This window comes from Bacillus sp. YC2 (assembly GCF_019891195.1).
Taxonomy (GTDB): Bacteria; Bacillota; Bacilli; order Bacillales; family Bacillaceae; genus Bacillus.
Genome location: NZ_JAHXDO010000004.1, coordinates 173,015 through 279,034 on the forward strand (window position 1 = coordinate 173,015; position 106,020 = coordinate 279,034).

Annotated in this window: 122 protein-coding genes, 1 tRNA gene, 2 pseudogenes and 1 riboswitch (1 of these 126 running past the window's edge); of the genes and pseudogenes, 101 read left to right on the forward strand and 24 right to left on the reverse strand. The window is 44.8% G+C overall.

Features of this window, described 5'->3' with window-relative positions:
• From dnaK to mtaB, 5 genes are all read left to right on the forward strand, one after another.
• Positions 1-1,719, forward strand: partial view of a molecular chaperone DnaK gene (gene dnaK / locus KY305_RS09170; RefSeq protein WP_223062264.1) — the 3' portion only. Its footprint begins 120 nt before the window's first position; 1,719 of the gene's 1,839 nt are visible here — the last part of the coding sequence; its start codon lies off the left edge, out of view; its stop codon occupies positions 1,717-1,719.
• A 193-nt stretch (positions 1,720-1,912) separates the two neighbouring features.
• A complete protein-coding gene (dnaJ, locus tag KY305_RS09175; RefSeq protein WP_061521897.1) occupies positions 1,913-3,040 on the forward strand; it encodes a molecular chaperone DnaJ in 1,128 nt (375 codons plus the stop codon).
• 23 nt (positions 3,041-3,063) lie between these two features.
• Entirely contained in the window at positions 3,064-3,999 is a 936-nt protein-coding gene (gene prmA / locus KY305_RS09180) for a 50S ribosomal protein L11 methyltransferase (RefSeq protein ID WP_223062265.1), read from the forward strand.
• Between the two features lie 22 nt (positions 4,000-4,021).
• Entirely contained in the window at positions 4,022-4,792 is a 771-nt protein-coding gene (locus KY305_RS09185; RefSeq protein ID WP_223062266.1) for a 16S rRNA (uracil(1498)-N(3))-methyltransferase, read from the forward strand.
• Positions 4,792-6,147, forward strand: coding sequence for a tRNA (N(6)-L-threonylcarbamoyladenosine(37)-C(2))-methylthiotransferase MtaB (mtaB, locus tag KY305_RS09190; RefSeq protein ID WP_223062267.1), 1,356 nt, complete (start codon positions 4,792-4,794; stop codon positions 6,145-6,147). Before KY305_RS09185 ends, mtaB begins: the two co-directional genes overlap by 1 nt.
• A 44-nt stretch (positions 6,148-6,191) precedes the next feature.
• Here mtaB and KY305_RS09195 read toward each other — a convergent pair whose 3' ends face one another.
• Positions 6,192-7,118, reverse strand: a complete 927-nt coding sequence (locus KY305_RS09195) for a Na/Pi symporter (RefSeq protein ID WP_223062268.1) — start codon at positions 7,116-7,118, stop codon at positions 6,192-6,194.
• Between the two features lie 171 nt (positions 7,119-7,289).
• On the opposite strand from KY305_RS09195, the gene rpsU reads away from it, so the two are divergent.
• From rpsU to KY305_RS09320, 25 genes and pseudogenes are all read left to right on the forward strand, one after another.
• Positions 7,290-7,463: a 30S ribosomal protein S21 gene (gene rpsU / locus KY305_RS09200; RefSeq protein ID WP_003152957.1), complete on the forward strand. Its 174-nt coding sequence runs from the start codon at positions 7,290-7,292 to the stop codon at positions 7,461-7,463.
• Between the two features lie 14 nt (positions 7,464-7,477).
• Positions 7,478-7,924, forward strand: a complete 447-nt coding sequence (locus KY305_RS09205) for a GatB/YqeY domain-containing protein (protein WP_007408278.1) — start codon at positions 7,478-7,480, stop codon at positions 7,922-7,924.
• A gap of 122 nt (positions 7,925-8,046) precedes the next feature.
• Entirely contained in the window at positions 8,047-9,363 is a 1,317-nt protein-coding gene (locus KY305_RS09210; RefSeq protein WP_223062269.1) for an NfeD family protein, read from the forward strand.
• Positions 9,364-9,385: 22 nt separating this feature from the next.
• Complete coding sequence (gene floA, locus KY305_RS09215; RefSeq protein WP_223062270.1) at positions 9,386-10,381, forward strand: flotillin-like protein FloA; 996 nt, start codon at positions 9,386-9,388, stop codon at positions 10,379-10,381.
• A 27-nt stretch (positions 10,382-10,408) separates the two neighbouring features.
• Positions 10,409-10,840: a hypothetical protein gene (locus tag KY305_RS09220; RefSeq protein WP_223062271.1), complete on the forward strand. Its 432-nt coding sequence runs from the start codon at positions 10,409-10,411 to the stop codon at positions 10,838-10,840.
• Between the two features lie 56 nt (positions 10,841-10,896).
• Positions 10,897-11,178, forward strand: a complete 282-nt coding sequence (gene yqfC / locus KY305_RS09225; protein ID WP_003152966.1) for a sporulation protein YqfC — start codon at positions 10,897-10,899, stop codon at positions 11,176-11,178.
• A gap of 18 nt (positions 11,179-11,196) precedes the next feature.
• Positions 11,197-12,427: pseudogene (gene yqfD / locus KY305_RS09230) on the forward strand (sporulation protein YqfD).
• A complete protein-coding gene (locus KY305_RS09235; RefSeq protein ID WP_214798346.1) occupies positions 12,391-13,350 on the forward strand; it encodes a PhoH family protein in 960 nt (319 codons plus the stop codon). Before yqfD ends, KY305_RS09235 begins: the two are co-directional and overlap by 37 nt.
• Before the next feature lie 75 nt (positions 13,351-13,425).
• Positions 13,426-15,558: an HD family phosphohydrolase gene (locus KY305_RS09240; RefSeq protein WP_223062273.1), complete on the forward strand. Its 2,133-nt coding sequence runs from the start codon at positions 13,426-13,428 to the stop codon at positions 15,556-15,558.
• A gap of 1 nt (position 15,559) precedes the next feature.
• The gene (gene ybeY, locus KY305_RS09245) at positions 15,560-16,033 is read left to right on the forward strand and encodes an rRNA maturation RNase YbeY (protein ID WP_223062274.1); all 474 of its coding nucleotides are present in this window, start codon (positions 15,560-15,562) and stop codon (positions 16,031-16,033) included.
• The gene (locus KY305_RS09250) at positions 16,014-16,388 is read left to right on the forward strand and encodes a diacylglycerol kinase family protein (protein ID WP_214798944.1); all 375 of its coding nucleotides are present in this window, start codon (positions 16,014-16,016) and stop codon (positions 16,386-16,388) included. Before ybeY ends, KY305_RS09250 begins: the two co-directional genes overlap by 20 nt.
• Positions 16,389-16,510: 122 nt before the next feature.
• Positions 16,511-16,921 (forward strand): cytidine deaminase, encoded by a 411-nt coding sequence (locus tag KY305_RS09255; RefSeq protein ID WP_223062275.1) that lies wholly within the window; start codon positions 16,511-16,513, stop codon positions 16,919-16,921.
• A complete protein-coding gene (gene era / locus KY305_RS09260) occupies positions 16,902-17,807 on the forward strand; it encodes a GTPase Era (RefSeq protein ID WP_214798356.1) in 906 nt (301 codons plus the stop codon). The genes KY305_RS09255 and era overlap by 20 nt, the downstream gene beginning before the upstream one ends.
• Before the next feature lie 150 nt (positions 17,808-17,957).
• Positions 17,958-18,101, forward strand: coding sequence for a YqzL family protein (locus tag KY305_RS09265; protein WP_007408286.1), 144 nt, complete (start codon positions 17,958-17,960; stop codon positions 18,099-18,101).
• A gap of 35 nt (positions 18,102-18,136) precedes the next feature.
• Positions 18,137-18,904 (forward strand): DNA repair protein RecO, encoded by a 768-nt coding sequence (gene recO, locus KY305_RS09270; protein ID WP_223062276.1) that lies wholly within the window; start codon positions 18,137-18,139, stop codon positions 18,902-18,904.
• A gap of 300 nt (positions 18,905-19,204) precedes the next feature.
• A complete protein-coding gene (glyQ, locus tag KY305_RS09275) occupies positions 19,205-20,092 on the forward strand; it encodes a glycine--tRNA ligase subunit alpha (RefSeq protein WP_214798363.1) in 888 nt (295 codons plus the stop codon).
• Positions 20,085-22,124, forward strand: a complete 2,040-nt coding sequence (gene glyS / locus KY305_RS09280) for a glycine--tRNA ligase subunit beta (RefSeq protein WP_223062277.1) — start codon at positions 20,085-20,087, stop codon at positions 22,122-22,124. The genes glyQ and glyS overlap by 8 nt, the downstream gene beginning before the upstream one ends.
• 104 nt (positions 22,125-22,228) lie before the next feature.
• Complete coding sequence (gene ccpN, locus KY305_RS09285; RefSeq protein WP_223062278.1) at positions 22,229-22,867, forward strand: transcriptional regulator CcpN; 639 nt, start codon at positions 22,229-22,231, stop codon at positions 22,865-22,867.
• 24 nt (positions 22,868-22,891) lie between these two features.
• Positions 22,892-23,704 (forward strand): pyruvate, water dikinase regulatory protein, encoded by an 813-nt coding sequence (locus KY305_RS09290; protein WP_061527536.1) that lies wholly within the window; start codon positions 22,892-22,894, stop codon positions 23,702-23,704.
• 256 nt (positions 23,705-23,960) lie between these two features.
• Positions 23,961-24,467 carry a YaiI/YqxD family protein gene (locus KY305_RS09295; protein ID WP_223062279.1) on the forward strand — a complete coding sequence of 169 codons (507 nt, stop codon included), beginning with the start codon at positions 23,961-23,963 and terminating at the stop codon, positions 24,465-24,467.
• 21 nt (positions 24,468-24,488) lie between these two features.
• Positions 24,489-26,300 (forward strand): DNA primase, encoded by a 1,812-nt coding sequence (gene dnaG / locus KY305_RS09300; protein ID WP_223062280.1) that lies wholly within the window; start codon positions 24,489-24,491, stop codon positions 26,298-26,300.
• A gap of 195 nt (positions 26,301-26,495) precedes the next feature.
• Positions 26,496-27,617, forward strand: a complete 1,122-nt coding sequence (rpoD, locus tag KY305_RS09305; RefSeq protein WP_214798376.1) for an RNA polymerase sigma factor RpoD — start codon at positions 26,496-26,498, stop codon at positions 27,615-27,617.
• 349 nt (positions 27,618-27,966) lie between these two features.
• Positions 27,967-28,329 carry a cytochrome c550 gene (gene cccA / locus KY305_RS09310; RefSeq protein ID WP_214798379.1) on the forward strand — a complete coding sequence of 121 codons (363 nt, stop codon included), beginning with the start codon at positions 27,967-27,969 and terminating at the stop codon, positions 28,327-28,329.
• A 182-nt stretch (positions 28,330-28,511) separates the two neighbouring features.
• A complete protein-coding gene (locus tag KY305_RS09315) occupies positions 28,512-29,162 on the forward strand; it encodes a tRNA (adenine(22)-N(1))-methyltransferase (protein WP_316252442.1) in 651 nt (216 codons plus the stop codon).
• Entirely contained in the window at positions 29,155-30,276 is a 1,122-nt protein-coding gene (locus tag KY305_RS09320) for a Nif3-like dinuclear metal center hexameric protein (protein WP_223062282.1), read from the forward strand. Before KY305_RS09315 ends, KY305_RS09320 begins: the two co-directional genes overlap by 8 nt.
• Positions 30,277-30,296: 20 nt before the next feature.
• Here the strand turns inward: KY305_RS09320 and KY305_RS09325 are convergent, their stop codons facing one another.
• A complete protein-coding gene (locus tag KY305_RS09325) occupies positions 30,297-31,241 on the reverse strand; it encodes a 4-hydroxy-3-methylbut-2-enyl diphosphate reductase (protein ID WP_223062283.1) in 945 nt (314 codons plus the stop codon).
• A gap of 123 nt (positions 31,242-31,364) precedes the next feature.
• On the reverse strand, positions 31,365-32,054 hold the full coding sequence (locus KY305_RS09330; RefSeq protein ID WP_223062284.1) for a YqfQ family protein: 690 nt from the start codon (positions 32,052-32,054) through the stop codon (positions 31,365-31,367).
• Positions 32,055-32,218: 164 nt separating this feature from the next.
• On the opposite strand from KY305_RS09330, the gene KY305_RS09335 reads away from it, so the two are divergent.
• On the forward strand, positions 32,219-33,535 hold the full coding sequence (locus KY305_RS09335) for a DEAD/DEAH box helicase (protein WP_223062285.1): 1,317 nt from the start codon (positions 32,219-32,221) through the stop codon (positions 33,533-33,535).
• Positions 33,536-33,545: 10 nt separating this feature from the next.
• Positions 33,546-34,439, forward strand: coding sequence for a deoxyribonuclease IV (locus KY305_RS09340; RefSeq protein ID WP_223062286.1), 894 nt, complete (start codon positions 33,546-33,548; stop codon positions 34,437-34,439).
• 27 nt (positions 34,440-34,466) lie between these two features.
• Here the strand turns inward: KY305_RS09340 and KY305_RS09345 are convergent, their stop codons facing one another.
• A complete protein-coding gene (locus tag KY305_RS09345) occupies positions 34,467-34,721 on the reverse strand; it encodes a DUF2624 domain-containing protein (protein ID WP_223062287.1) in 255 nt (84 codons plus the stop codon).
• 118 nt (positions 34,722-34,839) lie between these two features.
• Here KY305_RS09345 and KY305_RS09350 point away from each other — a divergent pair, with 118 nt between their 5' ends.
• Together KY305_RS09350 and zur are read left to right on the forward strand one after the other, a co-directional pair.
• Complete coding sequence (locus tag KY305_RS09350) at positions 34,840-35,721, forward strand: YitT family protein (protein WP_223062288.1); 882 nt, start codon at positions 34,840-34,842, stop codon at positions 35,719-35,721.
• 119 nt (positions 35,722-35,840) lie between these two features.
• Complete coding sequence (zur, locus tag KY305_RS09355) at positions 35,841-36,251, forward strand: zinc uptake transcriptional repressor Zur (protein ID WP_003153018.1); 411 nt, start codon at positions 35,841-35,843, stop codon at positions 36,249-36,251.
• Between the two features lie 52 nt (positions 36,252-36,303).
• On the opposite strand, the gene KY305_RS09360 is transcribed toward zur, so the two are convergent.
• Positions 36,304-36,885 carry a hypothetical protein gene (locus tag KY305_RS09360; RefSeq protein WP_223062289.1) on the reverse strand — a complete coding sequence of 194 codons (582 nt, stop codon included), beginning with the start codon at positions 36,883-36,885 and terminating at the stop codon, positions 36,304-36,306.
• A gap of 132 nt (positions 36,886-37,017) precedes the next feature.
• Here KY305_RS09360 and KY305_RS09365 point away from each other — a divergent pair, with 132 nt between their 5' ends.
• Positions 37,018-37,401, forward strand: coding sequence for a DUF308 domain-containing protein (locus tag KY305_RS09365; RefSeq protein ID WP_214798411.1), 384 nt, complete (start codon positions 37,018-37,020; stop codon positions 37,399-37,401).
• A gap of 25 nt (positions 37,402-37,426) precedes the next feature.
• Here the strand turns inward: KY305_RS09365 and ispG are convergent, their stop codons facing one another.
• The 3 genes from ispG to KY305_RS09380 form a co-directional block, all read right to left on the reverse strand.
• Entirely contained in the window at positions 37,427-38,545 is a 1,119-nt protein-coding gene (gene ispG / locus KY305_RS09370) for a flavodoxin-dependent (E)-4-hydroxy-3-methylbut-2-enyl-diphosphate synthase (RefSeq protein WP_223062362.1), read from the reverse strand.
• Positions 38,546-38,676: 131 nt separating this feature from the next.
• Positions 38,677-38,979 carry a LysM peptidoglycan-binding domain-containing protein gene (locus KY305_RS09375; protein WP_223062290.1) on the reverse strand — a complete coding sequence of 101 codons (303 nt, stop codon included), beginning with the start codon at positions 38,977-38,979 and terminating at the stop codon, positions 38,677-38,679.
• A 90-nt stretch (positions 38,980-39,069) separates the two neighbouring features.
• A complete protein-coding gene (locus tag KY305_RS09380; protein ID WP_396021516.1) occupies positions 39,070-39,834 on the reverse strand; it encodes a DUF1189 domain-containing protein in 765 nt (254 codons plus the stop codon).
• 135 nt (positions 39,835-39,969) lie between these two features.
• Between KY305_RS09380 and KY305_RS09385 the strand changes: the two genes are divergently transcribed.
• The 9 genes from KY305_RS09385 (at position 39,970) to pstB (KY305_RS09425) (ending at position 49,426) form a co-directional block, all read left to right on the forward strand.
• Positions 39,970-40,452 (forward strand): DUF456 domain-containing protein, encoded by a 483-nt coding sequence (locus tag KY305_RS09385; RefSeq protein WP_223062291.1) that lies wholly within the window; start codon positions 39,970-39,972, stop codon positions 40,450-40,452.
• Between the two features lie 175 nt (positions 40,453-40,627).
• A complete protein-coding gene (sodA, locus tag KY305_RS09390) occupies positions 40,628-41,233 on the forward strand; it encodes a superoxide dismutase (RefSeq protein WP_214798420.1) in 606 nt (201 codons plus the stop codon).
• A gap of 115 nt (positions 41,234-41,348) precedes the next feature.
• On the forward strand, positions 41,349-42,638 hold the full coding sequence (locus tag KY305_RS09395; protein ID WP_223062292.1) for an MFS transporter: 1,290 nt from the start codon (positions 41,349-41,351) through the stop codon (positions 42,636-42,638).
• 102 nt (positions 42,639-42,740) lie between these two features.
• Complete coding sequence (gene pbpA / locus KY305_RS09400) at positions 42,741-44,888, forward strand: penicillin-binding protein 2A (protein ID WP_223062293.1); 2,148 nt, start codon at positions 42,741-42,743, stop codon at positions 44,886-44,888.
• Between the two features lie 155 nt (positions 44,889-45,043).
• On the forward strand, positions 45,044-45,946 hold the full coding sequence (locus tag KY305_RS09405; protein ID WP_223062294.1) for a phosphate ABC transporter substrate-binding protein: 903 nt from the start codon (positions 45,044-45,046) through the stop codon (positions 45,944-45,946).
• Positions 45,947-45,993: 47 nt separating this feature from the next.
• A complete protein-coding gene (gene pstC, locus KY305_RS09410; RefSeq protein WP_223062295.1) occupies positions 45,994-46,923 on the forward strand; it encodes a phosphate ABC transporter permease subunit PstC in 930 nt (309 codons plus the stop codon).
• The gene (gene pstA / locus KY305_RS09415) at positions 46,923-47,807 is read left to right on the forward strand and encodes a phosphate ABC transporter permease PstA (RefSeq protein WP_223062296.1); all 885 of its coding nucleotides are present in this window, start codon (positions 46,923-46,925) and stop codon (positions 47,805-47,807) included. The genes pstC and pstA overlap by 1 nt, the downstream gene beginning before the upstream one ends.
• Before the next feature lie 18 nt (positions 47,808-47,825).
• Positions 47,826-48,632, forward strand: a complete 807-nt coding sequence (gene pstB / locus KY305_RS09420; RefSeq protein ID WP_223062297.1) for a phosphate ABC transporter ATP-binding protein PstB — start codon at positions 47,826-47,828, stop codon at positions 48,630-48,632.
• A gap of 11 nt (positions 48,633-48,643) precedes the next feature.
• A complete protein-coding gene (gene pstB / locus KY305_RS09425; RefSeq protein ID WP_223062298.1) occupies positions 48,644-49,426 on the forward strand; it encodes a phosphate ABC transporter ATP-binding protein PstB in 783 nt (260 codons plus the stop codon).
• Between the two features lie 104 nt (positions 49,427-49,530).
• On the opposite strand, the gene KY305_RS09430 is transcribed toward pstB (KY305_RS09425), so the two are convergent.
• On the reverse strand, positions 49,531-49,995 hold the full coding sequence (locus tag KY305_RS09430) for an MltG/YceG/YrrL family protein (RefSeq protein WP_223062299.1): 465 nt from the start codon (positions 49,993-49,995) through the stop codon (positions 49,531-49,533).
• Positions 49,992-50,345, reverse strand: coding sequence for a hypothetical protein (locus tag KY305_RS09435; protein WP_003153047.1), 354 nt, complete (start codon positions 50,343-50,345; stop codon positions 49,992-49,994). The genes KY305_RS09430 and KY305_RS09435 overlap by 4 nt, the downstream gene beginning before the upstream one ends.
• A 348-nt stretch (positions 50,346-50,693) precedes the next feature.
• On the opposite strand from KY305_RS09435, the gene rpmG reads away from it, so the two are divergent.
• From rpmG to KY305_RS09450, 3 genes are all read left to right on the forward strand, one after another.
• Complete coding sequence (rpmG, locus tag KY305_RS09440) at positions 50,694-50,843, forward strand: 50S ribosomal protein L33 (protein ID WP_003153056.1); 150 nt, start codon at positions 50,694-50,696, stop codon at positions 50,841-50,843.
• Positions 50,844-50,920: 77 nt separating this feature from the next.
• Positions 50,921-51,475, forward strand: a complete 555-nt coding sequence (locus KY305_RS09445) for a 5-formyltetrahydrofolate cyclo-ligase (RefSeq protein WP_223062300.1) — start codon at positions 50,921-50,923, stop codon at positions 51,473-51,475.
• Between the two features lie 63 nt (positions 51,476-51,538).
• Complete coding sequence (locus KY305_RS09450) at positions 51,539-51,712, forward strand: hypothetical protein (RefSeq protein ID WP_156476226.1); 174 nt, start codon at positions 51,539-51,541, stop codon at positions 51,710-51,712.
• Between the two features lie 86 nt (positions 51,713-51,798).
• On the opposite strand, the gene nhaC is transcribed toward KY305_RS09450, so the two are convergent.
• Positions 51,799-53,163: a Na+/H+ antiporter NhaC gene (gene nhaC, locus KY305_RS09455; RefSeq protein WP_223062301.1), complete on the reverse strand. Its 1,365-nt coding sequence runs from the start codon at positions 53,161-53,163 to the stop codon at positions 51,799-51,801.
• Between the two features lie 202 nt (positions 53,164-53,365).
• On the opposite strand from nhaC, the gene KY305_RS09460 reads away from it, so the two are divergent.
• The 5 genes from KY305_RS09460 to KY305_RS09480 all read left to right on the forward strand — a co-directional run bounded on the left by KY305_RS09460 (position 53,366) and on the right by KY305_RS09480 (position 57,205).
• Positions 53,366-53,590 carry a YqgQ family protein gene (locus KY305_RS09460; RefSeq protein ID WP_223062302.1) on the forward strand — a complete coding sequence of 75 codons (225 nt, stop codon included), beginning with the start codon at positions 53,366-53,368 and terminating at the stop codon, positions 53,588-53,590.
• A gap of 18 nt (positions 53,591-53,608) precedes the next feature.
• The gene (gene glcK / locus KY305_RS09465) at positions 53,609-54,571 is read left to right on the forward strand and encodes a glucose kinase GlcK (RefSeq protein ID WP_223062303.1); all 963 of its coding nucleotides are present in this window, start codon (positions 53,609-53,611) and stop codon (positions 54,569-54,571) included.
• An 84-nt stretch (positions 54,572-54,655) separates the two neighbouring features.
• Positions 54,656-55,780 (forward strand): M14 family metallopeptidase, encoded by a 1,125-nt coding sequence (locus KY305_RS09470; protein ID WP_223062304.1) that lies wholly within the window; start codon positions 54,656-54,658, stop codon positions 55,778-55,780.
• Positions 55,781-55,852: 72 nt separating this feature from the next.
• Entirely contained in the window at positions 55,853-56,884 is a 1,032-nt protein-coding gene (locus KY305_RS09475) for a YqgU-like beta propeller domain-containing protein (protein ID WP_223062305.1), read from the forward strand.
• Positions 56,885-56,890: 6 nt separating this feature from the next.
• Positions 56,891-57,205 (forward strand): MTH1187 family thiamine-binding protein, encoded by a 315-nt coding sequence (locus KY305_RS09480; RefSeq protein WP_223062306.1) that lies wholly within the window; start codon positions 56,891-56,893, stop codon positions 57,203-57,205.
• Positions 57,206-57,237: 32 nt separating this feature from the next.
• On the opposite strand, the gene KY305_RS09485 is transcribed toward KY305_RS09480, so the two are convergent.
• Positions 57,238-57,411, reverse strand: a complete 174-nt coding sequence (locus KY305_RS09485; RefSeq protein ID WP_064485276.1) for a DUF2759 domain-containing protein — start codon at positions 57,409-57,411, stop codon at positions 57,238-57,240.
• A gap of 153 nt (positions 57,412-57,564) precedes the next feature.
• On the opposite strand from KY305_RS09485, the gene KY305_RS09490 reads away from it, so the two are divergent.
• Positions 57,565-58,203, forward strand: coding sequence for an MBL fold metallo-hydrolase (locus KY305_RS09490; RefSeq protein WP_223062307.1), 639 nt, complete (start codon positions 57,565-57,567; stop codon positions 58,201-58,203).
• Between the two features lie 42 nt (positions 58,204-58,245).
• Here the strand turns inward: KY305_RS09490 and KY305_RS09495 are convergent, their stop codons facing one another.
• Positions 58,246-58,491: a DUF2626 domain-containing protein gene (locus tag KY305_RS09495; protein ID WP_061527523.1), complete on the reverse strand. Its 246-nt coding sequence runs from the start codon at positions 58,489-58,491 to the stop codon at positions 58,246-58,248.
• Positions 58,492-58,726: 235 nt separating this feature from the next.
• On the opposite strand from KY305_RS09495, the gene KY305_RS09500 reads away from it, so the two are divergent.
• Positions 58,727-59,107, forward strand: a complete 381-nt coding sequence (locus KY305_RS09500) for a Spx/MgsR family RNA polymerase-binding regulatory protein (protein ID WP_223062308.1) — start codon at positions 58,727-58,729, stop codon at positions 59,105-59,107.
• 63 nt (positions 59,108-59,170) lie between these two features.
• Here the strand turns inward: KY305_RS09500 and KY305_RS09505 are convergent.
• Positions 59,171-59,241, reverse strand: a tRNA-Gln gene (locus KY305_RS09505).
• A gap of 77 nt (positions 59,242-59,318) precedes the next feature.
• Here KY305_RS09505 and KY305_RS09510 point away from each other — a divergent pair.
• Positions 59,319-60,161 (forward strand): STAS domain-containing protein, encoded by an 843-nt coding sequence (locus KY305_RS09510; protein ID WP_223062309.1) that lies wholly within the window; start codon positions 59,319-59,321, stop codon positions 60,159-60,161.
• 49 nt (positions 60,162-60,210) lie between these two features.
• On the opposite strand, the gene KY305_RS09515 is transcribed toward KY305_RS09510, so the two are convergent.
• The gene (locus KY305_RS09515) at positions 60,211-61,512 is read right to left on the reverse strand and encodes a hemolysin family protein (protein ID WP_223062310.1); all 1,302 of its coding nucleotides are present in this window, start codon (positions 61,510-61,512) and stop codon (positions 60,211-60,213) included.
• A gap of 144 nt (positions 61,513-61,656) precedes the next feature.
• On the opposite strand from KY305_RS09515, the gene KY305_RS09520 reads away from it, so the two are divergent.
• The 9 genes from KY305_RS09520 (at position 61,657) to KY305_RS09560 (ending at position 66,972) form a co-directional block, all read left to right on the forward strand.
• Complete coding sequence (locus tag KY305_RS09520; RefSeq protein WP_223062311.1) at positions 61,657-62,607, forward strand: magnesium transporter CorA family protein; 951 nt, start codon at positions 61,657-61,659, stop codon at positions 62,605-62,607.
• Between the two features lie 208 nt (positions 62,608-62,815).
• Entirely contained in the window at positions 62,816-63,886 is a 1,071-nt protein-coding gene (gene comGA / locus KY305_RS09525) for a competence type IV pilus ATPase ComGA (RefSeq protein ID WP_223062312.1), read from the forward strand.
• The gene (comGB, locus tag KY305_RS09530; RefSeq protein WP_223062313.1) at positions 63,873-64,910 is read left to right on the forward strand and encodes a competence type IV pilus assembly protein ComGB; all 1,038 of its coding nucleotides are present in this window, start codon (positions 63,873-63,875) and stop codon (positions 64,908-64,910) included. Before comGA ends, comGB begins: the two co-directional genes overlap by 14 nt.
• 5 nt (positions 64,911-64,915) lie before the next feature.
• Entirely contained in the window at positions 64,916-65,224 is a 309-nt protein-coding gene (gene comGC, locus KY305_RS09535; RefSeq protein ID WP_223062314.1) for a competence type IV pilus major pilin ComGC, read from the forward strand.
• Positions 65,214-65,651, forward strand: coding sequence for a competence type IV pilus minor pilin ComGD (gene comGD, locus KY305_RS09540; protein ID WP_223062315.1), 438 nt, complete (start codon positions 65,214-65,216; stop codon positions 65,649-65,651). The genes comGC and comGD overlap by 11 nt, the downstream gene beginning before the upstream one ends.
• A complete protein-coding gene (comGE, locus tag KY305_RS09545; RefSeq protein ID WP_223062316.1) occupies positions 65,635-65,949 on the forward strand; it encodes a competence type IV pilus minor pilin ComGE in 315 nt (104 codons plus the stop codon). Before comGD ends, comGE begins: the two co-directional genes overlap by 17 nt.
• Complete coding sequence (gene comGF, locus KY305_RS09550; protein WP_316252440.1) at positions 65,861-66,358, forward strand: competence type IV pilus minor pilin ComGF; 498 nt, start codon at positions 65,861-65,863, stop codon at positions 66,356-66,358. The genes comGE and comGF overlap by 89 nt, the downstream gene beginning before the upstream one ends.
• Complete coding sequence (comGG, locus tag KY305_RS09555) at positions 66,359-66,736, forward strand: competence type IV pilus minor pilin ComGG (protein WP_223062318.1); 378 nt, start codon at positions 66,359-66,361, stop codon at positions 66,734-66,736.
• Between the two features lie 56 nt (positions 66,737-66,792).
• Entirely contained in the window at positions 66,793-66,972 is a 180-nt protein-coding gene (locus tag KY305_RS09560; protein WP_223062319.1) for a YqzE family protein, read from the forward strand.
• A 42-nt stretch (positions 66,973-67,014) separates the two neighbouring features.
• Here the strand turns inward: KY305_RS09560 and KY305_RS09565 are convergent, their stop codons facing one another.
• Positions 67,015-67,341 carry a DUF3889 domain-containing protein gene (locus KY305_RS09565; protein WP_223062320.1) on the reverse strand — a complete coding sequence of 109 codons (327 nt, stop codon included), beginning with the start codon at positions 67,339-67,341 and terminating at the stop codon, positions 67,015-67,017.
• 264 nt (positions 67,342-67,605) lie between these two features.
• Here KY305_RS09565 and tapA point away from each other — a divergent pair, with 264 nt between their 5' ends.
• The 3 genes from tapA (at position 67,606) to tasA (ending at position 69,682) form a co-directional block, all read left to right on the forward strand.
• On the forward strand, positions 67,606-68,277 hold the full coding sequence (gene tapA, locus KY305_RS09570; protein WP_223062321.1) for an amyloid fiber anchoring/assembly protein TapA: 672 nt from the start codon (positions 67,606-67,608) through the stop codon (positions 68,275-68,277).
• Positions 68,249-68,833: a signal peptidase I SipW gene (gene sipW / locus KY305_RS09575; protein ID WP_223062322.1), complete on the forward strand. Its 585-nt coding sequence runs from the start codon at positions 68,249-68,251 to the stop codon at positions 68,831-68,833. The genes tapA and sipW overlap by 29 nt, the downstream gene beginning before the upstream one ends.
• Positions 68,834-68,896: 63 nt before the next feature.
• Positions 68,897-69,682 (forward strand): biofilm matrix protein TasA, encoded by a 786-nt coding sequence (gene tasA / locus KY305_RS09580; RefSeq protein ID WP_223062323.1) that lies wholly within the window; start codon positions 68,897-68,899, stop codon positions 69,680-69,682.
• A 48-nt stretch (positions 69,683-69,730) separates the two neighbouring features.
• Here tasA and sinR read toward each other — a convergent pair whose 3' ends face one another.
• The 4 genes from sinR to KY305_RS09600 all read right to left on the reverse strand — a co-directional run bounded on the left by sinR (position 69,731) and on the right by KY305_RS09600 (position 72,946).
• On the reverse strand, positions 69,731-70,066 hold the full coding sequence (gene sinR / locus KY305_RS09585) for a transcriptional regulator SinR (RefSeq protein ID WP_003153104.1): 336 nt from the start codon (positions 70,064-70,066) through the stop codon (positions 69,731-69,733).
• Between the two features lie 33 nt (positions 70,067-70,099).
• Positions 70,100-70,273, reverse strand: a complete 174-nt coding sequence (gene sinI, locus KY305_RS09590; protein WP_223062324.1) for an anti-repressor SinI — start codon at positions 70,271-70,273, stop codon at positions 70,100-70,102.
• 184 nt (positions 70,274-70,457) lie between these two features.
• Positions 70,458-71,252 carry a YqhG family protein gene (locus tag KY305_RS09595; protein WP_223062325.1) on the reverse strand — a complete coding sequence of 265 codons (795 nt, stop codon included), beginning with the start codon at positions 71,250-71,252 and terminating at the stop codon, positions 70,458-70,460.
• 23 nt (positions 71,253-71,275) lie between these two features.
• The gene (locus KY305_RS09600; protein WP_223062326.1) at positions 71,276-72,946 is read right to left on the reverse strand and encodes a DEAD/DEAH box helicase; all 1,671 of its coding nucleotides are present in this window, start codon (positions 72,944-72,946) and stop codon (positions 71,276-71,278) included.
• Positions 72,947-73,089: 143 nt separating this feature from the next.
• Positions 73,090-73,191, forward strand: a riboswitch (glycine riboswitch).
• 179 nt (positions 73,192-73,370) lie between these two features.
• On the opposite strand from KY305_RS09600, the gene gcvT reads away from it, so the two are divergent.
• From gcvT to gcvPB, 3 genes are read left to right on the forward strand one after another with little or no spacing between them, the layout of a single operon-like run.
• On the forward strand, positions 73,371-74,471 hold the full coding sequence (gcvT, locus tag KY305_RS09605; protein ID WP_223062327.1) for a glycine cleavage system aminomethyltransferase GcvT: 1,101 nt from the start codon (positions 73,371-73,373) through the stop codon (positions 74,469-74,471).
• Positions 74,472-74,485: 14 nt separating this feature from the next.
• Positions 74,486-75,832: an aminomethyl-transferring glycine dehydrogenase subunit GcvPA gene (gene gcvPA / locus KY305_RS09610; protein WP_223062328.1), complete on the forward strand. Its 1,347-nt coding sequence runs from the start codon at positions 74,486-74,488 to the stop codon at positions 75,830-75,832.
• Complete coding sequence (gcvPB, locus tag KY305_RS09615) at positions 75,825-77,300, forward strand: aminomethyl-transferring glycine dehydrogenase subunit GcvPB (protein WP_223062329.1); 1,476 nt, start codon at positions 75,825-75,827, stop codon at positions 77,298-77,300. The genes gcvPA and gcvPB overlap by 8 nt, the downstream gene beginning before the upstream one ends.
• 46 nt (positions 77,301-77,346) lie before the next feature.
• Here the strand turns inward: gcvPB and KY305_RS09620 are convergent, their stop codons facing one another.
• Positions 77,347-77,730 (reverse strand): rhodanese-like domain-containing protein, encoded by a 384-nt coding sequence (locus tag KY305_RS09620; protein WP_214798527.1) that lies wholly within the window; start codon positions 77,728-77,730, stop codon positions 77,347-77,349.
• 191 nt (positions 77,731-77,921) lie between these two features.
• Between KY305_RS09620 and KY305_RS09625 the strand changes: the two genes are divergently transcribed.
• The 3 genes from KY305_RS09625 (at position 77,922) to KY305_RS09635 (ending at position 80,268) form a co-directional block, all read left to right on the forward strand.
• Positions 77,922-78,758, forward strand: coding sequence for a lipoate--protein ligase family protein (locus tag KY305_RS09625; protein WP_223062330.1), 837 nt, complete (start codon positions 77,922-77,924; stop codon positions 78,756-78,758).
• A gap of 97 nt (positions 78,759-78,855) precedes the next feature.
• The gene (gene mntR, locus KY305_RS09630; protein WP_214798533.1) at positions 78,856-79,284 is read left to right on the forward strand and encodes a transcriptional regulator MntR; all 429 of its coding nucleotides are present in this window, start codon (positions 78,856-78,858) and stop codon (positions 79,282-79,284) included.
• 108 nt (positions 79,285-79,392) lie between these two features.
• Positions 79,393-80,268: a patatin-like phospholipase family protein gene (locus KY305_RS09635; RefSeq protein WP_223062331.1), complete on the forward strand. Its 876-nt coding sequence runs from the start codon at positions 79,393-79,395 to the stop codon at positions 80,266-80,268.
• Here KY305_RS09635 and KY305_RS09640 read toward each other — a convergent pair.
• Together KY305_RS09640 and KY305_RS09645 are read right to left on the reverse strand one after the other, a co-directional pair.
• A complete protein-coding gene (locus KY305_RS09640; RefSeq protein ID WP_061521977.1) occupies positions 80,265-80,660 on the reverse strand; it encodes an SA1362 family protein in 396 nt (131 codons plus the stop codon). The genes KY305_RS09635 and KY305_RS09640 overlap by 4 nt on opposite strands.
• 36 nt (positions 80,661-80,696) lie before the next feature.
• Positions 80,697-81,653 carry a DUF1385 domain-containing protein gene (locus KY305_RS09645; protein WP_223062332.1) on the reverse strand — a complete coding sequence of 319 codons (957 nt, stop codon included), beginning with the start codon at positions 81,651-81,653 and terminating at the stop codon, positions 80,697-80,699.
• A gap of 219 nt (positions 81,654-81,872) precedes the next feature.
• Here KY305_RS09645 and KY305_RS09650 point away from each other — a divergent pair, with 219 nt between their 5' ends.
• From KY305_RS09650 to KY305_RS09780, 27 genes are all read left to right on the forward strand, one after another.
• Positions 81,873-82,409 carry a YqhR family membrane protein gene (locus KY305_RS09650; RefSeq protein ID WP_223062364.1) on the forward strand — a complete coding sequence of 179 codons (537 nt, stop codon included), beginning with the start codon at positions 81,873-81,875 and terminating at the stop codon, positions 82,407-82,409.
• Between the two features lie 129 nt (positions 82,410-82,538).
• Positions 82,539-83,600, forward strand: coding sequence for a M24 family metallopeptidase (locus KY305_RS09655; protein WP_223062333.1), 1,062 nt, complete (start codon positions 82,539-82,541; stop codon positions 83,598-83,600).
• Between the two features lie 25 nt (positions 83,601-83,625).
• On the forward strand, positions 83,626-84,183 hold the full coding sequence (efp, locus tag KY305_RS09660) for an elongation factor P (protein ID WP_214798550.1): 558 nt from the start codon (positions 83,626-83,628) through the stop codon (positions 84,181-84,183).
• Between the two features lie 147 nt (positions 84,184-84,330).
• On the forward strand, positions 84,331-84,612 hold the full coding sequence (locus KY305_RS09665) for a YqhV family protein (RefSeq protein ID WP_061521982.1): 282 nt from the start codon (positions 84,331-84,333) through the stop codon (positions 84,610-84,612).
• A 76-nt stretch (positions 84,613-84,688) separates the two neighbouring features.
• A complete protein-coding gene (gene spoIIIAA / locus KY305_RS09670) occupies positions 84,689-85,612 on the forward strand; it encodes a stage III sporulation protein AA (protein ID WP_223062334.1) in 924 nt (307 codons plus the stop codon).
• The gene (gene spoIIIAB / locus KY305_RS09675) at positions 85,606-86,121 is read left to right on the forward strand and encodes a stage III sporulation protein SpoIIIAB (RefSeq protein ID WP_223062335.1); all 516 of its coding nucleotides are present in this window, start codon (positions 85,606-85,608) and stop codon (positions 86,119-86,121) included. Before spoIIIAA ends, spoIIIAB begins: the two co-directional genes overlap by 7 nt.
• Before the next feature lie 22 nt (positions 86,122-86,143).
• Entirely contained in the window at positions 86,144-86,350 is a 207-nt protein-coding gene (gene spoIIIAC / locus KY305_RS09680; protein ID WP_003153142.1) for a stage III sporulation protein AC, read from the forward strand.
• 12 nt (positions 86,351-86,362) lie between these two features.
• Positions 86,363-86,758 (forward strand): stage III sporulation protein AD, encoded by a 396-nt coding sequence (spoIIIAD, locus tag KY305_RS09685; protein ID WP_214798954.1) that lies wholly within the window; start codon positions 86,363-86,365, stop codon positions 86,756-86,758.
• 19 nt (positions 86,759-86,777) lie between these two features.
• Positions 86,778-87,986, forward strand: a complete 1,209-nt coding sequence (gene spoIIIAE, locus KY305_RS09690; protein WP_223062336.1) for a stage III sporulation protein AE — start codon at positions 86,778-86,780, stop codon at positions 87,984-87,986.
• A 16-nt stretch (positions 87,987-88,002) separates the two neighbouring features.
• Positions 88,003-88,623, forward strand: coding sequence for a stage III sporulation protein AF (gene spoIIIAF, locus KY305_RS09695; RefSeq protein WP_223062337.1), 621 nt, complete (start codon positions 88,003-88,005; stop codon positions 88,621-88,623).
• Positions 88,616-89,305 carry a stage III sporulation protein AG gene (spoIIIAG, locus tag KY305_RS09700; protein WP_223062338.1) on the forward strand — a complete coding sequence of 230 codons (690 nt, stop codon included), beginning with the start codon at positions 88,616-88,618 and terminating at the stop codon, positions 89,303-89,305. Before spoIIIAF ends, spoIIIAG begins: the two co-directional genes overlap by 8 nt.
• A gap of 3 nt (positions 89,306-89,308) precedes the next feature.
• On the forward strand, positions 89,309-89,971 hold the full coding sequence (locus KY305_RS09705; protein ID WP_223062339.1) for a SpoIIIAH-like family protein: 663 nt from the start codon (positions 89,309-89,311) through the stop codon (positions 89,969-89,971).
• A gap of 152 nt (positions 89,972-90,123) precedes the next feature.
• Entirely contained in the window at positions 90,124-90,600 is a 477-nt protein-coding gene (accB, locus tag KY305_RS09710; RefSeq protein ID WP_223062340.1) for an acetyl-CoA carboxylase biotin carboxyl carrier protein, read from the forward strand.
• Positions 90,601-90,614: 14 nt separating this feature from the next.
• On the forward strand, positions 90,615-91,967 hold the full coding sequence (gene accC, locus KY305_RS09715; protein WP_223062341.1) for an acetyl-CoA carboxylase biotin carboxylase subunit: 1,353 nt from the start codon (positions 90,615-90,617) through the stop codon (positions 91,965-91,967).
• Between the two features lie 20 nt (positions 91,968-91,987).
• Positions 91,988-92,395 carry an Asp23/Gls24 family envelope stress response protein gene (locus tag KY305_RS09720; protein WP_214798575.1) on the forward strand — a complete coding sequence of 136 codons (408 nt, stop codon included), beginning with the start codon at positions 91,988-91,990 and terminating at the stop codon, positions 92,393-92,395.
• Positions 92,396-92,660: 265 nt separating this feature from the next.
• Entirely contained in the window at positions 92,661-93,056 is a 396-nt protein-coding gene (gene nusB / locus KY305_RS09725; protein WP_214798578.1) for a transcription antitermination factor NusB, read from the forward strand.
• Between the two features lie 11 nt (positions 93,057-93,067).
• Complete coding sequence (folD, locus tag KY305_RS09730) at positions 93,068-93,919, forward strand: bifunctional methylenetetrahydrofolate dehydrogenase/methenyltetrahydrofolate cyclohydrolase FolD (protein ID WP_223062342.1); 852 nt, start codon at positions 93,068-93,070, stop codon at positions 93,917-93,919.
• A 124-nt stretch (positions 93,920-94,043) separates the two neighbouring features.
• Positions 94,044-95,390 (forward strand): exodeoxyribonuclease VII large subunit, encoded by a 1,347-nt coding sequence (xseA, locus tag KY305_RS09735; protein ID WP_223062343.1) that lies wholly within the window; start codon positions 94,044-94,046, stop codon positions 95,388-95,390.
• Complete coding sequence (locus tag KY305_RS09740) at positions 95,387-95,641, forward strand: exodeoxyribonuclease VII small subunit (RefSeq protein ID WP_214798587.1); 255 nt, start codon at positions 95,387-95,389, stop codon at positions 95,639-95,641. Before xseA ends, KY305_RS09740 begins: the two co-directional genes overlap by 4 nt.
• Positions 95,631-96,521: a polyprenyl synthetase family protein gene (locus tag KY305_RS09745; RefSeq protein ID WP_223062344.1), complete on the forward strand. Its 891-nt coding sequence runs from the start codon at positions 95,631-95,633 to the stop codon at positions 96,519-96,521. Before KY305_RS09740 ends, KY305_RS09745 begins: the two co-directional genes overlap by 11 nt.
• A gap of 142 nt (positions 96,522-96,663) precedes the next feature.
• Positions 96,664-98,565 (forward strand): 1-deoxy-D-xylulose-5-phosphate synthase, encoded by a 1,902-nt coding sequence (gene dxs / locus KY305_RS09750; RefSeq protein ID WP_223062345.1) that lies wholly within the window; start codon positions 96,664-96,666, stop codon positions 98,563-98,565.
• On the forward strand, positions 98,562-99,407 hold the full coding sequence (locus KY305_RS09755) for a TlyA family RNA methyltransferase (protein WP_223062346.1): 846 nt from the start codon (positions 98,562-98,564) through the stop codon (positions 99,405-99,407). Before dxs ends, KY305_RS09755 begins: the two co-directional genes overlap by 4 nt.
• Before the next feature lie 94 nt (positions 99,408-99,501).
• On the forward strand, positions 99,502-99,951 hold the full coding sequence (ahrC, locus tag KY305_RS09760; RefSeq protein ID WP_061522000.1) for a transcriptional regulator AhrC/ArgR: 450 nt from the start codon (positions 99,502-99,504) through the stop codon (positions 99,949-99,951).
• 31 nt (positions 99,952-99,982) lie between these two features.
• Complete coding sequence (gene recN / locus KY305_RS09765; RefSeq protein ID WP_223062347.1) at positions 99,983-101,713, forward strand: DNA repair protein RecN; 1,731 nt, start codon at positions 99,983-99,985, stop codon at positions 101,711-101,713.
• A gap of 161 nt (positions 101,714-101,874) precedes the next feature.
• On the forward strand, positions 101,875-103,155 hold the full coding sequence (gene spoIVB / locus KY305_RS09770; RefSeq protein WP_223062348.1) for a SpoIVB peptidase: 1,281 nt from the start codon (positions 101,875-101,877) through the stop codon (positions 103,153-103,155).
• A gap of 279 nt (positions 103,156-103,434) precedes the next feature.
• Entirely contained in the window at positions 103,435-104,235 is an 801-nt protein-coding gene (gene spo0A, locus KY305_RS09775) for a sporulation transcription factor Spo0A (RefSeq protein ID WP_214798605.1), read from the forward strand.
• 111 nt (positions 104,236-104,346) lie between these two features.
• On the forward strand, positions 104,347-104,502 hold the full coding sequence (locus KY305_RS09780) for a hypothetical protein (protein WP_223062349.1): 156 nt from the start codon (positions 104,347-104,349) through the stop codon (positions 104,500-104,502).
• A gap of 280 nt (positions 104,503-104,782) precedes the next feature.
• On the opposite strand, the gene KY305_RS09785 is transcribed toward KY305_RS09780, so the two are convergent.
• A complete protein-coding gene (locus tag KY305_RS09785) occupies positions 104,783-105,124 on the reverse strand; it encodes a DUF1433 domain-containing protein (RefSeq protein WP_223062350.1) in 342 nt (113 codons plus the stop codon).
• A 49-nt stretch (positions 105,125-105,173) separates the two neighbouring features.
• Between KY305_RS09785 and KY305_RS09790 the strand changes: the two are divergent.
• Positions 105,174-106,020 (forward strand): annotated as a pseudogene (locus tag KY305_RS09790) (lipase); the annotation flags it as partial.

Below are 106,020 nucleotides of genomic sequence, written 5' to 3' on the forward strand. Positions count from 1 at the left end.
GCGTTTAAAAACGGCGAACGCCAAGTAGGGGAAGTGGCAAAACGCCAATCGATCACAAACCCTAACACAATCATGTCTGTCAAACGCCATATGGGTACTGACTACAAAGTGGAGGTCGAAGGAAAAGACTACACGCCTCAAGAAGTGTCAGCCATCATCCTTCAGCACCTTAAATCATACGCGGAAAGCTATCTTGGCGAAACGGTTTCAAAAGCTGTTATCACAGTTCCTGCATACTTCAACGATGCAGAACGCCAAGCGACAAAAGACGCGGGTAAAATCGCCGGTCTTGAAGTAGAACGTATTATCAACGAGCCGACTGCCGCAGCATTGGCATACGGACTTGATAAAACAGACGAAGACCAAACGATTCTTGTATACGACCTTGGCGGCGGAACGTTCGACGTATCTGTTCTGGAACTTGGCGACGGCGTATTTGAAGTCCGTTCAACTGCCGGCGACAACCGTCTTGGCGGGGACGACTTTGACCAAGTCATCATCGACCATCTCGTAGCTGAATTCAAAAAAGAAAACGGCATCGATCTTTCTAAAGACAAAATGGCGCTTCAGCGTTTAAAAGATGCGGCTGAAAAAGCGAAAAAAGATCTTTCCGGCGTATCATCTACGCAAATTTCTTTACCGTTTATCACAGCGGGAGACGCGGGCCCTCTTCACCTTGAGCTGACGCTGACACGCGCTAAATTCGAAGAGCTTTCCGCTCATCTTGTAGAGCGTACAATGGCTCCGGTCCGTCAAGCGCTTCAAGATGCGGATCTTTCTGCAAGCGAAATCGACAAAGTCATCCTTGTCGGCGGATCTACACGTATCCCTGCCGTACAGGAAGCAATCAAAAAAGAAACAGGTAAAGAAGCACATAAAGGCGTAAACCCTGATGAAGTTGTAGCGCTTGGCGCTGCGATCCAAGGCGGCGTTATTACAGGTGACGTTAAAGATGTTGTTCTTCTTGACGTTACACCGCTTTCTCTCGGTATTGAAACAATGGGCGGCGTGTTCACAAAGCTGATCGACCGCAACACAACAATTCCGACAAGCAAATCTCAAGTGTTCTCAACTGCTGCTGACAATCAAACGGCTGTTGACATTCACGTCCTTCAAGGGGAGCGCCAAATGTCTGCCGACAACAAAACACTCGGCCGCTTCCAGCTTACGGATATCCCGCCGGCACCGCGCGGCGTACCGCAAATTGAAGTTTCTTTCGATATTGACAAAAACGGTATCGTAAACGTAAGAGCGAAAGATTTAGGCACAGGAAAAGAACAAAACATCACAATCAAATCTTCTTCAGGTCTTTCTGATGATGAGATCGAACGCATGGTAAAAGAAGCGGAAGAAAACGCTGACGCTGATGCGAAGAAAAAAGAAGAAATCGAAGTCCGCAACGAAGCTGACCAGCTCGTTTTCCAAACAGAGAAAACGTTAAAAGACCTGGAAGGCAAAGTGGACGAAGAGCAAGTGAAAAAAGCAAACGACGCAAAAGACGCGTTAAAAGCTGCGATCGAGAAAAACGAATTTGAAGACATCAAAGCGAAAAAAGATGAGCTTCAGGCGATCGTTCAAGAGCTTTCTATGAAGCTTTATGAAGAAGCGGCAAAAGCGCAGCAAGCTGAAGGCGCAGCAAACGCTGAAGGCAAAAAAGCGGACGACAACGTTGTCGATGCGGAATACGAAGAAGTAAAAGACGACGAAAATAAAAAATAAGTTTCTTTCTATCTCTGCCCAGGCAGACGGCAGAAAGAACATACAGCATATTCTGATTCAACAGACAGAAAGTCAAAGTCAGGCATCTCTTGGCTTTGACTTTTTTTCTTGCCCGGGATAAAAGGAATTGAAAAAACATAATTCAAAATGATACAATCTAATTTATGTGAGAAATTCGGGAGAGTGAAGCGAGATGAGTAAGCGTGATTACTATGAAGTGCTTGGAGTAAGTAAGAGCGCTTCAAAGGATGAAATCAAAAAAGCCTATCGGAAGCTTTCAAAAAAATATCATCCTGATATCAATAAAGAATCCGGAGCAGATGAAAAATTCAAAGAGGTAAAAGAAGCATACGAAGCGCTCTCAGACGACCAAAAACGCGCGCAATATGACCAATTCGGCCATACAGACCCTAATCAGGGCTTCGGCGGCGGTTTCGGCGGAGGAGGAGATTTCGGCGGCTTCGGTTTTGATGACATCTTCTCAAGCATCTTTGGCGGCGGCACGAGACGCCGGGACCCGAACGCGCCTCGGCAGGGAGCTGATCTGCAGTATACAATGACCCTGTCATTTGAAGATGCGGCTTTCGGGAAAGAGACGATTATTGAAATCCCTCGAGAAGAGAATTGCGAAACATGTAAAGGCTCCGGCGCGAAGCCCGGGACAAAACCGGAAACGTGCTCGCATTGCGGAGGCTCCGGCCAGCTGAATGTTGAACAAAACACGCCGTTTGGCAAAGTTGTCAACAGAAGAGTCTGCCACCATTGTGAAGGCACCGGAAAATTCATTAAAAACAAGTGTGCGGACTGCGGCGGCACGGGCAAAGTGAAAAGACGGAAAAAAATCAATGTTACGATTCCTGCCGGCGTGGACGACGGACAGCAGCTGCGCGTTCCGGGCCAAGGCGAACCCGGCGTAAACGGAGGGCCTGCGGGAGATCTGTTTGTCGTATTCCATGTGCGCGCACATGAGTTTTTCGAGCGGGACGGAGACGATATTTACTGCGAAATGCCGTTAACGTTTGCCCAAGCGGCCCTCGGCGATGAGGTGGAAGTGCCGACGCTTCACGGTAAAGTGAAACTGAAAATTCCAGCCGGCACACAAACGGGAACAAAATTCAGATTAAGAGGCAAGGGCGTGCAGAATGTCCGGGGCTACGGCCAAGGCGATCAGCACATTGTCGTTCGGGTAGTCACTCCGACAAATCTGACAGATAAACAAAAAGACATCATCCGCGATTTTGCTGAAGTCAGCGGCAACCTGCCGGATGAGCAGGAAATGAGTTTCTTTGACAAAGTAAAACGCGCATTTAAAGGCGAGTAATGATTGGATAGGAGTTGGTAGTTTTGAAATGGTCCGAAATCAGCATTCACACAACACATGAAGCGGTCGAACCCATCTCAAATATTTTGCATGAAGCTGGTGCGAGCGGGGTTGTCATCGAAGATCCGCTTGATTTAATAAAAGAACGTGAGAATGTATACGGGGAAATCTACCAGCTCGACCCCAATGATTACCCCGATGAGGGTGTCATTGTCAAAGCGTATTTGCCGATTAACAGTTTTCTCGGCGAAACGGTCGACGGCATTAAAGAAACGATCAATAATCTGCTGCTTTACGATATTGATCTAGGCAGAAACAAAATCACCATTTCTGAAGTCAACGAAGAGGAATGGGCGACGGCGTGGAAAAAGTATTATCACCCTGTGAAAATTTCTGAAAAATTCACGATCGTTCCGACATGGGAAACATATACACCGGTAAATACGGATGAACTGATTATTGAAATGGACCCGGGAATGGCGTTTGGCACGGGGACGCATCCGACAACCGTACTTTGCATACAGGCGCTGGAACGGATTGTCCGAAAAGGCGACCGTGTCATTGATGTCGGCACGGGTTCTGGAATTTTAAGCATTGCCGCTGCTATGCTTGAGGCTGAATCGGTTCATGCGTATGATCTTGATCCGGTTGCTGTCGAAAGCGCGCGCCTGAATGTGAAATTGAACAAAGTGAGCGAAACGGCCGAAGTGAAGCAGAACAATCTTTTGGACGGCATCACAGGCGAGCATGATGTCATTGTCGCAAATATTTTAGCGGAAGTGATTCTCCGCTTTACGTCCCAGGCGTACGGCCTGCTGAAAGACGGCGGCCATTTCATTACGTCCGGCATTATCGGTCAGAAAAAACAGGAAGTAAAAGATGCGTTGGAAAAAGCCGGCTTTACAATCACGGAAATTCTGTCAATGGAAGATTGGGTCAGCATCATCGCGAAAAAATAACAGTTAGTAGGTGTCACAGCGTATGCAACGATATTTTATCGAGCTCACGAAGCAGGAGATGAACGAAGCTCCCGAATTCCGAATAACAGGCGAAGATGTTCATCACATTGCCAACGTCATGAGGATGAATGCCGGTGACCGGATTATCTGCTGCTCAAAGGACGGCCATGAAGCGTTATGTGAGCTCCAAGCTGTTTCTAAAGAACACATATCATGTCTTGTGTCTGAATGGACGGGGGGAAATCGTGAGCTGCCGGTAAAGGTTCTGATAGCCAGCGGTCTTCCGAAAGGTGATAAGCTTGAATGGATTATCCAAAAAGGGACCGAGCTCGGCGCGAGCATGTTTATTCCTTTTCAGGGCGCCCGATCCGTCGTTAAGCTGGACGACAAAAAAGCAAAGAAAAAGCGGGAGAGATGGACGAAAATCGCGAAGGAAGCGGCCGAACAGTCGTACCGAAATGAAATTCCCGGTGTGAAAACCGTTCATACGTTCCGGCAGCTGCTTGAGATGGCAGAGAATGTCGATAAATGTGTCGTTGCATACGAAGAGTCATCAAAGCAAGGAGAATCGAGCGCTTTTGCTGCGGTGCTGCAAAACCTGCCGCATGGTTCGTCGCTTTTAATCGTATTCGGCCCTGAAGGCGGTTTAACTGAATCTGAAGCACAGCAGCTTTCAGAAAAAGGCGCCGTCTTATGCGGACTCGGACCGAGAATTTTACGGACTGAAACTGCGCCCCTTTACGCGTTAAGCGCAGTTTCTTATCATACAGAGTTATTAAGAGGTGATCAGTAATGGCAACTGTTGCTTTTCATACCCTTGGCTGCAAGGTCAACCATTATGAAACAGAAGCAATATGGCAGCTGTTTAAAGAAGCGGGTTATGAACGAAAAGAATTCGAACAGACAGCAGATGTATATGTCATTAATACATGTACTGTGACAAACACAGGAGATAAAAAAAGCCGCCAAGTCATCAGACGGGCCATTCGGCAAAATCCTGACGGCGTGATCTGCGTGACGGGGTGCTACGCTCAAACGTCTCCGGCCGAAATTATGGCCATTCCGGGCGTTGACATCGTCGTCGGCACACAGGACCGTGAAAAAATGCTCGGCTACATAGAGCAGTACAGAGAAGAGCGCCAGCCGATTAACGGCGTCGGCAACATTATGAAAGCGCGCGTGTTTGAAGAGCTGGACGTTCCCGCTTTTACAGACCGGACAAGAGCGTCATTGAAAATCCAGGAGGGATGTAACAACTTCTGTACGTTCTGCATCATCCCTTGGGCGCGCGGCCTGCTTCGTTCCCGCGATCCTGAAGAAGTCATTAAACAGGCACAGCAGCTGGTGGATGCCGGTTACAAAGAGATCGTTCTGACGGGAATTCATACGGGCGGCTACGGCGAGGATATGAAAGATTACAATTTTGCAAAGCTTCTCCGTGAATTGGATACCCGAGTAGAGGGCTTAAAACGAATCAGAATTTCATCTATTGAAGCAAGTCAAATCACTGATGAAGTGATTGAGGTGCTGGATGCTTCTGATAAAATTGTCCGCCATCTCCATATTCCGATCCAGTCAGGCTCAAACACCGTTCTGAAACGGATGAGACGCAAATATACGATGGAATTTTTCGCGGACCGCTTAAATAAGCTGAAAGAAGCACTGCCGGGCCTTGCTGTCACATCTGACGTCATCGTCGGCTTCCCGGGTGAAACGGAAGAAGAATTTATGGAAACGTATCAGTTCATCAAAGAACATAAGTTTTCTGAGCTTCATGTGTTCCCTTACAGCAAACGCACCGGAACACCTGCGGCCAGAATGGATGACCAGGTTGATGAAACCGTAAAAAATGAACGGGTTCACAAGCTGATCGCGCTTTCTGACCAGCTTGCCAAAGAATACGCTTCTGATTACGAAGGAGAGGTTCTTGAGATCATTCCTGAAGAAGTGTTTAAAGAGTCCGATGAAGACGGCATGTTTGTCGGCTATACGGACAATTATATGAAAGTCGTCTTTAAAGGGACGGAAGACATGATCGGCAAACTCGTCAAAGTTAAAATCCAAAAAGCGGGCTATCCGTACAATGCAGGGCAGTTTGTCCGGATTGTTGAGGAAGAACCGACACAGAAAATGCGCATGTCTTCATAATATTTCTGAAAAAATAAAACCGATGCTCCCTGTGCATCGGTTTTTTATTGTTTAGAAGGAATAAGCCTGTCAATAAACCGGTAAAACAGATCAGTGAACGGTAAAAACAACAGGGCGGTGACGACATTGAATAAAAGGCTGAAATGGGCAATCATTTGAGCTGGTTCGCTTGACAGCCGTTCCGCGATGCCTGCTGACGCTGACAGAAAAGGAAATACGAGGAGCACACCGAGGACATTAAACAAAACGTGGGCGCCGGCAGTCTGTCTGGCGGCATAACCGCCTGAAACAGCAGCCATGACGGCCGTGATGCATGTCCCGATATTAGATCCCAGAACGACGCTGACCGCCTGTTCAATACCGATCACCCCTTCGTTCATAAAGCTCATTAAAATGCCGATGCATACCGAGCTTGAATGAATGATTGCCGTCAATATCATGCCGATAAAAAGAGCGGACCAATTTGAATCATTTACATGCCGCAACACCTCCGCGCCTGCTTTCATTTCTGTCAGCGGAACGGCAAGGCGGCTGAAGCACGTGATGCAAAAAAAGATAATACTCAGGCCCAGAAAGCTTGTTCCGAGCTGTTTGAACGGATATTTCCGAATGAGCAAAAACAATAAGCCGCCGATGAAAAGCACCCAGATGAGCACATCCATCTTAATGGCCAAAAACTGCGTCGTAAATGTTGAGCCGACATTCGTTCCGAGAATCATCGGAATCGTCCGCTTAAAAGTCAAAGCGCCAGCGCTCACAAATCCGATAACAATGACCATAAAGGCGGAGCTGCTCTGAAGCAGACCGGTAAACACGATGCTGATAAGAAAAGCTTTCAAAGGGTGGTCAGTAAACAGAAGCAGGCTCTTCTCAATTTTAGAATACGTTAAAGATATCAGCCCTTGCCTGAGCAGGCTCATTCCGGCTAAAAAAACCAAGATAAGTGCGGCAAAGCAGATCAGTATCAGCAAACGAAACACCCCTTTCCATCATTATATAGACAAGCAGCGCCATTCATGACGGAAAAGTGAATTCACTTAGTTGACCTGACTGATGGCTTATATTATAATGTCAAAGTACATGTTTATATGTGTATCTTTTTAAAGGTAGTCGATTGGTGTATTCGGAGGGAGGGAAAGAGAATGTCAAAAACGGTCGTTAGAAAAAACGAATCGCTTGAAGATGCTCTTCGTCGCTTCAAACGCAGTGTATCAAAGACAGGTACTTTGCAAGAAGCAAGAAAGCGCGAATTTTATGAAAAACCTAGCGTAAAGCGCAAGAAAAAGTCTGAAGCTGCTAGAAAACGCAAATTCTAAAAGAGGGTGGATTTATGAGTCTTCTTGAGCGACTTAACCAGGATATGAAGCTGTATATGAAAAGCCGTGAGAAAGACAAACTGACTGTCGTTCGAATGGTGAAAGCTTCACTTCAAAACGAAGCAATTAAGCTTAAGAAAGACAGTTTGACCGAGGATGAGGAACTTACTGTCCTATCTCGTGAACTTAAGCAACGTAAAGACTCCCTCCATGAATTTTCAAACGCTAATCGTTTAGATTTAGTAGATAAAGTTCAAAAAGAGCTGGACATTTTAGAAGTTTATTTACCGAAGCAGCTTTCTGAAGAAGAGCTGCAGACAATCGTAAATGAAACCATCGCTGAAGTCGGTGCGAGCTCTAAAGCGGACATGGGCAAAGTGATGAGTGCTATTATGCCTAAAGTAAAAGGTAAAGCTGACGGAAGTGTAATTAACAGACTTGTCAGCAGTCAATTGTCTTAATTGGCAAAGAAAAAGACATCTTTCCTAGAGAGATGTCTTTTTTTATACATAAAAAAATGAAACTTAAGTACATTTGTTACGTATATAAAGAAGAACGAAAAGGGAAGGAGGGTATATCGGCCTTGTTCCGAAAAAAAACCGGAATTGCTGTTGCTCTATTGGTCCTATTTGTATTATCTTTATTAGGGGTTCAGTTGAACGCAAAAGCTGATCATCCAGAGGTTTATGTCATCCCGGTTGAGAAAAATGTCGAAAAGGGGCTTGCTTCGTTCTTATCGCGTTCTTTCAAGGAGGCGAAAGAAGCCGGAGCGTCACACATTATTCTTGATATTAATACGCCGGGCGGCGCCGTTCAATCTGCCTTAAACATTGCAGATGTTATAAATAGCGCGGATGTGCCTGTTACCGCTTACGTAAATAAACGGGCGCTTTCCGCAGGCGCGTATATTGCGCTGCAAGCAGACGATATTTATATGGCTCCGGGAGGAAAGATAGGGGCTGCTGCCATTATTGACGGGAAAGGCAACGCCGCTGATCAAAAAGCCCAATCACTGTGGCATGCGGAAATGGAAGACGCAGCCGTTAAGAACAGCCGGAATCCGAAATATGCGCTGGCAATGGCAGACCCTGCAATAGATGCGAAGGAAGCGGGAGCCCCAAAAGGGAAACTGCTGACGCTGAATGCTGAAAAAGCTGAGGAAGTCGGTTATTCGGAAGGCACCGTGCCAAACCTTGACGCATTGTATAAAAAGCTCGGATTTGAAAAAGCCGATGTTCTGCACGCTCAAGAAGGCTTCGTCGACAAAATGGGCAGATGGCTGACAAACCCGTTTGTTGTACCTGTCTTATTAACCTTAGCTTTTCTAGGCTTGACCATTGAACTGTTCTCTCCGGGTGTCGGTATACCGGGTGCCGTCGGATTTACGGCTTTGCTGCTGTTTTTCTTCGGACATCTGGCCGCCGGTTTTGCAGGCTATGACAGCGTATTCCTGTTTGTCGCAGGTTTGGTTTTTATCCTATTAGAAATCTTTCTGCCCGGAGGCATTATCGGTCTCCTCGGAATCATAGGCGTGATCACAAGCCTTTTTCTCGCAGCAGGCAGCTTTACAGTAATGGCGGTTTCTCTCTTGATCGCCGCGGCTGTTTCCATTACAGCCTTTATCATATTAACAAGGGTGTTGGGAAAACGGATGAAATTCTTTAAGAAATTTATATTGACTGATTCTACAAGCACAGAGAGCGGTTATGTTTCAAATCAAAACCGGACAGAGCTATTGGGCAAGGTCGGCGTGACCGCTACCGCCCTCAGACCGTCAGGCACCGTCATTATTGACGATGAACGCCTTGATGTCGTTTCAGAAGGCTCGTTCACTGAAAAAGACAAGCAAGTAAAAGTGGTGAAAGTGGAAGGCTCGCGCATCGTCGTGAGAGAAATATAGATAAACCTTGAGGAGGAATTAGATGGAACTGTCAAGCTTGGCGATTTTAGCATTAGTCGCAGCCGCAATTATTGTGTTAGCCGTGTTCTTCACCTTTGTACCAGTGATGCTCTGGATCTCGGCGCTTGCGGCGGGAGTCAAAATCAGCATTTTCACTTTAATCGGAATGAGGCTTCGCCGCGTTATTCCAAGCCGCGTTGTAAACCCGTTAATTAAAGCACATAAAGCGGGCATTGCCGCTTCAACAAATCAGCTTGAGAGCCACTACCTGGCCGGAGGTAATGTCGACAGGGTCGTCAATGCCTTGATTGCGGCACAGCGCGCCAACATTGAACTGACATTTGAACGCTGCGCTGCCATTGACCTGGCTGGACGGGACGTATTAGAAGCCGTTCAAATGAGCGTAAATCCAAAGGTTATTGAAACACCGTTTATCGCAGGTGTCGCCATGGACGGAATTGAAGTCAAAGCGAAAGCCAGAATTACGGTGAGAGCCAATATCGACCGCCTCGTCGGCGGAGCCGGCGAAGAAACAATCGTCGCCCGTGTCGGGGAAGGGATTGTATCAACGATCGGTTCATCAGCCAATCATAAAAAAGTGCTGGAAAACCCTGATATGATCTCGCAAACCGTATTGGGAAAAGGATTGGACTCAGGCACTGCATTTGAAATTCTTTCAATCGATATCGCTGACGTTGATATCGGCAAAAACATCGGAGCGATTCTTCAGACAGACCAAGCGGAAGCAGACAAAAACATTGCACAGGCAAAAGCGGAAGAACGCCGCGCTATGGCTGTGGCACAAGAGCAGGAAATGCGCGCCCGCGTAGAGGAAATGCGTGCCAAAGTAGTGGAAGCAGAAGCGGAAGTGCCGCTTGCGATGGCTGAAGCATTGCGTGAAGGAAATATCGGCGTCATGGATTACATGAATATTAAAAATATCGATGCCGATACAGGCATGAGGGATTCAATCGGCAAGCTGACAAATGACCAGCAAGATGAAGACCATCAATCCTAACCTCTCTTATAAGGAGGGAGCCGTTATATGCAGGAGATTCTGACTAACCCGCTCGTTATTGCTGCCGTCATCGGCATTATATCGGCGATATTCGGCAAAAAAAGCAAAGATGAGAAACAGGGCGCCAAAAAACGGCCTGCGCCGCAGGCTCAAAAACAGCCTGCCGAACAGCAGCCGGCTGACCAGCATAAACCGGAAGAAGTCCCTGTCGTTTCAGAACAAAACCCATTTGAACAAAAAAGACGGGAAGCTGAAAAAAGACTTTCGGAAACAAAGCAGACGTTCAAAGGGCTTGAACGCGAGCTCACCGCCGTACGAGGCAGGAACGCGTCCCTAAAGAAAAATGTCCTTAAAGTAAATAAAGACACCGCGGTGCAAGGCATCATTTTCGGAGAAGTTTTCGGCCCGCCCCGCGCAAAAAAACCGCACCATACCATGCGGAGCATCCGTAAAAATTAAAGTGTTAGAACCCCTTTTCAAATCATACATATGAGATGAAAGGGGGTTCTTTTTTTATGGGGCAAAGAAAGAATCGTGTAAAGGCGTGGCTGACAAGAGCATTGGAAATTCCCCCGGACGTTATGATGGATCTGCCTCGTATTACGATGGTCGGCAGACTTCATATCTACATAGAGAATCACAGAGGCCTCTTACTGTTCAGCGAGGAAGAAGTAAGACTGATGCTGAAGCAGGGGCAATGTATCATATCAGGAAAAAACCTGGTTATTAAGGCAATCCTTCCTGAAGAAATTTTACTGGAAGGCACGATAGATCACGTTCGATATGTCGACTCATAAAGCCGAGGGGGAAATGATGTGAAAAATAAATGGCTGTCTTTTTTTTCGGGTAAAGTCCAGCTGCAAGTCAAAGGAAAAGGGATCGAACGGCTGCTGAATGAATGCACAAGAAATAATATCTCACTTTATGCGGTGAAAAAAAAGCAAGACTATGTCCTGCTTATGATTCAGCTTCAGGATGTACATGCCTTCAGGAGGGTCATCAGAAATCATGAATGCAAAGCAAGTTTCACAAAACGAAAAGGGCTTCCCTTTCTGCTTCTCAAATCAAAACTGAATATGGGATTTACCGCGGGATTTGCGGTTTTTTTCATTATATTATTCCTTTTATCAAACATGGTCTGGAAAGTTGATATTAAAGGGGCCAAGCCTGAAACTGAACACCAGATGATGAAGCACCTTGAAGAGATCGGTGTGAAAAAGGGCCGTCTGCAATTTTTAATGATGACACCGGAAAAAATTCAAAAATCGTTAACAAACGGAATTGAAAATATAACGTGGGTCGGGGTGGAATTAAACGGCACATCCCTTCATATGAAAGTTGTCGAAAAAAATGAGCCGACAAAAGAAAAGTACATCAGCCCGCGCCATATCGTAGCCAAAAAGAAAGCGATTATTACAAGAATGTTTGTTCAAAAGGGACAGCCGATGGCCTTTGTGAACGATCATGTTGCGAAGGGGCAGCTGCTTGTCTCAGGCTTGATCGGAAGTGAAGATCACCAGCAAAAAGTCGCTTCAAAAGCAGAAATTTACGGAGAAACGTGGTACAAGTCACAAGTAACTGTGCCTCTTGAAACATCATTTACGGTATATACGGGTAAAGTAAGGACGAAGCACAAGCTGGCTTTCGGATCTTGGGCCGTGCCTTTTTGGGGGTTAACTTTTAAGGAGGAGCCGCTGAAAAATCCGAAAACAGAGCAAGAAAAGCATCCATTTCAATTTCTGGGGCTGAAGCTTCCGATTTCTTATGTAAAAGAGCAAACGAGGGAAAGCGAAACTTCGGTAAGGACCTATACGAAAGAACAGGCGGTCAAAGCGGGAATTAAAATGGGCAAACAGGATGTAGAGAAACAATTAGGCGACAGCGGAGAGGTGAAAAATGAAAAAGTTTTGCACCAATCCGTTGAGAATGGTAAAGTAAAGTTGATTATTCTCTACCAAGTTATAGAAGATATCGTTCAAACCACACCTATTGTTCAGGGAGACTAAAGAATGGCAGAACATTTACTTGCGATTAATCACAAACTGAAAAGCCCGGACGAAGCACTTTCATTGTTCGGCAGCCAAGATTCCTTTTTGAAGCTCATGGAAAAGGATCTGGGTGTAAGCATCATCACACGCGGTGAAACCGTATACGTTTCCGGCAATGATGAGTCTTTTCAAATTGCCGACAGGTTATTGGGATCGCTCCTTGCTTTAATTCGCAAGGGGATAGAAATTTCGGAACGTGATGTGCTGTACGCCGTGAAAATGGCAAAAAAAGATAAACTTGACTATTTTGAAAGCATGTATGAAGAAGAAATTACGAAAACGGCAAAAGGCAAACCGATCCGTGTCAAAACCATCGGGCAGAGAGAATATGTTGCGGCGATGAAAAAAAATGATATGGTGTTCGGCATCGGGCCCGCGGGAACCGGTAAAACATATTTGGCCGTCGTAAAAGCGGTACATGCCTTAAAAAACGGCCTCATTAAAAAAATCATTTTAACGAGACCCGCTGTCGAAGCCGGTGAGAGCCTTGGATTTTTGCCCGGAGATTTAAAGGAAAAAGTAGATCCTTACCTGCGCCCGCTGTATGACGCGCTTCATGATGTACTGGGAAGCGACCATACGGAACGTCTTTTAGAAAGAGGGGTCATTGAAATTGCCCCGCTTGCTTACATGAGAGGGCGGACGCTTGACGACGCGTACGTGATTCTTGACGAAGCCCAGAACACCACCCCTGCTCAAATGAAAATGTTTTTGACGAGATTGGGTTTTGGCTCTAAAATGATCATTACGGGCGACGTAAGCCAAATTGACCTGCCGAAAGGCGTCACATCGGGACTTGCAGTAGCGAAGGATATGCTGAAGAATATAAACGGCATTTCCGTGATTGAACTTGACCAGACAGACGTGGTCAGGCATCCGCTTGTTGCGAAAATTATTGAAGCTTATGATAAGCAAAAGTAATGCTAAAATGACCCGATCTCCCGTTATCGGGTCATTTTTATGATGTGTTGATGTTTCAGGGAGGAGGTTCTTGTTTTGAAAAAGAAGGGAAAGAGCAAAAGCGGCCGAAAACAGTTCCGCCGTTTCAGGCATGCCCGTTCGGCCCACGTGCTGTTGTATTTGCTGCTGTTAGCGATTATGTTTGGCTTGCTCTTTATTCATGTAAAACCTGAATCACTTAATTTGGATTTGTTCTCAGTCAGTGACAAGACCATCTACGCGCCTGCAACAGTGGAAGACCAGCAGGCAACGGAAGCGAAAAAGCAGGCGGCCGAAGACGCTGTGGAGGACCAATACACACTGAAAAAAGGCTATACCGACAACCGTCTTGACCTCATCACGTCTATTTTCGACAGCATCAGCGAAGTGAAACAAGGTGCTGAAAAAGAAAAAAAAGCGCCTTCGGAAAAATCCTTGGTGAAGTCGGTAAAAAATAAGCTGACTCAAGATGTGAATGAATCCATTTCAGAAGGCACTATTAAAGCGCTTCTTCACGCGAACAATGAAGATTTCTCATTTGTAAGGGATTCCGTCATTACTGCGGTGAATACGGTGATGAGCAGTGAGATACCGTCCGAAAAATTAGCGGAAGCGAAGGAAAAAGTCGCAAAAGAACTGAAAAGCGCTTCCGTACCGTCAAAGTATTTGTCAGCGGCAACTGAAATCGGAAAATATGCGGTCATCCCGAATTACGTATTTGATCCGAAAGCGACCGATGCAAAGCGTCAGGAAGCGTCTGACAGTGTCCAGCCGGTGCAAATCAAACAAGGACAGGTACTTGTTGAGGAGAATGACCTGATCGACCGGGAAGTATACAGAAAGCTTGAATTAACGGGGCTGTTAAACAATTCGAATCTGTTAAAGCCTATCACCGGTCTGTTATTGATGATCGGGCTGTTCATTGCTACGCTTGTCTACTATTTTGAGAAACAGCAGCAGGAACTTAAGCTGAAAAATAAATCACTTTTGTTATTTTCTATTATTACAACGCTGATTCTTGTCATAATGGAAGTCGTCAGCCTGTTTCAAAAAATCGAATATACGAATATCGGTTATCTTGTTCCGATCGCCGCCGGCGCCATATTATTCAGGCTGCTGCTTAATGAAAGGCTCGCTATTTTAGGAAGCATCATTTTGGCGATTTGCGGCAGTATGATGTTTAATCAGGGCGTGACGGGAACGTTTAATTATGTAATCGGTATTTACTATTTAATCAGCAGCATTTCAGGCATTCTGTTTTTAGGAAAACAAAATGCAAGATCTAAAATTTTACAGGCCGGTCTGTTCGTATCGTTTATTAATATGATTATCGTGCTCTCGCTTTTATTAATACAAAATACGGCGCTGTCCCCTGTTGAAATCGGAACGTTAATGCTGATGGGAGTCGTGTCGGGTCTGGCTGCATCGGTTTTGATTATCGGTCTTATGCCGTTTTTTGAAACGGGATTCGGCATTTTGTCGACGATGAGGCTGATTGAGCTGTCAAATCCGAACCATCCGCTGCTTCGTAAGATTTTAACGGAAACACCTGGTACATATCATCACAGCGTCATGGTCGCGAATCTGTCGGAAGCCGCCTGTGAAGCTGTAGGGGCAAACGGTCTGCTGGCACGGGTGGGGGCGTACTATCATGATCTTGGCAAAACGAAACGCCCGCAATATTTCATTGAAAATCAAATGAATATGGATAACCCGCATGATAAGCTGTCACCGCAGCTCAGTAAAAATATTATCATCGCCCATACGACAGACGGCGCGAACATGCTCAGAAGCTATAAGTTTCCGCAAGAACTTGTGGATATCGCAGAGCAGCATCACGGGACGTCCCTTTTAAAATTCTTTTATTATAAAGCGAAGGAAAAGGGCGACCAGATTACAGAAGAAGAGTTCCGTTACCCGGGGCCGAAACCGCAATCAAAAGAGGCTGCCATTATTTCAGTGGCCGACAGCGTCGAGGCTGCCGTCCGTTCAATGCACAATCCAAATCCCGAGCGCATCGAGAAGCTTGTGAGGGGCATTATATCCGATAAGCTTCAGGACGGGCAGTTCTCGGAATGTGATTTGACCTTCCGAGAGCTGGATACGATCGCTAAAACGCTCTGTGCAACATTAAAAGGAATTTTCCACTCCCGGATTGAATATCCGGAGGCTACGAAGAAGGTGAAATAAAATGGGTTTACTGATAGATATCGTTGATGAAACAAACAGCGTCTCAGCCGACTCGCTGAAAGAAGTTGAAAAGCTGCTCCAATTTGCGGCGGAAAAAGAAGGAGTTCAGGATCAGGCTGAGGTCTCAGTGACAATTGTCTCTAATGAGGAGATCAGAGAAATCAATAAAGAATACAGGGGAAAGGACACCCCGACGGACGTCATTTCCTTTGCTCTTGAAGAAGAAGGGGAAGATGAAATCGAAATAGTGGGCGCCGAAATGCCGCCTGTTTTAGGAGATATCATTATCAGCGCTGACCGAACGAAAGAGCAGGCTAAAGAGTACGGCCACTCCTTTATGAGGGAACTCGGTTTTCTCTCTGTCCACGGCTTTTTGCATTTGCTTGGTTATGATCATATGACTAAGGAAGACGAAGAAGAAATGTTTTCAAAGCAAAAGGATTTGCTGGATGAGTATGGACTCACGAGATCATAAAAATGAGTGGAGCCGGTTTATAAAGAGCTTTGTCCACGCATGGAGGGGGATCCGGAAGACGGCGCGGTCGGAGCGGAATTTTCAATTTCACATCGCCGCAGCCTGCGCCGTCATCCTTTGCGGCTTCCTCATCGGGCTCAGCTCGGCTGAATGGGCCGTTGTTTTGATGCTGATCGGCGGTATGCTTTCTCTGGAGCTGGTGAATACAGCTATAGAACATCTTGTTGATTTAGTAACGGATCAGTATCATCCGCTCGCAAAAGCGGCAAAGGACGCGGCAGCCGGAGCTGTTTGCGTATTTGCCGTCATTTCGTGTATCATTGGTTTACTCATCTTTTTGCCGAAGTTGTTTTAGCAGAAGATTCTTACAATTATTTTACATTACCAAAAATGGGCGTGAAAAACCAATAACAATTATGTAAAATAAAAGTGACAGCGGTATCATACAGGATAAAGGTAAGAGAGGAACATGTACACATGAACAGACAAGAACTTATTGCAGAGGCATTAAAAGCACGGGACACAGCGTATGTACCGTATTCAAATTTCAGAGTCGGAGCCGCTCTTCTTACCAAAGACGGAAAAGTGTACAGAGGCTGCAACATTGAAAATGCGGCATACAGCATGTGCAACTGTGCTGAACGCACCGCTTTATTCAAAGCTGTTTCTGAAGGAGATACGGAATTCAGCATGCTGGCCGTAGCAGCGGAAACACCGGGGCCGGTGTCACCGTGCGGAGCTTGCAGACAAGTAATTTCCGAGCTCTGCTCAAAGGATATGCTCGTGGTTCTGACCAACTTACAAGGACAAATAAAAGAAATGACTGCAGAAGAATTATTGCCAGGCGCATTTTCATCGGAGGATTTACATGACGAACGAAAGCTTTAAATCAGGATTTGTATCTATCATCGGAAGACCTAACGTAGGAAAGTCCACCTTTTTAAACCGGGTCATCGGACAAAAAATCGCCATTATGAGCGACAAACCCCAGACGACAAGAAATAAAGTGCAAGGGGTGCTGACAACAGGCACATCACAAACCATTTTTATCGATACACCCGGTATTCACAAGCCGAAGCACAAGCTTGGCGACTTTATGATGAAAGTGGCGCAAAACACGCTGAAGGAAGTTGACTTGGTGTTATTTATGATTAACGCCGAAGAAGGATACGGAAAAGGCGACGAGTTTATTATCGAAAAGCTCCGTCAAACATCTACGCCCGTATTTTTAATCGTAAACAAAATCGATAAAATCCATCCTGATCAGCTGCTGCTTTTAATTGATGAGTACCGCACGCGTTATCCGTTTAAGGAAATAGTGCCGATTTCAGCATTGGAAGGCAATAACGTTGAAACGCTGCTCGCGCAGATTGAAGCGTATTTACCGGAAGGCCCTCAGTTTTATCCGAGTGACCAGGTGACAGACCATCCTGAGCGATTTATTATTTCTGAATTGATCAGAGAAAAGGTGCTTCACCTCACAAGGGAAGAAATCCCGCACAGCATCGCAGTGAGCATCGAGTCCATTAAGGCGCAGGAAAACGGTTCTGTCCATGTTGCAGCTACCATTGTGGTTGAGCGCGATTCCCAAAAAGGAATCGTCATCGGGAAAAAAGGAAGCCTCTTAAAAGAAGTCGGCAAAAGGGCAAGAGCCGATATCGAAGCGCTGTTAGGTTCACGCGTGTACTTGGAATTGTGGGTAAAGGTTCAAAAGGACTGGCGGAATAAAATGTCCCAGCTGCGTGATTTCGGTTTTAAAGAGGATGAATATTAAGATTTCAGCGCATGCCTGATGTGTGATTACCTCACAAGAAAAGGGATACGTTAGCAAAATTTGTTTAACATGAAAAGGGGGACACCAGGTCAAGATAAGGGTAAGAATTTGGATTGGCAAGCTAGTTTAATTATGAAAGGTGGGTTTTTTGTGTTGAATTTTACCTGGAACGTATTTTCTCAAACAGGAAGTGTTGATACGTACCTTCTTTTTAAAGAACTGGAAAAAGAGAACCTGGAAAGACCCGAAGAACCGGAAGATGAGCTAGCCCGAATTGATTTTCCAATTTTGTAAACCTCTTGGCCCCTCCATTAGTGGAAGGTGCGGAAATGCTGACAAAATGTGAAGGAATCGTGATCCGTACGAATGATTACGGAGAAACGAATAAGATTGTGACATTGCTGACAAGGGAACACGGCAAAATCGGCGTCATGGCAAGAGGCGCCAAGAAAACAAACAGCCGGTTATCAGCAGTCAGCCAGCCGTTTTTGTACGGGTCATTTTTAATGCAAAAAACATCCGGACTCGGCACGCTCCAGCAAGGTGAAATGATTCTCAGCATGAGAACGATCAGAGAAGACTTATTTTTAACGGCATATGCTGCCTTTATTGCTGAACTCGCCGACAAAGGAACCGAAGAAAAGAAACCGAACCCTTATTTATTCGAATTAATTCTCGAATCCTTTAAGAGGCTGAATGAAGGAACGGACCCGGATGTGATCACTTTCATCGTTCAGATGAAAATGCTCGGCGTCATGGGGCTGTATCCCGAGCTGAATCATTGTGTCCACTGCAAAAGTCAGGACGGAACGTTTCATTTTTCTGTCAGGGATAACGGGTTTATCTGCCACCGCTGCTTTGAAAAGGATCCGTACAAAATTCCCATTTCGCCGCAAACGGCAAGGCTTTTAAGGCTGTTTTATTACTTTGACATCGGACGCCTCGGCAGCGTATCCTTGAAACAGGAAACAAAAAATGAATTAAAACGAGTCATTGACCTGTATTATGAAGAATATTCAGGGCTCTATTTAAAGTCAAAACGGTTTTTAGACCAAATGGAAAGCATGAAAAACCTTTTGGGTGAAAACAAAAGTTGACATTCTGCCCATCTTTTTATATGATCATTTATTATAAAATATGTTGCAGTGACAGAAAGAAGTACTTGCGTCCAACTCATAAAAGCGACCTTAGGACAGTGTGAGCTAAGGATGAGCGCGCAACGAAAGGCATTCTTGAGCAACCCTTTAAAAAGAGGCTGAGCGATGAACATCCTCAGCAACTAGGGTGGAACCGCGGGAGAACTCTCGTCCCTATGTTTGCGGCTGGCAAGCATAGAGACGGGAGTTTTTTGATTGCGGCCGCACGTGTAAAAGAATGAGAAAGTGGAGGTGCTTGAAATGAACATTCAAGATATGATATTAACCCTGCAAAAGCATTGGTCCAATGAAGGCTGTGTTCTCATGCAGGCATATGATGTGGAGAAAGGCGCAGGCACAATGAGCCCGTATACATTTTTACGCAGCATCGGGCCTGAGCCGTGGAAGGTGGCTTACGTTGAACCGTCCAGACGGCCTGCAGACGGCCGCTACGGAGAAAATCCAAACAGGCTTTATCAGCATCACCAATTTCAGGTGATCATCAAGCCGTCCCCTGATAACATTCAGGAGCTTTATCTTGATTCATTGCGCGCTCTCGGCATTGATCCGCTCGAGCACGATATTCGATTCGTAGAGGATAACTGGGAAAACCCGTCTCTAGGCTGTGCCGGTCTCGGCTGGGAAGTATGGCTGGACGGAATGGAAATCACGCAGTTTACATATTTCCAGCAGGTGGGCGGAATAGAGTGTAAACCGGTTTCTGTCGAGATCACGTACGGAATTGAACGCCTTGCTTCTTATATTCAGGATAAAGAAAATGTCTTTGATCTGGAATGGACGTCAGGATTTACGGTTAAAGATTTATTTATGATGGCTGAATATGAACATTCCGTTTACACATTTGAAACGTCCGATGTGGAAATGCTTTTCCATTTATTCAGCACATATGAAAAAGAAGCGATCAGACAAATGGAGAACGGACTTGTGCATCCAGCCTATGATTATGTGCTGAAATGCTCACACACGTTCAATTTGCTTGATGCAAAGGGCGCTATTTCGGTGACGGAGCGTACGGGTTATATCGGCCGTGTCCGCAACTTGGCGAGAAAAGTAGCAAGAACGTATTATGAGGAACGGGAAAAACTAGGGTTCCCAATGCTTAAAGAGGAGGGCTCTTCTCATGAGTAAACAAGATTTGCTTTTAGAGATCGGATTAGAAGAAATGCCTGCGCGTTTTTTACATGACAGCATGGTGCAGCTCGGTGAAAAGCTGACAAATTGGCTGGCGGAAAAAAATATTGCTCACGGCGAAGTAAAACTTTTTAATACTCCGAGACGTCTAGCTGTATATATAAAAGATGTCGCAGAAAAACAGGCTGATATTCAAGAAGAAGCAAAAGGCCCAGCTAAAAAAATCGCACTTGACGCAGACGGAAACTGGACAAAAGCGGCCATCGGCTTTTCTAAAGGCCAAGGCGCCGGTGTGGATGATCTGTACATGAAAGACGTAAACGGCACAGAATACGTCTTCGTTCAGAAATTCCAGGCGGGACAAGAAACGAAATCACTTTTACCGCAATTAGAAAACTTGATTACAAGTATGCATTTTCCGAAAAACATGCGCTGGGGAAATCAAGACTTGCGTTATATTCGCCCGATTAAATGGATGATCGCCCTCTTCGGGAAAGAAGTCATTCCGTTTGCAATTGCAAATATTGAAACCGGAAGAAAGACACAAGGGCATCGCTTCCTCGGTCAAGAAGTATCTATTGATACGCCGTCTGCATATGAAGAGCAGCTGAAGGAGCAGCATGTCATCGCAGACCCCGAAGCCCGGAAACATATGATTCAAAGGCAGCTTGACTCAATTGCATCGGAAAACAAGTGGAATATTCCGATTGATGAGGACCTGCTTAACGAAGTCAATCATCTTGTGGAATACCCGACGGCACTTTACGGCTCTTTTGAAACGGAATTTCTTTCTATTCCCGAAGAAGTGCTTGTGACAACAATGAAAGAGCATCAGCGCTATTTCCCGGTAAAAGACGGGAACGGTGAGCTGCTGCCTCATTTCATTACGGTAAGAAACGGGGACAGCCATGCGATTGAAAACGTCGCGCGCGGAAACGAAAAGGTGCTGAGAGCAAGACTTTCTGACGCCTCATTCTTCTATAAAGAAGACCAAAAACTGAACATTGATGAAAATGTGAAGAAGCTGGAAAACATTGTTTTCCACGAAGAGCTTGGTTCCCTTGCGGATAAAGTAAGAAGAGTGACTGCCATAGCAGGCAAACTTGCCGTTCGTCTTAAAGCTGATGAACAAACGCAAAAGCTTGTTAAGCGCGCCGCGGAAATTTCTAAATTTGACCTTGTCACACACATGATTTACGAATTTCCAGAGCTTCAAGGCGTAATGGGAGAGAAATACGCCCGCATGCTCGGTGAAGATGAGGCAGTGGCTTCTGCGGTAAATGAGCATTATATGCCGAGATCAGCCGGAGGGGCAGTGCCGTCAACATTTACAGGGGCAGTTGTCGCGTTAGCGGATAAGCTCGATACGATCGCTTCCTTCTTTAAGATCGGCGTCATTCCGACGGGTTCTCAGGACCCTTACGGCTTGCGCCGCCAGGCAAGCGGAATCGTTTCGATCCTTATAGACCGAAACTGGGGCATTTCGTTCAAAGAGCTTTTAACGTTCACAGAAACGGAAAAAGAAAATGAACTCCTCGACTTCTTTACACAGCGTCTGAAATACGTCTTAAACGCTGAAGAGATCCGCCATGACGTAATTGAAGCCATTCTGGACAGCACAGAGCTTGAGCCGTATTCAGCCGTCCATAAAGCGCGAGTGCTGGAGAAGCAGCTCGGAGCTCCGGGCTTTAAAGAAACGGCTGAATCACTCGGCCGGGTCATCTCGATCAGCAAAAAAGGAGAAAGCCGTGAAATCAAACCGGACCTGTTTGAAAATGAACAGGAACAAAAGCTGTTTGACGCCTATCAAAAAGCGAAGGACAGCGTCGGGGAGAGTTTCGGCTCCAAAGACTATGAAAAGGCTCTCGCCGCCCTCAGCGCCCTGAAAGAGCCGATTGAAGAATACTTTAATCACACGATGGTAAATGCGGATAACGAAGCATTAAAAACCAACCGTTTAGCGCAAATGGCTTCACTTGCAGATGTAATCAAGTCTTTTGCTAATATGAATCATCTTATTGTAAAATAAAGAGAAGGAAAAGACGGTTGCTGTGTAATCGGCAATCGTCTTTTCCCCTTTACATAACATCAAAGATTTTAAATCATAGATATTGAAAACCTTCCATAAAGGTGGTGAGTACGATCGAATTAAATAAACGGCAAGAACAAATTTTACAGATTGTAAAGGAAAACGGCCCAATTACCGGGGAGCATATTGCAGACCAGCTCAATTTAACGAGGGCCACGCTGCGCCCAGACTTGGCCATACTCACCATGTCAGGCTTTTTAGAGGCTCGTCCGCGAGTCGGTTATTTTTATACGGGAAAAACAGGCAATCAGCTGCTTGCGGATAAACTGAAAAAGCTGCAAGTAAAAGATTTTCAATCTATCCCCGTCGTCATCCATGAAAATGTTTCGGTATACGATGCCATCTGCACCATGTTTTTAGAAGATGTCGGCACGTTATTTGTCGTGGATCGTGATGCTGTCTTAGTCGGTGTGCTGTCACGCAAAGATTTGCTGCGGGCGAGCATCGGCCAGCAGGAACTTGCCTCAATACCTGTTCATATCATTATGACAAGAATGCCGAATATCGCCGTGTGCAGGCGCGATGATTATGTGATGGACATCGCAAAGTATTTAATTGAAAAACAGATCGATGCGCTGCCGGTTATTAAAGAAACGGAAAAAGGCTTTGAAGTCATCGGCCGGTTTACAAAAACGAATATGACGAAGATACTCGTCAGTTTATCAGAAAATGAAATCATATAAGCTTAAAACTAACGGGGGGATAACATGGACAATCGCATCATTTATGTAGTATCAGACTCAGTCGGAGAAACGGCCGAACTCGTGGTAAAGGCTTCGCTCAGCCAGTTTAACGGTTCCGCCGATGATACGCATATCAGAAGAATTCCTTATGTTGAAGATATCGGTACAATTAATGAAGTGGTGTCTCTCGCCAAAGCGGACGGCGGTATTATTTGTTTCACACTTGTCGTTCCTGAGATTCGGGAATATTTAGTTGCTGAAGCTGAAAAAGCCAATGTTCTGTATTACGATATTATCGGCCCGCTTATTGATAAAATGGAAACAGCCTACGGCCTGACGGCAAAATATGAACCCGGCCGCGTCCGCCAGCTTGATGAAGATTATTTCAAGAAGGTGGAGGCCATCGAGTTTGCGGTCAAATATGATGACGGCAGAGACCCGAGGGGCATTTTAAAAGCCGATATCATCCTGCTCGGTGTATCCAGAACGTCTAAAACCCCATTATCTCAATATCTTGCCCATAAGCGGCTGAAGGTGGCCAATGTTCCGATCGTTCCTGAGGTCGACCCGCCGGAAGAGCTGTTCAGCGTTGATCCTAAAAAGTGCATCGGCTTAAAGATCAGCCCTGATAAACTGAACCATATTCGAAAAGAACGGTTAAAATCTCTCGGCTTAAACGACAAAGCCATTTACGCCAACATTAACAGAATTAAAGAAGAGCTGGAGTACTTTGAGAAAATTGTAGACCGAATCGGGTGTCAAGTCGTTGACGTTTCGAATAAAGCGGTTGAGGAAACAGCTAATATCATTCACCATCTGAAAACAAAGGGCCGATAACTCAGGACGCTTTATCCTGGGTTTTTGGGTATGCAAATAGGGAATAAACAAAAAGGATGGCATCTTCGCGAAGTTTGTATTATAATAAAAAATTGTGATAAAATGTTTATTTTTAGGTTTAAGCTTAGTGTGATACGAATAAACTATTACGGGTAAGATGTCAAGAAATACTCCCGGAAATTTTTCGACAAACGCTCAGAATAGATCTGCAGTCATGGAGCATATGCGATTTCGCTTGTTTTTATGCAGGAGATTGATGGAGGGATGGAGAATTAGTCTTCTAAATGAAAAAGAAAAGACGATTTTTGTCGATGCAGACGCATGCCCTGTAAAAGAGGAAATATTGCTTATTGCATCGCAATTCAGCGTTCGGGTTGTTTTCGTCGCATCATTTGAACACTATCAGCTTTCCAGAAACAAAGACGAGAATTGGATATACGTCGATCCTCATAAAGAAGCGGCTGATTTATATATCGCAAACCATGTGCGGCCGGGAGACGTCGTTGTTACGCAGGATATTGGTTTAGCTTCCCTGCTTTTGAACAGAAACGTTACCGTTTTATCAGAAAGAGGCCGTTCTTATACGGAAGACACGATTGACTTCGCTTTGATGAGCCGTCATATGTCAGGCAAACTAAGAAGAAGCGGCATCTATTCCAAAGGACCTAAAAAATTAAATAAAGAAGATCGGGAACGATTTGTTACCCTGCTTAAAAAAATCCTGTCGAATGATGAAGGGATTTCAAATCAAAACATCGAATAATGTACGACGGAGTGTTATAAGATGGGAAACCGCATACCAGACGAAGTAGTAGATCAGGTGCAGCAGTCGGCAGACATTGTTGAAGTCATAGGTGATTATGTCCAATTGAAAAAGCAAGGCCGCAACTACTTTGGGCTCTGCCCGTTTCACGGGGAAAACACGCCTTCGTTTTCTGTATCGTCCGACAAGCAAATTTTTCATTGCTTCGGCTGCGGAGCTGGCGGCAACGTTTTCTCTTTCTTACGGCAGATGGAGGGCTATTCATTTACGGAAGCCGTTTCTCACCTTGCGGATAAATATCAGATTGATTTCCCTGATGATATAACGATTCACTCTGCATCCCGGCCGGAATCTTCCGGAGAGCAAAAGATGGCTGAAGCTCACGAGCTTCTTAAGAAATTTTACCATCATTTGCTAATAAACACAAAGGAAGGCCAGGAAGCGTTAGATTACCTTTTATCAAGAGGTTTTACGAAAGAGCTCATAGATGAGTTTGAAATCGGCTATGCGCTGGATTCATGGGATTTCATGACGAAATTCTTAGCAAAACGGGGTTTTAAAGAAGAGCAGATGGAAAAAGCGGGCCTTTTGATCAGAAGGGAAGATGGGAGCGGATATTTTGACCGTTTCAGAAACCGGATTATGTTTCCTATCCATGATCATCACGGAGCTGTGGCAGCTTTTTCCGGAAGAGCGCTCGGGAGCCAGCAGCCGAAATATATGAACAGCCCGGAAACGCCGCTGTTTCATAAATCAAAGCTTCTGTACAACTTTCACAAGGCGCGCCTGCCGATCAGAAAGCAGGAAAGAGCCGTACTGTTTGAGGGATTTGCGGATGTCATTTCCGCTGTCAGCTCGGGCGTGAAAGAGAGCATCGCCACAATGGGCACCTCGCTTACAGAAGAGCATGTGAAGATCCTGAGAAGGAACGTTCAGGAGGTTATTCTCTGTTACGATTCGGATAAAGCCGGTTATGAAGCTACGCTGAAAGCGGCAGATCTGCTTCAGAAAGCCGATTGTAAAGTAAGAGTGAGCATGATGCCTGACGGGCTGGATCCTGATGATTATATCAGAAGCCGGGGCGGAGAAAAATTCAAGACCGAGATCATTGAGGCAAGCGTCACGGTCATGGCTTTTAAAATGCAATATTTCCGGAAAGGGAAAAACTTATCTGACGAAGGAGACCGGCTGGCTTACATGAAAGAAGTGCTGAAAGAGATCAGCGCTCTTTCCGGGTCGCTTGAACAGGAAATGTATGTGAAGCAGCTCGCATCCGAGTTTTCTCTCTCTGAAGAATCGTTAACAGAACAGCTTTCCATCTATTCGAAACAAAACACATCGGCCGCAAAAAACGCCGAAACGCAAACGAGACGGGCCCGGATTACGACAAAAGCGAAACAGCGGCGTCTGCGTCCGGCCTACGAGAATGCGGAAAGACTTCTTCTTGCTCATATGCTTAGGGACCGAAACGTTATCAAAAAAGTAATTGAACGTGTCGGCTTTGAATTTAACATTGACGGACATCGTGCGCTGGCCGCATATCTGTACGCTGTGTATGAAGAAGGCGCTGAATTGACGCCGCAGCATCTCATGGCAAAAATGCAGGATGAGGAAATCAGCCAGCTGCTTTCAGATATATGGATGCTCCAAATAAACGAGGAGCTGACAGAGGCCGAGTTATCCGATTACGTAAAAAAAGTGTTGGATCACAGAAAATGGTCAATGATAAAGGAAAAAGAAGCAGAACGGGCAGATGCAGAGAGACAGAAAGACTTTCTAAAAGCTGCGTCTTTGGCTCAAGAAATTGTCTCATTAAACCGATCATTAAAATAACAGTAAAAAGAGGCACAGCGTTCAGGTTGGCAATGATTCCTTGCGGAGGAGCAAATAGATCGCTTTACCTCACCATGAATTGTCATTTATTATCCGCTGCTACCCGCATGCTGAAAAAAAGATAATGCTCTGGGGACGGATAAGAAACATACCGCTTTTAGAATTCGTTGCAAGCTTTGGAAGGAGGGATCCATAATGGCTGATAAACAAACCCACGAAACAGAAACAGAACTCACATTAGACCAAGTAAAAGACCAGTTGACAGAAGCCGGGAAAAAACGTGGCGTTTTAACATATGAAGAAATTGCTGAACGCATGTCCAGCTTTGAAATTGAATCAGACCAAATGGATGAGTATTATGAATTTTTAGGAGAACAAGGTGTTGAATTAATTAGTGAAAATGAAGAAACAGAAGATCCTAATATTCAACAGCTTGCCAAAGCCGAAGAAGAATTTGACCTTAATGACCTCAGTGTACCGCCTGGTGTAAAGATCAATGATCCAGTCCGTATGTACCTAAAGGAGATCGGACGGGTAAATCTTCTTTCTGCTAAAGAAGAAATCACCTATGCTCAAAAAATAGAAGAGGGTGACGAGGAATCTAAACGCAGACTGGCTGAAGCAAACCTTCGTTTAGTTGTCAGCATTGCTAAACGGTATGTCGGCCGCGGCATGCTTTTCTTAGACTTGATCCAAGAAGGAAACATGGGTCTCATGAAAGCTGTCGAAAAATTTGACTACCGTAAAGGATATAAATTCAGTACGTATGCAACTTGGTGGATCAGACAGGCGATTACACGCGCCATCGCTGACCAGGCGAGAACGATTCGTATCCCTGTTCACATGGTTGAAACCATCAACAAATTAATCCGCGTGCAGCGCCAGCTTCTTCAGGATTTAGGCAGAGAGCCTACACCGGAAGAGATTGCCGAGGACATGGATCTTACGCCTGAAAAAGTACGTGAAATTTTAAAGATTGCTCAAGAGCCTGTTTCTTTAGAAACGCCGATCGGTGAAGAAGACGATTCACATCTCGGTGATTTTATTGAAGACCAGGAAGCGACGTCTCCGTCGGATCATGCGGCATATGAGCTGTTAAAAGAGCAGTTGGAAGATGTGCTGGATACGTTGACAGATCGTGAAGAAAACGTGTTGCGTCTCCGTTTCGGGCTTGATGACGGACGTACAAGAACGCTGGAAGAAGTCGGCAAGGTATTTGGAGTAACGAGAGAGCGTATTCGCCAAATTGAAGCAAAAGCGCTTCGTAAATTGAGACATCCAAGCAGAAGCAAACGTCTGAAGGATTTTCTCGAATAGAATGGAACGGGTCTTTTTGATCCGTTCTTTTTTATATAAAAAGATATATGGATAATATACCTTTATTTTACTGGATAAGCATATGTTTTGCAAATGGGCTTTGGCTAAAAAGCAGTGTGTCTGGAGGGGAATGTTTGTGAAAGTTTATTTATATTCTTTATTGTAAGCGTATACAATTCATTATACAATAGAATAAAGATAAATTTGGATAAACAAATCAGTTATTTTTCTTTTTTGTATAAATTGTGAAATCAATGAAATTGCTTTGCAAATCCATTTACTTTTTGTAAAAATAAGTTAGAATTAGAAGTGTTTACATAGGGGGAGAATGAAAAAGGGGGATGGAGACATGAAATGGAATCCGCTGATTCCTTTTTTACTGATTGCGGTGCTTGGAATAGGTTTGACTTTCTTTTTGGCTGTAAAAGGAAATGGGGATGCGCACCAAATCGCAAGCGGCGGTGAAAGCAAGACCGATGAAAAAGAAACTGCAAACGCTTCACCTGAAGAGATTTATAAAGCGAACTGTATTACCTGCCACGGCGAAAACTATGAAGGCGTGTCGGGGCCAAACTTAAAAGGCGTCGGAAAAAGAAAAGATGTCGCTGCTATTAAAACAAGAATTGAAAAAGGCGGCAACGGAATGCCCGCAGGACTCGTCCCGGCCGAAAAACTTGACGATATGGCGAAATGGGTATCAGGGATTAAATAATCAGCCGGCAGGCCTCCTGTAAAAGACATATGAAAAACTCTATCCGCCGCTTGGATTCCGGGCGGTTTTTTTATATGATAGTAGAGGAAAAAGAACATGAGAAAAGTTGTGATATTGTGAATGAAATGAAGTTATCTAAAAGATTGCAGACCGTAGCGGAGTATATCCCCCGTAATGCGGCAGTGGCAGACATCGGGTCGGATCACGCGTATCTTCCTTGTTATGCCGTTTTAAACAAAATGGCCAGCCGTGCGATCGCAGGCGAAATCACGGACGGACCGTATCTTTCTGCAAAACAGCAGGTGGAAAAACTGAACTTAAGCTCTCAAATATCTGTAAGAAAAGGTGACGGGCTCAGCGTCATTGAAAAAGGAGAAGCCGACGCCATTACAATCGCGGGTATGGGAGGAGCGCTTATCGCCCATATTTTGGAGACGGGAAAAACAAAATTAACGGGGCGTGAACGGCTGATTTTGCAGCCGAATATTCATGCCGTTCATATAAGAGAATGGCTTTATCGGGAAGGCTATGAACTTATCGATGAAGCGATTCTTGAAGAAGACGGAAAGTGTTATGAGGTGCTCGTCGCAGAATCCGGGGATCGGGATGCGCCGTATCAAAATATGACAATGCCCGCGGGAATGCTGGCGGGACCGTTCTTATTAAAAGAAAAAAATGAAGTTTTCATCAAAAAATGGAGTCAAGAGCTTACGCATACAGAACATATTTATGAACAAATCAGCATTGCTGCGAAAGACGGGCAGAATCATGAAAAATTAACTGAACTGAAAGAGCGTATCGCTTTGTTAAAGGAGGTTATCGGACATGCCTAAACATATTAACGGACAAGAGATCATTCAGTTATTTGAACAATTTTCTCCGAAGGCTTTGGCGGTTGAAGGAGATAAAATCGGTTTGCAAATCGGGAGCCTGAATAAGCCGGTGAAAAATGTGATGGTCACACTTGATGTTCTGGAAAATACAGTGGATGAAGCCATCGAAAAACAGGTCGATTTAATTATCGCCCACCATCCGCCGATTTTCCGGCCTCTTAAACAGATAACGACTGATCAGCCGGCCGGAAGACTGATTGAAAAATGTTTAAAACATGGTATCGCCGTATATGCGGCCCACACAAATCTGGATGTGGCTGACGGCGGTGTGAATGATCTGCTTGCAGAGGCTCTCGGCCTTACAGAAACAGAAGTGCTTGTTCCGACATATACGGACCCGCTTAAAAAGCTTGTCGTGTATGTGCCGAAGGACTATGAAGAAGCTGTCAGAACGGCGCTTGGCAATGCGGGAGCCGGACATATCGGCAATTACAGCCATTGCGCGTTTTCTTCCGAGGGAATCGGCAGCTTTAAGCCGCTGAACGGAGCTAAGCCGTTTATCGGCCACACAGGAGAATTGGAGCTTGTCCATGAAGCAAGGATCGAATCCGTTTTTCCCGCCAGTTTAGAAAAAGCCGTCGTGAAAGCGGTAGTGAAAAGCCATCCTTACGAAGAGGTGGCATACGATATTTATCCTGTAGAGCAGTCTCCGCTTGAAAAAGGACTCGGACGCATCGGCAAACTCCAGCAAGACATGACGCTTCAGGAATTCGCATTGTTTGTCAAAGAGAAGTTTGACGTCAACGGAGTTCGCATGGTCGGCGAGCCTGACAGCACGGTTAAAAAAGTAGCGGTGCTCGGCGGAGACGGGAATAAATATATTTATCAGGCAAAACGAAAAGGCGCAGATGTTTACGTGACGGGTGATCTTTATTTTCATGTGGCGCATGACGCGATGATGATGGGATTAAACGTCGTTGACCCGGGACATTACGCTGAAAAAATCATGAAAAAAGGCGTAGCTGACAAGCTAACGACCATGGCCGGGGAGAAACATTACGAGGTGCGTATTTTTGCTTCGGAAACAGATACAAATCCATTTACCTTCTTATAAAAAAAACTGAGGCGGATGCCTCAGTTTTTTATCTTTACTTTCGGAAGAATTTTTTGGAGCGGCACATTATGCTCAACGCCCCAAGTTGATTCATCGTTATGATCAAATTGTTCTAAAAAGCGGATCACTTCTTTTGTAATCGGCGTCGGTGTGGACGCGCCTGCGGTAACGGCGACTGTATGAACGCCTTTGAGCCAATCAAGCTTTAGTTCACTGAGGTCTCCGATCCGGTAGGCTTTTGTCCCTGCGATTTCTTCTGACACTTGGGCGAGTCTGTTTGAATTGTTGCTTTTCGGATCGCCGACGACGATCGTTAAGTCCGCTTTTTTTGCTTGCTCTGATACGGCTTCTTGGCGAACCTGTGTTGCCAGGCATATTTCCTGATGGTATTCCACATGAGGATACTTTTCCTTGACCGTTTCCATAATGTCATGGACGTCCCATTGTGACATTGTCGTTTGGTTCGTGACGATTAATTTTTCTGCCTGGATATCAAGATTCCTGACATCTTCCTCCGTTTCAACGAGATGAACGATTTCAGGCGCGACGCCGACGGCTCCTTCAGGCTCAGGGTGTCCTTTTTTGCCGATATAGATGACGTGATAGCCTTCCGCTTTTACTTTTAAAATTAAGTCATGTGTTTTCGTAACATCGGGGCATGTCGCGTCAATCGTTACAAGCCCTTTTTCTTCAGCGGCTTTCCGTACTTCGGGAGACACCCCGTGAGCCGTGAAAATGACGGTTCCTTTGTCCACCTGCTTTAAAATCTCCAGACGGTTTGTACCGTCCAATGTGTAAATTCCGTCTTCTTCAAATGCATCTGTAACGTGTTTATTGTGAACGATCATTCCGAGTATATATATAGGTCTTGGCAGGCTTTTATCGAGTGACGCGTTTTTGGCAATGACCATAGCATCAACAACGCCATAACAATAGCCGCGCGGCGAGATTTTGATAACGTCCAATGTAGATGTCCTCCTATCAAAAAGTGAGTGTAGAGGCAATATAAAAAGCCGTAGTTAAACGGCTCTAATTTTGCATTCTTCTGATCTCATTATAGCTAATCTTCCGTGAGATATCAAAGAATGTTAAATATATAGTTTGGGCTTCGATCTGCCTGATGTTCTTTTTGGTTTTGGCGGATCGGCTGAATCAGCCGCTGACGCTTCTTTTTTTTTCGAGGCTGAAGCCTGCGCTGATGCTTTTTTTGATGTTTGTTTTGTTGTTTTAGAAGAGGTGCTTGATTTGGCATCGTCATCTGTCTCGGACGTTTTTTCTGTTTCGTCCTTTTCGTCTTTTTCTGCTTTTTCTTTTGTTTCGTCAGTTTCGTTCTCTTTCTTTTCTTCAGTCTCATCATCATTGCTGCTTAATTGGCTGTACAGCTTCATCATGGCGGGCAGATTCCGGACTAAAGGACCGTACTGCTGTATCATTGGCGTAACCTGCTGGGCCATGCCGAGCACCTTTTGAACGTTGCCAAGCATACTTGACAGTGACGCCGGACTGGCTAAATTCTGAATACCTTGCAGGCCTGCACCTGCGCCCCCGCTTGCCGCGGCTGGTGCGGACGCAGCACCGCCTCCCGAACCAGGCAAAAACTTAGACAGCATTCCTTTTAAACCTCCGCCCGCGCCGCCGTTTGTTACGCCTGCACCTGTAATCTGCTGCTGAGGGAAAAACTGCCGGGCTGCCATAGAAGCTCCTCTACCCATCATCCGCGGGTTCATCATCTGTCGGCCCTGCTGCGCTATATTTCTCATCGGCTGCTGTGGAAACATACTTGTACCTCCTTTCTGTCTCTCTGTATTACAATATGCATCGAAGGGGGCATTTGCTTTTCAGTCTCAAAAAACAGGTACCCCCAAGACATGGTGTTTTTAAGTGAAATCGGTTATAATGTGATGATGGACACATAATGTGCCGCTTTAAGGAGCTGGGAAAAATGAAAGAAACGAAATTTGAGCTATATAACTTAAAACCGTTTATTATAGATGCAGTTCACCGCCTCGGTTTTTATGAACCGACAGATATTCAAAAACGGCTGATACCTGCTGTATTGAAAAACGAAAGCGTAATAGGGCAATCCCAGACGGGAACAGGGAAAACCCACGCTTACTTATTGCCTCTATTGAACCGGATTGATCCGAGTTCTGACGTTGTACAGGCTGTCATTACAGCGCCGACGAGAGAGCTTGCCAATCAGATTCATCAGGAAGCGCTGAAAATTACTCAGGGTGCAACAGACCAGCCGATTCGGTCAAAATGCTTTATCGGCGGGACAGACAAACAAAAATCAATTGACAAATTGAAAACACAGCCTCATCTCGTTGTCGGGACACCGGGCCGCATTGCGGATCTCATTAAGGCACAGGCACTGAATGTTTACAAAGCGGAATCCCTTGTTATTGATGAAGCTGACCTCATGCTTGATATGGGATTTTTAGCAGACGTTGATTACATTGGTTCCCGCATGCCTGAAAACTTGCAGATGCTCGTTTTCTCGGCTACGATTCCAGAAAAGCTGAAACCGTTTTTGAAAAAATATATGGAGAATCCGAAATACGCGCATGTAGAGCCGAAAAGAATCACTGCAGATAAAATCGAGCATGTTTTAATTCCTTCCAAACAGCGTGATAAGGACAAGCTGCTTTTTGACATGATGTCACATATAAACCCTTATTTAGGCATTGTTTTTGCAAACACGAAAAACACCGCTGACCATATTGCGCGGTACCTGACGGAAAAAGGGATGAAGATCGGCCTCCTGCACGGAGGATTAACGCCGCGTGAGCGTAAAAAAGTCATGAAACAGATTAATGATCTTGAATTCACATACGTGATTGCAACGGACCTTGCAGCCAGAGGGATCGACATTAAAGGCGTAAGCCATGTCATAAACTATGAGCTTCCGGATGATCTGGATTTTTATGTCCACCGTGTCGGAAGAACGGCCCGTGCCGGCTCTTCAGGACAAGCGCTGACCATTTATGAGATTTCTGATGAGGACGCGCTCGTCAGACTTGAAAAAATGGGCATCGAGTTTGACTATGCAGAGCTTGTAAACGGCGAATGGAAAAAAGGTGATGACCGCCATCGCCGTAAAAAACGGAAAAAGACGCAAAATGAAGCTGACCAAATCGCTCAGCGCCTTGTGAAAAAGCCGAAAAAAGTGAAACCGGGCTATAAAAAGAAAATGGGCTACGAAATGGAAAAAATTAAAAGAAAACAGAGAAGAAACCAATCTAACAAAGGAAAGTAGGGGAATCGGGTTGCTGAGAATAGGTTCGCACGTCTCGATGAGCGGAAAGCATATGCTTCTTGCCGCAAGTAAGGAGGCCGTCTCATACGGGGCGAATACGTTTATGATTTATACGGGCGCACCCCAAAATACGCGGCGTAAAAAAATAGAAGACCTTAATATCGAGGCTGGCCGCGCCCATATGAAGGAAAACGGCATCGATGAAATTGTCGTGCATGCGCCTTATATCATTAATATCGGAAACACGACAAACCCGGCAACATTTGAGCTGGGGGTTGATTTTCTCCGTTCTGAAATTGAAAGAACGGCAGCGATCGGCGCAAAGCAAATCGTGCTTCATCCGGGTGCCCATGTCGGAGCGGGAGCAGAAACGGGCATAAAAAAAATCATTGAAGGTTTAAACGAAGTCATTGAACCGAATCAAAATGTTCAAATTGCACTCGAAACAATGGCAGGGAAAGGGTCTGAATGCGGCAGAAGCTTTGAAGAGCTTGCCGAGATTATCGGAGGCGTCACGCACAATGAGCATCTTTCCGTTTGTTTTGACACATGCCATACACACGATGCGGGATATGACGTTGCCAATGATTTTGACGGCGTCCTGAATGAATTCGACAAAATCGTCGGCATCGACAGGATTAAAGTGCTTCATGTCAATGACAGTAAAAATGTCAGAGGGGCGAAAAAAGACCGGCATGAAAATATCGGCTTTGGAGAAATCGGTTTTGACGCTCTTCAATATATCGTTCATCATGAGCAGCTTGCCGACATTCCGAAAATCCTTGAAACACCGTATGTAGGCGAAGATAAGAAAAATAAAAAACCTCCATACGGTTTTGAAATTCAAATGCTGAAAGAAAAGCAGTTCGACAAGGAGCTGCTCGAAAAAATATTGGCTCAATAAGAAGGAGGGACAACTGTCCCTCCTTTTTTAACTTGTGAATTGATTGAAAAGTTCGTCAACTTTCCGGGCTGTTTCTTTAGAGGTTATCGTTTCCACTTTTTTCAGCAGCCGTAAGCGCTCCTGCTCATCAAAAATATTAATGTTTTTACCGTGCATCAGTTCCGCAACTTCCGCAGCTTGGTTTCTTGTAAGACTGATGCCGTATTGCTTAGAATACTTCAGCAAATCGTCTGCAGTGACTTGATTGAGCCGCTGCAAAATAATTCTTTGAATTAAAATCATCGGCAATTTCACCTCTTTAGAGATAATGTATTGAGCAAATCATTAAAATGTTACAACTTTTAATGGTAAAATAGAGATATATACTATTTAAAATAGTTATTACAGGAAAGGAGATTTTATGTCCCCAAATAAACAACATAAAAAAGAATCATTTTTACGCTTTATCTTCAGGGTCATTATGATTCTGATCGGGGCGGGTTCAGCCGCTGTAAGTATTGAATTGTTTCTGGTCCCTAATAATTTTATCGACGGAGGCATTATCGGTGTTTCATTAATTTTAGACCACCTCTTTATGTCCAATCCCCTCCTCAATTTCGCTTTATTCGTTGTTTTACTCAACATTCCATTTATGATTTTCGGGTATAAATATATCGGAAAAACATTTCTAATCTCTACAGTTATCGGAATTGTCGGATTAGCTTTAATTGAATCCTCTTTGCACCATGTGGAAGCGATCACGACCCAGCCGATTTTGGCGACGGTATTCGGGGGGCTTTTGCTCGGTTTCGGGGTAGGCCTTGTCATCCGAAACGGAGGCTCGATGGACGGTACGGAAATACTCGGTATCCTTCTCACGAAAAAGCTGCCCTTTTCAGTCGGGGAATTCGTTATGCTCATCAATGTGTTTATTTTTATCTGGGCCGGTTTTGTGTTCGGTCCGGAGCAGGCAATGTATTCTTTCATGACTTACTATATTGCCATGAAAACGATTGATGCCGTCATCCAGGGGCTTGATGAAACGAAAGCAGTCATTATTGTTGCAGAGCAATATGCTGAGATCTCAGATGCTATATTGCACCGGCTTGGACGGGGAACTACTAAGCTTCAGGGAAAAGGCGGATATACAGATGAAACGAAAGAAGTCATTTATGCGGTTGTGACAAGGCTGGAAGTGACGAAACTGAAATCCATTGTTTTTGAAATCGATAAAAATGCGTTTATTACGATTATGAATACCCATGAAACCAGGGGCGGCAAGTTCAAAACTGCGATCCACTAGGGCTTTCATTTACTTTTATTAATTTTATAGGTATAATTTTATACATCATAAGAAAATGGCCTGCTGATCAGCTGCCATTTTCTTTTTGGAGCGATATGTGAAGTAAAGGGGAGGTCCTCATGAACGTACAAGAAGCGTTGAACCTGCTGAAAGAAAAAGGGTATAAATATACGAGCAAGCGTGAAGACATGCTTCAGCTTTTTGCTGATTCTGATAAATATTTGACCGCAAAAAACGTGCTTGCCGCATTAAATGATGACTATCCGGGTTTAAGCTTTGATACCATATACAGAAATCTTTCTTTATATGAAGAGCTCGGCATATTGGAAACGACGGAACTTTCCGGAGAAAAACTGTTCCGTTTTACATGCTCTTACACCCATCACCACCACCATTTTATCTGTTTAACCTGCGGGAAAACGAAGGAAATTGAGTCCTGTCCGATGGATAAGCTTCACGATGATTTGGAAGGATATGAGATCAGCGGCCATAAATTTGAAATTTACGGGACATGTCCTGCGTGCCGATAAGAAAAAACCTCCTGCCTCAGGAGGTTTTTTTATTATACAGAGGCTCCGTTTCTCAGCTTTTTACCCGCTGAAGGCTGTGTTTGTTTTGATCTATCCATGAAACGGCTTCAAGCCAATTGTTAACCCTGATAATATTTGAATCGATGGGGAGCTGATTGTAAGGGGAGTCAAACAGGATCACCGGAATGCCGGCTTCTTTTGCGATCATCGTGGCGTTGCCGTGGTGATCTTCAAAAAACAAATCAATGCCATGCTTTTTGACAGCTTCCACTTTATGATGTCCGCCGACAAGCTCGACATGGTCATAGTGAATGTCACGGCTTGTGAACCAGTCTAATGTCACATCCGCCAAGTGATCGCGTCTTGCCGTAATATATATGAGACGGTGCTCTTCTTTCAGCCCGTCCAGCGCTTGTTTGGCGAAATCCGCAAGTTTTGCTTCTTTATAAATGGCTGCTTCATGGACATTCATCCAATCCCAAAATTCCTCTGTCGTAATCTTCAGCAGCTTAGTCAAATCATAATCAGTCATATCATCCAAAGTAATGGAAAGGTGAAATGAGCGGTTTAAATAAGGGACAAACGTATCCTGTGCCGTAATCGTGCCGTCAATATCTATACCTAAACGTAACATGTCCACACTCCTATATTTTCATCCCTTTCAGTGTAACATAAACAATTAACAATAACAGAAAAGTTTAGCAAACATGATTCCGGAAAAAAGGTGAAAACTAAAAAAGCTCCTTTAATAAAAGAGAAGGGGGAATTGAAGGTGGCATACGATTACGAAAAACGCGAAGGCAACAACTATTATGTGGACCATGGTTCTGAAGGTACTGATATAACGCGTGATGTTTATTCAGAAGAAACAGCTGCTGAAATCGCAGAGCCTTACCGTGCTTCTGACCGAATCAGCGACCGCGATGATGACCGCGGCGACACAAATGTAAATGAAGGTCGCGGGATAGGGTACGCAGCATTAGCCCTTTCGATCATCTCACTGTTTGTGCTTCCTGTTTTATTAGGGGCATGCGGCATTATCGTCGGCTATATCGCCAGAAGAAGAGGCGCAGGCGCTTTAGGCGGCTGGGCGATGGGGATCGGTATCGTTTCCCTGGTGCTCGGCATCTTTATCACACCGTTTTTCTAACACAAAAAGGCTTGACGGATATCCGTCAAGCCTTTTGTGATTCCTGCTGTAATTTTGCTTTTTCAGCTTCAAGCTTTGCGTAGTGTTCTTCAGCAAGCTTGTCAATTTCTTTTTTCAGCTCTTCGACCATTGTTTCCTCAGGAACTTTGCGGACGATTTCGCCTTTGCGGAAAAGAAGTCCTTCGCCGCGGGCGCCGGCAATGCCGATGTCTGCTTCTCTCGCTTCTCCGGGACCGTTTACGGCGCATCCGAGAACCGCCACTTTGATTGGTGCTTTTACCTTAGAGATGTATTCTTCCACTTCATTTGCGATGCTGATCAGATCAATTTCAATCCGTCCGCATGTCGGGCACGAAATAAGCGTGGCAGCGTTTGAAGCAAGCCCGAATGATTTTAACAGCTCTCTGGCCACTTTCACTTCTTCAACCGGGTCGGCGCTTAAGGAGATACGCATTGTATTTCCGATTCCTTTGCTTAAAATAGCCCCCAGTCCGGCCGCGCTTTTTACCGTTCCGGCAAACAGCGTGCCTGATTCTGTGATTCCAAGGTGAAGCGGGTAATCAAAAGCCTTTGCCGCTTTTTCATACGCTTCAATCGCAAGGTTAACGTCAGATGCTTTCATGCTGACGATGATGTCATGAAAGTCAAGGTCTTCCAGAATTTTAATATGATGAAGCGCACTTTCAACCATTCCGTCAGCAGTCGGATAGCCGTATTTTTCTAAAATCCGTTTTTCTAAAGAGCCTGCGTTAACCCCGATCCGAATCGGAATTCCTTTCTCTTTCGCCGCTTTTACGACGGCTTCCACTTTTTCGCGGCGGCCGATATTTCCCGGATTGATTCTGATTTTGTCAGCGCCGCCCTCAATCGCTTTTAATGCGAGCTTATAATCAAAATGAATATCCACAACGAGGGGGATGGAAATTTGTTTTTTAATATCCGCAATGGCGTTAGCAGCGCGTTCGTCCGGGCATGCCACCCGCACGATTTGGCAGCCGGCTTCGGCTAAACGGTTGATTTCCGCCACTGTTGCTTCTACGTCGTGCGTTTTTGTCGTCGTCATGCTCTGAATGACAACTTCATTATTTCCGCCTATTGTTAAAGGTCCCACTTTGACGGGACGCGTTTTTGTACGATGGGTGATTTCACTCACTTGTCAATCGCTCCTTAATTGTAGTTACCGCTTTTAAGTCAGTCCTCATACGTTTTCAGGCAACTTCTATTTACATGTTATATTGTAACAGTGTATTTGCCGAACTGACAAGAAATTAACGTTTAATTACGGTAGACAGGGAATTTATAAGCCGCACCGGCTTGAATGGCATTTGCTTTTACATTCGGATTCAGCGCTTCGAAATCTTTTACGATATCGTCAGGCGTTTTGTTTGCGCCGACTATCGACATGACCGTATCCCCTTTTTTGACAGTGACCGTTTTGTATGCCGTGTCCTGTTTTGCCGGCTGTGCGGCCGCTGCGTACACAGGAAGGTCTTGAGAGGGGATGGTTCCGATTTTGAGATCGTAAAATATAATAAACATCACAAATAAACTGCCGAAAACAAAGGTAAAACGCTTCATATCATCCGCCTCCCGCATACGTTTTACTTCATTGTATGCTTGTCCCATTTTGTTCATGACAAAATAAGACTGCCTAGAGGCAGTCTCCGTTTAAACAGATGGTTTTTTTGACGGTATCTCTTTTAAGACGAGAAACAGGATGATAAAGTTTACAAACCAATTTACTATAAATTCACTCGGCACCGTAATGACAAGCGCCCGCATAATGGTAAAAAATATGGTGGAGAGCGTAATTGAATATGCCGATAGCTTCCAAAGCTGCTGATAGTTCAGTGTTTTTCTTTGGGCATTTTTCAAAAACAGGCCGATGACGGCAAGGAATGATACTTCAATAAATTTTCCGGCGGCAGTAATGATGTATAACAATATGGAAAGAACAGTGACAATCATTGTTTTATTCTGATTTAAGGCTGACATGATCTCTTTTTTTGTCAGATCCGCCGGCATTAATGAATAATTCATTTCTGTCGCCTGTCCGTCTATCGCGAGCACCATTTTATTTTTCAGAATGCCGATTGCGTTTTGCTTAGCTTCTATTTGTTTAGTGCCATAGGCATCTGTTGGGTCAAACACCATGACAAATCCGTTTGCTTCAGATTCCTTTGGTGCGGCCGCATTGGTTTTTAATTCTCCGTTTGAAATCGTGAAATCAGGGAAATCTTTCTCTAACACGGTTTTGAAACCGTTCATTGAGTTCACGGTGCCGGAGCAAAGGTAGTACGCGCTCGGAGCCGTAAAAAGGAGAGACAGCAAAAATACGTAAAGGATCGCTTTTCCTATCCCCTGAAATCGTGTTTTTGCAATATCTCTCGGAGAGTATGTACTTTTTAATAAAGCCGTAAATATGTTCAACATCTTCACTTCCTAGCCTAAACTGGTATATGTTGCTTATTGTATCGTTCACCGGGGTTGAACACAAGTGAGAGTATTTAAAGCAGGATAAGGAATCATACATAATAAGAAAAAGCAGTCAGAGGAGGTTTTTTTTAAATGAGTATTTTATATTGGCTGATAATCGCCGTTGTTTTTGCCGTCGCTTTTATCGGCCTTGTATATCCGGCGATTCCGAGCGTTATCTTTATTGTGGCCGGATTTATCCTTTACGGATTTTTGTTTTCATTCAGTCCATATTCCTATCTGTTTTGGCTCGTTGAAGCAGTCTTTGCCGCGGTTTTATTCGCCGCCGACTATGTGTCAAATTTACTTGGCGTCAAAAGGTACGGAGGGAGCAGGGCTGCCATCTGGGGAAGCACGATCGGCTTATTGATCGGACCGTTTGTCATTCCCTTGGCCGGAATTATTTTAGGCCCGTTTATCGGAGCTGTCTGCGCTGAGATCTTTGTTCATCAAAAGGATATGAAATCAGCGGTGAAAGTCGGATTAGGGTCATTAATCGGATTTTTAACGAGTGTCGTCGCCAAAAGCGTCATCCAGCTTTTTATGATCGGGTATTTTTTGTGGACGGTGCTGTAAACGGCTTACGGAAGGTTTAACGGCAGGCATTATCGGATAAAGTGTATTATGTCTGCTGGAATCGCTGAATTGTGAGCTTTTTCATTGATTACCACGCTTTCTTTTGTTACATTGAAATTAGAAAAGTTCGCTAAAAGCGGCATTTCAGTACATATATTTAAAGGAGGAAAAAATTATGGCTTACAAACTTCCAGAACTGCCTTATGCTTATGATGCTTTAGAACCGCATATTGACAAGGAAACAATGACGATTCACCATACGAAGCACCATAACACATACGTAACGAACTTAAACAAAGCGATCGAAGGATCAGCGCTTGCAGAGAAATCTGTAGACGAGCTTGTCGCTGATTTAAACGCAGTGCCGGAAGACATCCGCACGGCAGTCCGCAACAACGGGGGCGGACATGCAAACCACTCTTTATTCTGGACTCTTTTATCTCCAAATGGCGGTGGCGAACCGACAGGAGAGCTTGCTGAAGAGATTAAAAGCGTATTCGGAAGCTTTGATGCATTCAAAGAAAAATTCGCGGCAGCAGCTGCAGGCCGTTTCGGCTCAGGCTGGGCTTGGCTTGTTGTAAACAATGGAAAACTTGAAATTACAAGCACGCCAAACCAAGATTCACCGCTTTCAGAAGGCAAAACGCCTATTCTTGGTCTTGATGTTTGGGAGCATGCTTACTACCTGAACTACCAAAACCGCCGTCCTGATTACATTTCAGCTTTCTGGAATGTTGTAAATTGGGATGAAGTTGCCCGCCTTTACAGCGAAGCAAAATAAATCCAAGCACAACAAGGTCTCCCTGGTGAGGCCTTGTTTTTTTATTGACTTTTATTCCTTTTACATATCTCGGTTTGAGTGAGACAAACTAATGTGTAGTAAAGGGGAGTCAATGATGAGCAAATTAAAAAAAGTAATTGGCGACATCGAAATAAATAAAGGTCTGCTGCTATTATTGACGATTGGCGGCCTTTACTCACTGGGCATCGCGCTGTCAAATACATTTGTCAACGTGTATTTGTGGAAGCAGTCAGGAAAATTTATTGATTTAGCCATATACAATTTATCGATTGTGACGATGCAGCCGTTAACCTTTCTTTTGGCCGGCCGGCTGGCCAAAAAAATAGACAGGGTGTTTATCCTCAGATTCGGCGTTATTTTTTTGGCCGCCTTTTATTTAAGTGTACTGCTTGCCGGGGAGACCGCTGCTTCACGTCTTGTATTGATAGGTGCAGTGCTTGGAGTGGGATACGGTTTTTACTGGCTGGCTTTTAATGTGCTGACTTTCGAAATTACAGAGCCTGAAACGAGAGATTTTTTCAACGGGTTTTTAGGCATTCTGTCATCGACGGCGGGTATGATCGGTCCGATTGTAGCTGGATATGTCATCTCAAAGCTTACAAATAATACGGGTTATACGATCATTTTCAGCCTGTCTCTCGGTCTATTCGCCCTCGCCGTCGTGATGAGTTTTTTTCTGAAGCGCAGAGAATCAAAAGGGCGGTTTATGCTGAAAAAGGTTTTTGATGAGCGGCATACGAATATGAATTGGCGGCGGATTACCAATGCGCATTTTTTTCAGGGCTTGAGAGAAGGGATTTTTGTCTTTTTGATCAGCGTATTTGTATTTATTGCGACGAACAGTGAGCTGGCGCTCGGAACCTTTGGGCTTGTCAATTCCGCCGTTTCTTTTTTTGCTTACTATTTCGCTTCGAGGCTCATTAAAAAAAGATCGAGAAAAAAGGCGATTCTTCTCGGAGGATTGATTTTGTACGGCGCGCTGTTTCTCATCCTTTTTCACATGAGTTTCACCACTCTCCTCATATACGGAGTGTTTATTGCGATCGGCTATCCGGTGCTGCTCGTGCCATACGTCTCGCTTACATACGATGTAATAGGACGGGCGCGGCTGGCCCGAAAGGCGAGAATTGAATACATTGTGCTCAGAGAATTATTTTTAAATGCAGGTCGAATCGTTTCGATTCTTTGCTTTCTCCTTATCGTTACGCTGCTGAAAGAGGATGTGGGGATACCGACGGCGCTCGTTTTGCTCGGAGCCGGCCACCCGCTGATTTACTACTTCATAAAAGATATCAAGCTGGACACGGAAACCTCTGATGAAACAGTGGAAGAAGACCGTCAAAAACGGGCCGCTGAACCGAATTTTATAAAAGGAGAAAGATAAAAGGGGTTATCTGTAGAAAAATATCGAAAAAACCTTTAGAATGAAAAATGGCACCTGAATTGAGGGTGTCATTTCTTTCTGTAAATAAGAAAAGGTGATGTCATGAGGAGAAATAAAAATAAAATAGCAGGAAATAAAGAAAAGAAAAAAACACTGCCGATACGGCTTAATCTATTGTTTTTGGCCGCGTTTCTTATTTTCACTTGGATTATCGTAGAGCTTGGCATCAAGCAGATCGTCCAAGGCGATGATTATAAAAATGCCGCCAATAAACAGGAAGAATCCGATGTCAGCACGGCGGTTCCGAGAGGGAAAATATATGACCGGAACCTCAATCCCATCGTAACGAATAAAGCTTTAAATGCGATTACATATACACGCTCCACCTCAACCACTCAGGCGCAGCGTTTAAAAATCGCGAAAAAGCTGTCCGGGATGATTAAGGTAAGCACCAAAAAGGTGACAGAGCGGGATAAAAAAGATTATTGGATTTTAACAAGGCCGAAAGAGGCAAAGAAACTGATTACGGCCAAAGAACAGCAAAAAGTTGAGGACAAAAAGCTTTCTGACGATGACTTATACCAGCTTCAGCTTAAACGCATCACGGACAAACAGCTGAATGAGCTCACCTCAAAAGACATGCAGATCTTAGCGATAAAAAGGCAAATGGACTCAGGGTATTCACTGACGCCGCAATACATCAAAAATGAAGACGTGTCGGCAAAAGAAATGGCCGTCGTCAGCGAGCATTTAGATGAATTGCCGGGGGTTGATGTGACGTCTGACTGGGAGCGGTCTTATCCTTATAAAAGCCTGATTCGCACGCTGCTCGGCAGTGTATCCAGTTCTAATGAAGGCCTTCCGTCCAATTTGCTTGAGCATTATTTGTCACTCGGCTACAGCCGTAATGACAGGGTCGGAAAAAGCTATTTAGAGTACCAATATGAGAGTCTGCTGCAGGGCCAAAAAGAGAAAGTGCAGAACCTGACCGACTCATCCGGCAATGTCACGGGAAGCAAAGTGATAACGAAAGGACAGGCCGGCAAGGATTTAGTTTTAACTATTGATATGGACTTGCAGAAGTCCGTTGAAAAAATTATTGAGAAAAATTTAAGAGCAGCAAAAGCAAGACCGAGCACAAAGCTGCTGGACCGCGCATTTGTCGTTATGATGAATCCGAAAAACGGTGAAGTTCTGACCATGGCGGGTAAACAGATTACGAATGATCACGGAAAGTACAAGATTGATGATTATGCCCTCGGCGCAATGACGTCCTCCTATGCGATGGGGTCAGCCGTTAAGGGAGCGACTGTATTAACGGGACTCCAAACGGGCGCGATTAATTTGAACACCGTTTTTCAGGATGAACCTTTGTATTTCAAAGGGAGCAGTAAGCCGAAAAAATCGTGGACGAATTTAGGACCGGTAGATATTCAAAAAGCGCTCCAAGAATCATCAAACGTTTTTATGTTTAAAACAGCGATTGCTCTCGGTAAAGGAGAATATAGAAAAGGCCAGTCGCTGCCGCTTGATATGAAGGCATTTGATACGTTCCGATATTACTTCAATCAATTCGGACTTGGCGTTAAGACAGGAATTGATCTTCCGAATGAAGCAACCGGGTATCAAGGCACACAAAGAATTTCCGGTCTTCTATTAGACTTTGCGATCGGCCAGTATGATACGTACACACCGCTGCAAATGGCGCAATATGTATCAACGATTGCCAATGGAGGCTATCGTTTAAAACCTCAGCTTGTGAAAGAAGTCAGACAGCCGAATGCCAAAAAAGGAATCGGGGCTGTAGTTGAATCTGTTCAGCCTCAAGTATTAAACAAAATCGATATGAATACTACAGATATCAAAGAAGTGCAGGCAGGGTTCAGACGTGTAATGACAAAAGGAACAGCCGCCACTGATTTTGCAACCGCAAAATACAGTCCTGCCGGAAAAACAGGTACGGCCCAATCTTTCTATGACGGTCCTGACAAATCAGAGACGGGTGAAGGTACTTATAATACAACCCTTGTTGCTTATGCACCTGCTGATAACCCGGAAGTAGCCATTTCTGTAGTCGTTCCTTGGGCCTATATTGATTACAGTGCCCGGTACTCGATTACAGATGATATTGGGAGAGCAGCATTAGATAAATACTTCGAGCTGAAAAAGAAACAAGAAGATGATAACACGAAGCAAAAAAACGAAGATAAAATTCAAAAAGCAGCTGAAAACGGCAATACAAGTAACTAAAAGAAAAACGCTCACAACATGTGGGCGTTTTTTTTTATACAAAAAACATTTAGATTTACAAAACCTTTACATTCGATTTATACGCTTTTTACATGAACCCTTTAGTCTATACGTGTAGGACAAATTACACATTATACGCAGGGGGAATTCAGGAAATGAAAAAAAACAAATGGATGCTTATGCTTCTGATGGCTGCTGTTATGATCGTGGCTGCAGCATGCGGAAATGCAAAGGAAAGCAGCAAGACAGACAGTCAATCTGCAAGTGAAGACAAAAAAGCATCAGGTTCTTTAACCATTTCTGGTTCATCAGCCATGCAGCCGTTAGTACTGGCAGCGGCGGAAAAGTTTATGGAAAAAAATCCGGATGCTGATGTGCAGGTGCAAGCGGGGGGTTCTGGCACAGGGCTTTCTCAAGTAGCCGAGGGTGCGGTTCAAATCGGTAACTCAGACGTCTTTGCCGAAGAAAAGGAAGGCATTGATGCTAAAGCCCTAAAAGACCACCGTGTAGCGGTAGTGGCAATGGCTGCTGCAGTCAACCCCGGTACGGGTGTGAAGGATGTAACGAAAAAGCAATTGACAGACGTGTTTACAGGTAAAATCAAAAACTGGAAAGAGCTTGGCGGCAAGGATCAAAAGATCACGCTAGTCAACCGCCCTGATTCATCAGGGACACGCGCTACGTTTGTCAAATATGCGCTGGACGGCGCAGAGCCGGCAGAGGGCATAACAGAGGATTCCTCTAACACAGTGAAAAAAATCATTGCAGAAACACCGGGAGCGATCGGTTATCTAGCGTTTTCTTATATAAACGATGACAAAGTAACCCCTTTATCAATCGGAGGCATCAAACCGGAAGAGAAAAATGTCGTAACCGGAGAATATCCGATTTGGGCTTACGAGCACTCTTATACGAAAGGTGAAGCGTCAGGCCTTACGAAAACATTTCTCGACTATTTGAACAGTGATGAAGTACAGAAAAGCGTCGTGAAAGATCAGGGCTACATTCCGATCTCAGATATGAAAGTCACACGGGACGCAAGCGGCAAGCAAAGCTGAGGGGAGGGCGGGCTTCCCGCCTCTCTCATTTATAGGAGTGTAAACAAATGATAAATCATAGAGAAAAAGAGTCTGTAAGCGAACGCTTAATCCGCTCAAAGCAAAACAGGCAATTGGATGAAGTCCGGGGAAGAGTGATTGTGTCGGTTTGTGCGGCAATAATCATTCTCGCATCAGCTGCGATTACAATCTTTCTCGGCATAAAGGGGCTGCAATCTTTTTTTATAAATGGTGTAAGCCCGATTGAATTCTTAACAAGTCTGAATTGGAATCCAACCCAGTCAAAACCTGAGTTCGGCGCGCTGCCTTTTATTTTCGGCTCATTTGCCGTTACGGTTCTTTCCGCTCTGATCGCGGCGCCTCTCGGTATTGCGGGTGCCGTTTTTATGACGGAAATTGCGCCGACATGGGGGAAAAAAGTGCTTCAGCCGGTCATTGAGCTGCTTGTCGGCATTCCGTCTGTCGTTTATGGATTCATAGGTCTTACAGTATTGGTTCCGTTTATCGGCTCTTTTAAAACGAGCGGAACGGGCCACAGCTTATTGGCAGGAACAATCGTGCTTTCCGTAATGATTCTGCCGACGGTCACATCGATTTCTGCCGATGCGCTCGCGTCACTTCCGAAGCATCTTCGTGAAGGTTCATATGCGCTTGGTGCGACGAGGTGGCAGACAATCAGAAAGGTGCTCATCCCGGCGGCGTTTCCGACCTTGCTGACCGCTGTCGTTCTCGGGATGGCAAGAGCGTTCGGAGAAGCTCTGGCTGTACAGATGGTGATCGGGAATACAAAGCTCCTGCCGGAAAGTCTGCTTGATACGGCGGGGACATTAACAACCATCATCACGTTAAACATGGGCCATACCACATACGGCAGTATCGAAAATAACACATTATGGTCTATGGGGCTTGTTCTTCTCGTCATGTCGTTTCTGTTTATTTTACTCATACGCTACTTGTCATCTAGGAGGAAAGTGTAATGAACCGGAAAGTAACGGATAAATTGGCGACCGGTGTATTCGGTTTATGTGCCGCTGTCATCGCGGCAATTTTGGCAGGCTTGTTTCTGTATATTATCATTCACGGTGTTTCTGAACTCAGCTGGCATTTCATCACAACAAAATCAAGCGCCATTGCGTCAGGCGGAGGAGTACGCGATCAGCTGTTTAACTCCTTTTACATTCTGTTTTTGACGATGCTGATCACGATCCCGCTCGGCGTAGGGGGCGGCGTGTTTATGGCTGAATACGCCCCGCAAAATAAAATCACTGATTTTATCAGAACGTGTATTGAAGTTCTGTCTTCTCTCCCGTCAATTGTCATCGGTATGTTCGGTATGCTGATGTTTGTGAATCTGACAGGGTGGGGATACACCATTATCGGCGGCGCGCTCGCATTAACCGTCTTTAATTTGCCCGTTATGGTGCGGGTGACAGAAGGGGCGCTCACGGCAGTGCCAAAGGAACTGAAAGAAGCCTCTCTCGCTTTAGGCGTGTCCAGATGGCATACCGTGAAGACCGTCATGATTCCAAGTGCGATTCCTTCAATTATGACAGGGGCGATTTTAGCATCAGGAAGAGTTTTCGGGGAAGCGGCAGCATTATTATTTACGGCGGGGCTGACGACGCCTCGGCTGAACTTTACTGATTGGAACCCGTTTTCTGAAACGTCTCCTTTTAACATTTTCAGACCGGCTGAGACGCTGGCGGTTCATATATGGAGTGTCAATACTCAAGGTATTATTCCCGATGCGGAAGCGATTGCTAACGGCGGCTCAGCAGTGCTCGTCATTTCGGTGCTGCTGTTTAATCTTTCGGCAAGATGGCTCGGATCAGCTATTTATAAGAAGCTTACGGCAAATTAATTGAAAAGAGGCGGAAACATGATTGACCACATCGTAAAGGAAGAAGCGGAACAGACAATGTTAGCGCCGGGGACTTCGGTTTTGGAGGTTAAGGATTTATCCATCTTTTACGGCGAAAAACGAGCGGTCCGGCATGTAAACATGGATATTGAAAAATATGCGGTCACTGCCCTTATCGGTCCGTCCGGCTGCGGCAAATCGACGTTTCTGAGGCAGATCAACAGAATGAATGATTCTATACCGTCTGCCAAAAGCGAAGGAGAAATCCATTATGAGGGCCTGAATATTTTAGGAGAGGCGATTAATGTCGTGCAGCTCAGACGGGAAATCGGAATGGTTTTTCAAAAACCGAACCCTTTTCCAAAATCGATTTACAATAACATCACGCATGCATTACGGTATGCGGGAGAACGAAGAAAGGCCGTGCTGGATGAGGCGGTGGAAGAAAGCTTAACGAAGGCGGCGCTTTGGGATGAAGTGAAAGACCGCCTGCACTCGTCAGCCCTTTCGTTATCAGGGGGCCAGCAGCAGCGGCTGTGCATTGCGCGAACGCTTGCCATGAAGCCGGCCGTGCTTCTTCTGGATGAACCGGCCTCTGCTCTTGACCCCATTTCAAACGCCAGAATCGAGGAACTTTTGACAGATCTAAAAAAAGAATATTCGATTATTATCGTTACACATAACATGCAGCAGGCTTTGAGGGTCTCAGACCGCACGGCTTTTTTTCTAAACGGAGAAGTAGTGGAATACGGGCAGACAGAACAGATTTTCACGAGCCCTAAGACGCAGAAGACAGATGATTATATTAACGGGAAGTTCGGATAGGAGGAAGGGCTGTGAGCGTTGTGAAAGAAGCTGTAAATACACAGCATTTGTATGAAATTCGCGGGATGAACGTATGGTACGGCGCCCATCACGCTTTAAAAGACATAAATATCGGTTTTGAACAGAATAAGGTGACTGCCATTATCGGGCCGTCCGGCTGCGGCAAATCTACTTTTATTAAAACATTAAACTTAATGCTGCAAATGGCTCCGAACGTCAAAGTGACGGGGGATATTTTTTATAACGGGCGCAACTTACTGAAGGAAAAAACAGATGCAGCAGAATTAAGAAAAGAGATCGGTATGGTATTCCAAAAAGGCAATCCGTTCCCGCAATCTATCTTTGAAAATGTCGTATACGGACCGAAAATTCACGGTGAAAAAAACAAGAAAAAGCTGCTTGAAATCGCAGAGGAGTCTTTGAAGGCAGCGGCGCTCTGGGATGAAGTGAAGGATCGTCTGCATCAGCAGGCGCTTTCGTTATCAGGGGGCCAGCAACAGCGTCTTTGTATCGCGAGGGCGCTGGCGACAAAGCCGGATGTGCTATTAATGGATGAACCGACGTCTGCTTTGGACCCCGTTTCGACCCGGAAAATTGAAGAGCTCATTTTGAAGTTGAAAGAAAATTACACCATTGTCATTGTGACGCATAATATGCAGCAGGCAGCGAGGGTCTCTGATCAAACCGCGTTTTTCTATATGGGAGAGCTGGTAGAGTGCAACGATACGGGCAAAATCTTTTCGCGGCCGGATCATCAAAAAACACATGAATATATAACCGGAAAATTCGGCTGAAAAAGGAGGGCTTGGTCAGATGACCGGGCCCATTTTGATTTTCCGTTCATTAAAAAAAGCCTGTCGGCCGTATCCACCTGAATGGATGATGCCAGCAAGCCTTTTTAGCGGGTTAATGTTTTGACAAGTTTTTTGAAGCTCATACCTGAATCTACTTTAAAATGGCCGGCGCGGATTTCTTTATGATAGCCCGCGTCAATCACATAATCATTAAAGTCTTCTGCAGAAGGAATAATTCCTTCTTTTTCAAGAATGGACGACACATCAGCGGTGCTCATTCCGTCTTTAATCGTCAGTTTATATGTTTTCTTTTCTTTTTTTGTATCTGAGTTTTGGTCTGTGTCTAAGGATTTTTCTTTTGAATCAAGCAGTTTTTGATAGTCGTCCCGGTTGACCGAAACCTTTTGCTGAGAGTCGAGGTAACTGTTTACTTCTTTTTCGGTCAGCGCCGTTTTTTCAGTTTTGACGGCAGACGCTTGGTCATTGTCAGTCAAATAAAAGACAGCGGCGAGTACGGCAGTCGCTAAAATGATGCCAGCGGCAAAAGCCTGAATGCCCCGTTTCGTCATACGAGCACCTTCTCGTTGTCTTTTATAATCGTATTGACATCCTCGACAGACACGTGCTCTGCTTTTGCGATGGCCTCAGCGGACATCCCGTTGTTGTATTTTGAAATGATTTGTTTGGCGATTTTTTGGTTAATGCCGCTGCTTTTTGCTTTGCGGATGACCAGATTGGTTTCCAGTAATTCTTCTTCAAGCACCGTCATTTTCTTTTTTAACTTGTAAATTTCCTGCATGGCGGAGAGCTGAAGCGTTTCAAGCTCCTGTTCTACGTCTTTCATCGGATCTCTTTGAGAATATGAGAATGCAATAAGCGCTATACTGACGATAAACAACGCAATAATAGCAATTTCCACGTTTCATCACCTTCTATAATTAATTTGCCCTTCTTTTTTATACCATAAAACGCCGGCATTCAAAAGGAATTAGAGAAAAAAACGGAAATTTGTCGAGAAATCTTTTGTGTTTGGCTCATAACCGTTTGCTTCACTATAACATTCGCAGTAAAAAGCCCTTTTTTGACCTGTTTCGTCATTTTTTGTCATCGCTTTGCGGCGGGACGGTTTCAGCATCCTGAGGATGATCTTATGGTTTCTTCTTAATAAAAAACATTTCATTCAAATCAGCTCTAGCTTTCCGTCCATTATAGTGGTATTATATATAAGTCTGAATAAGTAAATGATATTTAGTTTGGAGGGAAAATAATGCGCGTTAATATTACTTTGGCTTGCACTGAATGTGGTGAGCGTAACTATATTTCTAAAAAGAACAAACGCAACAATCCAGACCGCGTTGAATTTAAAAAATATTGCCCACGTGATAAAAAATCTACGTTACACCGTGAAACAAAATAAGCTGTTTAATAACGGTGACAAAAGCTGGAGCTTTGATAAAAGTTCTGGCTTTTTTGTCTTTCAGGAGGCTGAGAAACGTGAAAGCACAAATCCGAAAAAAAATAAAAACAAAGCTTTCAGACATAACAGAAAGTGAACGGGAAGCCAAATCCCTGATCATACGAGAAAAGCTTTTTTCTTTAAAAGAATGGGAACAAGCACGCATGATCGCCATCACCATCTCGAGAGGCCTGGAAATCCCGACGCGGCCGATAATTGAACAGGCTTGGAAAGAAGGAAAACAAGTGTGCATTCCAAAATGCTCACCAGGTACAGGAGCCATGCAGTTTCGCACCTTCTCTTCAAATGATCAGCTTGAAACCGTTTATGCGGGTCTCAGTGAACCGATCGTAAGCCGGACGGAGGAAGTGAAGCAAAAGGACATTGATCTGGTGATCGTGCCCGGCGTAGGCTTTGACCGGGAAGGCTTCAGAATCGGCTATGGCGGAGGATATTATGATCGTTTCCTGGCCGGTTATAATGGGCCTGCGGTTTCACTTCTTTTTGCTTGCCAGCTCACAAATGATATTCCCCGAATGCCCCACGATATTCCGGTTGACATTTTATTGACCGAGTGTGAAACCATCACCTGAAATTTTTCTCCCGCTCAGAATAATTATCGTCATTTAACAAACGATAGGGGCAGGAGGGATATTATGAAAAAGTTGTTGATCTATTCATTATGCGCCGTTTCTGTTTTTGCTGTTTATCAAAATCGCTACCGTCTTATGAACAGCGTGCTCAGCCAGCCGAGAATCAGACAATCGTTTATTCACTTCTTTTTAAAGATACCGTTCATCAGAAATAAATTTATTCAGCAGGCATTTTAAAAAATCCCGTTTTAAAGCGGGATTTTTTCATTTTTTCACGCGAAAAAACCTGCCGGCGATTGCAGCCGGCAGGCGTTACCGTTTTGTCAGGTTTTTTTGAGGAACCCGAGCAAGATTGAAATCATTGGAGAGAGATAAAGGAAAAAGGTAAACGGTAAATAGTCTATGACAGAAACCCCTAACGCGCTTGCCATAAAAGCGCCGCTTACGCCCCAAGGAATCAATGGATTGATCAATGTCCCGCCGTCTTCAAGCGACCGGGCCAGATGGACCCGTTTAATATTGAGCCTGTCATATAACGGTTTATATGACTGCCCCGGAATTAAAATCGATAAATACTGCTCGCCTGTCGCGAGATTCACTCCTATGCTTGAGCAGACCGTCGCCAGCACGAGCCTTCCTTTCGTATGGACGCCTTTTGTCAGACCTTGTAACAGTGCAGAAATCAAACCTGTTTTTTCCATCAAGCCGCCAAGAGCGAAAGCGATCATGATCAGAGAGACGGATCCCATCATGGATTGGAGCCCCCCTCTGTTAATAATGCTTGCAACCGCCTGACTGCCGGTTTTAAACATCGTGCCGTTTTGAAGGGCGGACATGAATCCCTGAATACTGCCATCAGGAATAAAAACAGCTGTCAGAAGGCCTGAAGAAATAATGCCGGCAGTAAGCACTGGAACCACCGGAATCCGTCTGACCGCAAGCACGATCACCAAAAGAGGAGAAAGCAGCGCCCAGGGAGTGACGTGGGCGGCCTCTTTAATGCCGGTAATGACAGCTTCAATGTTCTGAGTTGAGGCAGCATTCGCAGAAACGGATAAACCGAGAAAATAAAAGAGTACAATTGTAATCAGTAAAGCCGGGACGGTTGTGCCCATCATATGGCGAATGTGCGTAAAAATCGGAATTTCGCCAATTCCGGCGGCAAAGTTGGTTGTGTCGGACATGGGTGACATTTTATCACCGAAGCAAGCCCCGCAGATTACTGCCCCTGCCGTCCATTCAAGCGGAACTCCCGCCGCGCTGGCTACCCCTAACAGCGCAACACCGATTGTACTGACTGTTGTCAGGCTGGAACCGACAAGCGTGCTGATGATCATGCAGGAAAATAATGCGGTCAAAAGCAGCTGGCTCGGCTGAATAATCGATAAAGCGTAAACGGTAACTGTCGGAATGGCGCCGCTGTACATCCACGCGCCGATTAAAACACCGATCAGCGCCAGCACGATAATGGGCTGTACACCGTTTTTAATCCCGTTCACTATCCCTTTTTCAAGGCTCTCCCATGAAAAGCCGTACCATAAACCGGCCGCTGAAAGAATGACGATGCAGAAAAACAGCGGAATATGCGGCTCGGTATGAAAGAAAAACAGACAGGAAATAATGACTGCTAACATCAAGAGAAATAAACTGATGGCTGAAATGAAAGTCAGCCTTTTTTCTGGTTTCAAAACAACACCCCATCAAATCAAAACTTTAATCCTTTTGTGCTTTTGGGCACGAAAGTATTGTAACAGAAAAAAGCAGAAATGCGTGTTTTTTTACAATTATGAATATAAAATGATCGAAATAACCCAAGGATATTTTCTCCATGCGTTTTTTGCTTGACGCACGGAACAGAGATGAAATACGCTTACTTTATGAAGAAAAGAAATGGTGAAGAAGATGAATACATTTTATGACGTACAGCAGCTGCTAAAGTCATTCGGGCATATTGTATATTTTGGTGACAGAGAAGCGGAAATTGATTTTATGAAAGATGAATTAAAGGAGATGTACTTGTCGAACGTGATTGAAAGAGAACTGTGGCAAAAGGCCGCAAGTGTTCTCCAGCAGGAATCAGAACGGATCAAAAGACAGGTAAATAGCTGGTTATGATAAGAAAAGGAGACAGTTATGGAAGAGACATGGTTTGCGGGTATTGATCTGGGCGGAACAACCATCAAGCTGGCGTTTATTAATATGTACGGCGAAATTCAGCATAAATGGGAGGTTCCGACCGATAAATCGGGAAATACAATTACAGTCACTATAGCAAAGACCATTGACCAAAAGCTGGAGGAATTGAACATGCCGAAACGAATGGTAAAATGGATCGGCATGGGAGCGCCCGGCCCTGTCGAAATGGCGACAGGAATGGTCTATGAAACAACGAACCTGGGGTGGAAAAACTATCCCCTGAAAGATCATATTGAGGCGGAAACGGGCATCCCGGCCGTCATCGAAAACGATGCCAACATCGCCGCACTCGGAGAAATGTGGAAAGGAGCCGGCGACGGGGCAAAAGATGTCATTTTGGTTACTCTCGGTACGGGAGTCGGCGGCGGCATTATCGTGAATGGAGAGATTGTTCACGGAAAAAACGGCGCCGGCGGAGAAATCGGCCACATTTGCAGCATTCCGGAGGGCGGGGCTCCGTGCAACTGCGGAAAGTCGGGCTGTATTGAAACGATCGCGTCCGCCACCGGTATTGTCAGGATCGCAAAAGAAAAGCTTGGAGCGGCCGAAAAGTCGACGCTGTCCCAGGTACGCCATCTGACGGCCCGTGACGTATTTGAAGCGGCAGAGCAACAGGATGAGACGGCGTTAGAAGTCGTCGATTACGTAGCAAAGCATCTCGGGCTTGTGCTTGGAAATCTGGCAAGCGCCATGAATCCGACAAAAATTGTGCTCGGCGGAGGCGTTTCAAGAGCCGGTGAGCTTCTGCGGGCAAAAGTGGAAGAGACTTTTAAAAAAACCGCTTTCCCGCGTTCAGCAGAAGCTGCGGACATTACTATTGCGTCGCTTGGCAATGACGCCGGAGTCATTGGCGGGGCGTGGATTGCCAAAAATGAATGGCTGAAACATCAAAACTGCTGACAGAAAGTCTGCCTGCCCATAAAAGCGGGCGGCTTTCTTTTTTTATCCCCTCTGTCATATAGTAACAAAAAAAGGGGGATGAAAATGGCGGGAATTCGTGTAAAGCCTGAAGTAAAACAAAATATGTCTGACGTTGCCCAGCTGCTTCACATTGATGAAAGGCTTCTGGCAAGCGCTAACGAAACGGCGAAAAGCGATGAATTATTCTGTCCCGGGTATGTCATAAATAAGCATTCAGACGGTGTAATTGAGACGCTGAGTGAGCTGTCCCGTTTTACCGGCACCTGCAAAAAAATTCTTCCTGCTGATAACTGGCTGAAGGAAGAAAGGATTTACGGCGCTCAAGCGGCAGAAGCAGAAATAAAAAACATAACAGCCGTCTTTCCATTTGTCACATGCCGGCAAATCGGCTTCTCCGTTCTAGGCAAACCGCTGTATGAGCTGAGGGCAGGAGCGAATACAGCCCCGAAAAAAGTGCACATGAACGCATCTTTTCATGCCAATGAATGGATTACGACGTCTGTTGCGCTCAGATGGTTTAAAGAATACTGTGCGGCATTATGCGAAAATAAAACCGTATTCGGGTATTCTGCTATTGACATATTCAGCCGGACATCATTGTCTTTCGTCCCGATGGTGAACCCGGACGGTGTTGACCTTGTCCTTTACGGAAGTGACGCTTTATCGGGTGAAAGTGAATGTCTGTCTGCTTTGAATGAACACCGCCCTGATTTTCGCGAATGGAAGGCCAATATTAACGGTGTCGATTTAAATAAACATTTTCCTGCTCATTGGGACATTGAACGCCAGCGCAAACCGAAGGCTCCGTCATACCGTGATTTTCCGGGCACTGCTCCGCTGACCGAACCGGAGGCAGCAGCCATTCACCGTCTGATTACGGAAGAGCCGCCTGACAGACTGATCGCCCTTCATACACAGGGGGAAGAAATTTATTGGGGATACATGGGGATTGAGCCGGAAGAATCGTGTCAAGTTGTTCGGGAGTTTGAAGCAATAAGCGAAAACCGCTATCAAGGCATAAGGGATATCGACAGCCATGCCGGCTTCAGAGATTGGTTTATTCAGCAATATGGAAAAGAAGGCTATACAGTTGAACTCGGGAAAGGAAAAAATCCTTTGCCTTTTCATATGTTTGCTGATATTTATAAAGCGACGAAAGGAATTTTATGGAGGTCGCTTATTTTTTGAGTCACAGATGAAATTTCTCATTTGTTTACATAAACAAATATGGGACAATAGAAAAGAATGGGGGGAAGGCTGGTGAGATATTTGTCTTTTGTTCTGCTGTCCGCATTCGCTTTGTGCTTAGCGGCCTGTGAACCATCTCATCAGCAGCATGACACAGGCGTATCGGCGAAATCAGCAGAACAGAAAATCATTCCGCTCAGCAAAAATGAAGCGGAGAAAGCGGATGGATGGGTGGATGACCGGACCATTGTTTATACATCGTCTGATAATGCGCATCATCGGCTGTTCACATATGACCTGTTTAGCGGCAAATCAAAAAAGCTTTATGAAACAAAGGGCCATATTGTCAATGTGAAGATTAACCAGAAAGAACAAATGATTCTCGTACAGGTTACATACAGCGGGCGGACCGAGCTGGTGCTGTTAAACAGGCAAGGTGACAATCTGTATCACCAATCGTTTAACACATATGAATTAGAGACCGCTTGGAATCCGTACGACCCGTATAAAATGATGATTACGGTTTTTACTGAAACCTGGGACTTTAAAACCTACACGGCAGATCTGAAAAACCGCATGCTGCGAAACAGCCCGGTGCAAACCCCTTTTATCCATTGGACGTCCTCTAAAGGATTTCAATATATCAAACAAGGGAAAAGCGATAAAGAGGGCCTTTTATATTCGTACGATTTACAATCAAAAAAAGAGAAAAAGCAGCTGGATCACGTCATTGCAGCCGATTCATATTTAGGGATGACGGTTGCTGTCAGACAAACAGGTGAGTTTATTTTTCAAGCGCCGCAAGCCGTTACACACCGCTTCCCGCTTCAAATGAAATATGAGAGCCCGGCACCGATGGAATATGATTACGATCAAATACATAAGCGGTTTTACACGTTTAAGCCTGACGGCCGTTTATATAAGCTCATCGTTTTTGACCTGAAGGATGAAAAGGAGCGGACGGTGCTTGGGCATGCGGCAATGGAGCCGATTCAGCTTTCTCCAAACGGGGAATATGCTTTATACGGTTACACATATGACCGTGTGATTTCACTGGCAACAGGTATGATGGAACCCATCATAACAAATGAAAAAGGAGTTTGAATACAGATGGCCATTGCAGATGTAACAATTATTCCGATCGGAACTGAGACACCGAGCGTCAGCGCGTATGTAGCGGACGTTCAGAAAATATTGGAGGGATATAAAGCAGCAGGGAAAATCAAATTTCAGCTCACTCCGATGAACACATTAATTGAAGGGGAGCTGAGCGACCTTTTTGCGGTGATTCAGGACATTCATGAAGCTCCTTTCCAAAAAGGGCTCCACAGAGTGGCGACCAATATCCGCATCGATGACAGAAGGGATAAAGAAACGACCCTGGAGAGTAAAATCATAAGCGTCAACAAACATTTGCAGCAATAAAAAATAAACCTGTATCCTATTGGATACAGGTTTTAATGTACAGTCGGATAGCCGCTGTTTACAACGGTCATAACGGCAAACCAGCCAAACACGCACAACGTGGCGCCGGCAAATAGAAATCCCAGTATATTTCTCTGTCTGACAGCCCGCAGGACTCCTAATACAGCTAATAACGCGACAAGGCCGAAGATTACAACAAGTAACATCATGCGCCTCCTTTGTCATTGGGACCTGAAAATCTTTCCATTTTATTTTAACCGTTTTCATTTTGTTTGTCGATAGCGTTTTGGGCATGCATTGATTGAATCTTCTGCTGAAAACCTTCATAATAGGGGCATATACATAAAGAGGTGATGAAAGTGAAATGGAGACGGATGCCGGCAGGCCCCATTCAGGCAAATGCGTATTTTCTGATCAGTGAAGATCAATCATGTCTCATTTTTGATCCGGGCGGCGAACCGGATAAAATCAACAATTACATAAAAGAAAAAAATCTGAAGCCGCTGGCAATCTTGCTGACCCACGCCCATTTTGACCACATCGGCGCGCTTGACGATGTAAGAGACAAATGGAATGTGCCTGTTTACCTTCATAAAAATGAAGAAAAGTGGCTGGAAGACCCTTCATTAAACGGGTCGGGAATTTTACGGGGCATCGCCGTAACGGCACGTCCCGCTGAGCGGCTGATTGAAGGAGACGGCGCACTTGACATCGGGCCGTTTCATTTAGAGACTTTGTTTACGCCCGGACATTCACCCGGAAGTGTTTCTTATTATGTGAAGGACGCCGATCTGGTGATTTCAGGCGACGTGCTCTTCCAGGGAGGCATCGGCCGCACTGATTTACATGGGGGAAGCCAAGAAGTTTTGCTTAAGTCCATCCACCAAAAGCTGCTGACGCTGCCGGAGCATACGCTTGTGTTAAGCGGGCACGGCCCGGAAACAGACGTACAGACGGAACAGGAGCAAAATCCGTTTATCAACGGATTTTCCTTATAAGAGAAAAAGAGACAGACCGTTATCGGTCTGTCTCTTTTTAGATCAGTGGCTCCCGCCGCCAGGTGTCATAATAAAAATAGAGTAATATGTAAATCCGGCGAAGAACACGGTTAAGTACGCTCCGAAAATATAAATATACATCCGTTCAGTTAAATTTAAATAAGAAAGAAATACGAAAAAGATCGTCTGTCCAAAAAACAAGAGAGATGCGTCCTTCATATCACCTAAAAAAAACATGACTGCAAAAATTCCCGTCCAAAATCCTAACACCCGGAACATGCGATTCATTCCTTATCCCCTCCCGAGAGTCTATCTGTCATCATTATAATAGATCGGCAGTAAAAATGTAAACATTTTCATGATTATATTTATTGTGGAATTTATGTCTTTCCCTGTGTTCTTATGATATGCCGTCCTTTTAAAAAAGAATCTGAAAAACTTTTTGAAATGAGTTTAACGAAAAAAAGTTCAGGGTACTTATGTTAACAAAGAGACGGATCATTTGAGGGAGGAATTTTTAAAAATGAAAGATCTTATTTTTTACTCATATCCAAGCTGCACATCATGCCGAAAAACAAAGCATTGGTTAAAAGCCCACAAAATTGATTTTAATGAACGCCATTTATTCAGGGAGACACCGACAATCGATGAATTAAAGCACATTCTATCTTTAACGACAGAAGGAATTGATGAAATTTTAGCAACGAGAAGCCAAACCTTTAAAAATCTGAATCTGAATATCGAAGAAATGACTGTAAATGAAGTGCTGGAGCTGTTAATTGAAAAACCGAAGCTCTTGCGCCGGCCGATTCTCATCGATCATAAAAAACTGGTAATCGGTTATAATCCCGGAGAGCTGATGAAGCTCACAAAGAAAAAAACAGTACATCAATCTGTATCATAAGAGAAAAACGAAGATCCGCTGATCAAAATATCAGCTAATCTTCGTTTTTTCGCGGTTGGCAGACTGGGCTAGCTGGATTCGAACCAACGATCACGGAGTCAAAGTCCATTGCCTTACCGCTTGGCTATAGCCCACCGACAGTAATTGTAGTATGTGCGGCCCGAGAGCTTTTATACATAAAAAATAACGAAAACAAGAATGGAGGAGACCTATGGAAAAATTAAATGAAGCGTTATTTCAAGCATTAACAGACGAATCCGGGGGAATTACACATCAATGGCTGCTGACGGCGGCAGGTCAGCGGGAATCACCGTCCGGGCGGAACACAGCTGATCAGAACGCGGAAAAAAGGCACCGCCTCTTACTGACAATCGTCGCAAAAGCATTAGTCGGAAAAAAAGAGGAAAAAGAGGAGCTGACCATGTGGGGGCTGCAATTTGCAAGGGACCGCGCCGTCCATGAGGTGCCAGTGTATGAAAGCATCGGCCGTCTTAAGGAATTTCGAACCCTTGTCTGGAAACGGATACAGACATGCAGCCAAACCATGTCAGAGCAGCCGTCCAATGAAGCTGTTTTTCAGTGGGGCGAGCGGCTGAATCAGGCAATCGACCACATTATCGAAGTATTTACGGAGGAATATCATAAAGTCACAATTACTCAATTAAACGCACAAAAAGAAATGATAAATGAATTAAGCGCCCCGATTATGCCGATTGCAGAGGGCATTGGCATTTTGCCGCTTGTCGGCGAGATTGACACGTACCGGGCAAGAACCATTTTAGAATCAGTGCTTGAGCAATGTGCCTCGTTACGGCTTTCCTATTTGTTTTTGGATATTTCCGGCGTGCCGATTGTTGATACGATGGTAGCCTATCAAATTTTTAAAGTCATCGACAGCACAAAACTTCTCGGCATTGAGACGACGCTTTCGGGCATCCGTCCGGAAATCGCACAAACCGTTGTGAAGCTCGGCATTGATTTTTCTAAAGTCAGAACGGAGCAAAGCTTGGCGAAGGCGTTATCAAAAAACGGATTTATCGTTCAAGAATCATAAAGAATCAGAAAAAAGCTGAATGGCTAAAAAGAGGAGTTACCTCTTCCAGCTATTCAGCTTTGTCAGCTTCGATTGTGATAATATGGTGGCTGTCAATTTCTTTGACCGTAAATGTGAATCCGTCACATTCTATCGTGCTGCCCGGTTTTGCATCAATATACTGAGTGAGAAACCAGCCTCCGAGAGTGTCAACTTGGTCAGCAGCAATCTCTGTTCCCAGCAGGTCATTGACGTCGCTGATCAGCAATTTGGCGCTCAGGATATAGCGGCTGTCACTGAGCTTTTGCACAGAGGACGTTTCATCTGTATCAAACTCGTCCCGGATTTCTCCGACGATCTCTTCAATAATGTCCTCTGCCGTCACTAATCCTGCGGTTCCGCCATACTCATCAATAAGGATAGCCATATGGGCGTGTTCCTTTTGCATTTTGACGAACAATTGATAAATCGGGATCGTTTCGATGACATGGATGGCGGGCTGAATGTAAGGGCTGAGCTCATGTTTCGTAAAAGCAGCCCCTCCTGATAAGAACTTGAACAGCACCTCTTTAATATTTATGATACCGACAACATGGTCTTTATCTCCCTTAACGACGGGGTAACGGGTATATTTATTTGTTTTGATAATGTCTCGAAGAATATGTCCCGATCCGCTTTCTAAAGGCAGGCTCACCATTTCGTTCCGGGGCACCATAATTTCTTTTGCGGTGCGCTTATCAAATGTAAAGATGTTATTTACATAGTGCAATTCGCTTTTTTTAATCATGCCGCTGCGGTAGCTTTCCGCCAAAAGCACTCTCAGTTCCTCTTCCGTATAAGCCATTTCATGTTCGGAAGCGGGTTTCAGCCCGAACAGGCCTGTAATCAGCCGGGCGGAATGGTTGAGAAGCCAAATGAACGGAAACATCAGCTTATAAAACAAAATCATCGGTCTTGCAAACAAAAGCGTAATTCGTTCCGCTTTTTGAATGGCAAAACTTTTCGGCGCCAGCTCGCCGATGACGACATTCACATATGTAACCAATAAAAAGGCGATGATAAGCGATAAAACATGTGACACGGTTTCATGTAAGCCTGTCTTTAAAAAAAGAGGCTGAATCAAAGCCCTCACTGTCGGTTCTCCAAGCCAGCCGAGCCCTAAAGCCGTTACGGTAATTCCTAATTGGCATGCTGATAAATATTCATCAAGATGAGTGATGACATGCTTTGCCGCCTTTGCTCCTTTCACTCCTTCTTGGATAAGCTGGTTCATGCGGGAACGTCTTGCTTTAACAATTGAAAATTCAACGGCGACAAAACATGCCGTTAACAAAATAAATAGTGTAATGACTGATAGTTTGATTATATACAATGGAACGCCTTCCGCGCAGGAAGGCTTGCACCCCCCTTTTTTCGGATTAATACCACTGTATAAAGCTGATCAAACATGCTGGCTTGTTTAACCCTCTTCAATTTGGGCAATTAAAAAAGAAATGAATACAGGAGGTTGCAGCATATGAAGATTTATTCGGGTGACGACTGGTTGTGGTATCAGCTCGGGCCCCACGAAAAAACAGAAGCAAAAAAACTTATCCATTTTACCCACTGGCCGCAATGCGAAAAGTGGTTTGAAAACGAAAATCATATTAACTTTTTACGCTCTGATACAAATGACCCGAATAATGAAGCGGTTTTCGGCTCCTTAATCTATCATCAAGGAATAAAAGACGAAAAGGATCACACCGTGGTGCATTTTTACATTACAAGGAAATTCTTTTTTACGATTAATTTTGATTTTTCTATTCTTCGCGGTGTGAAAGAAAAGCATGCTACGCAGCAAATCAAAACCTGCGGGGACGCGATTGAAGGTTTTTTTGTCCTGCTCGGTGAGCTGATGAATTCATACTTAATCGGACTGGATGAGTTTGAAGTCAAGCAGCGGATTCTGAAATGGCAGATTCACGATGACAACAGCAAAGGAATTCTGGAAAATGTGCATAAACTGCGCCATGAACTGTTCATTTGGAAAGGGTTAACCTTAAACGCTAAAAAAGTGGAGATGGCATTAAAAGAAGCCTTTCTGCCGAAAAATGACCAGCAAAAAGATTATCGGCGAACCGACCAAAAAATCACGAGAGGCATTACATATATAAATGAATTTGATCAGGAACTGAGCAACTTGCTGCACGCAGAAGAGGTCATCACTTCACAAAGAGGAAATGAAATTGTAAAAGCCCTGACGATTTTTACGACTCTGTTTACGCCGATGACCGCACTTGGGGCGCTTTGGGGAATGAACTTTGACAACATGCCGGAACTGCATTGGAAGTATGCATATCTCGGATCTATCATACTCATCATCGTTTCCACTTTGCTGATTTATATTTATTTAAGGCATAAGGGCTGGACGGGTGATATTCTCAAAGAGCAGCAAAAGAAATATTTTCATAAAAAAAACACCCGCTGATTTATGGTCAGCGGGCTGAATGAGCAGGCAGCAGCCCTGCTTTTTTTATTAGCCAAAATCGCTGAATGGAAGGCTATTTATGCGGGTTAATTGATTTTAACTGGTTTATTTTTGTTTTTTCATACTGGATGCATCCTAAAAACGCACGTTTCCTCTTTTGAGGCCGCCGTGTATCTAATGTACAATACGTGTCGGAAGGAGGGATTTCATGGAGAAAATCGAAACGTACAGCAGAGGAATCATATACGAGGCATATATGGCAAGGGCTTCTGATATACACATTGTGCCGAGAGAGCGTGATGCTTTTATTCATTTTCGCATTGACCACGCTTTAGTGAAAAAACGGGTCATGAAAAAAGAAGAATGTGTGCGGCTGATTTCTCATTTTAAGTTTTTATCGGCAATGGATATAGGAGAAAGGCGAAAGCCGCAAAACGGATCGCTTTCCATGCCGCTTGAAACGGAAACGGTTCATCTGAGGATGTCAACACTGCCGACGATGAATGAAGAAAGCCTGGTCATCAGACTTTTACCTCAGCGTCAAATTCCGCCGATTGACAGACTGTCCTTATTTCCGGGCGCAGGTGCCACGTTATTGTCCTTTTTAAAACATTCTCACGGTATGCTCCTTTTCACCGGCCCGACCGGCTCAGGAAAAACGACGACCCTTTATTCGCTCGTCAAATATGCAAAACAGCATTTTAACCGGCGGATTGTCACGCTTGAAGACCCCGTAGAAACGAGAGATGAAGATGTCCTTCAAGTACAGGTGAATGAAAAAGCCGGGATTACTTATTCAGCAGGTTTAAAGGCGATTCTGAGGCATGATCCCGATATGATTATTTTAGGAGAAATCAGAGACGCCGAAACGGCTAAAATCGCGGTCCGGGCAGCCATGACAGGCCATCTCGTTCTTTCGAGCCTGCATACGCGGGACGCAAAAGGCGCCATTTACAGATTGCTTGAATTCGGGGTGAAGATGAGTGAAATTGAACAAACGGTCATTGCAATTGCCGCCCAGCGATTAGTCGATTTAACGTGTCCGTTTTGCAAAGATAAAAGCTGTTCCGTATACTGCCGGCTGTCCAGAGAGACACGGCGTGCGGGTATTTATGAATTGCTGTACGGGAAAAATCTTAATCAATGTTTTCAAGAAGCAAAGGGCGAACAGGCCAATTTTCAGTATCAAACGCTCCGCAAGCTGATCAGAAAAGGCATTGCGCTTGGGTATGTCACATCAAGTAATTACGACCGGTGGGTGTACCATGAAGCCGATTAAAAAAACATGGCCGCTAAAAGATCAAGCCAATCTGCTGAAAAGGCTCGGTGAGATGACCGAAAAAGGATACAGCTTGATTGAAGGTCTGAGGCTGCTGGAACTTCAGCTCCATAAGCGGCAGCTATCAGAAATGACGTCTGCAATCCGGCAGTTAAGTAAAGGCGATGCTTTTTATCAAGTATTACAGACGATGTCTTTCCATAAAGAAGCCGTAAGTATTTGCTATTTTGCGGATAAACACGGAGAATTGCCTGCTGCAGTGAAACAAAGCGGGGAATTGCTGCAGCGAAAGCTGGCTCAGACAAATCAAATCAGAAAAATGCTCCGCTACCCGATGTTTTTAATATGTTCAGTCTTTGTGATGTTTTATATATTACAAAGTATGATTATCCCGCAGTTTTCAGGGATTTATCAGTCCATGAATATGAAAACCTCACGTTCCACCGTTGTTATCTTTGCGTTTTTTCAGCACTTTCATGCGGCTTGTGCGATTATGTTTTTTGCCGCTTTTATCATGTTTCTGTACTATTGGTTCGTTTTTAAGAAAAAATCCCCGCAAGACAAAATGCTTTTGTTCGTAAAAATTCCTCTTATAGGAAAAGCCGCCGTGCTCTTCAACAGCTACTTTTTTTCCTTGCAGCTCAGCAGCCTGCTAAAATCGGGCCTTTCCATATACGACAGCTTAACGGCTTTTAAAGAACAATCCTTTCTGCCTTTTTACCGGCAAGAAGCAGAGAATATCATAGAGCGGTTAAAAGCCGGAGAAACGATTGAATCGGCTCTTTACCGCCATCCCTGTTATGAAAAAGACTTTGCCGCTGCAGTCAGTCACGGACAATTAAGCGGCCAGCTTCATCGTGAACTTTTTACATACAGCCAATTTATGATGGAACGGCTTGAACAAAATGCAGAAAAATATACCGGCATTCTTCAGCCGGTAATTTACGGTGTTGTCGCCGGTATGATTTTAATCGTCTATTTGTCGATGCTGATGCCGATGTATCAAATGATGAACCAAATGTAAAGGGAGTGCTTTGTCTGAAGAATCAAGATGGATTTACTTTAATTGAAATGCTGATCGTTTTATTTATCGTCTCCATTTTGCTTTTAATCACAATTCCTAATGTAACTAAGCATAATCAAAGCATTCAAAACAAGGGCTGTGAAGGATTGCAAAATATGGTGAAGGCTCAAGTGACAGCATACGAAATCGATCATGAAGGAAAAACGCCGGATATCGGCGACTTGCAGTCAGAGGGGTACATCAAAAAGAATACAGCGTGCCCGAATGGAAAACGGGTCTTAATAAGCGGCGGGGAAGTAACAGTTGAGCAGTAACAGGCTGACAGAAGGCGGATTCACCCTTCTTGAAAGCCTGGTCGTTTTAAGTCTGGCCTCTGTTTTACTGACTGTTTTTTTCACGGCTTTTCCTCCTGTTTATACTCATATTGCGGTACGGCAAAAAGCAGACCAGCTGCAAAAAGACATTCAGCTGGCCCAAGAAACCGCTATCGCTGAACATAAAAGAACAAGTATTACGTTTTTGCCGAAGGAACATAAATACAAACTGTCTATTGGCGGAAGCATTGTTGAGCGGTCCTTTGGAAAAATGGAGATTGCGCTGTCCACATTACCGAAGCAGCTTGAATTTAACGAAAAAGGACATCCGAATTCCGGCGGGAAAATTGATGTGAAAACAGCCGGAGTCACATATGAAATAACTGTTTACTTAGGGAGCGGAAACGTTTATGCAGAACGGAAATAAAGGGTTCTCAACAATTGAGTCTTTATCCGCGTTCGCGATTTGGCTGTTTTTCATGATTTCCATCGTCCCTGTTTGGTCAGGAATTCTCGCGGATGAACAGAAAATAGAAGATCAAAAAGAAGCCTATCAGCTTCTTCATGAGAACATCAGCGCATATATGATGTCCGGTAAGCGGCTGCCGTCTTCTGTTGTAACGTGGAAGGAGGAGGGTGATTATCAAAAAGTATGTACGGCCATTCGCGGAGAAAAAAACGTTTGCCTCAATATTCTCAGCACAAAGTGGCTTTACGCTTCTTAATGTTTTGTTTTCCTTGGCGATCTGCCTTTTTCTATCAGGGACGCTAACACCGGTTTTACACCTGTTTTTGTCCCGGCAGACGGAAGGCGGCGGAATAGACGGACAGGAAAAGACTATTGCCATTCAGCAGATCATGAATGAATGTAAAAATGCCGAAGCCGTGAACCCTGCTGACGGCGGAAGAGCGGTAACCTGCCGGAAAGCAGGCGGAGAAGAGGTGCGCTTTGAAATATATCAAACCATGATAAGAAAAAGAGTGAACGGAAAAGGCCACGTCCCCGTTCTTCAAAATGCGGCGTCATTAAACGTGTATATGAAAAACGGCCTGCTTTTTCTGGATATCACAAGTGTCAATGGGAAAAAGAACCATACTGCTTTCCCGATTTATACCTATTTAAAAGGAGATTAAATGTACAAACCAAATGGTTTTATTTATCCAGCGGTTCTTTTCGTTTCGGCCGTTATGTTACTGGTCATCAGTTATACTTCATCTGATTTCATTACCCGTAAAACATTTGAAAAAGAGACGGCTGAGTATTACGCCGGAGAGAATCTGCTTCAGAACGGCGCGCTGCTGTCCATCCGTCATGTTTTACAAGGACAAAAAGGCCAATCCGGCAAGAAACGTTTTTCATACGGCGTTGTATCTTATGAAATCCGCGGCCCAATTCATCAGGGTGCATTGGACATTTTTATAAAAGGAGAGACGCGTTCAGGTACGAAAAGAGAGGCGCACATTTCATTTGATCAGAAGAAGAAAAAACTGATTCAATGGATCGAAGTATAAAAAGGATCAGACGAGCCAACACTTCATAGTAAAGACAGCAATATGAGGTGAAAATCGTGAAAACAAACGATTATGTAAAATATATGACTGAGCAATTCGTTAAATATATAGATACGCCTAAACATGAGCGAAAAGAACTAAAAGAGGTGCGAAAAGAGAAAAAAGCTCCTGCTTCTCAGCATTGGTTCGGTATATTGCCATATGGATTTAAGCTGTGGATGAAGCGGAAAAAATAAAAGCTTAAACGTGCGGAAGGTCCTCCTGAAATCGGGAGGGCCTTATTGAAATTCCTCAATGACGGCAACTTTATTCACTTTCTGGCTATAAGGATTAAATGAAATGGTTACAAACACGCCGAATTCTTTGGACCCTTCTCTTAACGTTAGGTGATATTGTTTGACGGCTTCATCTGTTCTTTTCCGATCCCACACCTTTTGAATAAATAAGGTTTGTGAGAGAGGATATCTTTTTTTTGCTTCTCTTTCTGCCACCTTTTCCCATTTTGACTTATGGTGAACAGCATAATACGGCATTCCTTCTGCCTGAGCTGCTGCTGAAACCCCAAAAACAAGAAGAGAAAGGCAAATCAAACACTGTTTGATCATGAATAAATCACCCTTTCACTGCATATCATTTCTAATTTTTCTGTGGCCATACCTTTATTTTTCCGCATTTTATTAGAAAAAATTCCAAAAAGATGAGTAATTTGGAGCAAAACGATGTTTTTAAAAGATTATATTCTTAAAAACGAACAAATTGACCGTTTTTGACATTTTTCAAGATGGTAAACGTTGATTATACTTTGCTCATGAGGTTCTTTAAAAAGAACGATCGTCATATTTATTTACAGATTTCACAGGGGGTAAGGCATGTTCCGATTGTTCCGAACGGAAAAAGGGGCTAAAACGAGATGGCGGATTCTGATCTTTTTCCAGCTTTCGTTCATTTTCGGCTTGGCCATAACGATATGTACCCAGTTTACCGGTGACACAAGCTCCTCCTTTAACGATGTGAGAAGCTTCAGTTTACCCGTTCAAACGTGTGGGGACTTTCGCAATACAGATAACAATTGCCGCTATGACGAACGCTGGGATCAAAGTGATTTGCACGTAATAAACCAAACCGATACGAAAGGCACTGTGTGTGCTCCGCTTCACCTTTATGTTGAACTGGAAAATAAAGGTAAAAAACAAACGATATCTGAATGGAAATGGGAGCTTCACAAAATCGCTTCCGCACATAAACCTTTACAAAACGGCAATGTCATTGATAAAGGACTTGTCACCGATAAAAAAAGCGATTTGCTCTATAGGATTGAGTCGAAACGGGCCTTACAGCCGGGCATATACGCATTTAAAATTTATAAGCCTGAGGGTTATCCGGCAAGTGAAGAAAAATTTGAATGGTCAGCACCTATGAAGCTTGTCAAATGCCAGGAAAAACCGACAGCTTCTGCCGTAAAAAAAGCAGAGAAAGAGCCGGCTGAACGGACGAAAGAAAGCGGGGAAGAAAATGAAAAAAACGATGAAACTGATCAGTAATATTTTGTATGTCGTCATCTTCAGTTTTATTATTGTGCTGACTTTGACTGTCATATCGACCCGGGCATCCGGCGGAGAGCCGTCCATATTCGGCTATACGCTGAAATCAGTGCTGTCAGGTTCGATGGACCCGGAGTTCAAGACGGGTTCATTAATTGCAGTGAAGAAAATTCCTGATGTAAACGCCTTAAAAGAAGGCGATGTCATTACCTTTACACAAGATGACGGATCAGCCGTGACACATAGGATTATCGGCATAACAAAGAAAGACGGGCATTTGTTATTTGAAACAAAAGGCGATCATAACGCTGCCCCAGATGCCGCTCCTGTGCAATCAGAACAGGTTATGGCCCAGTATACGGGATATCAGCTTCCGTATGCAGGATATGTCATACATTTAGCAAGCCAGCCGATCGGAACGGCTATTCTGTTAATCGTTCCGGGCATCATGCTGTTAATTTATTCGATTACCGTAATCGGCAGCGCTATCCGCGATATTGACCGAAAAACAAAAGCGCTTGAAGAGAATGCGAAAAACAGCACTATATCTACTTGACTTTAGTTGCAACCTGGCGACAGGATTTGATAACAAAAAAATTAATAAGGGGAGTATACTAAAATGGGTATGAAAAAGAAATTAAGCTTGGGCGTTGCTTCGGCAGCACTTGGATTAGCATTAATCGGAGGCGGCACATGGGCCGCATTCAATGATGTGAAGACAACGGATGCCACGTTTGCATCAGGAACTCTTGATTTATCGGCAAAAGAACAATCAGCCAATGTAAACTTATCCAACTTAAAACCGGGCGATAAATTAACGAAAGATTTCGAATTCAGAAATAATGGATCGCTTGCGATTAAAGAAGTATTAATGGCCCTGAATTTTACAGATTTCAAAGGGGCAGCTAAAGGAAACGGATCTGCGGAGGACTTCCTCAGCCAGTTTGAAATTACCGTGCTGACGGTCGGAAAAGAAGGGGGCAACGGCTATCCTAAGAATATTATTCTAAAGGCTGCCAACCTGAAAGACTTGTATTTGATGTCAACGAAACAGGATAAAACAGCTGCTGAAGCCATCAGTAAGCATATTGATTCAAAATTCCTAAGCGCGAGCGGAAAAGTGAATGTAGCGACCATTAACGGTAAGACTGCGCCTGAGTATGACGGTGTGCCGAAAACGCCTGTTGATTATGACCAAGTGCGGATGGAAATCCGGTTTAAAAATGATACCGCTAAAGACGCAGATGGGCAAAATGTCCAGAATAAATTCCAAGGCAATGCCATTTCTCTTCAATTCTCATTTGAAGCGACACAATGGAACGGCTTGACTATTACAAAAGATCATACAGATAAAGACGGTTACGTCAAAGAGAATGAAAAGGCCCACAGTGAGGATAAAAACTAATTCAAACTGGCGGGGAGATAAAAGAGGAGTTGTGCACATATGGCGGCACTACTCCTCTTTTTGCGCTTTTCTCCATTTTTGATAATCTAAAAATTCACGAAATTGTTTTTTTGATACCCCGGATGTCATCGCATCGCGAACTAATTTCTCCCATTCACTATCTAATTGACCATCGTATTCGGTTTCATGTTTTTCATCAAGTAAAGTATGAACCGAGACGTCCAGAACAGCGGAGACTTTTTCGAGAAATTGAATGGAGGGGTTCGTCTGTAAATTTCGTTCTATTGAGCTTAAATAAGACTTCGCTACCCCAGCTTTTTCAGCTAGTTCTGATAGTGAGTAGCCTTTTTCTTTTCGGTATTGTTTAATACGCTGGCCAATCAATGTCATCACCTTCCTTGTGATATTATAGCACATTCAGAAAGGATTTACGGTATGACTTCTGGCGGCCTGGATATGTTGAGAAGACTTTTTATGCGAATGCAAGTATTTGCGTATCTCTTCTAAGCTGATATTTGTTTTTTGGGCTTCCAGCATTAATTCAACCCATTCCTTATCTAATTGTGAAAATTCTGTTTTTGCATTTTTCATGCATTTTCTCCTCCTAAAATACTTGTTTATGTATTTCAGCCAATCCGGCCATGACCTATTGTGTACCCTTCTTCATGTCTGGAAGTTAATAATCGCATGTGGAACGCTAGAAATTTTTTCTATATACTTTTATTATAATATACAATTTCTAAAAAAAACGAGAAAGCTGTCGAATGGATAAGGCTTATCCAGAAAAATTACTTTGCAGGAAAAATAAACCGCCATTTTCAATCTGGATGTTAATTTTTGGCTGATATAAGGCTTTCAGCGCTTTTTTTTCCAAATAATATTCTTCAGGTTTTTCCTCAGTATGCTCATAAAATTGATCTAGCAGCGTAAGATCCTTCTGCCATCTTGTAACGGCATCGTCGGCCCAATCTGACGGTTCTTCTGCGGCAAAGTTCGTCAAATAATGTTCCATTCGCTTTATACCGCTTTCGGGCTTAATCATAGGCGATATGGTAAAGCAATAGTCTGATATTTGTGAAGTCAGCGGAAGCGGTGTAAGCTTTCGCTGAAAGTCTTCAATGATTTGTCCAGAAACAAGGTGAAGGCCCAGTGACAATAGTTTGTCTTTTTTCATGTCGGATTGGTATGAAATCACTACGTTTATCCCAAGCCAGGGCTGAAGCGGCACTCTGGCTCCGGCTGATACAATTTTCTCATATATTCTTGTAAATCTCCCATTTTGTTTAACTGCTTGAAAGATTTGAAAGAGCCGCGGAGCTCCAAAGTAAATAAATTCGCCGTCCAGGTCGCTGGGGGCCGTTTCTTTATCGGTGATAAACGTGATCTTCATCGGGTTCGGCTCGCCGCCTGTTTTTTCACGCCAATGCCAATAAAAAGGGCGGTTCATAATTTGTTTGTCCATTTCGACCGTAAGCTGAACCGTCATAAAACCCGGCCCCTGTTCAGTAATCGGGCAGTGATTCGCTTCAAAAAAACGCAGTAAAAATTGATGAACCTCTTGCTGTCTCATGTCACGCATCCTCCTTTTCTATATTAAGAGCCTTTTTTTCTGGCCGGCCCTTCCTTGCTGTACGATAAGAAAGAAGTGAGATTGTCCATTTTGATTCTCATTTCTTCCTCGGTCAGCGAATGGCATAAAATATCATTCAAATGCTCTTCGAAATTGTTCACTTTGATTTTTGTTAAAATATCATCTAATTCACCGACTACATTTTCGAATAAATGTATTTTTTCATATAAAAGCTTTAAGATGTGCTCCTCGACGGTATGTTTTGTCGCCATGTTGTAAATATGGACATCTCTTTCCTGTCCGAGCCTGTGTATCCTCCCGATTCTTTGCTCAAGACGCATCGGGTTCCACGGCAGATCATAGTTGATGATATGATTGCAAAATTGCAGGTTGATCCCTTCTCCTCCGGCTTCTGTCGCGATCAGCACCTGAACTTTGCCGCGGAAAAGATCCTTCATCCAGTCCTTTTTTCCGCGCTTAAATCCGCCCCTGAAAGGGACCGAGCTAATTCCGTTTTGCTGAAGAAACCACTGCAGATAAATCTGGGTTGCCCGGTATTCGGTAAAAATAATGACCTTGTCATTAATTTTTTGAATTAAATCAACGACCTGAATCGCTTTTGAATTTTGTGTCACCTGATTGATGCGCTCCATTAAATTCGCGATCGTCTGTTCGTCAAAGGCGGGCGCTTGTTTGTCTTTTTTGTCGAGCATTTTTTTGAGTGTCATATAGACCGCTTCTCTGCTCGAACAGCATTCTCTTTGCAGCGTCATAATGGAAAAAGCGCTTGTCGGCTTTTCCATGCCGTTTTTCAGTGCGTTAATGTCATCGTAAAGCGCCTGTTCCGTCGGCGAAAACGTAATGGGCACCGTTTCAACATGGCGCTGCGTCCACGTAAGCCCCGTGTCGCTCCGTGTATTGCGGATCATGACCTTATTGACCAGTTCTTTTAAATGCTCGTGGTCATCAATTCCGTCTTTTTTATTAAACGTTTCTTGAAATCCGCTTTCATTGCCTAAATGGCCGGGCTTCAATAACGACACTAAATTAAAGATCTCCTCAATCCGGTTTTGAATCGGCGTTGCCGTCAGCAGCAGGCAATACTTTTTAACAAGGCTTCTCGCAAATTCATAATTCTTCGTTTTGCTGTTTTTGAGCTTATGCGCCTCGTCGATGATGACAAGATCATACGGAATAGACAGTACGATGTCCTTGTGAGGCGAACGCTTTGCCGTATCAATTGAAGAGACAACGATATCGCACTGCTCCCAAACATAGCTTTTCTTCTGCTCAACGGCCGGGATTAAAAATTTCTCCTGCAGCTCTTTCACCCACTGCGATACAAGCGATGCGGGCACAAGAATGAGGATTTTTTTGGCCAGTCCGCGAATCATGTACTCTTTTAAAATCAGGCCGGCCTCTACGGTTTTGCCCAATCCTACTTCATCTGCCAATATCGCTTTGCCGTTCATTTTTTCTACAACCTTCTGCGCTACCTCAAGCTGATGGGGAAGCGGGGTGAAATCAGGCAGGTACAAAGGAGCCCTTAAACCCTCAAATTCAGGAATGGCAAGGGTTTCCTGTACTTCAGCAGACAGCTTGTACAGCTCCCAATTTGACCAGGGGCCGTCTGTTTTCAGGCGTTCCAAAAACTCCCCCGGCCAATTCGAATCGAATATGATCTCTGTCGCCATGTGTATAAAACCGCCTTTCTTTTAAAAAACTGATTTATCATAATTTTTGTTGCCGGACGTAAGTGAGGGTGGTAGGATATAAGTAATGATTTCACCAAAGATATTGCTTTAGTATGTCCATAACAATTGGTAAATATGAGCGAATGACAGCAAGGGGAGAGACCCGGACGAAAAATAGCGCATCCGGGCGCCGAAGGAGCAAACTGCGGAGTGAATCTCTCAGGCAAAAGAACTCTTGCTCGACGCAACTCTGGAGAGTGTTTGCAAAGATAGAAGCAGACCACCAAAGGGGACGTCTTTATGATGTTTCATAAAGTAAACTTTCAGGTGCCGGGACAGAGAAACCTTCATGTAAATGAGGCGTTTCTCTGTCCTTTTTTATATGGTTTTATACAATGCGCCAATGAGCTGAAGGGGGAAGATGATGCTGAAACGAACACCGCTTTATGAAGTGTATAAAGAATACGGCGGAAAAACGATTGATTTTGGAGGCTGGGAGCTGCCGGTCCAATTTTCTTCTATTAAGGAGGAGCATGAAGCCGTCCGGACAAAAGCGGGCCTGTTTGATGTGTCTCATATGGGAGAAGTCGAAGTATCCGGAATAGACAGTCTGCCTTTTCTGCAAAAGATGATGACAAATGACGTTGCGGACTTAAAGCCCGGGAGCGCGCTGTATACCGCAATGTGTTATCCGGACGGCGGGACGGTTGATGACTTGCTGATCTATCAGAAAAGCGGCACCTGCTATTTACTCGTCATTAATGCGTCTAATATCGACAAAGATATCGCTTGGCTGAAGGAGCATGCCGAAGGGGATGTCACGATAACAGATCAGTCCGGCGAGCTCTCATTGCTGGCTGTTCAAGGGCCGGAAGCTGAGACGGTTCTCACAAAACTGACGGAAATTGATCTGTCTTCATTAAAGCCGTTTACGTTTATTGATGGGGCAGCTGTCGCCGGACATCAAGTTCTGCTCTCCAGAACAGGATATACCGGGGAAGACGGCTTTGAGCTTTATTGCCGCAATGAAGATGCGGTAAGCCTTTGGAAGCAGATTGTTAAAGCCGGAGAGGAAAACGGCCTCATGCCGTGCGGACTGGGCGCCCGCGATACGCTGAGATTTGAAGCGAAACTGGCGTTATACGGGCAGGAGCTCACTAAAGACATTACGCCGATTGAAGCGGGAATCGGTTTTGCCGTAAAACATAAGAAAGATTCCGATTTTTTCGGGAAGTCAGTATTGAGTGAACAGAAAGAAAAAGGAGCTCCCCGTAAGCTTGCAGGGCTCGAAATGATTGAAAAAGGAATACCGAGGCATGGTTATGCCGTGAAAAAAGACGGTATACAGATCGGTGAGGTTACAACAGGCACACAATCTCCAACATTAAAGAAAAATATCGGCCTCGCCTTATTGAAGACGGAATTCAGTGAAATCGGTACTGAAGTAGAGGTGGAAATCCGCAGCAAAACAGTAAAAGCGAAGATTGTCCGCACACCGTTTTATAAACGTCCAAAACATAGCTGAAAAAGGAGAGTCATATGAAGCATCGATATTTGCCCGCGACAGAACAGGATAAAAAAGAAATGCTGAAAGCCATCGGCGCAGAAACAATTGATGATCTGTTTTCCGATATCCCGGAAAATGTGAGGTTTCCAAAGGACTATGACATTAAAAAAGCAAAATCAGAAACCGAGTTAACGAGAGAACTGACGAAGCTCGCAGCTAAAAACAAGGACGCCGTTACATATGCATCATTTCTGGGCGCAGGAGTGTACGACCACTATCAGCCAGTCATCGTGGATCATGTCATTTCCAGATCAGAGTTTTACACTGCATACACGCCCTATCAGCCCGAAATATCCCAAGGCGAGCTTCAGGCGATTTTTGAGTTTCAGACGATGATCTGTGAATTAACGGGGATGGATATCGCAAACTCCTCTATGTATGACGGAGGAACGGCGTTAGCTGAAGCGGCGATGCTTGCTTCAGGGCATACGAAAAAGAAAAAAATCGTTATTTCCTCAGCCGTTCATCCGGAATCAAGAGATGTGCTGAAAACATACGCAAAAGGCCAATATATTGAGGTTATAGAGGTGCCTGCGAAAAATGGCGTGACGGATCTTGAAGCGCTGGAGGATGCTGTTTGTGAAGAGACAGCGGCCGTTATCGTCCAATATCCGAACTTCTTTGGGCAAATTGAGCCGTTAAAAGAGATTGAGCCAATCGCGCATAAAGGAAAAAGCCAGATGATTGTTTCTTCAAACCCGCTCGCGCTCGGCATCTTAACGCCGCCGGGGGCATCCGGAGCGGATATCGTCGTCGGAGATGCACAGCCTTTCGGTATACCGGCGGCGTTTGGCGGCCCGCACTGCGGCTACTTTGCGGTAACGAAAAAACTGATGAGGAAAGTGCCGGGGCGGCTTGTCGGTCAAACAGAGGATGAAAACGGACGAAGAGGTTTTGTCCTCACCCTCCAGGCGCGCGAGCAGCATATCAGGAGAGACAAAGCTACCTCCAATATTTGTTCAAACCAGGCGCTGAATGCTTTGGCGGCTTCAGTTGCGATGACGGCGCTCGGGAAAAACGGGGTAAAAGACATGGCCCGTCAGAATATCCTGAAAGCAGATTACGCTAAGCGCCAGGCGGAAAAAGCCGGGTTGCGAGTCGCGTTTAAAGGCCCGATGTTTAATGAATTTGCTGTTAAGCTGAATGAGCCTGTAAAAGAAGCAAACAGCCGCTTATTAAAAGAAGGCATTATCGGCGGGTATGATTTAGGCCTTGCTTATCCTGAGCTGGAGCAGCATATGCTTATAGCCGTCACGGAGCTGAGAACAAAAGAAGAAATTGATTCGCTTATTGCGGGATTGGGGGATCACCATGAATAATCAAGATCAGGCGCTTATTTTTGAATTGTCCCGCGAAGGGCGCGTCGGCTACAGTCTTCCGGAGCTTGACGTGCCGGAAACGGAATTGGACAGCCTGCTTCCCGATGACTATATCCGTACTGAAGACGCTAAACTGCCGGAGGTCTCAGAGCTTGATATCATGCGGCATTATACCGCTCTTTCCAAAAGAAACCACGGAGTCGATTCAGGGTTTTATCCGCTTGGGTCATGTACGATGAAATACAATCCGAAACTGAATGAAAAAATCGCCCGGATCCCCGGACTTTCTGCGATTCACCCGCTTCAGGATGAGGATACGGTTCAAGGGGCGCTTGAGTTATTATACGATTTAAGCGGGCACTTGGAAGAGATTACGGGAATGGATGAAGTGACGCTGCAGCCGGCCGCTGGCGCTCACGGTGAATGGACGGGCCTGATGATGATCCGCGCCTATCACGAAGCACGAGGAGATTACGGGCGGACGAAAGTGATTGTGCCTGATTCCGCACACGGTACGAATCCCGCTTCCGCAACAGTCGCCGGTTTTGAAACCATTACCGTGAAATCAAATGAACACGGGCTTGTTGATATTGATGATCTGAAAAGAGCGGTAAATGAAGAAACAGCCGCGCTGATGCTGACGAATCCGAATACCCTCGGATTATTTGAGGAAAACATTACCGAGATGGCGCAAATCGTCCATCAGGCAGGCGGAAAGCTCTATTACGACGGAGCGAATTTAAATGCGGTATTAAGTAAAGCAAGACCGGGCGACATGGGATTTGACGTCGTTCACCTAAATTTGCATAAAACGTTTACGGGGCCGCACGGAGGAGGAGGCCCGGGCTCAGGTCCGGTCGGAGTGAAGAAGGAACTTATTCCGTATCTGCCAAAACCAGTATTAACGAAAAAAGAAGGTCGTTTTACATTTGACTATGACCGCCCGCACTCAATTGGACGCGTCAAACCTTATTACGGCAACTTCGGCATTAATGTAAGAGCCTATACATATATCCGCTCCATGGGACCGGACGGGTTAAAGGCTGTGACCGAAAACGCGGTTTTAAATGCCAACTATATGATGAGAAAGCTTGCGCCGTATTATGATCTGCCGTTCGACCGCCATTGCAAGCATGAATTTGTGTTATCGGGAAGACGGCAAAAAAAGCTCGGCGTGAGAACGCTGGACATTGCAAAACGGCTTTTGGATTTCGGCTATCACCCGCCAACCGTTTATTTTCCTTTGAACGTTGAAGAAAGCATCATGATTGAACCGACCGAAACGGAGTCAAAAGAAACCCTTGATGCCTTTATCGATGCGATGATTCAAATCGCCAAAGAAGCGGAGGAAACGCCTGAGGTTGTGCAAGAGGCGCCGCATACGACGGTTGTGAAGAGAATGGATGAAACCAAGGCTGCAAGACACCCGGTCTTAAAATATGAACATGTTCCTGATGACAAACGTTAAAGGGCGTAAAAAAGAGCTGCCGTTATAAACGGACAGCTCTTTTTGGTTATTGATTTTTCGCTTTAATTCTTCCGCTCCATTTTTTAAACCCGCCTTTTAAATTGTAAATATCCTTGCAGCCGTTTTTACGGAGCGTCTGGGCAGCGCGTCCGCTGCGGACATTATTTTGGCAGTAAAGGTACACGGGCTTATCCGGACGGATTTCATTTTTTCGCTGTTTAAGCTGGGACAGGGGTATGTTGCGCGCGCCGAGAATATGGCCGCCTTCAAATTCATTCGGTTCCCGAACGTCAATGAGCTGCGCTTTTCGGTAGCCCGCGCGGAATTCCTCTTCCGTAAGTGTTTTCATTAAACGCTGCTGATAAAAATACGACACGATCATATAAACGAGAAATGCCGCGACAATAATCAAAGCAATCATGTTAGACAATGTGATTCTACTCCTTTAGCTTATAAAATCAAAACCCTGTATAAAAAACAAGGCTTACCGGACTTTTTGGGACAAATACTATTATAGTAAAGCGTGAAGAGATTGTCATCCTTAATGAAACGAAATATTTTTCATTTTCCCATCAGTTTGATAAACTGATTTTATTAAAACGATAAAGAAGGGTTTAATATATGGAAAAAGAAACATGGCGGTTTATTGACTCAGGGAATAAAAGCCCGGCATTTAACATGGCGCTTGATGAAGCGCTTTTATATTGGCACAGCGAAAAAAAAATTCCTCCGGTAATCCGTTTTTACGGCTGGAATCCGGCGACATTGTCTGTCGGGTATTTTCAAAATATTAAGAAGGAAATTAACTTTGATGCAGTACATAAGCACGGCCTTGGTTTCGTCAGACGGCCGACGGGCGGACGCGGCGTTCTTCACGATAAAGAATTGACCTACAGCGTGATCGTCTCAGAGGATCATCCGGAAATGCCGGCAACGGTAACAGAAGCTTACCGGGTCATTTCAGAAGGCATCCTGCAAGGATTCAGAAATCTGGGCCTTGATGCATACTTTGCCATTCCGAGAACGGAAAAAGAAAAAGAAAGCCTTAAAAATCCGCGCTCCTCAGTCTGCTTTGATGCTCCTTCCTGGTATGAGCTGGTCGTTGAAGGGCGGAAGGTGGCGGGGAGCGCCCAGACAAGACAAAAAGGCGTCATTCTTCAGCACGGCTCCATCCTGCTTGACATTGACGAGGACAAGCTGTTCGACCTGTTTTTATATCCGAGCGACAGAGTCCGTGAGCGCATGCAGCGAAATTTCAAAAATAAAGCGGTTGCGATTAACGCTTTAGCGCAGGAACGAGTGACGATGGATGAGGCCCGCACAGCTTTTAAAGCCGGATTTGAAGAAGGGCTGAACATTCATCTTGAGCCGTATACGCTTACGGCAGAGGAATTGGAGTTTGTCAACGAACTCGCCGAAACAAAATATGCATCTGATGAATGGAATTATAAGCGCTAAAAGGCTTGACAAGCCGGAAGCATCCTTGTTTTTTCATGACCGTTAGTGTAAACTTGTAATGGTTTATAAAGTTAAGGTGCTTTTTGGGAGGGTTACGATGACAACACCAAGTATGGAAGATTATATTGAACAGATTTATATGCTGATTGAAGAAAAAGGATATGCAAGGGTTTCTGATATTGCGGAAGCATTGGCAGTCCACCCCTCCTCTGTAACGAAAATGGTTCAAAAACTAGATAAAGACGAGTATTTGATTTACGAAAAATATCGAGGGCTCGTATTGACCACTAAAGGGAAAAAAATAGGCAAACGGCTCGTATACAGACACGAATTGCTGGAGCAGTTTTTAAGAATCATTGGTGTTGACGAAGAGAAAATTTACAACGATGTCGAAGGAATCGAACATCATTTGAGCTGGAACAGCATTGATCGCATCGGCGACCTTGTTCAATATTTCGAAGATGACGAGGGCCGTAAAAAAGAACTGAAATCTGTACAGAAAAAAACAGAAAATCCTGCTGAGTAAAGGGCAGCCCGAAAAGGGCGCCCTTTTTTTATGTCTTCATTCAGGTCTATTTCACCAAGCTGTTTCTTAAAATAGTAATACACCTTGGGAGGAAGGGAGAGGGCGCTTATGCACATTGACGGCGTATTTTCTGGCGGAGGGATAAAAGGGGTAGCCCTTGCAGGCGCCTATGAAGCGCTTGAGGAGCAGGGCTTCCGCTTTGAAAGGCTTGCCGGAACAAGCGCCGGCGCGATTATCGCTGCCTTCATCGCCGCAGGCTACACAAGCAGGGAGATTCATACGATCATTGATGAAGTAGAAGAGAAGCAATTGTTAGACCAGAGATTTTCATTCCTTCCGCTCAAACTCTTACAGTGGGTGTCCATATATTGGCGCCTTGGCCTATATAAAGGCGACACGCTGGAAAAGTGGATTGCGGAGAAATTAAAAGCAAAGGGCATTATCGTGTTTGGGGATTTGAAGAAAGGATCGCTCCGTCTGATTGCCTCTGACTTGACAAACGGAACGATGATCGTGCTGCCGGATGACCTCCCACGCTACGGGTTAAATCCTGAAATGTTCCCGGTTGCCAGAGCTGTCAGGATGAGCTGCAGCATCCCTTATTTTTTCGAGCCGATTAAATTAAAAACCGACAAAGGCACATCCACGGTCGTAGACGGGGGCGTGTTAAGCAACTTTCCGATTTGGCTGTTTTCAAAGGAACGCAAGCGGCCCGTGATCGGCATCTCGCTTTCGCCTCATGCAAAAGAACGTCCGAAAAAATCAATTCGGAATGCGTTTGAGCTGTTTGGCGCTTTGTTTGAAACGATGAAAGACGCCCATGACGCAAGGCATATTGCGACAAGATACGAACAAAACATTATTTTTATCCCGGTGGAGCATGTGATGGCGACCGAGTTTCATCTCACGGAACAAAAAAAACTAGCCCTCATTGAGCTAGGAAAAAGCAGGACAGAGCAATTTCTGAAGCAATGGACCTATTAAAAAAGCGCTCTGTTTTTCTTTTTATTTTTTTTTCCTTCAATGACGGTCAGCTGGGTCTGGCTTTTTTTCTTAAGAATCATCGGCTTAGGTTTGCTGTCGCTAGGCACGCTCCTCAAATGGCTGACCCGCCCTCTGTGCCCTGCGCGGTGCTTTGCTTTTTGCTCCTTCATTCGGCGCCGCGATTGTTTCGCCGCTTTTTTAAAGGCGGTTCCGTCCTGTCCGGCGCGGCGGTTCATTACCGATCTGACGATAAAATAAATAATGACACCTGCGAGGATGACGGTAATGGCCCTGCTGATCATTTGCCCGGGGTTGGTTACCGCCGCATAAATGAAGCCGAATGCGCCAAGCGCAATTAATACAGCAATAATAGGTTGTACACGATGATTCATAACTGCCCACCTCCGAAAATAATAACGGGTAACGGTTTAGATCACATTGTGAGACGGTTTTTCTCTCTGTTCTGAGATGTCTTCCAGTCTGAGAAGCTCGTTAAAGCTTTCTATCGCAACCTCGACCTGGTCATCTTTAGGTTCCTTTGTCGTTAAAAGCTGCAGCCAAAGGCCGGGATAACCGAGCACCTTCAAAACGGGGATATTCCGCACTCTGTTCGTCAGCTGCAGCACCTCAAAGGAGATGCCAAGGACGACCGGTATAAGCGCAATTCTGTCTAAAATACGCACCCAAAGCGGATCTGTCGGAACGAGCAAATACACAAACATGCCGACAATGATCGTAAATAAAATAAAGCTTGAACCGCATCGGTAATGAAGCCGGGACTGCTTTTGAACATTTTCCACTGTAATTGGCAAATTCTGTTCGTAACAGTTTATGACTTTATGTTCGGCCCCATGATATTGAAACACTCTTTTAATTAACGGCGTCATCGACAAAAAATAAATGTAGCCGAGAAGCAGCATAAGCTTAAACAGGCTCTCTATCCCGATTTGCGCGGCATCTGAGGAAAAAACCGGCCTCGTCAGCTCCGCTAAAAAGACCGGAACGAGCGTAAAAACGAATTTGCTGAACAAAAACGATATCACGCCGATGACTGCCAGGCTGAAAAACATGGATAAGCCCGAGCCTTTCTTTTCTTCATTTTCAAGCTTATCGTCGTCGTGAGGATCAAGCCCGTAACGTTCGCTTGAAAAGTTTAAATGCTTTGTGCCGTTGGCGCTTGCTTCAATAATCGCAATAATGCCGCGTAAGAACGGAATTTTTTTCAAGGCTGCCAGTTTGGCGTTCGGCACTCTCGGAAGCCTGAAAAAATCAATGCTTCCGTCAGTTCTGCGGATGGCGGTCACATAATTCCGTTTGCCTCCGAACATCACGCCTTCAACGACTGCCTGCCCGCCGTATGCGGGCGGCGTTTTTTGTTTTGACATCGTTTATCAACCTGCCTGTTTTCTTAGGATTACTAACCATTTCCTTTCACTCTATTGTACAGGAAACAGCGGTAAACCTCTAGTTAGACAGCTGGAAAATCAATACTTTTTCTATAAGCAGTTTACCCTTATTTAGAAATTTTACTCATCACATGAAAATAATGCGGGCTTCTTTATGACTTTTTATTTTTTGGGCACTCTATAATTGGAGGTGGCATGATGACCAACGAAAAAAATACAGAACAACAAGAAGAAAAGAATAAACAAGATGATCACCAGCCCGTCTCTTTTACAGGCAGAATCTGCGGGATAGGGTTTGCCGGAGGCGTATTTTGGAGTTTGATCGGCTATCTAGGTTATATATTTCACTTTTCGGAGATCAGCCCGAATATGATTCTTCAGCCGTTTATGATCGGAGAATGGAAAAAACAATGGCTCGGCACAATCATCAGCATTGTGGTTATCGGTTTGATTTCGATTGCCGGAGCGTTTATTTATTTTATCTTTTTAAAACGTTTTAAAACCATGTGGCCCGGTATGGTGTACGGCGTTATTTTATGGTTCGCTGTTTTTTTCTTGTTCAATCCGATTTTTCAGGATGTACGGTCCGTGACTGAATTGAAATCAGATACAATCGTGACGACGCTGTGCCTTTATATTCTGTATGGAGTGTTTGTCGGTTATTCGATCTCATTTGCCTATAATGAGCTGACGTCAGACAAGCTTGCCAGAGCGCTCGGCAAGACAAGTGAATAAGTGTATAATCCCTGTGCGGTATGGTAAAATGTTCACGAGAAGTGAACATTTTTTATGCTGAAAACCGGGCGGGCTTGCTCTCCCGCGGTGTCAGGCGATAGTCAAGAATCGGCAAGGAGGAGAAAGAGAATGAAACTTGAGAAATTGCGAAATCTTTTCGGCCAGCTGGGGATAGACGGAATACTTGTGACAAGCGCCGCCAATTTGCAGTATATGACGGGGTTTACGGGTTCGTCCGGACTAGCGGTGATATCAGGAGAACGAGCGGCATTCATTACAGATTTCCGGTACACTGAGCAGGCGAAAGCTCAAGTGAAAGGCTTTGAGATTATCGAACACAGCGGAAGCTTAATTCAAACGGCTGCCGATACGATCCTTGAATTCGGCATTAAAAAGCTCGGTTTTGAACAAAACAGCATGACGTACGGCACATATGCATCATACCATGCGGTGTTAAATGAAGCAGAGATGGTTCCCGTCGCGGATTCGGTTGAAAAGTTGCGCTTGATTAAGTCAAGTGAAGAGATTAAGATATTAGAGGAAGCTGCGCAGATTGCGGATGATGCATTTGAACATATCCTGACGTTTATCAAACCCGGCATCTCTGAAATTTCAGTTGCCAATGAGCTTGAATTTTATATGAGGCATCAAGGAGCCGACGGTTCTTCCTTTGATATGATTGTCGCATCAGGCATAAGGTCAAGCCTTCCGCACGGAGTGGCAAGCGGCAAATTAATTGAAAACGGAGACTTTGTGACGCTCGACTTCGGCGCTTACTATAAAGGTTATTGTTCTGATATTACACGCACCGTCGCGGTGGGAGAGCCGAGTGATAAACTGAAAGAGATTTATCAAGTCGTATTCGATGCTCAAGCGCTCGGCGTTCAGCATATTAAACCTGGCATGACAGGAAAAGAAGCGGATGCCTTGACGAGAGATCACATCTCTGCAAAAGGCTACGGCCAGTACTTCGGCCATTCGACAGGCCACGGGTTGGGCATGGAAGTCCATGAATCGCCCGGATTATCTTTCAGATCATCAGCCGTTCTTGAGCCTGGCATGGCGGTTACGGTTGAGCCGGGCATATACATACCGGAATTAGGGGGCGTCAGAATCGAAGATGATATCATCATCACAGAGGACGGCAACCGGACCATTACGCATTCCCCTAAAGAATTAATTATTTTGTGATTGGGAATATAGGAGGACGTAAAACATGATTTCAGTTAACGATTTTCGTACAGGACTAACGATTGAAGTGGACGGCGGCATTTGGCGCGTCGTTGATTTCCAGCACGTAAAGCCGGGAAAAGGAGCGGCATTTGTCCGTTCTAAACTCCGCAACCTGCGCACTGGCGCCATCCAGGAGAAAACATTCCGTGCGGGTGAAAAAGTGGCTAAGGCCCAAATCGAAACGAAAACAATGCAGTATCTTTATGCTAATGGAGATCAGCACGTATTCATGGATACAAGTTCATACGAACAGCTTGAACTGAACGCGAGCCAAATTGAATACGAATTGAAATACCTGCTTGAAAACATGTCCGTGCATATCATGATGTATCAGTCTGAAACGCTCGGTATTGAACTGCCGAACACAGTTGAATTGAAAGTTGTTGAAACAGAGCCGGGAATTAAAGGCGACACGGCTTCAGGCGGCACGAAACCTGCCAAAACTGAAACAGGTCTTGTCGTAAACGTGCCGTTCTTTGTGAACGAAGGCGATACGCTTGTTGTCAATACATCTGACGGCTCTTACGTGTCAAGAGCATAGTAAAGAGATGATAGAGTCTGCTCCTTTTTCAGGAGCAGGCTTTTTTTGCGTTCAAACAGATTCTTTCTTTTATATGAAAAAAACTGAGACTACTTCCCGAAGCTAGAGCATATAGTGTAACAAAACGCTTGAAGTTGGGGGATTGCAATGAAATTTTTGTTTGGTTCAATCAATTCTACCGTTTTAACGATGGCCGGTTTACGAGTTTTGTCATCAGTCATTGAATTATCAGCCGCTATTATCATGCTTGTCACAAACGATATTAGAAAGGCGATTGTGGTCAACAGTATTTTGGCGATCATCGGCCCGTTGATCTTTATCATTACGATGACGATCGGCATTTACCAGATTGCAGGGCAGCTCTCTTATGCAAAGCTGATACTGATTTTTACAGGCGTAGTTCTGATTTTGGCAGGCGTCCATAAATAGCGGAGAGATTTGTCATAAAGTCTGTCCCAGGTCATACATTTTAAAGAAGCCAATCGGTAAAAAGGAGGAGACTCTATTGAATGAAATTACAGAGGTTCTCCCTGAATTAATGAGGCATGCCATCTCCGCCGTGCCGGAAGAAAAGCGGCGGGACACAGAAGAAATCAGAATTCGTGTCGACAGGCCGGTTGAACTGATCCAAAAAGGACAACCTCTTTTTTTGTCTTATATCTGCACGGCCAATGACGCGCATCTTATCCTCAGCCGGCTCAGCAATTACAGCATGTACACGCTGGAAGAAGAGCTGAAAAAAGGATATATCACGATCAGAGGGGGCCACCGGGTGGGGCTGGCCGGAAGAGTGATTGTAGAAAACGGAGCCGTCAAAGGACTCCGGGATATTACCTCTTTTAATATACGGATCGCCCGCGAAAAGCTTGGAATCGCAGATCCGCTCATTCCTTTCTTGTGGAAGGAAAACTGGCTGAACACACTGATCATCGGCCCGCCGCAAACGGGAAAAACAACCTTGCTCCGTGACTTGGCGAGGGTTTCCAGCAGCGGAACGAAAAGCATTCCGGCTAAAAAGACCGGGATCGTGGATGAACGGTCTGAAATTGCCGGATGCCTGCGGGGAATCCCTCAGCATCACTTCGGCAAAAGGATAGACGTGCTGGACGCCTGCCCGAAGGCAGAGGGGCTGATGATGATGATTCGCTCGATGAGCCCCGACGTCATCATCGTGGATGAAATCGGGAGAATGGAAGACTCAGAGGCGCTGATGGAGGCGCTGCATGCAGGGGTGTCAGTTATCGTTTCCGCACACGGATGGAATATGAAAGATTTGGTGAAGAGGCCGTCATTGAAGCTGCTGTGGGAGGAGAGAGTATTCGACCGCTATGTTGAGCTGTCAAGGCGCCGCGGGCCCGGTACGGTCAGCCGGATGTACGGAAGCGGCGGAGAGCCGGTCCCGCGGGCGGAAGGCGTGCTCACATGCTGAAGTTATTAGGCGCTATTTTCATATTGACGGCGACGACGTGGACAGGTTTTGAAATCGCGAAAATCTACGTAGAAAGGCCAAGGCAGATCCGCCAGCTGCGTGCGGCGCTGCAATCACTTGAGGCGGAAATTATGTATGGGCACACACCGCTGCACATAGCGTCAGGGCAAATTGCCAAACAGCTTTCCCGTCCTGTATCGTTATTGTTTCAATTCTTTAGCGAGAGGCTTGAGAAGGGAAGCGATTCGGCCAAAACGGCTTGGGAGCAAAGCTTAAAAAAAACGTGGCACTCGATGGCGATGAAAAAAAGCGAATATGACGTGCTCAAACAATTTGGAGAGACGCTTGGGCTTCATGACCGGGTTTCTCAGCAGAAACATATTAAGCTTGCGCTTACACATTTAGAAGCGGCGGAAGCGGATGCCGGGCGGGCGCAGGCGAAAAATGAAAAAATGGTGAAAAGTTTAGGGTTTTTGGCCGGACTGTTACTCATTCTTCTATTGATGTAAACATGAGGGGAGCAAACATAAAATGGGAGTCGACGTAAATGTCATTTTTCAAATCGCCGGAGTCGGTATCGTGGTCGCATTTCTCCACACCATATTGGACCAAATGGGAAAAAAAGAATACGCCCAATGGGTGACGCTGCTTGGCTTTATCTATATTTTATTTATGGTGGCGACGATTGTCGATGACCTTTTTAAAAAGATCAAAGCTGTGTTTCTATTTCAAGGATAGGGGGGCTTACAGATTGAAATTGTTCAAATTGTAGGTTTAGGGCTGATCGCTACATTTCTCTCCCTGATCGTAAAAGAACAGAAACCGACATTCGCGTTTATGATTGTCGTCTTCAGCGGCTGTGTGATCTTTCTTTATCTCGTCGACCAGATCTATGACATTATCAGAATGATTGAAAAAATAGCTGTCAACGCAAAGGTCAATATGGTTTATGTGGAAACCATTTTAAAGATTATCGGCATTGCCTATATCGCTGAATTCGGGGCGCAGCTTACGAAGGATGCGGGCCAGGGAGCGATTGCTTCAAAAATAGAGCTCGCGGGAAAAATCTTAATTCTCGTGATGGCTGTGCCGATTTTAACCGTTATTATTGAAACGATTCTCGGACTTATTCCTTCTTCATCATAAAAGAAAGGAGGCACAAAAAATGAAGCGCTTTCGGTGGATGGGGGCTTTTTTGTTCATCATCTTATGTCTTCAAACGGAATATGTACAAGCTGCCGGAACGAACGGTGCGGCGCAGGAAACCGCAATCCCGCAAGAATCGGCTGAAGAAGTGGCTAAAAAGCAGGCCGAAGCGCTGAAAACAGAAGGCATCGGAAAGTTTTGGGATGACATCATGACTGAATACGGCGGCCTTCTGCCTGAAAGCCAAAAGGGAAGCATCATTGACTTTATCAACGGCGAAAAGAAATTTTCACCGCAGGAATGGCTGAAGGCTCTGTTTTCCTATCTGTTTCATGAGGTGCTCGCAAACGGCAAGCTTCTCGGCACCTTGATTCTGCTCACCATTTTTTGTGTCATTCTTCAGCTGCTGCAAAATGCGTTTCAGCAAAGCACCGTGAGTAAGGTCGCTTATGCGATTGTCTATATGGTGCTCATCATTCTCGCTTTAAACAGCTTTCATATAGCCGTCAATTATGCAAGTGAAGCGATACAAACGATGACCAGCTTCATTCTCGCGCTCATCCCGATGCTGCTGGCTCTGATGGCGTCTTCCGGGGGAGCCGTCTCTGCGGCCTTTTTTCACCCCGTTATTTTATTTCTGATGAATACGAGCGGCCTTCTTATTCAAAACATCGTCATGCCGCTTATCTTCCTATCCGCCATTTTAAGCATCGTCAGCACGATGACAGATCAGTATAAGGTGACGCAGCTTGCCAACCTGCTCAGAAATATCGCGATCGGGGCGCTCGCGGTTTTTCTCACCGTCTTTCTCGGGGTTATCTCCGTTCAGGGCGCATCGGCTGCCGTGACGGATGGGATTACGCTCAGAACGGCAAAATTTATTACGGGAAATTTTATTCCCGTGCTCGGCCGGATGTTTACGGATGCGACGGACACAGTGATCAGCGCTTCTCTTCTATTAAAAAATACGGTGGGATTGCTCGGAGTCGGGATTTTGATCTGCATTTCTGCTTTCCCCGCGATTAAAGTGCTTTCTCTCGCCTTTATTTATAAGCTTGCGGCCGCTATCCTTCAGCCGCTTGGAGGCGGACCCGTTATTACCTGTCTCGGCGTCATCAGCAGGAGCGTGCTGTATATATTTGCGGCGCTCGCTATCGTCTCTCTCATGTTTTTCCTCAGCATCACCGTCATTATCACAGCCGGCAACCTCACCATGATGATGAAATAAAGGGGGCCTTTTGTATATGAGCTTTTTAACAGAATGGCTGACAAGCATCATTTTATTTATCTTCTTTGCAATCGTCATCGACATGCTTCTGCCCAGCTCCAGTATGCAAAAATACGCGAAAATGGTTGTCAGCCTGCTGTTAATCGTCGTCATGCTCAATCCGATCTTTACACTTTTCAAAACAGACCCGGAAGTCATCTTTGATTATTTGACAAAACAAGAGCAATCTCAATCGGCTGACATAAAAAATCAAATCAATTCAGAAAAAAAAGAAATACAAGCATCAAGTCGCGCATATGTTTTAGAAGAAATGGCTGTCCAACTAAAAAAGAAAGCGGAGGAGATGTTCAGTCATGACGAATACAAAGTAGACGACATCCGCCTTACAGCGGGAGAACAGGTTCGTTCAGAAGAAGATGTAAAATCGATCAGCGTGTATATGGCCCCATCTTCTGAAAAAACCGTGCAAACCGTCGCACCGATCGACATCCGCACAGACCGCAAATACGAACCAACTGACGCCGCTGAGAAAAAGAAAGCCGGCGACATTAAAAGAAAACTTGCGGATATATGGGAAATCGGCAGTGAGAAGATTACGGTTTATATGGAAGGCGGGGAGAAAAACGGCCATGAATAAAAACGGATTATGGAACATGCTGAAAAAACAGCTGATGTTCGGACAGGCGAAAGACGGAGAAAAACCGAAACTGACAAAATACCACTACTTTCTGTTCGTGTTTGTTCTGGGGGTATCCTTCATGCTTGTCAGCCAGCTGCTGTCTTCACCGGAGAAAACCGGGAAAAACCAAGCGGCCCAAACCGCAATATCGACTCAAACGGGGCAAAACGATCAAAAAACGGCTCCCGTCTTTAAGGCTTCAAAAGACAGCAGCACCAAAAACACGATCGATGATTATGAGAGAGAATACGAAAACCAGCTGAAAGAAATCCTTGAGACGATTATCGGCGTGGAGGACGTCTCAATTGTTGTAAATGTAGACGCAACGTCTTTAAAAGTGTTTGAGAAAAACAAAACGAAAAAAAATACCGTAACTGAGGAAACAGACAAACAAGGCGGCAAAAGAAGCGTCACCGACCAAACCTCTGAAGAAGAAATCGTCATGATACGAAACGGGGATCAGGAAACGCCGGTCGTCGTCCAAACGAAAAAGCCTGACATACGCGGTGTACTCGTTGTCGCTCAAGGAGTGGACAACGTTCAAATAAAAAAAACCATCATTGATGCCGTCACAAGGGTTCTGGACGTTCCCAGCTACCGTGTAGCGGTTGCCCCTAAAAAAATCAAGGAGGATTCATAAATTATGCTGAAAAAACAAACAGTTTGGCTTTTAACAATGCTCAGTCTCGTCGTGGTATTAAGTGTTTACTATATTATGTCGCCGGAAAGCAAAAATGCCGTGCAAATGAAAAGTGAAAAAAGCAGCGGAGAAATCGCCACTGAAAAAACGCCGGCTAAAGAAGAAACAAAGGAAAAAAGCGAGCCTAAAATGGAAAAAGAAGACGGCATAAAAGGCACGAAAGATTCTAAAGACTCTAAAGGCACAAAAGAGGATAAAGAAACATCAGCCGAAGCTTCAGAAAAAGACGGCACTGTCGTCACGCAAACAGCTGACGACAACTTATTCACGGCATACCGCATGGAACTGGAAGATGCCCGGAGCAAAGAGAGAGAACAATTAAACAGCATCGTGTCAAGCGATGATGCAACTGCAAAGGAAAAAAGCGAAGCCTACGATAAAATGACCGCTCTCAGTGACGCCGAAGGAACGGAAAAGCAGCTCGAAACCTTAATTAAAACACAAGGCTACAAAGATGCACTCGTTAACGCCGAAGGAGACAAAATCAACATTACAGTAAAGTCAGACAAACACTCAAACGCAAAAGCTTCCGCCATCATTGACCTTGTCGCCAAAGAAATCAAGACGATGAAGGATGTCGCCGTCACATTTGAACCGTCCAAATAAAGAGTCAATAACCGCCCGCATACGCTGCGGGCTTTTCTGATGTCATTTTAGATCACAGTTGAATTTACTCAACCGCTCCTGTAAGATAAACATAGTATGTACTTTTAGTAGCAACCTATAAATTTCTATTTTTATACATAGGAGTGGAACTGATGTTAAATATCAACGAAATTCATGAACTGATAAAACGAATTGATGAATCATCCATTGATGAATTTATTTATGAAAATGAAGGCGTAAGCTTAAAACTGAAAAAAAATGAGGCGCCGGCTGTGCACGTAACAGGACAAGCCCAGGCTGTTCCTGCCGCTGCTCCTGCTCCGCAGGCTGCAAAACCGGAAGTGCAGGAAGCTGCTCCTGCGCAAGAAGCGCCGAAACAAGATGAGAATCTTCACAAAATCACGTCACCGATGGTAGGAACGTTTTACGCTTCTTCATCACCGGAAGCCGGCCCTTATGTGAACCAAGGCTCAAAAGTGAGCGAAAATACAGTGGTTTGTATCGTCGAAGCAATGAAACTCTTTAACGAGATCGAAGCGGAAGTTAAAGGAGAAATCGTTGAAGTGTTAGTTGAAAACGGCCAGCTGGTCGAATACGGACAACCTCTATTTCTTGTAAAAGCTGAGTAAGGAGACCTGCCATTATGATAAAAAAGCTATTGATCGCCAACCGAGGAGAAATTGCCGTCAGAATCATCCGGGCTTGTAAAGAGCTGGGCATTGAAACTGTCGCCGTTTATTCTGAAGCCGATAAAGACGCCCTTCATGTCCAAATGGCCGATGAGGCTTTTTGTATCGGACCGAAAGCATCAAAAGACAGCTATTTAAATGTGACAAACATCGTCAGTGTCGCAAAACTGACCGGAACCGATGCGATCCATCCGGGATACGGCTTTTTGGCTGAAAACGCCGATTTTGCCGAGTTATGCGCTGAAGTAAACGTGACGTTTGTCGGGCCTACGGCGGACGCCATTTCTAAAATGGGGACAAAAGATATCGCACGTGATACGATGCAGCTTGCCGGTGTACCGATCGTACCCGGTTCAAAAGGAATTATAAAAAATACCGAAGAAGCGGTTTCACTTGCACGTGATATTGGGTATCCTGTCATTATAAAAGCTACTGCGGGCGGAGGCGGAAAAGGCATCCGGGTTGCGCGCACAGAAGAAGAATTGATCAAAGGCATTAAAATTACCCAGCAGGAAGCCGCTACGGCATTCGGAAATCCGGGTGTGTACATCGAGAAGTACATAGAAGATTTCCGCCACGTTGAAATTCAGGTGCTTGCGGACAATTACGGAAACACGATTCATCTCGGAGAACGTGATTGCTCCATTCAAAGACGCCTGCAAAAGCTGCTGGAAGAAACACCGTCACCGGCGCTTGATTCTGACATCAGGGAACAGATGGGCGAAGCTGCGGTAAAAGCAGCGCAAGCCGTCGGTTATACCGGAGCGGGCACAGTTGAGTTCATTTATGACTATAGAGAACAGCGCTACTACTTTATGGAGATGAACACGCGTATTCAAGTAGAACACCCGGTTACAGAAATGGTAACGGGCACGGATCTGATTAAAGAACAGATCAAAGTGGCATCCGGACAGGAGCTCTCGCTTAGACAGGAAGACGTTGAATTTAACGGCTGGGCAATTGAATGCCGCATCAACGCTGAAAATCCTGCGAAAAACTTCATGCCTTCACCGGGTGAAATTAAAATGTACCTGCCGCCGGGCGGACTCGGCGTCCGTGTCGATTCAGCCGCATATCCGGGCTATTCGATCCCGCCGTATTACGACAGCATGATTGCCAAACTCATCACATACGGAAAAACGAGGGATGAAGCGATCGCACGAATGAAGCGCGCGTTAAGCGAATTCGTCATCGAAGGCATCGAAACAACCATTCCGTTCCATCTGAAACTGCTTGAACACGAAACATTTGTCAGCGGTGAGTTTAATACAAAGTTTTTAGAAACATATGATGTAATGGGCTCATAATTTTTGTGGAGGTGAATTGAATGAAAGACAACGGTTTGCTTAAAATGGATCACGATGAAGCTCATTTAGGTAAGGTTGAGATTGCTCCTGAGGTCATTGAAGTCATCGCCGGCATCGCCGCATCCGAGGTAGAAGGCGTCGCTGAAATGCGGGGCAATTTCGCCACCGGCGTTGTGGAACGCTTCGGCAAAATCAATCACGGCAAAGGCGTAAAGGTCGATTTAGCCGATGACGGGATTATCATTGACGTCTACTGCGTTGTTCAATTCGGGATCTCAATCCCGAAAGTGGCGGCAAGCGTTCAGGAGAACATTCGCCAAACCTTATTAAACATGACGTCTCTGACCATTAATGAAATTAATATTCATATCGTCGGCATTCAATTTGACACGAAGGCCCAAGAAGTCGAAATCGACGAAGAAATGTAATGAGCGTATAAAAACCAAGGGGATGGGCAGCCCTTTGGTTTTTTATACGTTACCCTTCATTTCAGGCATGAAGAAAGCCGGCTTACATATCGGCAGCCGAGTTTCTTCATGCTGTGAAATCCGAATGAAATTAAAAGGGCTGATAAAATTATTCGGTATTAGGGTGAAAAAACCTGAATTTCGACATGCGATTGAGAAAAAAATATGTTATGATCTCTTTAGGCTTAACGACAAGCAGATAAAGCGGATCTGAAGGAGAAAGAAAATGAAAAGAAGAACAGCTAGAGAAAAAGCTTTGCAGGCACTTTTTCAGATTGATGTCAGCGATATTGCACCGAACGAGGCCATTACGCATGCGCTTGATGAGGAAAAAACCGATTCCTTTTTTGAAGAGCTGGTATACGGAGTGATTGAGCATCAAGTTCAGCTGGATGAAATGATTTCCGGCCATCTTGTCAATTGGAAACTTGATCGGATAGCAAACGTGGACCGCGCGATCCTGCGATTGGCGGTTTATGAAATGGTTTATGCAGACGACATTCCTGCAAACGTGTCATTAAACGAAGCAATCGAGCTGGCAAAACGGTTTGGCGACGATAAAGCTGCAAAATTCGTAAACGGGGTTCTTTCTAACATTAAAACTGATATTGAACAATCATAGGAGGAAAGAAAATGACTGCAACAATCATCGACGGAAAAGAAACGGCAAAAGAAAAACGCGAACAATTGGCAAAAGAAGTAGAAGAGCTGAAAGCACAAGGCGTAGTGCCGGGCTTAGCGGTCATTTTAATCGGGGACGATCCCGCTTCTGTTTCATATGTCACAGGCAAGAAAAAAGCGGCTGAAACAATGGGAATGAATTTTAAGCTTGACCGCTTTGACTCAAGCTTAACCGAGGCGGAGCTTCTTGATATCATTGATCAGTACAACCAAAACCCTGAGTTTCACGGAATTCTCGTTCAGCTGCCGCTTCCGGATCATATTTCCGAAAAAGCGGTAATTGAGCGGATATCCCCTGATAAAGACGTTGACGGCTTCCATCCTCTCAACGTCGGGAAAATGCTGCTTGGCGAAGATACGTTTCTTCCATGCACGCCGCACGGAATTGTTGAGTTATTGAAAAAAACAAACACAGACCTTTCCGGCAAAGAAGTTGTTGTAGTCGGACGAAGCAATATAGTCGGTAAACCGGTCGGCCAGCTGCTGCTGAACGAAAATGCGACCGTCACATATTGCCATTCCCGTACAAAAAATATGTCTGAGCATACAAAAAAAGCAGATATTCTTGTGGTTGCGGTCGGTAAAGCGAACTTCATCAAAGCCGATCAAATCAAAGAAGGCGCCATTGTCATTGATGTCGGCGTCAACCGTCTCGAAAGCGGAAAGCTTTGCGGAGACGTTCAGTTTGATGAAGCGAAAGAAAAAGCATCCTTCATCACGCCAGTGCCGGGCGGAGTAGGTCCGATGACCATCACGATGCTTGCGCATAATACTGTTAAATCTGCCAGACGTACGTTATCATAGATAACCGGAGACAATCACACCGCGGTGTGACAATGAGCATGATACCCGCTTCTTAAGGCTCCTTTCAGCCAAAGCGGGTTTTCTTAGTTTAGGGCAAAAAGCCTTTATGAAAGGAGTGCAGGACATGGGTGAAGCAGCATATGTCACGGTTTCCGCACTGACAAAATACATTAAACGAAAATTCGATGTAGACCCTCATCTTGAAGATATTTGGATTAAGGGAGAGCTTTCCAACGTTAAAATACATACGAGAGGCCACATCTATTTTACTTTAAAAGACGAACAGGCCCGCATGCAGGCTGTCATGTTTCAAAGGCAGAGCTCACGCCTGCCGTTTAAACCGGAAGACGGGATGAAGGTGATCGTCAGAGGCGGCATCTCCGTGTATGAACCGAGCGGAAGCTATCAATTGTATGCAAAAGAAATGCAGCCGGACGGAGTGGGAGCGCTTTACTTAGCGTATGAAGAATTAAAGAAAAAACTTGCCGGTGAAGGGTTATTTGATGAACGCCATAAACAGGAAATCCCCGCTTTTCCAGCTACGATCGGGGTTGTGACGTCTCCGACGGGAGCGGCTGTCAGAGACGTAATTACCACTCTTAAAAGAAGATATCCCCTCGTGAAAGTCATTATTCTTCCCGCGCTCGTTCAGGGTGAAAATGCCAGCAGGTCGATTGTTAAGCGCATTGAAGAAGCAAACGCACAACAGATGTGTGACGTCCTGATTGTCGGAAGAGGAGGAGGTTCGATTGAAGAATTGTGGGCATTTAACGAAGAGATCGTGGCCCGTGCCATCTTTTCTTCAGCCATCCCGATTATTTCCGCGGTCGGGCACGAAACGGACTTCACCATCAGTGACTTTGTCGCAGATATCCGGGCCGCAACGCCGACAGGAGCGGCAGAAATTGCCGTTCCGCACACGACTGACTTAATGGAACGGACAAAAACGGCAGAAGTCCGATTGACAAGAGCGATGCAGCAGCACATCAGCCAGAAAAAAGAGCGGGTTCAGACCCTGCAGTCTTCATACGCATTCCGTTTCCCGAAACGCTTGTACACACAAAAAGAGCAGCAGTTTGATCTGATGTATCAGCAGTTCCAAACACAGCTGACAGCGCTTTTAGACCGAAAGCACAGACAGCTGGAGCGTGACACTTACAGATTATCCGCACTCCATCCCGAGGCCCAGCTGAAGCAGGCGAGAAAACGGTACGAGGATCGCACAAATCAGCTGACGCGAAGCATGAACTTTCAAATGAAGCAGCTTCACTCGCAGTTTCAAACGGTTCTTGGTAAACTAAATGCATTAAGCCCGCTGCACGTAATGGAGAGAGGATACAGCCTGGCCTACAAAGAAGAAGAGCTGATTAAAAGTGTCGATCAAGTCGAACAAAACGATCAGCTTGAAGTAAAACTGACTGACGGTGTCCTGACGTGTGAAGTATTGCAAAAGAGAGGCGAACAAAAATGACAGAAATCAAAAAAAGTGAAACGATGACATTTGAAGAGGCGATGAAAGGCCTTGAAAGCATAGTGGCAAAGCTTGAAGAAGGAGATGTGCCGCTTGAGCAGGCGATTAACTATTTTCAAGAAGGAATGGCTCTTTCTAAAATGTGCCATGAAAAACTGCAGCATGTCGAAAAGCAAATGGACTTTATTTTAAAAGATGACGGGGAACTTGCACCTTTCAGCGTTCAGGAGGAAGACGAAGGTGACAAATAAACTGGAAGCATTTTTAGCATCGCGCAAAAAAACGATTGAACAGCAGCTTTCTTTGTATACAGAACGTTTGGCGATGCCTGACTCCCTTAAAAAGTCTATGCTGTATTCTTTGGAAGCGGGCGGAAAGAGACTTCGCCCCCTCGTCGTCTTAGCCGTGCTGAATGCCTACGGTAAAGATGAAAAAGACGGGATTCCTGTCGGCTGCGCAGTTGAAATGATCCATACTTATTCCCTGATCCACGACGATCTGCCGTGTATGGATGATGATGATTTGCGGCGCGGAAAACCGACCAACCATAAAGTGTTCGGAGAAGCGACGGCTGTATTGGCCGGAGACGGACTCCTGACGGAAAGCTTTAAACTGATTACAGCCCATGTATCTGATGCGGTCTCAGCAAATAAACGGCTTCGTCTCGTGAATGAACTGATCACCGCCGCCGGCACAGAAGGAATGGTCGGCGGGCAGATAGCCGATATGGAAGCGGAGCAAAGGCAAGTTACCTTGGAAGAGCTGGAATCGATTCATGAGCGGAAAACGGCAAAGCTTCTCGGCTTTTCTGTGACGGCGGGCGCTATTTTGGCGGATGCGCCGGAAGATGAAATCGAAAGACTGCGCCGATTCAGCAGCCATATCGGCATCGGGTTTCAAATCCGGGACGACATTCTTGACATTGAAGGAAATGAAGAGAAAATCGGCAAACCTGTCGGCTCAGATTCCACAAATGACAAATCAACATATCCTTCGCTCTTGACGTTAGAAGGCGCGAAACAAAAGCTCGCTTATCATATAAGCGAAGCGAAACAGATCATCAGCGGGCTTTCTCTGCAGAAAGAGCTTTTGTATGATCTTTGCGACTTAATAGCGGCGAGAGATCATTAAAACGATCCTGATTTGAAGGGGCTGCCGCTGATATGGTAAAATGTAAGCAGTTTCGATGAAAATACAGAATAAGTCTTTTTCTTTTGATAAAAAGACACTGTTTAATTTGCAGAAATTCATGCTGAAAGTGAGTTGATCCGCTTTGGATCTTTTATCAATACAGGACCCGTCATTTCTTAAAAACATGTCAATTGAGCAGCTGGAAGAGCTGAGTGAGGAAATCCGCAATTTTTTAATTACGACGCTTTCTGCCTCAGGCGGCCATATCGGGCCCAATCTCGGCGTTGTCGAGCTGACAATCGCGCTGCACAAAGAATTTGACAGTCCGAAAGATAAATTTTTATGGGACGTCGGACACCAGTCCTACGTTCACAAACTGTTGACCGGACGCGGCAAGGAATTTGAAACCTTGCGCCAATATAAAGGGCTTTGCGGCTTCCCGAAGCGCAGCGAAAGCGAGCATGACGTATGGGAAACCGGGCACAGCTCGACCTCCCTTTCAGGCGCAATGGGAATGGCAGCCGCCCGCGATATTAAAGGAACGAAAGAATACATCATTCCGATTATCGGCGACGGTGCATTAACCGGCGGAATGGCGCTTGAAGCGCTGAACCATATCGGAGATGAAAAAAAAGACATGATCGTCATCCTTAATGATAATGAAATGAGTATTGCGCCGAATGTCGGGGCAATTCATTCTATGCTCGGGCGCCTTCGGACGGCCGGCAAATATCAATGGGTGAAAGATGAGCTTGAATATTTATTCAAGAGGATTCCTGCAGTAGGCGGAAAACTGGCTGCAACGGCTGAACGGATTAAAGACAGCTTAAAATATATGCTTGTGTCGGGAATGTTTTTTGAAGAGCTGGGCTTTACGTATTTAGGACCGGTCGACGGGCATTCTTACAGCGAACTGTTTGAAAACCTGCAGTATGCCAAAAAAACAAAAGGCCCCGTCCTTTTGCATGTCATCACTAAAAAGGGTAAAGGTTATAAGCCGGCTGAATCTGACACCATCGGCACGTGGCACGGTACGGGTCCTTACAAAATCAATACGGGTGATTTTGTCAAGCCGAAAGCCGCAGCCCCTTCATGGAGCGGCCTCGTCAGCGGCACGGTGCAGGAGCTTGCACGCAAAGATGACAGAATCGTCGCCATTACACCGGCAATGCCTGTCGGCTCAAAGCTGGAAGGCTTCGCGAAAGAATTTCCTGAACGCATGTTTGACGTGGGGATTGCAGAACAGCATGCGGCAACGATGGCAGCCGGCATGGCGCTTCAGGGCATGAAGCCGTTTCTCGCGATCTATTCAACGTTTTTGCAGCGGGCTTACGATCAGGTTGTCCATGACATCTGCCGCCAGAACGCGAATGTATTTATCGGCATTGACCGCGCCGGATTAGTCGGTGCAGACGGTGAGACACACCAAGGCGTATTTGACATCGCCTTTTTGCGCCATATTCCGAACCTCGTCTTAATGATGCCGAAGGACGAAAATGAAGGACGCCATATGGTAAACACTGCACTCAGCTATGAGGAAGGACCGATTGCCATGCGCTTTCCGCGCGGAAACGGGCTCGGCGTGAAAATGGATGAAGAGCTGAAAACCATTCCGATCGGAACATGGGAAGTTCTCCGCCCCGGGAAGGACGCGGTTATTTTAACGTTCGGCACGACCATTGAAATGGCGCTTGAAGCCGCTGAAGAGCTGCAAAAAGAAGGCCTTTCAGTACGTGTTGTAAATGCGCGTTTTATTAAACCGATTGACAAACAAATGATGAAGGCCATCCTTAACGAAGGACTGCCGATATTAACGATTGAAGAAGCCGTGCTTGAAGGCGGGTTCGGAAGCACGATACTTGAATTCGCTCATGACCTCGGCATGTACCATACGCAGATTGACCGAATGGGGATACCTGACCGATTTATTGAACACGGAAGTGTAACCGCACTTCTCGAAGAGATCGGGCTGACAAAAACGGAGGCCATTAACCGGATCAGACTGCTGATGCCGCCGAAGACACATAAAGGAATTGGATCATGACAGCAAAAAAAGAACGATTAGACGTACTTCTTGTAGAAAAAGGACTCGCAGAAACGCGGGAAAAAGCGAAGCGCGCCATTATGGCGGGCATCGTCTACTCAAATGAAAACCGATTGGACAAACCGGGTGAAAAAATTGCCCGGGACCTTCCGCTAATGATAAAAGGGAATCCTCTCAAATACGTAAGCAGAGGCGGATTAAAGCTCGAAAAAGCTCTGGAGGAATTTCCCGTTTCAGTTGAAGGAAAAATCATGATTGACATCGGCTCATCGACGGGAGGATTTACGGATTGCGCCCTGCAAAACGGCGCAAAACAATCCTATGCGGTAGATGTCGGCTACAATCAGCTTGCGTGGAAGCTGAGACAGGATGCGAGGGTTGTGGTGATGGAGCGGACGAATTTCCGCTACTCGGAGCCTTCCGACTTTACAAAAGGCTTGCCGGAATTCGCCACAATCGATGTTTCTTTCATTTCTCTCCGCTTAATTCTGCCGGTGTTAAAAACGCTGCTTGTGCCCGGGAGCGATTGTATCGCACTCGTAAAGCCGCAGTTTGAAGCCGGACGGGAATCAGTCGGCAAAAAGGGCATTGTCAGAGATCCTGCCGTTCACGCCGATGTTCTCCGGCGTATGATCCACTTTGCCGCAGCCGAAGGGTATGTATGCAAAGGACTGTCTTTCTCGCCGATTACCGGCGGAGACGGGAATATTGAATTCCTGCTTCATCTGAGGTGGGAAGGCGAAGGTCAAAACGGCGCAGAGCTGCCGGATGAAGACATTCTTCGCACCGTAGGAGAGGCACATCAGACATTAAAAGCAAAAAAAGCAGATGTACCGGAATAATAGGGGGCTATTATTCCTTTTTTCTGCAATCATGTACTTTTTAAAGAGAAGCGGTTAACATAATGACAAGACAGCTTGAAACAGAGGTGCTGACATGACAAAAGGCCAAAGGCATATAAAAATCAGAGAGCTTATTACGAGCCATGAGATTGAAACGCAGGATGACTTAGTTGACATGCTGCGGGAAGAGGGATATAAGGTAACCCAAGCTACCGTTTCCAGGGATATTAAAGAGCTTCATCTTGTAAAGGTGCCGACCAATACCGGTTCTTACAAATACAGCCTTCCGGCGGATCAGCGTTTTAATCCGCTGTCAAAGCTGAAGCGCTCATTAATGGATGCGTTTGTAAAAATTGATTCGGCAAGCCATATGATCGTCCTGAAAACGATGCCGGGAAATGCCCAGGCTATTGGCGCCCTGATGGATAATCTCGAATGGGAAGAAATTATGGGCACGATTTGCGGAGACGACACAATTTTAATCATTTGCAGGACGCCTGAAGATACGGAAGGTGTCCAAAGCCGACTGCTGGAGCTCTTGTAGCGTAATTATCAGATAAAAGGTGGAATGCTGTTTGTTAGCTGAACTATCAATAAAAAACTTTGCCATTATAGAGGAACTGACGATTTCGTTTGAGCGGGGTCTCACCGTCCTGACGGGGGAAACCGGTGCCGGCAAGTCGATTATTATAGACGCCGTTTCCTTATTAGTCGGCGGGCGCGGGTCTTCTGAATTTGTCCGTTACGGGGAAAAAAAGGCCGAGCTTGAAGGGCTGTTTTTGCTGGAAAGCGGCCATCCCGTTTTTGAGGTGTGCCGCCAGCAGGGAATAGACGCATCAGACGACATGATTGTCATGAGACGGGATATCAATGCCGGGGGAAAAAGCGTGTGCCGTGTTAACGGAAAATTAGTAACGATTGCAGCCTTGAGGGAAATCGGCAGACTTTTATTAGATATTCACGGACAGCACGACAACCAGCTGTTAATGGAGGACGACAAGCATTTAGAGCTTTTGGATAAATTTGCAGGCATCGAAGCCGAAGCAGCACTTCAGGCTTACCAGGAGGGATATGTCCGCTATATGAAGCTGCTTAAAAAAGTAAAGCAGCTGTCAGAAAGCGAGCAGGAAATGGCGCATCGGTTAGATCTGATTCAATTTCAGCTTGAAGAAATCGAATCGGCGAAGCTTGAGCTGAATGAAGACGAAACTTTGCAAGAAGAGCGCAAGCAAATATCCAACTTTGAAAAAATATATGAATCGTTGCAAAACGCTTATAACGCTCTCCGCAGCGAGCAGGGGGGACTCGATTGGGTCGGGATGGCCTCTTCTCAGCTGGATGATATTTCCGATATCAATGAGCCGCTGCAAAAGCTGTCCGAAAGTGTTTCAAGCTCTTATTACCTGCTGGAAGATGCGACATTTCAGATGCGCAATTTGTTAGATGAACTGGAATTTGATCCTGAACGGCTTAATTTTATTGAAACACGTTTAAATGAAATAAAACAGCTCAAACGCAAATATGGAGCGACGGTAGAAGACATTCTGGAATACGGCTCAAAAATAGAGGAAGAGATCGATCAGATTGAAAACCGGGACAGCCACCTTGAAGCGCTGAAAAAGGAATTGGAATCTGTCGGTAAAGATGTGGCCGTAGAGGCCGCCAATTTGTCAAAAATCAGAAAAGCGTGGGCTAAAAAGCTAGCTGAAGAAATTCATCAAGAATTAAAAAGCCTGTATATGGGGAAATCCACTTTCGATACAGAATTTCTCGTGAAGACCGATCCGTCTGCCGATGTAGCTCCGGTTATAAACGGCCAGCCGGTGCAGCTGACGCCAAAAGGCATTGATATCGTAAAGTTTTTAATTTCAACAAATACGGGCGAACCGCTAAAACCGCTGTCAAAGGTAGCCTCAGGAGGAGAATTGTCACGGGTGATGCTGGCGATTAAAAGCATTTTTTCATCCCAACAGGATGTTACCTCAATTATATTCGATGAGGTTGATACCGGAGTCAGCGGCCGTGTTGCCCAAGCGATTGCGGAAAAAATTCATAAAGTATCAACCGGCTCACAGGTGCTTTGCATTACACACCTTCCGCAGGTCGCAGCTATGGCCGATACTCATCTTTTAATCGCTAAAGAATTAAAAGACGGCCGGACGACAACCCATGTCACCCCGCTTTCCAAACAGGACAAGGTAGCGGAAATCGGGCGGATGATCGCAGGAGTCGAGGTCACCGATCTGACAAAAAGGCATGCGAAGGAGCTTTTAAAACAAGCCGGACAAGTAAAAACGACAGGATAAGCTGCTAAAAGGCAGCTTATTTTTATGTTCCATTTCTCTAACAGTGTATCCAATGTTTTTCTTTGTATGCCGGTTATAAATCATGCTCAGAAAGGCAAAAGTATAGATGTAGCAGAAAAAGAAAGTGGTGTGGGATAGGAGCGAGGAGAGTGAAGTAATGAATGCCCGATAACATGAGAAAAGCAATAGGTGTAATTCTCCTTGTTTCTTTACTAAGTGTAGGCTTTTGTAAGCCATTTAAAGAATATTTACTGATTCCGGCGCAAACGAGCGTCTTTGAAAACCAAACACAGGCTGTTTCCGCAAATGCAGCCATAAGCGCTGAAAAGGGTGAATTATCTGAAGCCTTTACGCTGAAAAAAGATCACGGCCAAACAAGCATCACGGGACAAAAACAAGGCCGGTCAGAAGTAGTATATGATCTTGCCGGATTTCCCATTAAAAAAACGAAAGTACGTGTCCTTCCTGAATTGAAGGTCATTCCCGGCGGCCAGTCCATCGGTGTCAAGTTACATTCTGTCGGTGTCCTGGTCGTCGGTTTTCATCAAGTGATGACAAAGGATGGAAAAAAGTCTCCGGGGGAACGAGCGGGAATAGAAGCAGGCGACATCATTGTTAAAATGAACGGACATAAAATTGAAAAAATGAGCGATATCGCCCCGTTTATTCAAAAAGCGGGCAAAACCGGTGAATCTCTGGATTTATTGGTGAAACGCGATAATCAAAAAATTAAGACAAAGCTTATTCCGACAAAGGATGAGGCAGAAGGAAAATACCGGATCGGGCTTTACATCCGCGATTCGGCAGCCGGCATCGGCACCATGACTTTTTTTGAACCGAAAACAAAAAAATACGGCGCACTGGGCCACGTCATATCTGATATGGATACGAAAAAACCGATCGTTGTAGAAGACGGGGAAATCGTCCGTTCTACCGTAACCTCGATTGAAAAAGGGACAGGCGGCAACCCGGGCGAGAAGCTGGCGAGGTTTTCCTCAGAACGGAAAAAGATTGGGGACATTAATCGAAACAGTCCGTTCGGCATCTTCGGAACGCTGCATCAGCCGATTGAAAACAACATTTCTGATAAAGCGCTTCCCGTCGCCCTGTCAAACGAAGTGAAAAAAGGGCCGGCACAAATGCTTACGGTCATTGAAAACGACAAGGTGGAGAAGTTTGACATTGAAATCGTCAGTACGACACCTCAAAAATTCCCGGCAACAAAGGGAATGGTAATAAAGGTAACAGACCCGAAACTGCTGAAAAGAACCGGCGGAATTGTACAGGGAATGAGCGGAAGCCCGATCATCCAAAACGGGAAAGTCGTCGGAGCCGTGACTCACGTATTTGTCAATGACCCGACGAGCGGCTACGGCGTTCATATCGAATGGATGCTTTCTGAAGCGGGAATTGATGTATACGGGAAAAATAAAGCAAGCTGACTGCCGGTTATCCGGCAGTTTTTTATTTGTTGTGTTCTTCACTTCTATCTGGGATTCATGTAAAATAAGAAAAGAAGATTTTTCGACAAATTCACGTTTCCTGATTTGTCAAACTTAATTTTTAGTCGAAAAACCTAGAAAATGCTAGAAAAACAAAGATATACCACTATTATTGGTAAATATGGATTTTTTAAAAGGGGAAGTAGTGGTTTTGTCGAATGTAACATGTAGCAGTCATAAAAGGTTGTGTCCTGTTAATACATTGGGGGAGGAAGAAACGTGGAGAAAATTAAAGTTTGTGTTGCTGACGATAATCGAGAGCTTGTAAGCCTGTTGAGTGAATATATAGAGGGACAGGAAGATATGGAAGTGATCGGCGTTGCGTATAACGGACAGGAATGTCTTTCTTTGTTTAAAGAAAAAGATCCCGACGTGCTCGTCTTAGACATTATCATGCCGCATCTTGACGGTCTCGCGGTATTGGAGCGTCTTCGGGGTTCAGAGCTTGCCAAGCAGCCGAACGTCATCATGCTGACAGCGTTCGGGCAGGAAGATGTTACGAAAAAAGCTGTCGATTTAGGCGCATCCTATTTTATCCTTAAGCCGTTTGACATGGAAAACCTTGTCGGGCATATCCGCCAAGTAAGCGGAAATGCCAGCAGCGTGACACACCGTGCACCGTCCGCGCAAAGCAGCATCATCCGCAGCCAGCCGGAACCGAAACGGAAAAATCTTGATGCCAGTATCACAAGCATCATCCATGAGATCGGTGTGCCTGCCCATATCAAAGGCTATCTTTATTTGCGTGAAGCCATTTCCATGGTATATAACGATATCGAGCTCCTCGGAAGCATCACAAAAGTTCTTTATCCCGACATCGCCAAAAAATTCAACACGACCGCAAGCCGTGTAGAACGAGCAATCCGCCACGCCATTGAAGTCGCGTGGAGCAGGGGAAATATCGACTCTATTTCTTCACTGTTCGGATATACCGTAAGCATGACAAAGGCAAAACCAACCAACTCAGAATTTATCGCGATGGTCGCAGATAAGCTGAGATTGGAGCATAAAGCATCATAACCTTATGGTTTTACCGGAACATTGTTATTCATTTGCGTCTTCTTTGCCGCGTGTCATGCGGCGAGAAGGCGTTTTTATGTTTAATGGATTGGATTTAGAAGGCCAAATGTCATGATGTTATTTCAAAAACCTATTAACTTATTGGATGAGAATAATGTATATGATAAAAAAATAAAAATTCGAAGTACACTTTATATTAAAATTCATGGGTACGCAGAACAAATTAAATCAGCTGAAGAAGGCTTGGAAGCTGTTGTAATATCATAGGACAAAAAGACAAGAGACGGAAAATGGATGAAATTAAACAACCCGTAAAACGTTGGTAAAAGGATTATACAAAAATAAAGACCCCAACTAAGGCATCTATTAAGATTTTTCTTCCGCATCCGCAGAAGAACTTCCTATTTTGCCACCTCAGGATCATATAAGCATTCAGTCATTTTATTTTTCGCCTTTTCAAATTTCAGATTAGAATGTTGTAAAAAACATTTTTCTAAAGGCTGTAAAAGAAATTATGAAAAAAAAGGCAACTTATCTGGCGTCTTTTTTAGTAAGCGCAATCCTTATCTCTGCATTCTTTCTTTCTGACAGCGTCTATCGTGTGCCCCATTATCTCGTCATTAGTCTTATCGTAAATACCATCAAATTTGTTTGATGTATCACCGTTATAATACCCAAATACCTCTATCCCCCCCATTGGATCTACTTTATATTTATCTTCAAATGTAACTTTATGTATTCCTTCATAATTTGCTTTTATAAATTTCTCCATTCGTTCTTGAGCCACTTTAATCTGTTCCGCCTGTTCATTTTTATCATTAATATTCTTCATTATAAAACCTCCAACTGCTATAATAATGATGATAAGGATAAAAATGTATTTCTTCATAGAATCACCCTCTCAATGTTTATTTTACAGTATATGTGAGGAGTTTTGTATGGTTAAGAACATTACAGTGCCTAAAATATCTGATAAAACCTATTACATACTAAGTCGGTATGCATACAATTATAATAAACTAAAAGAAAGTCTAAAAAACAATAAGCCTATTATTGCAGATAAAAATATTCCTTGGTACGTTGAACAAATAAAAGCTGACGGGGATACCGGGCTAGACGCCGTTGTTCTAACCCAAGGCGAAAAGGCGCAAAACGGAAAATGGTTGAAGTCAAACAATCCGAAAAACGTTGTCGTAGCCTTTGCAGGAACCGATCTCGGAAAAGACCCGATAGGTGACGGCATAAAAGCAGACGGCGGCAGCATTGTTTTCGGAAGTGATCCGAAAAAAGAAGCCCATTATATTGTTAAAAAAGACGCGAAGGATACGTCTGAAACTATCGGAAAATATAACGGAACTCCCTCCCAAGACACAATGCTCACAACCGGAGACTATAAGCTGTTGACGAAAACATCGCAAATTGACCAAGCTGATCATCTGGTACGCGAAGTGAAGAAAAAGTATAACGGAACATCAACAATCGTTTCAACTACCGGACATTCACTGGGAGGAGCAGAAGCGGAATACAGTGCGGTCAACAATGATATTTACGCAGTAGCTTTTAACAGTCCTTCTGTTGTTAAACTGCATGATGAGGCTAAACAGAAGGAAATCAACAGCGGCTTATACGATCCTTACATACGCTCAATCATCAATCCGGACGACATGGTCGGGGCGGGCTATTGGAATGAATACGACCGTCATAACGGGACGACGATTTATACGAAAAATCCCTCGCTCTCGCAGTTCAGCCGAAAGGAGCGGCTTAATGGAACACTGTCCGAAC

Bases quoted from the DNA above. Each gene is read 5' to 3' on its own strand.
- dnaJ (WP_061521897.1), top strand. From the start codon at position 1,913: ATGAGTAAGCGTGATTACTATGAAGTGCTTGGAGTAAGTAAGAGCGCT.
- KY305_RS09185 (WP_223062266.1), top strand. From the start codon at position 4,022: ATGCAACGATATTTTATCGAGCTCACGAAGCAGGAGATGAACGAAGCT.
- mtaB (WP_223062267.1), top strand. From the start codon at position 4,792: ATGGCAACTGTTGCTTTTCATACCCTTGGCTGCAAGGTCAACCATTAT.
- rpsU (WP_003152957.1), top strand. From the start codon at position 7,290: ATGTCAAAAACGGTCGTTAGAAAAAACGAATCGCTTGAAGATGCTCTT.
- KY305_RS09205 (WP_007408278.1), top strand. From the start codon at position 7,478: ATGAGTCTTCTTGAGCGACTTAACCAGGATATGAAGCTGTATATGAAA.
- floA (WP_223062270.1), top strand. From the start codon at position 9,386: ATGGAACTGTCAAGCTTGGCGATTTTAGCATTAGTCGCAGCCGCAATT.
- KY305_RS09220 (WP_223062271.1), top strand. From the start codon at position 10,409: ATGCAGGAGATTCTGACTAACCCGCTCGTTATTGCTGCCGTCATCGGC.
- yqfC (WP_003152966.1), top strand. From the start codon at position 10,897: ATGGGGCAAAGAAAGAATCGTGTAAAGGCGTGGCTGACAAGAGCATTG.
- KY305_RS09235 (WP_214798346.1), top strand. From the start codon at position 12,391: ATGGCAGAACATTTACTTGCGATTAATCACAAACTGAAAAGCCCGGAC.
- ybeY (WP_223062274.1), top strand. From the start codon at position 15,560: ATGGGTTTACTGATAGATATCGTTGATGAAACAAACAGCGTCTCAGCC.
- KY305_RS09250 (WP_214798944.1), top strand. From the start codon at position 16,014: ATGGACTCACGAGATCATAAAAATGAGTGGAGCCGGTTTATAAAGAGC.
- KY305_RS09255 (WP_223062275.1), top strand. From the start codon at position 16,511: ATGAACAGACAAGAACTTATTGCAGAGGCATTAAAAGCACGGGACACA.
- era (WP_214798356.1), top strand. From the start codon at position 16,902: ATGACGAACGAAAGCTTTAAATCAGGATTTGTATCTATCATCGGAAGA.
- recO (WP_223062276.1), top strand. From the start codon at position 18,137: ATGCTGACAAAATGTGAAGGAATCGTGATCCGTACGAATGATTACGGA.
- glyQ (WP_214798363.1), top strand. From the start codon at position 19,205: ATGAACATTCAAGATATGATATTAACCCTGCAAAAGCATTGGTCCAAT.
- glyS (WP_223062277.1), top strand. From the start codon at position 20,085: ATGAGTAAACAAGATTTGCTTTTAGAGATCGGATTAGAAGAAATGCCT.
- KY305_RS09290 (WP_061527536.1), top strand. From the start codon at position 22,892: ATGGACAATCGCATCATTTATGTAGTATCAGACTCAGTCGGAGAAACG.
- KY305_RS09295 (WP_223062279.1), top strand. From the start codon at position 23,961: ATGGAGGGATGGAGAATTAGTCTTCTAAATGAAAAAGAAAAGACGATT.
- dnaG (WP_223062280.1), top strand. From the start codon at position 24,489: ATGGGAAACCGCATACCAGACGAAGTAGTAGATCAGGTGCAGCAGTCG.
- rpoD (WP_214798376.1), top strand. From the start codon at position 26,496: ATGGCTGATAAACAAACCCACGAAACAGAAACAGAACTCACATTAGAC.
- cccA (WP_214798379.1), top strand. From the start codon at position 27,967: ATGAAATGGAATCCGCTGATTCCTTTTTTACTGATTGCGGTGCTTGGA.
- KY305_RS09320 (WP_223062282.1), top strand. From the start codon at position 29,155: ATGCCTAAACATATTAACGGACAAGAGATCATTCAGTTATTTGAACAA.
- KY305_RS09330 (WP_223062284.1), bottom strand. From the start codon at position 32,054: ATGTTTCCACAGCAGCCGATGAGAAATATAGCGCAGCAGGGCCGACAG.
- KY305_RS09335 (WP_223062285.1), top strand. From the start codon at position 32,219: ATGAAAGAAACGAAATTTGAGCTATATAACTTAAAACCGTTTATTATA.
- KY305_RS09345 (WP_223062287.1), bottom strand. From the start codon at position 34,721: ATGATTTTAATTCAAAGAATTATTTTGCAGCGGCTCAATCAAGTCACT.
- KY305_RS09350 (WP_223062288.1), top strand. From the start codon at position 34,840: ATGTCCCCAAATAAACAACATAAAAAAGAATCATTTTTACGCTTTATC.
- zur (WP_003153018.1), top strand. From the start codon at position 35,841: ATGAACGTACAAGAAGCGTTGAACCTGCTGAAAGAAAAAGGGTATAAA.
- KY305_RS09360 (WP_223062289.1), bottom strand. From the start codon at position 36,885: ATGTTACGTTTAGGTATAGATATTGACGGCACGATTACGGCACAGGAT.
- KY305_RS09375 (WP_223062290.1), bottom strand. From the start codon at position 38,979: ATGAAGCGTTTTACCTTTGTTTTCGGCAGTTTATTTGTGATGTTTATT.
- KY305_RS09380 (WP_396021516.1), bottom strand. From the start codon at position 39,834: ATGTTGAACATATTTACGGCTTTATTAAAAAGTACATACTCTCCGAGA.
- KY305_RS09385 (WP_223062291.1), top strand. From the start codon at position 39,970: ATGAGTATTTTATATTGGCTGATAATCGCCGTTGTTTTTGCCGTCGCT.
- sodA (WP_214798420.1), top strand. From the start codon at position 40,628: ATGGCTTACAAACTTCCAGAACTGCCTTATGCTTATGATGCTTTAGAA.
- KY305_RS09395 (WP_223062292.1), top strand. From the start codon at position 41,349: ATGAGCAAATTAAAAAAAGTAATTGGCGACATCGAAATAAATAAAGGT.
- pbpA (WP_223062293.1), top strand. From the start codon at position 42,741: ATGAGGAGAAATAAAAATAAAATAGCAGGAAATAAAGAAAAGAAAAAA.
- KY305_RS09405 (WP_223062294.1), top strand. From the start codon at position 45,044: ATGAAAAAAAACAAATGGATGCTTATGCTTCTGATGGCTGCTGTTATG.
- pstC (WP_223062295.1), top strand. From the start codon at position 45,994: ATGATAAATCATAGAGAAAAAGAGTCTGTAAGCGAACGCTTAATCCGC.
- pstA (WP_223062296.1), top strand. From the start codon at position 46,923: ATGAACCGGAAAGTAACGGATAAATTGGCGACCGGTGTATTCGGTTTA.
- pstB (WP_223062297.1), top strand. From the start codon at position 47,826: ATGATTGACCACATCGTAAAGGAAGAAGCGGAACAGACAATGTTAGCG.
- KY305_RS09430 (WP_223062299.1), bottom strand. From the start codon at position 49,995: ATGACGAAACGGGGCATTCAGGCTTTTGCCGCTGGCATCATTTTAGCG.
- rpmG (WP_003153056.1), top strand. From the start codon at position 50,694: ATGCGCGTTAATATTACTTTGGCTTGCACTGAATGTGGTGAGCGTAAC.
- KY305_RS09450 (WP_156476226.1), top strand. From the start codon at position 51,539: ATGAAAAAGTTGTTGATCTATTCATTATGCGCCGTTTCTGTTTTTGCT.
- KY305_RS09460 (WP_223062302.1), top strand. From the start codon at position 53,366: ATGGTGAAGAAGATGAATACATTTTATGACGTACAGCAGCTGCTAAAG.
- glcK (WP_223062303.1), top strand. From the start codon at position 53,609: ATGGAAGAGACATGGTTTGCGGGTATTGATCTGGGCGGAACAACCATC.
- KY305_RS09470 (WP_223062304.1), top strand. From the start codon at position 54,656: ATGGCGGGAATTCGTGTAAAGCCTGAAGTAAAACAAAATATGTCTGAC.
- KY305_RS09480 (WP_223062306.1), top strand. From the start codon at position 56,891: ATGGCCATTGCAGATGTAACAATTATTCCGATCGGAACTGAGACACCG.
- KY305_RS09485 (WP_064485276.1), bottom strand. From the start codon at position 57,411: ATGTTACTTGTTGTAATCTTCGGCCTTGTCGCGTTATTAGCTGTATTA.
- KY305_RS09495 (WP_061527523.1), bottom strand. From the start codon at position 58,491: ATGAATCGCATGTTCCGGGTGTTAGGATTTTGGACGGGAATTTTTGCA.
- KY305_RS09500 (WP_223062308.1), top strand. From the start codon at position 58,727: ATGAAAGATCTTATTTTTTACTCATATCCAAGCTGCACATCATGCCGA.
- KY305_RS09510 (WP_223062309.1), top strand. From the start codon at position 59,319: ATGGAAAAATTAAATGAAGCGTTATTTCAAGCATTAACAGACGAATCC.
- KY305_RS09520 (WP_223062311.1), top strand. From the start codon at position 61,657: ATGAAGATTTATTCGGGTGACGACTGGTTGTGGTATCAGCTCGGGCCC.
- comGA (WP_223062312.1), top strand. From the start codon at position 62,816: ATGGAGAAAATCGAAACGTACAGCAGAGGAATCATATACGAGGCATAT.
- comGB (WP_223062313.1), top strand. From the start codon at position 63,873: ATGAAGCCGATTAAAAAAACATGGCCGCTAAAAGATCAAGCCAATCTG.
- comGE (WP_223062316.1), top strand. From the start codon at position 65,635: ATGCAGAACGGAAATAAAGGGTTCTCAACAATTGAGTCTTTATCCGCG.
- comGG (WP_223062318.1), top strand. From the start codon at position 66,359: ATGTACAAACCAAATGGTTTTATTTATCCAGCGGTTCTTTTCGTTTCG.
- KY305_RS09565 (WP_223062320.1), bottom strand. From the start codon at position 67,341: ATGATCAAACAGTGTTTGATTTGCCTTTCTCTTCTTGTTTTTGGGGTT.
- tapA (WP_223062321.1), top strand. From the start codon at position 67,606: ATGTTCCGATTGTTCCGAACGGAAAAAGGGGCTAAAACGAGATGGCGG.
- sipW (WP_223062322.1), top strand. From the start codon at position 68,249: ATGAAAAAAACGATGAAACTGATCAGTAATATTTTGTATGTCGTCATC.
- tasA (WP_223062323.1), top strand. From the start codon at position 68,897: ATGGGTATGAAAAAGAAATTAAGCTTGGGCGTTGCTTCGGCAGCACTT.
- sinI (WP_223062324.1), bottom strand. From the start codon at position 70,273: ATGAAAAATGCAAAAACAGAATTTTCACAATTAGATAAGGAATGGGTT.
- KY305_RS09595 (WP_223062325.1), bottom strand. From the start codon at position 71,252: ATGAGACAGCAAGAGGTTCATCAATTTTTACTGCGTTTTTTTGAAGCG.
- KY305_RS09600 (WP_223062326.1), bottom strand. From the start codon at position 72,946: ATGGCGACAGAGATCATATTCGATTCGAATTGGCCGGGGGAGTTTTTG.
- gcvT (WP_223062327.1), top strand. From the start codon at position 73,371: ATGCTGAAACGAACACCGCTTTATGAAGTGTATAAAGAATACGGCGGA.
- gcvPA (WP_223062328.1), top strand. From the start codon at position 74,486: ATGAAGCATCGATATTTGCCCGCGACAGAACAGGATAAAAAAGAAATG.
- gcvPB (WP_223062329.1), top strand. From the start codon at position 75,825: ATGAATAATCAAGATCAGGCGCTTATTTTTGAATTGTCCCGCGAAGGG.
- KY305_RS09625 (WP_223062330.1), top strand. From the start codon at position 77,922: ATGGAAAAAGAAACATGGCGGTTTATTGACTCAGGGAATAAAAGCCCG.
- mntR (WP_214798533.1), top strand. From the start codon at position 78,856: ATGACAACACCAAGTATGGAAGATTATATTGAACAGATTTATATGCTG.
- KY305_RS09635 (WP_223062331.1), top strand. From the start codon at position 79,393: ATGCACATTGACGGCGTATTTTCTGGCGGAGGGATAAAAGGGGTAGCC.
- KY305_RS09640 (WP_061521977.1), bottom strand. From the start codon at position 80,660: ATGAATCATCGTGTACAACCTATTATTGCTGTATTAATTGCGCTTGGC.
- KY305_RS09645 (WP_223062332.1), bottom strand. From the start codon at position 81,653: ATGTCAAAACAAAAAACGCCGCCCGCATACGGCGGGCAGGCAGTCGTT.
- KY305_RS09650 (WP_223062364.1), top strand. From the start codon at position 81,873: ATGACCAACGAAAAAAATACAGAACAACAAGAAGAAAAGAATAAACAA.
- KY305_RS09655 (WP_223062333.1), top strand. From the start codon at position 82,539: ATGAAACTTGAGAAATTGCGAAATCTTTTCGGCCAGCTGGGGATAGAC.
- efp (WP_214798550.1), top strand. From the start codon at position 83,626: ATGATTTCAGTTAACGATTTTCGTACAGGACTAACGATTGAAGTGGAC.
- KY305_RS09665 (WP_061521982.1), top strand. From the start codon at position 84,331: ATGAAATTTTTGTTTGGTTCAATCAATTCTACCGTTTTAACGATGGCC.
- spoIIIAB (WP_223062335.1), top strand. From the start codon at position 85,606: ATGCTGAAGTTATTAGGCGCTATTTTCATATTGACGGCGACGACGTGG.
- spoIIIAC (WP_003153142.1), top strand. From the start codon at position 86,144: ATGGGAGTCGACGTAAATGTCATTTTTCAAATCGCCGGAGTCGGTATC.
- spoIIIAE (WP_223062336.1), top strand. From the start codon at position 86,778: ATGAAGCGCTTTCGGTGGATGGGGGCTTTTTTGTTCATCATCTTATGT.
- spoIIIAF (WP_223062337.1), top strand. From the start codon at position 88,003: ATGAGCTTTTTAACAGAATGGCTGACAAGCATCATTTTATTTATCTTC.
- spoIIIAG (WP_223062338.1), top strand. From the start codon at position 88,616: ATGAATAAAAACGGATTATGGAACATGCTGAAAAAACAGCTGATGTTC.
- KY305_RS09705 (WP_223062339.1), top strand. From the start codon at position 89,309: ATGCTGAAAAAACAAACAGTTTGGCTTTTAACAATGCTCAGTCTCGTC.
- accB (WP_223062340.1), top strand. From the start codon at position 90,124: ATGTTAAATATCAACGAAATTCATGAACTGATAAAACGAATTGATGAA.
- accC (WP_223062341.1), top strand. From the start codon at position 90,615: ATGATAAAAAAGCTATTGATCGCCAACCGAGGAGAAATTGCCGTCAGA.
- KY305_RS09720 (WP_214798575.1), top strand. From the start codon at position 91,988: ATGAAAGACAACGGTTTGCTTAAAATGGATCACGATGAAGCTCATTTA.
- nusB (WP_214798578.1), top strand. From the start codon at position 92,661: ATGAAAAGAAGAACAGCTAGAGAAAAAGCTTTGCAGGCACTTTTTCAG.
- folD (WP_223062342.1), top strand. From the start codon at position 93,068: ATGACTGCAACAATCATCGACGGAAAAGAAACGGCAAAAGAAAAACGC.
- xseA (WP_223062343.1), top strand. From the start codon at position 94,044: ATGGGTGAAGCAGCATATGTCACGGTTTCCGCACTGACAAAATACATT.
- KY305_RS09740 (WP_214798587.1), top strand. From the start codon at position 95,387: ATGACAGAAATCAAAAAAAGTGAAACGATGACATTTGAAGAGGCGATG.
- KY305_RS09755 (WP_223062346.1), top strand. From the start codon at position 98,562: ATGACAGCAAAAAAAGAACGATTAGACGTACTTCTTGTAGAAAAAGGA.
- ahrC (WP_061522000.1), top strand. From the start codon at position 99,502: ATGACAAAAGGCCAAAGGCATATAAAAATCAGAGAGCTTATTACGAGC.
- spoIVB (WP_223062348.1), top strand. From the start codon at position 101,875: ATGCCCGATAACATGAGAAAAGCAATAGGTGTAATTCTCCTTGTTTCT.
- KY305_RS09780 (WP_223062349.1), top strand. From the start codon at position 104,347: ATGATGTTATTTCAAAAACCTATTAACTTATTGGATGAGAATAATGTA.
- KY305_RS09785 (WP_223062350.1), bottom strand. From the start codon at position 105,124: ATGAAGAAATACATTTTTATCCTTATCATCATTATTATAGCAGTTGGA.